We start from the raw sequence: 111,859 nt of genomic DNA, 5'->3' as shown, positions 1-111,859 counted from the left end.
ATGTCCAGCCGGCGACCGTGGTCGAGCGCCTGGCGCCGAAACTGGCGCAGTTCAAGGCCCAGCTTCCCGACCACTACAAGCTCGAGGTCGGCGGCGCGGTGGAGGAATCCGCCAAGGGCCAGGGACCGATCATCGCCATCGTGCCGATCATGCTTCTGACCATGATGACCATCCTGATGATCCAGCTCCAGAGCTTCCAGAAACTGTTCCTGGTGGTCAGCGTGGCGCCGCTCGGCCTGATCGGCGTGGTGCTCGGCCTGCTGCCCTTCAACCAGCCGATGGGCTTCGTTGCCATCCTCGGCATTCTCTCGCTGATCGGCATCATCATCCGCAATTCGGTGATCCTGGTGAAACAGATCGAGGATCACGAGGAAGAGGGCATGGATCGCTGGACGGCGGTGGTGGACGCAACCGTCCACCGCATGCGCCCGATCATGCTGACGGCCGCGGCTGCGAGTCTGGGCATGATTCCGATCGCCCGCGAAGTGTTCTGGGGACCGATGGCCTATGCCATGATCGGCGGCATCCTGGTGGCAACCGTGCTGACGCTCCTGTTCCTGCCGGCCCTTTACGTGGCCTGGTACCGGATCAAGGAGCCGAAGACACAGGCTGCTGCCTGACGAGCGCCTCTAGATCGTCCCAGGCATAAACGAGGTTATGCGAGCGCCAGAGCGGGCCGGGGTCGGTATAGGATCCAGCTTGCCTGCCGCCCTGCGCCTCGTAGAAGGCGATCGCCGGCTGATTGCCGGCGACGACGCCGATGGCGGCGCTTCGGCGTCCCTGTTCGACCAGCCGTGCCGCGATGGCTTCGAGCAGGGTTCGCCCGATGCCTTGGCGCTTGTGCAGCGGATCGACATAGAGGTGCTTGATCTCGCAGCGTCCGTCGAAGATCGCCTGCGAGGGGGGGCCCGCCGCGGCAAAGCCGACCAGTCCGGCTCCGCTCTCGGCCAGCAGCACGATCTGGTCTGTAGCGGCCGAGGTCAGCCGCTTGTGCCAACTGGCGAAGCGATGCTCTTCGTCGAGCACGACGAAGGCCTTGGAGGGCGCGAGGGCATGATAGGTGTGGCGCCAGACCGCGACATGCAGGTCGGCCATGGCTCTGGCATCGTCGAGATGGGCAGGTCGGATGCTGACTGCGCTCATTCCATCACTCCGAAAGCTTGTGCTGGGTCTCCATGGGACTGCGATCCGCGGTAGATATCGCCGGGATATCCACCGGCAAGGCCTGTGGCACCCCAGTCAAGCACAGCAGCGGGCCGGATGAAAGTATCGTTGGCGTGAGCGTGTGCGGAGGCGGCAATCCTGCCGAAGACGTCTCTACAGCCGTGCCTGCGTGCTGCGCGGCGTGGCGAGCAGCAGGTGGGTCTCGGAGGCGGTGACGCCCTGGATCAGGCGCACGCGACGCAGCACGGCGTCAAGGTCGCTGAGATTGAGGGTGGCGAACTCCACCACGATGTCCCAGCGGCCATTGGTGGTATGCACGGCACTGATTTCCGGAAAGCCGCCGAGGATGTCGATGACCCGGTCGGCTGCCCGCCCTTCAACTTCGATCATCACGATGCCGCGCACCGGCATGGCGATCGCGTCGGCCTTGAGGATCACCGTATAGCCGATGATGTCGCCCTGGGCTTCCATGCGCTCGATCCGCGCCCGCACCGTGGCGCGCGACAGGCCAAGTTCGCCGGCGAGGTCGGAAATGCTGCGCCGGCCGTTATGGCGCAGCAAGGTGAGGAGCTGGCGGTCGATGTCGTCCATGAGCCTGCCGAAATGATCAGGAGTTTATGCCAATTCGATAAGGGATATTGAGCCTTTTGCCAATTTGCATCGTTCTTACCGCCAAGCCTGGGCGATAGACTGCCGCCGATTTTCAAGAGGCTCTCATGACTTCGAAACATTGTATCTTGCTGGGTGCGCCACTGCAGGAAGGCACGGGGCGGCTCGGCTGCGACATGGGCCCGAGCGCCTTTCGGGCCGCCGGCCTGGCCGGTGCCCTGCAGGAACTCGGCCACAGCGTCGAGGATCGCGGCAATCTCACTCCCACTCCCCAGCGTGCGATCCGCCACGCCAATCCCGCCATCAAGCACCTGCCCGAAGTGGTGGCGTGGACCGAGGCTCTCACCGAAGCGGCCTATCGCCTCGGGGCCGAAGGCCTGCCGATCGTCATCGGTGGCGATCACGGCATGGCCGCCGGCACGCTGGCGGGCTTCAGCCGCCGGGCAGCCGAGACGGGACGGCCCTTCTTCGTGCTGTGGCTCGACGCCCATCCCGATTTCCACACGCTGGACTCGACGGTGAGCGGCAATCTCCACGGCTGCCCCGTTGCCTATGCCACCGGCCAGCCGGGCTTCGAAGGCTATTTTCCCCCGCTTGCTGCACCGGTGAAGCCCGACCACATCTGCATGATGGGCATCCGCAGCGTCGATCCGGCCGAACGGACGGCGCTCGCCGCTGCCGGCGTCACCGTGCATGACATGCGAGCCATCGACGAGCATGGCGTCGGCCCGCTGCTGCAGGCCTTCCTGAGCCGCGTGGCCGAGGCGAACGGGGTGCTGCATGTCAGCCTCGACGTCGATTTCCTCGATCCCGGCATCGCGCCGGGCGTCGGCACCACGGTGCCGGGTGGTGCGACCTTCCGTGAGGCACATCTGATCATGGAGATGCTGCATGACAGCGGCCTGGTCGCCAGCCTCGATCTCGTCGAGCTCAATCCTTTCCTCGACGATCGTGGCCGCACGGCTCTGCTGATGGTCGATCTCGTCGCCAGCCTGATGGGGCGCCGCGTGATGGATCGGCCGACCCGCGCCGGCACGGCCTAGCCTTCAGCTCTCTTGCTGATTTCGGCGCTTTCTCAACCGTTCCTGCGAGCCTGGCCATTCATTCGATCGGCAAGGCTCGCAAAAAACCCGGAAATCAAATCTTTCGCTGTAGTATCGGGGACGGGAGACCCGCGTCGCGATTTCGCCGAGGCGGACCGGCAATTCAGGGAGGCCGCATGCCACACAGTGTTCGTGATACCGGGGCCATGATTGCCGGCATGACCCCACGCCTCAAGGAAGGGGACTTTGTCTTCTGCACCACGACCTCGCCGGCCGTGATCGAGGCGGCTGCCAGGCAGGCTCTGTCATTCTTCCGGGAAGAGGAAGGCGTCACTTTGATCTTGCTGGTGGAAGAAGCCGCCACCCTCGGCTTCGACACCGCCATGGCGATGAAACGCATCGAGCTGGAGGTTTTCTCGGCGCTCGATGGTGTCGGATTGACGGCCGCGGTCGCCTCCGCCCTGGCTGACGCCGGAATCCCCTGCAACATGGTGGCCGCCTATCATCACGATCACGTCTTCGTTCCTGCCGGGATGGCCGAGCGTGCCGTCGCCATCCTGAAGGCCGCACAGCGGCAGGCTGGGGGCTGACGTCGCCCCATCACCCGCCGCGCAAAAGCCGCTCAGTCATGAACGCGCTTTGCTCCAGCGACATAGGGCAGCACGAACATATAGAGGCCGCTGAACAGCAGCAGGAAGAGCGGCAGCAGGGGCGCATAGACCACGAAGGCAGGCGGTTCGCCTAACGCCATGGCAACGAAATTGGCGATCACGCTTAATGTGAAGACAATGGACAGCCAGCGATGGGTCCGTCGAATCCAGGCATTGATGTTCAAGGAAGCCTCCCTTTGTCGATATCGAGCGGGTAACCCGCGATGGTATAGGGGCCAAGGCTTATTCCGACCGCGCCAGGACCTGCTCCAGATTGGCGAGGAACTGCTGCCAACCGGCCTTGGCGCCGCCATAGGCCTGGCGCTGGGAGGGCCGGAAGCCCGCCTGCTCCATGCGCAGATGCGTGCCCGCGCCGGTGGGCGTGAGCGTGAAGGTCACCACGCTTTTCAGATCGTAGGCGGCATCGTCATGGCTGAAATTCCAGCTATAGGACAGGCTCCGATGCGGCTCGACGGTGAGGACTTCGCAGTCGAGTACGCCGCCCCATTCGCCGCGCAGATTGAAGCGATGACCGACAACCGCGTCGAAGTCGTTCTTCATCAACCACTCCTCGATCAGGTGGGGTTGGGTGAGGGCGCGCCAAAGCTTTTCGGGCGGATGCGGAATCTCGCGCTCGACGACGACGGTACGGGTTTCGCTCGCGCTGTTGGTCATTGGTCCATCCTGTTCAGCAAATCTTCGAGATCGTCGAACCGGGCTTCCCAGAATTGCGTCATCTGGCTTGCCCAGTCGATGAGGGGGCTGAGGGCGCCGAGTTGCGCGCAATAATGGGTCTGCCGGCCTTCGTGGCGGTTGCGGACCAGCCCGGCTTGCTTCAGCATCGCAAGATGCTTCGAGACGGCCGGCTGCGAGACCCGGGCATGGGCCGTGAGGGCTCCGACCGTCTGCTCTCCCTTGCGGCACAAGCGCTCGAAGATCGCCCGCCGGGTCGGATCGGCGAGCGTTCTGAACAGGAGGTCGGGGGAGAGCGGCGTCAAAATCAATAACTCCTCAGCTATGGATTTAATTCATAGCTGAGGAGTTATGAATTCGTCAAGTCTGCAGCAAAGAGCGAGATCGCCGTCGATCCATGATATGGCTCGAAACTGGCAGCCCAGGGCACCCTCTGGAAAGGCAGTTCTGCCTTTCGCAAAGGAGACGCCTCAAAACGAGGCGCTGGATCGGGTGGAGCAGAATGCCACCGATGCCATTGCAGATGTCATCCAGCGGCGCGCTATCCCGACGCCGCAAGCGTCAGGAGCAGGGCCACTTCTCCTGCAGGGCCGTGGTGGCAAGGACCACGAAGGGTTCCTTGAGCCGGTCTGGATGGGCATCGAGGAAGGCGGAGACGACGGCTGCCGTCTGTGCAACAGAGACGTCGACCGGCTTGCAGATACGCTTATCCGAGGTCAGCAGGCGCCCCATCGAGGCGAGATCCTCGATCTCGATGGCGCAGTCCAAGGAGGGAAGTACGAGTTCATTTGGCGTCGGCGCGGTATTGGCCGCCAGACCGCGGCATGCGGCGCGATAATAGTCGCCGCTGTTCGGCAGGGTCTGGGCCGCCGCGGGCACGCATAAGCCGGTCAGGCAAAGGGCTAAAAGCAGGAATTTTCTCACCATGGGAAATCCTCCACGTGCCAGCTGGTTCCCGGCAAGCTGACATTTCCGGGGCTACATGGTCAATCAAGGCCTGTACCCAGGTGCGCTTTAGCCCGGGATGCACCAAGCTCGGGGGGGCATCGTGCTGATCTTTCTCAGGCGGAGTGACGATACCGGATTTCAGCCTTAGGCCTCCAGGCGTCATCCAGGAGAAGTTGTAACCACTGAGGGAAACTTTCCGTTCGAAGGCTTCGTTCTGTTTGTAATATTTAAATTCTGCACATATTTTCTTTGATCTTAAGTATATATTTTATTGGAATTGAGTGTTATAGATAACTATTTCTAGATAGTACTGGATTTTAGCAATTTTCAGGCCTATCAGCGGCTCGTTAATTGGAATCTTGTCTTTCATCATGAAATCTTCGAGCTTGTTCGCCGCGGTTCTCTTCGCCAGCACCGCTCTCTCCAGCCATGCCTTCGCGCAGATGCAGCAACCACTGGTCGAGATCGAGGGCGGCCTCATCCAGAACAAGGGCTATGGAGGCATCGGCGTCTTCCTGCCATTTCTCATCGATGATCGGAATGGCATCTTTTTCGATGCCAGCGGCAGGCTCGCCAAGGGCTCGGCCCGGCAGGCCTCCCTCGGCCTGGGCTACCGCCGTCGCTTCGGGCAGGACTGGGTGATCGGCACCTATGGTTATTTCGATCTCTTCAAGAGCGACTATGGCAATCGCTTCAATCAGTGGTCCTTCGGCGTCGAGGCGATCGGCCCGGCCTATGAGGGTCGCGCCAATGTCTACCTGCCCGGGAGCCGGGAGGCCTATCTGCCCGGCCTGAGCCGCGCCTTTGTCTCCGGGGACGAGCTGCGTTTCCAGGCCGGCCGCGAGTTTGCCCGGGCAGGCGGCGATGCGGAAGTCGGTTTCCGTGTGCCCGATTTCCTGGAGGAGATGGCAGCGCAGGTGAAGGTGTTCGGCGGCGCCTATTGGTATGACGGCCGCAATCGCGTCGACGATATCCCCGGGGTCAAGGCCCGGACGGAAATCACCTTCGCCAAGGTGCCGGGCCTTCCCGGGGCGACCTTCGCGCTCGGCGCCTCCGTCTCCTACGACAGGGAGGACCGCACCAAGTTCGGCCTGACGGCCCGGCTGCGCGTGCCGCTGGGCGGCAGCGCGCGTGGTGGAGACGGCGCCTTCGACGCCATGTTCCAGCGCGTCGAGCGCGCCAGCCTGGTGCGCACCTATGCCGGCGCTTCCGGCCCGATCGAGCGGGCCGAATATGTCGCCAGCGGCCAGGCCGTCGGCAAGGTCGTCAAGATTACCTCCGGCAGCGGTCATGCCGCGGTGATCAACGACAGGCTTGCCGCGGGCGGCGACAACGCACTGGTGCTCGCCAATGGCGAGATTGCCCTCGACCAGTCGCTGCAACTGGGTCAGGGACAGCATCTGCTCGGCGGGGGCGGTGGGATCGCCGTGCGCGGCGCCTCCAGCCGGCAAGAAACCGTGTTCCGCAACCAGGGGCCGACGGCCCGGCTGACGGGTAGCAGCCCACTGGCCAATGTCGTCACCATGGCCAGCGGCAGCGAAGTCGCCAGCCTGGCGATCTCGGGCGGGCTGGCCGGCATTGCCGGCAGTGGCGCCAGCAATCTGACGATCCGTGACGTCGATATCAGCCGCACGGCGGGCGACGGCATTCGGCTCGACAACGTCACCGGCGCTCTTATCGATGGGGCCAGGATTCATGACCTCTATATCTGCGACAACAACAGCGAATGCGAATTCGCTGTTGGCAATCCCAACCGCGCGCCCCATGCGGCCATCAGTGCTCTCGGCAGCCGGGATCTCACCATCCGCGACACGGCGATCGACAGCGTGACCTACGGCATCTTCATCGGCAGCCGTATCGACGACAGCGACTGGCCTGTTGTCATCACCCATGCGGCAGAGAACATCAGCATCGACAATGTCGCCATCAGCCGCTCGCGGCGCGAAGGCGTGCTGCTGGTCGCCGCCAAGGGGGTGACGATGAACAAGGTCGGTGTCGACAATTCCCAGCAGGGCCTGGACATGGATCTGGTGGTGCTGCAGGGCACCTCGGATGTCACCATCAGGGACATGAACCTGAAGGGCGGCATCAATGGACTGATGCTGGTTACGGCCTCGACCCTGCCAGAGGCGGCCAGGACCACCAATGTGCGCGTGGATGGCCTGACGGTCGACGGCACCCGCAATGCCGGCATCTTCCTCAACCCGGTCTCCGACATCCATTTCAAGAACGTCTCGATCTCGAATGCCGGCACCTACGGTGCCTTCATCTATGGCAGTGACTGGGATTTCCTGGGCGGTCCGGTAAAGAATGTCAGCTTCGAGAATATGCGCGTCGACAAGGCCGGCACGGCGGGGCTCTATTTCATGGGCCCGGCGATCGACATCCGTGGTGACGTGGCGGTTTCCGGTACGCCCCGCAATTGCCTGGTCTCGAGTTTCGGTTCCTATGTCAATGGCTCGCTCACCCAGCCCCCGGGTTCCAGGCTCACGCTCAATGGCGGCGAACTCAACGCCGGCAATTTCGAAGCGAATTGCCTGTAACCGCCAGTGATGAGGGTGGCCACGTCGGAGCGGAGCCAGGAGTGGTAACAAGGCGGGGGCGGTTGTCGTAGGATGGGGGAGGGGTCTGACGACCATCCTGCGAGGAGACTTGCCCATGCCGACACGCCGCGATTTTCTGGGCCTCGTGCTGCTGGGAGGCACGAGCTTCGCCTTCACGCAAGCGGCTGCGGCGGGTCCCGCTCGCCTTGCGCTCAGCGATGATGAATGGCGCCGGCGGCTGACGCCATCCCGTTTCGCCATTCTGCGAGAGGCTGGTACCGAACCGGCCTTCACCAGTTCGTTGCTGCATGAACAGCGGGCAGGGCGCTTCGTCTGCGCGGGCTGCGGCGCGGCCCTGTTCTCGTCCCGGACCAAATATGACAGCGGTACCGGCTGGCCGAGCTTCTGGGCTCCGATCGGCCGGTCGGTACGCACCAGCCGGGACACCAGTCTCGGCATGGTCAGGACCGCGGTCGCCTGCACCCGTTGCGAGGGGCATCTCGGCCATGTCTTCGACGATGGTCCGAAGCCGACGGGGCTGCGCTATTGTATCAATGGGCTGGCTTTGGTTTTCGTGCCCGGCAGGGCCTGATAAGTCGCTTCTGAAAAGAAACGGCCCTCGAGGCATGGCCGTAATTTGTTCGTGAATTGTTCTTGTTTCTGGCACGCGCCAAGGTATGATTGCGCATTCCTTCCTTTCGGAGAGATTGCGCAATGCCCACCTTCAGCCGCGCCGGCCTGGCCCTCATGGCGCTGATTGCCCTGCAAACCGGGCCTGTCCTGGCCGAGACGACGGCCTGCAAGCCGTTCAAATGGTCGCTTACGCGGGAACAGGGCTGGTTCCAGGCCTCACCGCCAACCTTGGCTTCGGGCGCAACGCTGGCCAAGGTCGACGGGGCCGCCGACCTCCAGCTCAGCCCGGTGTCGGATCTGAAATTTCCCGTGACGTCCGGCCGCAAGCCGGCAACCGATACCTATGGGGCCTTGCTGACCCTGCCGCCGATCGAAAAAGCCGGTCTCTATCAGGTCACGCTCTCGGAAGAGGGCTGGATCGACGTCGTGCAGGCTGGGGCAACGGTGAAATATTCGGCCGCGACGGGCCAGAAGGCCTGCACAGGCCTGCGTAAGAGCGTGCGCTTCAACCTGCAGCCGGGGCCGGTCTCCCTGCAGATCAGCGGCGTGAAGGCGCAGACCGTCAAGCTCGCTGTGGCGCCGGCCGAATAGCCGCCGGCGCGCGCTGCTCATCCAGTGTGGTTGCCCGCTGGACTGGACAGGTCCGGTCGAACATCGCACGCGCCTCCAAAATGGCGGCGCGGTTGGCGAAGGCCCATTGGCCGAGCGCATTCACCGGCATGCGCAGGGAATGGCCGAGTTCGGTGAGCTCATAGTCGACGCGCGGCGGAATACTGGGCGTCACTCTGCGGCTGATGAGGCCGTCGCGCTCCAGGCCCCGCAGTGTGAGCGTCAGCATGCGCTGGGAGATGCCGTCGATCCGGCGCTTGATCTCGCTGAAACGCAAAGGCCCCTGGCTCAGCGCCATCACGATCAGGATGCTCCATTTGTCACCGATGCGCGACAGGATCTCGGTGACCGGCCGGCAGCTCTCGGTGAGGCTGCCCTTGTCCTCGTTCATGCCGGTTACACCCATGTCACCTACGGCCATGAATGTGCCTCCTTGTGCCTTACATGCCTGTACCATATTTAGCCTCAGTTACGTTTTGTAACCAGAAAATTTCAACCTGGAAAACCCGGGACGCTTCGTTCCCGGTGAGGCGCGATACATATGGAACTCGGCCTGTACACCTTCGCGGAAACCACCGCGGATCCCGCCACCGGCACCGTCATCGGCGCCGAGGAGCGCATTGCCAATCTGATGGAGGAGGTCGAGCTTGCCGACGAGCTCGGTCTCGATGTCTTCGGCATTGGCGAGCATCACCGTCCGGATTTTGCCGCTTCCACCCCCGCGGTGCTACTGGCGGCGGCGGCTATGCGCACCAAGCGCATCCGCCTCACCAGCGCCGTTACCGTGCTGAGTTCGGACGATCCGGTGCGGGTGTTCCAGGAATTCTCGACCGTGGACCTTCTGTCGGGCGGGCGGGCCGAAATCCTGGCGGGGCGGGGCTCCTTCATCGAGTCCTTCCCGCTCTTTGGCTACGACCTCAAGGACTATGACAGCCTGTTCACAGAAAAGCTGGAACTGCTGCTGAAATTGCGCGAGCAGACCGCGGTGAGCTGGCAGGGCGAGCATCGCGCGCCGCTCGACCGCCAGAGCGTCTATCCGCGGCCGGTCCAGCAGCCTCTGCCGGTCTGGGTCGGTGTCGGCGGCAATCCCCAATCGGTGATCCGCGCCGGCACGCTCGGCCTGCCGATGGCACTCGCCATCATCGGCGGGGAGCCGGCACGCTTCAAGCCGCTGGTCGATCTCTATCGCGAGGCGGCGCACCGGGCCGGGCACGATCCGGCCAAGCTTCCGGTCAGCATCAATTCGCATGGCTATATCGGCGAGGACGGCGACAAGGCAGCGGACGAGATCTTTCCCTACTATGCCGACGTCATGGGCCGCATTGGCCGTGAACGCGGCTGGCCGCCGCTGAGCCGGGCGCAATTCGAGGCCTCGCGCGCGCCTCGCGGTTCGGATTTCGTCGGCGATCCCCAGCAGGTCATCGACAAGATCCTGGCCGAACACGAGTTGTTCCGGCACCAGCGCTTCCTGATCAAGTTCTCGATGGGCAGCATTCCCCATGCCAAGATGATGAAATCGATCGAGCTGTTCGGTACCGTGGTCGCCCCCGCCGTCCGCAAGGCGCTGGCTCCCGTCCCGGCATAGGGATCTCAAAGCAACGCTTTTGCTTGAAAATATACAAAAGTGTTGCTTTGCTGGGGCCGACGCCTAAGCTGGACCTGTACCAGAGCAAAACGCGTTCAAGTGTGAACGCTTGCTTGCTCTGGACTCTTCGGTTCGACGCGTCTTTGCGATTCTTGGCGGCCCTGCCAGATCGCAAACCGCTCTTGCAGGAAAGGCCCAGCCATGACACGTCGCTATCTGATCGGCCTCGACTATGGCACGGAATCGGCGCGTGGCGTGCTTGTCGATGCCGATAGCGGCGAGCAGGTCGCCAGCCATGCGCTGCCCTATCGGCATGGCGTGATGACCCGCCTGCCGGATGGTCCGGCCCTGCCGCCGCTCTGGGCGCTCCAGAACGCGGACGACTATGTCGAGGCGGCCCAGGCGATCCTCTCGGCTCTCGGCCGAGACAGGCAGATCGAAGGCATCGGCCTCGGCTTCACCGCCAGTTCGCCGCTGCCCGTTACTGCCGAGGGCGTGCCGCTCTCCCGCCTCCACCCGCGAGAGCCGCATGCCTATGTGAAGCTGTGGAAGCATGGGGCAGCCCAGGCGCAGGCCGAGGCCATCAATGCTCGGGGAGGGGCCTTCCTCGACAATTTCGGCGGGAAACTCTCGGCCGAATGGCTGCTGGCAAAAGCGGCGCAATTGGCGCAGGAGGCGCCGCAGCTATGGCACGAGACGGAACGCTTCATCGAGGCGGGTGACTGGCTCGTCTGGCAATTGACGGGCGAGGAAACACGCAGCCTCGGCTTTGCCGCCTACAAGGCGCAATATGCCGATGGGGCGGGCTATCCCAACGGCATCGTTCCCGATCTCGCCGATCGCCTGACGCAGCCCCGGCGGGTCGGTACCTCGGCGGGGGGCTTATCGCCGGCCTGGCGCGAACGCACCGGCATTCTCGGGCAGGCGGCGATCGCCGTGGCGGTGATCGATTCCCACGTCGTCCTGCCGGCCGTCGGCGGCGTCAGCGATGGCTGCCTCGTCGGGGCGCTTGGTACCTCCGCCGTCTATCTGATGCTGGGGCGGCAGTTCCGGCCCTTGCCACAGGGGATCGAGGGCGTGGCCTTCGACGGATCGGTGCGGGACCTATGGTGCTACGAATCGGGGCAGGCTGGTTTCGGCGATACGCTCGCCTGGTTCGTTAAAACCTTTCCGCGCGCTGCTGAGACGGCGGAGAATTTCCGGCTCTATAATGCCGAGGCAGCCGGCCTGGTGCCAGGCTCCAATCACCTCCTGGCGCTCGACTGGTGGAGCGGCAACCGCGTGCCCCTGGCCGATTCAGGCTTGAGCGGTTTGCTCGTCGGCCTGACCACGGGCACGACGGCTGCCGGCATCTATCGGGCCTTGCTGGAATCCCTGGCCTATGGCGCGCGCAGCATCCGGGATCTCTTCGCCGCCGGAGGCTTTCACATCGATCGTCTCATCCTGTCGAGTGGCCTGGCCCGCAACAACCCGCTGCTGGTGCAGATCATGGCCGATGTCTTGGCGCAGGAGGTCGAGGTGCCGGAGATCGACAATCCCACCGCGGTGGGCGCCGCCATCCATGGCGCGGTCGCGGCCGGTGTGGTCGCCGACTATCCGGAAGGCGCGGCGCGGTTCGGTGCGCGTGGGTTCAAGATCTATCGGCCTGGGACCGGGGCGGCATCCGTCTATGCCGATCTCTATCGCAACTATGCCGCGCTGGCAGGCGATACATCCCTGCGTGGCGTGATGCATGCGCTCAACCGGATCGGCAATCCGCGCTAGCCAGGAAGACGCACGGGTTGTTATGCCTGAAAACAGGCAAAATATATTTGCATTCATTCAGCGATGATGCATTAATCCGCAGCCTACGATGGAAAGGCCATCGTCGAGAAGAGAGCGCCAAGCTCCATTCATAAATCTGGGAGGATTTCATGTCAGCGCTCCGCCTGAGCCGCATCTTCGCATCCACTGCTCTCGCCACCACGGCCGCCCTCGGCTTTGCCGTGTTTTCGTCCCTCGCCGTGGCCGACAAGGCCCAGGCGGCAGGGGAGGTGATCGTCGGCTTGGTCACCAAGACCGAGGTCAACCCCTATTTCGTCAAGCTACGCCAGGCCGCCGAGGCCGAAGCCAAGAAGAAGGGCATCAAGCTGATCGCCCGCTTCGGCAAGTTCGACGGCGACAACGAAGGCCAGGTCGCAGCGATCGAGGATCTCATCTCGGCGGGCGCCAAGGGCATCCTGGTGACGCCCAACAACTCGACCGGCATGCTCGGCATCATCAAGAAGGCCCGCGACTCCGGCGTCCTGGTGATCGCGCTCGACACGGCGACCGATCCTGCCGATGCGGTCGACGCCACCTACGCCACCGACAATTTCGAGGCCGGCGTGAAGCAGGGCACCTATGCCAAGAAGGCCCTGGGCGACAAGAAGCCGGTGCTCGCCATGCTCGACGGCACGCCGGGCGGCACGGTCGATACATTCCGCCACAACGGCTATCTGCAGGGCTTCGGCATCAAGGAGGGCGACCCGGTCATCGCCGGCTCCGCTATCACCAATGGCGCGCAGGACAAGGGCCAGACCGGTATGGAGAACCTCCTGTCCAAGAATGGCGACATCAACGTCGTCTACACCATCAACGAGCCGGCGGCGGCCGGCGGCTATGCGGCGCTGAAATCCTTCGGCAAGGCCAAGGGCGTGATGCTGACCTCGATCGACGGCAGCTGCCAGGGCGTGAAGGACGTCAAGTCCGGCAAGGTCGCCGCGACAGTGATGCAGTTCCCCTACAAGATGGCGGTCGCCGGCGTCGATGCCGTCGCCGAATACGCCAAGACCGGCAAGAAGCCGAGCGGCTTCATCAACACCGGTTCGGAACTGATCACCGACAAGCCAATGTCGGGCCTCGATTCCAAGGACACCGCCTGGGGCCTCAAGAACTGCTGGGGCGGCGAATAAGCCGCACTGGTATCTCACTTTGTTGGAACCGGTATACCCGCATACCCTGCGTACTCGGAATAGAGCGCAGGCTTTCCTTCCCCGGCTTTTCGGGGAAGGTGGCATTTCGAAGAAATGACGGAAGGGGGAGGGTGGCGTGACAGGGCCATAATCTGTCAGGTTGCGCTACTCTCCCCCTTCCGGCCCGGCTCTGCCGGTCCACCATCCCCGAAACCGGGGAAGGATACTCGCGCATTATTCGGCTTGGCCAGGGGATGCGTACCGCCATCCGTATCGTCGAGGATTGTATGAGCACGACCACGGTTCCCGCGCCCGAAGAGAAGCGCAGCCTCCTGGCGCGTATCTTCGCGGTGCCTTCGGCTGGACCCTTCCTGGTACTGGCGCTGTTCTGCGTCATCTTCGCCAGCATCAACGAGCGCTTTCTGGCCCTGCAGAACATTTCGCTGATCCTGCAGCAGACCGTGGTGGTCGGCACGCTGGCGATCGGCCAGACCCTGATCATCCTGACGGCGGGCATCGACCTTGCCGTGGGCGCGATCTGCGTGCTTGGCACCATCATCGCAGGCAAGATGGCGGCGCTCGGCTATGATCCCGTCCTGTCCATGGGCGTGGCAATCCTGCTCTGCACCCTGTCGGGCACCGTCGCTGGCGGCCTGATCAGCGGCCTGAAGCTGCCTCCCTTCATCGTCACGCTCGGCACGCTCGGCATCATCACGGCTGCGCTTCGCCTGATCTCGGCCGGGGGCGCCTTTCCGGTCGACGATGAATTCCTGAGCTGGACGGGCAATGGCGAGGTGATCGGCGGCTTCGTGGTCACCTATGGCGTCATCGCCATGCTGCTGCTTTATGCCCTGGTCTGGTATCTCCTGAACCAGACCAAATGGGGCCGCCATGTCTATGCCATCGGCAACAATGCCGAAGCGGCACGGCTGGTCGGCATCCCGGTTCGCCGGCACCTGCTTTCGGTCTATGTGCTCGCCGGCCTGCTCTATGGCATCGCCGCCTGGCTGGCGCTCGGCCGCATTCCCAATGCCGATCCCAATTCGCTGCAGACGGCCAATCTCGACTCGATCACCGCCGTGGTGATCGGCGGTACTTCGCTGTTCGGCGGCCGCGGCGGCATCATCGGCACGCTGATCGGCGCGCTGATCGTCGGCGTGCTGCGCAACGGCCTGACGCTCGCCGGCATCGATCCGCTCTGGCAGGACCTGATCACGGGTGTGCTGGTGATCGTGGCGGTGGCCTTCGACCAGCTCTCGCGCGGGAGGCGCTGATATGACGGCACCTTCTTCTTCCGAGGTCATTCTCGAGGCCCGCAACATCATCAAGCGCTATGGCCATGTCACGGCGCTTGACGGGGTGGATTTCGAACTGCGCAGGGGCGAGATCCTTGCCGTTGTCGGCGACAACGGCGCCGGCAAGAGTTCCCTGATCAAGGCGCTGACCGGAGCGCTGCGGCCCGACAGCGGCGAGATCCTGCTCGACGGCCAGACGGTGCATTTCAAGGGGCCGCTCGATGCCCGCCATCGTGGCATCGAGACCGTCTACCAGGACCTGGCGGTGGCGCCAGCCCTCGATATCTCCTCAAATCTCTTCCTCGGGCGCGAGCTGCGCATGCCCGGCGTGCTCGGCTCCGTGTTCCGTCGCCTCGACAAGACACGCATGCGCGAGGAAGCGCGCAAGGCCATGGCGGAACTGAAGTTCCGGTTGCCTTCGATCCATAATGCCGTGGAAGCCCTGTCGGGGGGCCAGCGCCAGGGCGTGGCGGTGGCCCGCGCCGCTTTGTTCGCCAAGAAGCTGGCGATCATGGACGAGCCGACGGCGGCGCTCGGCGTGCGCGAGACCGGCCAGGTGCTGGAACTGATCCGCACTATCCGCGATCGCGGCCTGCCCGTCGTGCTGATCAGCCACAACATGCCCAACGTCTTCGAGTTGGCCGACCGCATCCACATCATGCGCCTGGGCCGCCGGGCCGCCGTGGTAAGCCCCAAGACCCACTCGATGGCCGACGTGGTGGCCATCATGACCGGCGCAATCAAGGTCGAGGATTTCGAAAAGCGCGGGCAGGGGTGATGCCGCCGAAGCGATGCTTCCGGATCGTACGTCGTGGCCGGGATTTGTAGCTCGCAACGGTCTGAGATAGGGCAGAACAAGGCGCAACCCGCCTTCTCCACGCAGTGGGGAAGTCCGCCACATCTTCGAAACGAAGATGTGGCTGTTCATTTCGCAGAAATGACGGATGGGGTGTAGCGGGCAGCGCACGGAACTCAAAAGACTGGCACGACCGTCGTGCCAACCTTCGAAGGATACTGCGCGGCACGCCACACCCCATCCGACCCGGCTTCGCCGGGCCGCCTTCCCCACTGCGTGGAGAAGGCGGGTCGCACTTTATTTACCGTGGATGCGGCTATTACACGCTGTACGTCGAACGATGCCGCCCGGCGTTCGTACGCGTCCATAAGCCCATACCAAGGTATGGTTCTCACACACCAAGGCACGGTTGACCCTGCTTTGGGGCAATGACAGAAGGGCTCTGTATTCGCGGTGCCCGACACCTTGGATATCCATCGAAAAATCAGCTGTGGAAGCACATGGACAACGATCGCAGTAGCCGTCCGGCTTCGGTCCTAGGCCGTCGCCGGAGGGGTGCGCCATCGATCTGGAACGCCGGCGGTCTCGCGCGCCGGGCGATGACCGGCCGGCTCTAAAGCGTTTTGCTCTAGTCCGCGCCGGCTTGCCTCGCGGGTCTGGCCAAAGGCGGCCCGACGAGGTGAAACATGAACAACGTCATTCCGTTCCGCGGCCGTATCTCGGCCGCCAGGCCGCATGTTCGCGGCGCCGTCATCCTTGCCTTCCAGGCCAAGGCCCGTGCGGTTGCACCTGGCGCATCATTCAAGGAATTGGATGCGTCTTTCCGATCCGGTCGGATTGAAAAGCGCCCTGGCGCGATCCGTAGCGGTCTCCTGGCATCCTGGCACCTGAATCCGGATACGGGGCGGCTCGAATGCCGCTGGAGCCCGTCCGGCGCCGGTGAAGAGACGGATGCCTCCCAATCCCTTTGTTCGAAATGCGCCGGGATGGCCGGCACGCACTGAGCGTGTCTCGGGAGGACCCCTGCGTCCAGCGCCCGCCTGCCTGCCGACATCCCGCCTTTTCCGACCTTGCCCTCCAACGAGGTTCGCCATGGTTTTCCTACCCCATGACCGTTCCGGTCAGCGCTCAGTCGCGGCTTTCGCCCGCGGGCGCCTCCTGCCCAATCTCTACGATCTGATCGCCTGCGGGCTGGTGATCGCGCTCATCGCCCTGGTGCTGCATGGCGCTGCCGCGATGCGGACACCGCTCGATGCCCTCTCGGGGGCTCCGGTCTCGCTCGATCCGGCCCGCCTGCCGGAATATGCGCTGCGCACCACCTTGCGCATGTTCGCCGCCATCATCGCCTCGCTGGTCTTCACCTTCGTGGTGGCCACGCTGGCGGCCAAGAGCCGGCGGGCCGAGCTGATCATCATCCCGGCCCTCGACATCCTGCAGTCGGTTCCGGTGCTGGGTTTCCTGACCTTCACGGTCACCTTCTTCATGGGCCTGTTTCCCAGCAGCCAGCTCGGGGCGGAGTGTGCCTCGATCTTCGCGATCTTCACCAGCCAGGCCTGGAACATGGCCTTTTCCTTCTACCAGTCCCTGCGCACGGTGCCTGGAGACCTGGACGAGGTGAGCCGTGGCTTCAGGCTGTCCGGTTGGCAGCGTTTCTGGCGCCTGGAGGCGCCGTTCGCGGCGCCGGGGCTGATCTGGAACACCATGATGTCGATGTCCGGCGGCTGGTTCTTCGTGGTCGCCTCCGAGGCGATCACGGTGGGCAATACGACCGTGCAGCTTCCCGGCATCGGCTCTTTCCTGGCGCTCGCCATCGACCAGAAGAACTTCGTCGCAGTCGGCTGGGCCGTGGCGACCATGGGCATCCTGATCATGCTCTACGATCAATTGCTGTTCCGGCCGGTGGTCGCCTGGGCCGACAAGTTCCGGGTCGAGCAGACGGCCAGCCAGCAAAGGCCGCGGTCCTGGGTCTACGATCTCATCCGCCATACCAGGCTGGTGAAGCGCCTGATCGCGCCGCTGGCCTGGATCTGGCAGCGCCTGATGTTGATGCGCGTCGGACGATCGGACAAGGCATCCTTTCGGTCCGGACGGGCGACCTCGCCTTTGATCGATCGCCTCTGGCTTGGCCTGGTGCTGGCCGTCACGGCCTGGGGGATCTGGGTGGCGATTGCCTATATGCGCCAGACGCTGTCCTGGAACGACGTGCTCGAAGCGCTGGGCGGCGGCCTCGCGACGCTGTTGCGCGTCATCGTCCTCATCGCGGTGGCAAGCCTGATCTGGGTGCCGATCGGCGTGCTGATCGGCCTGCGCCCGGCTCTGGCCGAGCGGGTTCAGCCTTTGGCCCAGTTTCTGGCCGCCTTCCCGGCGAACGTGCTGTTTCCCTTCGCCGTCATCGCCATCGTGGCGACCGGGGCAAGTCCCGACATCTGGCTGTCGCCCCTGATGGTGCTGGGAACCCAGTGGTACATCCTGTTCAACGTCATCGCCGGCGCAAGCGCCTTTCCGACCGACCTCAGGGAGGCGGCTTCGGTCTACCAGATCCGGTCCTGGACCTGGTGGCGCCGGGTGATCCTGCCCGGGATCTTTCCCTATTACGTGACCGGCGCCCTCACGGCTTCGGGTGGCTCCTGGAACGCCAGCATCGTCGCCGAACTCGTGAGCTGGGGAAATACCAAGCTCGAGGCCTATGGCCTCGGCTCCTACATCGCCAGGGCGACCGAGGCGGGAGACTTTCCGCGTGTCGTGCTCGGCATCGCCGTGATGTCGCTCTTCGTCACCTTGTTCAACCGCCTGCTGTGGCGTCCGCTCTACGTCTTCGCGGAACGCCGCCTGCGCCTCGACTGATCTTCCGGAGATATCGCCATGAATGCTCCCCTCACAATGAATGCTCCCGTCACCATCAAGGATACCCCGCTGGTCTCCGTCCTCGGCGTGCGTCAGACCTACGACAAGGGCGGGTCGAGCCCGCTGGTCGTGCTCGACAGGGTCGACCTCGTGCTGCAGGCCGGCGAAATCGTCGGCCTGCTTGGCCGCTCCGGCTCCGGCAAGTCGACGCTGCTGCGCGCCATCGCCGGGTTGCTCCGGCCCAGCGAGGGGCAAGTCTCTTTCCAGGGCGAGCCCGTCCGCGGCACACGCAGCGGCATTGCGCTGGTTTTCCAGAGCTTTGCCCTGTTTCCCTGGCTCACCGTGCAGCAGAATGTCGAGTTGGGGCTCGAGGCACAGGGCGTCCTGCCGACCGAGCGCCGCAAGCGAGCCCTGGCCGCGATCGACCTGATCGGGCTCGATGGTTATGAGAATGCCTATCCCAAGGAGCTTTCGGGTGGCATGCGCCAGCGTGTCGGCCTTGCCCGTGCCCTCGTGGTGCACCCCAAGCTGCTCTTGATGGACGAGCCCTTCTCGGCACTCGACGTGCTCACCGCCGAGACCCTGCGCACGGATCTGCTCGATCTGTGGTGCGAAGGCCGCATGCCGATCGAAGCCATCCTGATGGTCACCCACAACATCGAGGAGGCGGTGCTGATGTGCGATCGCATCCTGATCTTCGGCTCCAATCCCGGCCGGGTGATCGGCGAGGTCCGGGTCGATCTGCCCCAGCCGCGTAACCGGCTCGACCCGGCCTTTCGCGCCTTGGTGGAGGATATCTATGCGCGCATGACGGCTCGCCCGGGTTCGGCTCCGGCGCGGGATGGCCTCTTCCCCGGCACCGGCATCGCCATGGTGCTTCCCAAGGTCTCCTCCAACGAACTCGCCGGCCTGATCGAGGCGGTGGCGGCGGCCCCCTATCACGGCAAGGCGGACCTGCCGCCTTTGGCCGCGGGCTTGCATCTGGAGATCGACGAACTCTTCCCGGTTGCTGAAACCCTGCAGCTGCTGCGTTTCGCCGAGCTGGAGGGCGGCGACATCCGCCTCACCGCGGCCGGCAAGCGCTTCGCCGAAAGCGAGGTGGACGAGCGCAAACGGCAGTTTGCACAGCAATTGGCGACCTATGTGCCGCTGGCGGCCCATATTCGCCGCATCCTCGACGAAAGGCCGAGCCATCAGGCGCCGGCCCGCCGCTTCCGCGACGAGTTGGAGGATCACATGTCCGAGGACTATGCGGCCGGCACCGTGCAGGCCGTGATCAGCCTTGCCCGTTATGCCGAATATTTCGCCTATGACGAGGCGGCTGATCTCTTCACGCTGGAGAATCCCAGTTGAACGCCTCGACGGCTTGATCATCGTCGATATCGTGGTCGTGCTCCCGCCACCGGCGCCGGCGGGAGCCTTGCCATCCTTCATGGTGAAGGCAGGTGAAACATGCTCCGGGACAATGAAGAACTCGCGCGGGCCCTCATCGCGCTGCAGGAGGCAGGCGGTCGGGTCGAAAACAGGGCATCTTTGCTGGCCATCGGCCTGCTCCTGTCGGGAGCGGACGGACTCTCCCGGCTCACGCGCCGGCTTTTCCTCCGCCGCAAGCTGTTGCCATCGGAGACACGAGGCTTGCTTCGGATTGCCGGAGGCTTCAACAAGATGGGTATCGTGCTGTTGCGCCGACATCTGAGGCGGCATTCCCGCCATCGCGCCTGATCATCCTGGTCATGCGCTTCGTGCGGATGGCGGCGGCAATATCTGGCAGGAAAGTGCGATTTCTCCGAGGAGCGCTGCTGGTGAGACGCGAACGCCTGGAATCGATGGTCGACACGCCCCTGCTATGGCTCGCCATGGCAGGGTTGGCCCTGTTCATTTTCGTCGCCGATACCGTCACCGATCTGGAGATCGCCGTTGCCGTGCTGCATGTCGCCGTGGTGCTGATCTCGGTATGGACGGGGCGGCCGCGGACCGTGTTGATCGTCGGGCTGGTCTGCAGCATCCTCACCGTGCTCAGCTTCTTCATGACGGTGAGGGGCGATACCGAGGCCGGCATCGCCAATAGCGGTCTCAGCCTGCTGGCCATCGGCGCAACCACCTATCTCGCCATCCGGATCGAACTCGCCGATCTGGCGGTGCGCCGGGCGGAGGCCGATCTTGCCCGCATCTCGCGCATCACCATGCTCGGTGAACTCACGGCTTCCATTGCCCATGAGGTGAGCCAGCCCCTGGCCGCCATCGGTGCCAGCAGTAATGCTGCGCTGCGCTGGCTCTCGGCATCGCCGCCCAACCAGGCCGAGGCCCAGCATGCCCTCAAGCGGATCGTGGAAGCCGCCGAACGGGCAGGCGAGGTGGTGGAACGGGTCCGTCGCCTGGTGCGCCGGGCCCCTCCCTCGCGCGAGCCTGTCGACATGGTCGACGTGATCGACGAGACCTTGGCGCTGATGCGGGGCAAGCTGCGCGCGAATGCCATCCCGCTGCGGACCGAGCTGCTGCAGGGTCCGTTGCCCGTCATGGGCGATCGGGTCCAGTTGCAGCAGGTCCTGCTCAATTTCATCACCAATGCCATCGAGGCGACGGTGGAAACGAAGCAGGGAGATCGGGAGATAACGATCAACACCTCCTCGGACGACAGGGAGGTCACCATTGGTGTCACCGATACCGGGTCTGGCCTGTCGCCGCAGGCGATGGAGCACGTCTTCGACCCCTTTTTTACCACCAAGGAAGACGGTATGGGGATAGGACTGGCCATCAGTCGTTCCATCATCGAGGCACATGGCGGCAGTATCGAAGCCAAGGCTGCCGCACCGCGCGGAAGCGTCTTTCGCTTCACTTTGCCGTTGGCACGTGGACGCAAGGATTAGACCCATGTCGGAAGAAATCGCGACCGTCTATGTGGTGGATGACGATCCCATGGTCCGGGATGGGCTGGACAGCCTGCTGAGATCGGTCGGCTATCGTGTCCGCTGCTTTGCCTCACCCCGCGAGTTCATGCAGCAACCGCGCTCGAAGGGGCCTGCCTGCCTGGTGCTCGATGTGCGCATGCCCGGACAAAGTGGGCTTGACTTTCAAACCGAACTGGCCGGGGCAGGGGATGCGATCCCGATCGTCTTCCTGACCGGCCATGGCGACGTGCCGATGTCGGTCCGCGCCATCAAGGCCGGTGCCATGGAATTCCTGCTCAAGCCTTTCCGCGAGCAGGATCTTCTCGACGCTGTGACAGCATGCCTGGAGAAAAGCCGTGCGGAGAGTTTCGAAACGGGTTTGGTGGCAGACCTGCGCAAGCGTTATGCCACCCTGTCGCAGCGCCAGCAGGAGGTGATGGCGCTGGTGGTGCAGGGGCTTCTCAACAAGCAGACGGCCGCGGAACTGGAATTGAGCGAGATTACCGTGAAGATCCATCGCGGCCAGGTGATGCGCAAGATGCAGGCCGATACGCTGGCCGATCTCATCCGCATGGCGGACCGCCTCGGGCTGCCGGGCAAACCGGCAGGTCGGGGATAGCGGCAGCTATGTCGCCAAAGCGCTTGACGGGCCTTGCGACGCGGCCCCATATCCGGGCCGAGATGATAGCTGAAAAACCCGCCCTCACCATTCTGCTCTGCTCTCCCCGCGGTTTCTGCGCCGGGGTGGTGCGGGCGATCGACGCCGTCGAGCAGGCCTTGAAGATCTATGGCCCGCCGGTCTATGTGCGACATGAGATCGTGCACAACAAATATGTGGTCGAGAATCTCAAGTCGAAAGGCGCCATCTTCGTTGAGGAACTCGACGAGGTGCCCGAGACGCGCGCGCCGGTGATCTTCTCGGCCCATGGCGTCGCCAAGTCGGTGCCAGCCGCCGCCGCCGATCGCAATCTGTTTGCCATTGACGCGACCTGCCCGCTGGTGACCAAGGTGCATCGCGAGGCCGAGATCCATCACAAGCGCGGCCGCGAGATCGTGCTGGTCGGGCATCGCGGCCATCCCGAAGTCATCGGCACGATGGGGCAGCTGCCGGAGGGGGCCGTCAGCCTGGTCGAGACGGTCGCCGATGTCGCCGCCTTCACGCCGGCCAATCCGGACGCTCTCGCCTATGTGACGCAGACCACCCTGTCGGTCGACGACACCCGCGACATCGTCGCGGCGTTGAAGACCCGTTTCCCCTCGATCGTCGGCCCGCACAAGGAAGACATCTGCTACGCCACCACCAACCGCCAGGAGGCGGTCAAGGCGGTGGCGCCGCGGGTAGAAGGCTTCATCGTGGTGGGAGCGCCGAACTCCTCCAATTCGCAGCGCCTGCGCGAAGTGGCGGAGCGCTCCGGCTGCCTCATCTCGGAGCTGGTGCAGCGCGCCTCGGATATCGACTGGAGCCGGTTCGGGACCCTTAAATCCCTCGGCGTCGCGGCCGGCGCCTCTGCGCCGGAAATCCTGGTCGAGGAGATCCTCGATGCCTTTGCGGAGCGCTACGCCATCACCGTCGAGACCGTCTCGACCGCCGATGAGAGCGTGTTCTTCCCGCTGCCTAGGGATTTGAGGGAGAACGACGTGCGTAAAATTGCAGAAGATGTTGCTCGCTGATGGCCGTTTACACTGAAGTCAATGACGAGGATCTCGCCTGCTTCGTCGCCGAGTACGACATTGGCGGCGTGCTGGCCTGCAAGGGCATCGCCGAGGGCGTCGAGAACACCAACTACATCCTGCGGACCGAGAAGGGCGTCTATATTCTCACCCTCTATGAAAAGCGGGTGAAGCGGGACGACCTGCCCTTCTTCATGGCCTTGATGGAGCACCTTTCCGAAAGTGGCGTGACCTGCCCGACGCCGATCCGGCGACGGAACGGCAAGGTGCTGGGCGAGCTGGCCGGGCGGCCCGCCGCCCTGATCAGCTTCCTGGAAGGCGTCTGGATCAAGAAGCCGAATGTAGAGCATTGCGGCGCCGTCGGCCGTGCGCTCGCCGCCATGCACAACGCCACGCTCGGCTTCCCGATGGAGCGCCCCAACGCTTTGTCTCTTGCCGGCTGGGAGGCCCTCTACCAGCAGGCGGACGGCCGGGCCGACAGCGTGCAGCCGGGGCTCGATGCAGCCATTGCCGAGGAACTCGCCTTTCATCGGGCCCATTGGCCGCAGGGTTTGCCGACGGGCGTCATCCATGCCGACCTCTTCCCCGACAATGTCTTCTTCCTGAACGGGCGGCTTTCGGGCCTGATCGACTTCTATTTCGCCTGCACCGATAGTCTGGCCTATGACGTTGCGATCTGCCTGAATGCCTGGTGCTTCGAGCCGGATCATGCCTACAACGCCACCAAGGGCAGGGCGCTCCTGGCCGGCTATCGTGCCATCAGGCCGCTTTCCGATGCCGAGGTGGCAGCCATGCCCGTGCTGGCCCGCGGCTCGGCTCTGCGCTTCATGCTGACGCGCCTGGTCGATTGGCTCAACGTGCCGCCCGGCGCCCTGGTGAAGCCGAAGGATCCGCTGGAATATTGGAAGAAGCTGCGTTTCCACCAGCGCATCGCCAGCCCGGCCGAATACGGGTTCGAGCCATGACGACCAAGAAGGTGACGCTCTATACCGATGGCGCCTGCTCGGGCAATCCAGGCCCTGGCGGCTGGGGTGCCATCCTGATGTTCGGTGAGCACCGCAAGACCTTGTGCGGCGGTGCCCTGGAGACCACCAACAACCGCATGGAGCTGCAGGCGGCGATCGAGGGCCTGGAAGCCTTGACACGCGGCTGCGCGGTCGACCTCCATACGGACAGCCAATATGTCAAGAACGGCATTACCGGCTGGATCCATGGCTGGAAGCGAAATGGCTGGCGCACCGCCGACAAGAAGCCGGTGAAGAACGAGGATCTCTGGCGCCGCCTCGATGCGGCACTGGAGCGCCACGAGGTCGAATTCCATTGGGTGAAGGGCCATGCCGGCCACCCCCTCAACGAAGAGGCCGACCAGCTCGCGCGTGAGGGCATGGCGCCCTATCAGCAGGAAAAGCGGGATAGGGCGGCGGCTTTGTCGTGAGGGGCGGTGGGCCGGCCTTCTCAGCTCCATCGAGAGATGGAGGGGGCCGGCCTCTTTCCGAAGGCATGGTGTTTCTATGCCGGTCCGAAGGCACACCGAGCGATCAGATCGCCCCGAGCAGCGTGTCGGCGCCGGAAATGTCGAGCTTGCCGCCATCGTCGAGGTTGAGCACCTTCACCACGCCGTCATCGACCAGCATGGCATAGCGCTGCGAGCGCACGCCCAGGCCTGCCGCGACCCGGTCGAGTTCCATGCCGGTCGCCTTGGCGAAGTCGCCGCTGCCGTCGGCGAGGAATTCGATCTTGCCGAGGCCACCCGTGGCCTTGGCCCAGGCCTGCATGACGAAGGCGTCGTTGACCGCGGTCACCGCCACCGTATCGATGCCCTTGGCCTTGAAGGCATCGTAATGCTCCAGATAGCCCGGCAGATGATTGCGGTGGCAGGTGGGGGTGAAGGCGCCGGGAACGGCGAACAGCACCACCTTCTTGCCGCCGAAGATGTCGGCGGTGCTCTTGGGCTCTGGCATGTCCTGCGTCACCGCACGGAAGGTCACATCGGGGAGTTTGTCGCCGGGCTTGATCGTCACTGATATCTCCATTGCGATGACGAGAGTCTACGGCAACCGATATAGGCTTTCGATGCCTGCCTCGCCAGTCGAGAGCGTGAAGCGCAGTTCTTTTCCGGCGATGGTCGCGCCTTTCGGCAGGCCCTCGAGCGGCAGCACGAAGCGCTGAGGATTGGCCTTGTCGGCATCATCAGCCGGCTCCGGCATGGGCAGGTACCACTTCATCGGCCCTTCCACGAACAAAGCAGAGGAGGAGGGAGCCGTTACGTCGATGGTCAGGCGCGCCGGGTTGGTCGAGGTGTCGAGGCGGATCTGTTTGACGGCGAGGGGAGCGGCCGCGCCGATCTCCTGTGATACCGGTACTTTCTTCAAGGCTTCTGCGATCTCGGCGCTGCCTCCCCCTTCCACAGGCATGCCGGGTGAAAGGGTGATGTCGGCATTGCCCTTGGCGGGGACGCAGATCGTCTTGCAGGCGGCATAGTCGAGGCCGAGTGCCAGCTTGACGGGCTTGGTCGGATCGATCGCGCTGACCTTGAGAGGCAGCATGACCTCATCGTGATAGACGGCCGACGATGCGCCCTCCTGGTCGTAGCGGCTCGGCGCCGGCCAGAGCACCGTCACCTCGCGGAGATTTTCCGATCTGGACCAGTCGAAAGTCGGGGGAATTCCGGCATCGCCCGGATTGCGCCAATAGGTCTTCCAACCGGGCGCGAGCTGGATTTCAAGGCCCGCCAGGCCCTCCGGATGGGCTTGTCCCGGCAGCAGCCGGATCACGGCTTCCGGATCGGACTGGCTCGGATCCGATTGGCCGGCAAGGGCTGGCTGGCAGAGCCCGGCGAGAAGCCAGGCGAGAGCAGGAAGGGCAAGACGGCTGAACATTCGGATAGCTTGCGGCTCCAAGGAGAGATTATCGGCAGACGGATAACTACGAATGGTCAATAGCGCCATGCACGAAGGCGTGACACTCTTGTGAGGCTCGCCTTTGGCGCTTCGCCCAGGTTGGCCAAATTTATGCCTTAACAAAGCCGATACGATACGGCACGATCATGTCCATGACAGGCTACATTCCATTCGGCAGCGATTCATCCGGCGGTTTCCTCGACGGTAAAATGCTCGTGGCCACGCCGTCCATGCAGGATGAGCGCTTCGCCCGCACGGTGATTTACATCTGTGCGCATTCGTCCGATGGTGCCATGGGCATCGTGGTCAACCAGCCGGCCAAGAACATTCGCTTTCCGGACCTGCTGAAGCAACTCGGCGTCATCGACGGCGTCTCGGACATGCGGGCGCCGAGGGGCGCGCCGATCCGTATCGTCAATGGCGGGCCGGTCGAGTCCGGGCGGGGATTCGTGCTCCACACCAACGACGTCTTCATCGACAATTCGACCATGCCGATCGAGGACAATATCTGCCTGACCGCGACGCTCGACATCCTGCGCAGCATCGCCATCGGCGAGGGGCCGGAACAGGCCTTGCTGGCGCTGGGCTATGCCGGCTGGGGCGCCGGGCAGCTCGAGCGCGAGATCCAGGCCAATGGCTGGCTGCATTGCGATGCCGATCCCGCGCTGCTGTTCGACGATCAGGTTGCGACCAAATATACGCGGGCGCTGCGCAAGCTCGGCATCGAGCCCGGCCTGTTTTCGCGGGATGCCGGCCACGCGTAGATGCGGGCCGGCCACGCCTGATCTTGGAGCGCGGATAGGCTGCATACGCGACGTGGTCGATGCCTGTATCAGCCTTAAGTCCAGAGAGGCAACGTGGAGTATTTTTTCTACGGCCGCGACAATCCTGGTGTGATGCCGCTGCGCCAGCGGCTCGTCGAGGCTCACTGGTCCTTCATGGACGGCTACGCCGATGGGATGATTGCACGCGGACCGACGTTGGCGGAAGACGACCTGACCCCGACCGGCAGCGTTCATATCGTCGATCTGCCGGATTTTGAAGCAGCGCGCGTGTTTGCTTATGAGGAACCTAACTTCAAGGCTGGCGTCTACGAAGATGTCATGATCAGGCGCTGGCAGAATACCGTCGATCGCAAGATGTGGACATTCCCAGGCAATCCCACTGCCAATCAGCGCTTTCTGGTCATCGCCCATGGTCGAACGGGTGCGAATGCAGCCTGGAATGGTCTATCGGCGGCCTGCCAGACCTTCCTGCGCGAGCAAGATCGGCTCGAACGCCTGATCGTGGGAGGGCCGCTGTGGTCCGATGATAGTCTGGACTGGGCAGGTTGCGCTCTCATGCTGGAGCTCCCGTCCCGTGATGCGATCGAGATCATGTTGACTGCCGATCCCTGTTTGAGGGCCGGACTTTACGAACGTATCGAGATCCATCGCTGGCGTTTTGGCGGGCGGCCTGACGGGGTGCACGTTCTTTAGCTTCCCAGGCAATCTTAAACGCTCCGAGGTCCGCGCTCCAGATTACGCTCTTAGTCGTATCGGCCCTGCGATCAGCCTGCGGGCTTCTTCTGCCGTGACGGGATCGCCGAAGGCTTCGCCCTGGGCGAACTGGCAGCCGAGCTCGCCGAGCTCCTCCGCGTCGTTGTCGGCCTCGGCACCATCGGCGATGATCTCCATGCCGAGATCGCCCGCCATGGCGATAATCGAGCGCAGGATCACCGGACGACCGCGCTCGCCTTCCTTCACGAAGCTCGGATCGATCTTGAGCATGTCGAAGGGGAAGCGTTGCAGATAGGACAGGCTGGAATAGCCGGTGCCGAAGCCATCCATGGCGAGGCCGACGCCAAGATCGCTGAGCTGGGCCAGGATCTGTGCCCCATATTCGGGATTTTCCATCACAAGGCTCTCGGAGACCTCGAGCTTGAGCGAGCCGCGCTCGATGCCTGCCCGCGCCATCACCGCCTTGATGTCCTGGACGAGGTCCTGGCGCAGCAATTGCCGGCTGGAGATGTTGACCATGCCGAACAGCGGCGGCTCGACCTCGACGAGGCGCTGCCAGATCGACAGCTGGCGAGCGGTGCGATCGAGCACGAACAGGCCGACATCGACGATCAGCCCCGTCTCTTCGGCCATGGCGTTGAATTCCCCCGGCGGCAGGCGGCCGAGCTTGGGATGCTCCCAGCGCACGATCGCCTCGAAGCCGGCAATGGTGCGATCCTGCAGGCGCACTACCGGCTGGAACAGCACTTTCAGCTCGTCGCGTTCGATCGCCCGCCGGAGATCGGCTTCGAGGGAAGAGCGATCCGGCCGTTCGACCCGCATGGCCGCCCGGAAGATCTCGATGCGATCGCCGCCGATCTTCTTGGCGTTGTACATGGCGATCTCGGCGTCCTTGATCAGCTCATCCGCCTTCACCGGGGCCTGGGGATCAAACATCGCTACGCCGATCGAGGCGGTGAGGAAGATTTCGCGGTCGGCCACGGCGATGGGCGCGCGCAGCGAACGGCGGATCGACTCGGCGAAGGCCGAGATGCGTTCCGGGTCGGGCTCCGACATGAGAAGCACGCCGAACTGATCGCCGAAGATGCGGCAGACGCTGTCGCGGGGCTTCATCAGGCGTGAAAGCCGACGCGACACCGTCAGCAGGATCGAATCGCCGACCGAATGGCCGACGGCGTCATTGACCTGCTTGTAGCGGTCGAGGTCGAGGATCAGCACGGTCGGCTTGGTGGTACCGTCCTGCCTGGCCTGGACCAATGCTGCTTCCAGCCGGTCGGTGAAGAGCTCGCGGTTGGGCAGGCCGGTCAGGTTGTCGCGCACGGCGTCGTGCAACAGGCGCTCCTCGGCCGTCTTCTGCTCGGTGACGTCGGAGACGGTGCCGACGCAGCGCACCACTTCGCCGTCCGAGCCCACCACGGGCCGGGCCTTGAGGTTGAGCCACATATAGTGGCCGTCGGCGGCGCGGATGCGGAAATCCAGGCTGACGCGGCCGCGGCGCTGGTCGATCACCGCGTCGAGGGCGGTGCGGAAGCGGTCGCGGTCGAAGATGTGGACGAGCTCGAGCCATTCGCTGGCCGGTCCGTCGAGGGCGCCGGGGGCGACGCCGAGCAACTGGTCCGCCTCCGGGCTGACATAGATGCGATCGGCCGGCACGTCCCAGTCCCAGACCACGTCGCCCGAGCCGGTGAGGGCGAGGGCCTTGCGTTCGGTATCGGTCATCAGCCCGGGCGCAAAGGCACTGCCGGCGAAAGCGTGCTGCATCACCGTGAAGCCAATCAGCATCACCACCAGCACGAGGCCGCCGGTTAGGGCCGGCTGCACCAGGTCGTTGGTGAGATGGCCCATGATGGTCAATCCCGCCGCCGCCACCCAGCCCAGCAGCAAGGTCCAGGTGGGTATCAGCATCACGGCCCGGTCATAGCCGTAGAAGGCCAGCAGCAGGATGATCAAGAGGCCGACGACGGCGAGCGTGGCGATGGAGATGCGGGCGATGCCGGCGGCGACGGGCGCGTTGATCACCGCAAGGCCGACGAGGGTGGCGAGCGCGACCAGCCAGAGCGCCGAGACTACGGAATAGCGCACATGCCAGCGGTTCAGATTGAGATAGGCGAACAGGAAAACAAGGAGCGTTGCCGAGAATACCGCCTCGGCGCCCGCGCGCCACACCCTGTCTCCATCCGGCGGGATGGCGAGGAATTTGTGCAGAAAGCCGAAATCGATGGCGAGATAGGCCAGCACCGCCCAGGCCAGCGCGGCGGCGGCGGGGAACATCGCCGTGCCCTTCACCACGAAGGCAATGGTGAGGAACAAGGCGAGCAGGCCGGCAATGCCGAGCACGATGCCCTTGTAGAGGGTGAGCGAGTTGACCTTGTCCTTATAGGCATCGGGATCCCACAAGAAGAGCTGGGGCAGCTTGGTGGTACGCAACTCAGCCACGAAGGTCACACGTGAGCCCGGATCCAGTGTCACCCGGAAGACGTCGGCGTCGTCATCCTCCTGCCGTTCGGGCTGGAAGCCCTGGCTGGGCGTGATTTCCGCGATGCGCGAGGCGCCGAGATCCGGCCAGACCAGCCCGGAGCCGACCAGGCGGAAATGCGGCGCCACCACGATGCGGTCGATCTGCTCGTCGGTGGTGTTGGCGAGGGCGAACACGATCCAATGCGGATTGGTTCCCGGCTGCTTCGAGCGCACTTCGATACGGCGCACGATGCCATCGGCGCCGGGCGCGGTCTGGATCTGGATGCGGTCACCCTGGCTGGAATAGTTTTCGACAGCGGGCAACAGGTCGATGGCATCGACCTCACCGTTGACGTCAACCGGCTCCAGGGCATGCGCAACGCCGCCGACCATTGCCATGACGAGCATCATGACCACAGAGGCTGCGACGACGCGAATGAACTGCAACATACGATCTCCAGCCAGGCTTCCCGACGCCCCCTTGCGCGGGTCCTGGTTCATCTCTCTTCGAAGGGCCTGCCCACCTGCCACTCAATTGTGTCGAGAAGCAGTAGCCAGCAATGTGAAATTGGGCAAGCTGCACCGGTCGGATTCCTGTTGGCGGAATGATCGGGATGGTGAATGCGATCTCCATGCCCCTCGTCACATCCGGGCTCCAACGGGCAGAAATCAGTGGGAAGTTGGGGGCGATTTCGAATCCACCTCATTTTTGACGCTTGGGGCAGGCAAGGGCGAGATTGCTGCAAGGCCAGACTCTGAGTAGGGTCTCTTAAACTGTTCCTTCATCCGAGGGGGCAATAAGAACAATCAACCTTCCCCAAGGGCATGTATCAAAGGTTTCCAATGACGCGCATTCGCAAAGCTGTATTTCCCGTCGCCGGCCTCGGCACGCGCTTTCTGCCTGCCACGAAGTCGGTGCCGAAGGAGATGCTCACCGTGGTGGACAAACCCGTCATCCAGCATGTGGTGGATGAAGCCCGCGAAGCCGGCATCGAGCACTTCATTTTCGTGACCGGCCGCAACAAGGGTGTGATCGAGGACCATTTCGACATTGCCTTCGAACTCGACGCCACGCTCAAGGAGCGCGGCAAGATGGAGGCCTATGAAGAATTGCAGCGTTCGCTGCCGGGCGCCGGACAGACCAGTTTCACGCGCCAGCAGGCGCCGCTCGGCCTCGGACATGCCGTCTGGTGCGCCCGCGAAATCGTCGGGCGCGAGCCCTTCGCCCTGCTGCTGCCCGACATGCTGCATCACGGCAAGGGCAAGGGCTGCCTTGCCGAGATGGTGGAGGCCTATGACAAGGTCGGCGGCAACCATATCGCCGTGTTCGAGGCGCCGGAGGACCAGACGCATCAATATGGCATCGTCGGTAAGGGCGAGAGCGTGGGCGGCAATGCCTTCGAGATCACCCAGATGGTCGAGAAGCCCAAGAAGGGCACGGCGCCGTCCAACCTGGCGGTCTCAGGCCGCTACATCCTGCAGCCGGAGATCTTCGATCTCCTGGAAAAGCAGGAGCGTGGCGCGGGCGGCGAAATCCAGCTCACCGATTCCATGCTGAAGCTGGCACAGGGGCAGAAGTTCTACGGGTCGGTGTTCAAAGGCCGCATCTACGACACCGGCATGAAGATCGGCTTCCTGACCGCCAATGTCGCCTATGCGCTGGAGCGCGAGGGGCTGGGCGACGAGCTGAGGGCGGAATTGAAGGCCCTGCTGGGCTGACAAGGTTTTGAATGAAATGGCCCGGGAAACCGGGCCATTTTCCTGGGCGCGGACATCATGGCGACGATATCCGGGTTCAATCGGGAAACTCGTAGACCACGTCCGAAAAGCGCCCGGTCGGGAAAACATAGAAGAGCCGGAGTTCGGTATCGAGCTCATTGCGCAGCGCATGCCAGGCATTGCCGGGAATGAAGATCGCCGCTCCCTTGCCGACGAGGCTCTCCACGCCATCGACCGTGAGCACGCCGCTGCCTTCCAGGATCAGGTAAAGTTCTGGTTCGGCATGGCGGTGCGGCGGATTGTTGCCGCCGGCCGGCAGGATGGCGATCCCTGCGCTGAGGCTGTCCGTCGGCGTGATATCCGCACTGAACAAAGTGTGCCAGGCCACGCTTCCTTTGGCAGGATCGTCCCAGGCTTCCCGCGGCCGCTCCTCCGCTCGGGTGATGACAGTCCGAGATCCCATGATCATGTTGCTCTCCGCGCGGTGATGCCCTGAAGTTATACCAGATCGCCTTGGGATCGAATCTTCCTGGGAGCGCGGACATATTGTCCGCTCTTTGAAAACGCGACGCTCGCAAAAGGAAAAGCGGACATCGCGACATGAAGGCATGTCGCTGGGATGTCCGCTCTCCGGAAAACCCGTTACCGAATCTCATCACCCGACAGGATGGCGTAGAGCAGATGGTCGCGCCAGGCGCCGGCGATGCACAGATAGGAGCGGGCATAGCCCTCGCGGATGAAGCCGACGCGCTCCAGCAACCGGATCGAAGGGGCATTCTCCGGCAGGCAGGCGGCTTCGACACGGCGCAGGCGCAGCGTGCCGAAGGCATAGGGTAGCAAAGCGCGCACGGCGTCGCTCATCAGGCCCTGGCCGGCATGGGCCTCACCCATCCAGTAGCCGAGCGAACCGGTTTGCGCCACGCCGCGGCGAATCTGGCCGAGCGTGAGGCCGCCGACCAGCGCGCCGTCGCTCGAACGGAAGATGAAAAAGGGATAGGCGGCATCCGCCCTCGCGTCCTGGCCATAGCGCTTGATCCGGGCTCGAAAGGCCGGGCGCGTCAGGTCATTGGGCGGCCAGGTCGGTTCCCAGGGGCGCAGGAATTCCCGGCTTGCGCCGCGCAGGGCGGCCCAGGCCTCGAAGTCGCGCATTTCCGGGGCCCGCAGCTCCACCTTCTCGCCCCGAACCGGCGGCAGTACGTCGGCGAAGGAGAAGGGGCGGAGGAAGGACATTCTTTACTCGTCAGGCCAGATGGGCACGGATCTTATCGAGACGGGGCAGTTTCCTGACCGGTCCGAGGGCTGTCAGGGTCGGCGACGATGCCAGTACGGCTTCGCCCGCCTTGCGCACGTCCTCTGCCGTAACAGCATCGATCCTGGCAATCAGTTCGGCCGGCGGCAGAGGGCGCCCCCAGATCAGCATATGGCGGGCCATCTGTTCGGCCCGCATGGCTGATGATTCGAGCGCCATCAAGAGGCCCGCTTTCATCTGCGCCTTGGCGCGGGCGATCTCAGCCTCGGTGGGCGCGGAGGCGGCAGCGGCCACCGTATCCAGGATCACGGGCACGAGATCCTTGAGTTCACCGGCGCCGGCGCCCGCGGAAATGCCGAAAATCCCAGTATCCGCATAGCCCCACTGGAAGGCATAGACCGAATAGCACAGGCCCCGTTTTTCACGGACCTCCTGGAACAGGCGAGAGGACATGCCGCCCCCGACCAGGTTGGTGAAGATGCCCAGCGCCGGGCTCAAGGCGTCCCGGTAGGACCGGCCGGCAAAGCCGATCAGCACATTGGCCTGCTCGTGATCGGTCTCGATGACATCTTCGCCGCCCCGATAGACGGCTGGCACCGGTTCCGGACCACTGCCCTCGGGCAGGCCTGCGAAAAGGCGGGTTGCCTCCTCGACGATGCGCTCATGGTCGACCGCGCCGGCGGCTGATACCACCATGCGGCCGGCCCGGTAATGGGTGTCGAGATAGCTCTGGATCGCCTTGCGGTCGAACGACATCACCGTCTCGGGCGTGCCGAGTATCGGACGGCCGAGGGGTTGGTCCGGAAAGGCCGCCTGGTTGAACATGTCGAAGACCAGATCGTCCGGCGTATCCTCGACGGCGCTGATCTCCTGCAGGATGACGTTCTTCTCTCGTGCCAATTCGTCGGCATCGAAGACGGACTGGGTGAGAATGTCGGCCAGGATGTCGAAACCGAGGCCGACGTCCTCCTTCAGGACCCGGGCATAATAGGCGGTCTGTTCGCCCGACGTAGCGGCATTGAGTTCGCCGCCGGCGCTTTCGATCTCCTCGGCGATGCGCTTGGCGTCGCGGGTGCGAGTCCCCTTGAAGGCCATGTGCTCGAGCAGATGGGCGAGGCCATGCTCCTTCTCGCCTTCCGAACGGGCACCGGCACCGGCGAACACGCCAAGCGAGGCGGTCTCGAGCTCGGCCATCGCATCGGTGATGACGGTCAGGCCGGACGGGAGGCGGGTAACCTGCACGCTCATGCGGCTGCGCCCTGGGCTGCGCGGGAATGCTTGCGAACGAAGGCTTCCAGCACCCCAAGATCGTTGGGCAGGACCGTGAAGCGCTCGGGCCGCTCATAGAGATCCGCCAGGGCGTCGGGCAGCTTGGGCTCGATGCCGGAGGCATCCTTGACGGCAGCGGGAAACTTGGCGGGATGGGCGGTGCCGAGTACGACCATGGGCACGCTGCGATCCGGCTCCGCTTTCCAGGCGGCCATCACGCCGACGGCGGTGTGCGGGTCCAGGAGATAGCCGGCGGTACGCCAGATCATGCCGATGGCCTTGGCGACTTCCCTCTCGTCCGCGCGCTCGGCGTCGAATTCCGCACGGATGGCCTCATAGGCACCCTCGTCGATCTCGAAGGCGCCGGATTGAGAAAGATTGCCCATCAGGCGGCGCACCTGGCTGGCATCGCGCCGATAGGCGTCGAAGAGCAGGCGCTCGAAATTGGAGGAAACCTGGATATCCATCGAGGGGGAGGAGGTCTCCTTTACGCCGCGCGCCTCGTAGACGCCGGTGGCGATGGTGCGCGCGAGGATGTCGTTGACATTGGTGGCGATCAGCAGCCGCTCGATCGGCAGGCCCATGCGCTTGGCGACATAGCCGGCGAAGATGTCGCCGAAATTGCCTGTCGGCACCGAGAAGGAAACCTTGCGATGGGGGGCGCCCAGCGCCACTGCCGCGGTGAAATAATAGACGATCTGGGCCACGATGCGGGCCCAGTTGATGGAATTGACGCCGGTCAGGCCAATCTCGTCGCGGAATTCGAGATGGTTGAACATCGCCTTCAACTGCGCCTGGCAATCGTCGAAATTGCCTTCCAGGGCGACGGCGTGCACGTTGGGCGCGTCGATCGTGGTCATCTGGCGGCGCTGCACCTCCGAAACGCGGCCATGCGGATAGAGGATGACGATGTCGACCTGGTCGAGGCCGCGGAAGGCCTCGATGGCGGCACTGCCGGTGTCGCCCGAGGTGGCGCCGACGATGGTGGCGCGCTTGTTGCGGGCCTTCAGGGCGTGATCCATCAGGCGGGCGAGCAATTGCATCGCCACGTCCTTGAAGGCCAGGGTGGGGCCGTGGAACAGCTCCTGCACGAACAGATTGTCGCCGATCTGCACCAGGGGCACGGTGGCAGGATGGTCGAAGCCGGCATAGGCATCCTGGATCATCCGGCGCAATGCCGCCGGCTCGATCTCGTCGCCGACGAAAGGCGAGATCACGGCCTCAGCCACCTGCCAGTAGGGTTTGCCCGCGAAGGAGGCGATCCTGGCATGGGAGAGAACCGGCCAATGCTGCGGCACATAGAGCCCACCATCGCGGGCAAGGCCGGCGAGGAGAGCGTCGCAAAAGCCGAGGACGGGAGCTTCGCCCCGTGTGGAAACATAGTGCACGGTTCTATCCTTTCGGTGTCGGCGGCGCTCCTGTGGCAGTGAAGCGCCGTCTTCGACACAAGTCTTCATCCTGTAATCCGCTCGGGCCTGACGGGCAAGGCGCGTATCGCCGCCTCCTGGCCTGCTAGAGCAAAACGCGTCCAAATATGAGCGCTTGTTTGCTCTCGCTCCTTGGTTCGACGCGTCTTTTCGATTCTTGGTGATTCCGTCCAATAGCAAAACGCTGCGCGCCGCCTCTATCGCCCCGGCCGTCGCTTCAGGCGCAGGACGAAGGCGATGTAGACCCCGACCAGGCCGAGAGCGAGGCCGAACCAGGTCAGCGCATATTGCAGATGGTTGTTGGGGAAGGTGAGGATGGTCTCCCCGCCCTGGGGCAGCCCGCCGGGCCCGCTGGCATCGGCATCGATGAAGAAAGGCGCGACGCGGGTCAGGCCCTCGGCCTTGGCGATGCCGGCGATGTCGCGGGTGAACCAGTTGCCCTTGCCGGGGTCGTCAGACGGCGTGAACAGATTGCGGTCCTCGGTCCAGCGGGCCAGGCCTGTGATGGTGACGGGACCTGCAATCTGTCCGGCCTGGCGGCTTGCGGGATCCTTGGCATCCTCGGGCACGAAGCCGCGATTGACCAGGATGGTGGAGCCGTCCGGTCGCAGGAGAGGCGTCAGCACCCAATAGCCGACGCCGCGAAACCGCCCCTTGGCGTCCGGCAGGTTGGTGAAGGACCGAATCTCCTTGGCATGGTCGAAGGTTCCCGCGACCTGCCAATGCTTGTATTCGAGACCGTCCCGCGTCAGGCCGGGCCAATCGGCTTCGGGCGGCGGAGAAACGGGGGCGGCGGTGGTGCGCTCGGCGATTTCCCGCAACAGGCCCTGCTTCCACTGCAGGCGTTCGAGTTGCCAGACCCCGAGCCCTATCAGGAAGGCGCACATCACCAGCATCGTGAGGGTCAGCGCGATGAGCGAGCGCGGGTGTGAGGAAACTGCGGACGTCGTCATTCTTCCAGCCGGCCCTCCGCCGCCTTGTTGGTGTATTGCAGGGCGACCAGCACGCCTTTCATCCAGCGCAGCAGGCCCAGGCAAACGATGAGCGAGAGCGGCAGCCAGAGCACGATGTGCACCCAGACCGGCGGCGAGAAGGTGAATTCGACATAAAGCGCCGCGCCCAGCAGGATGAAGCCGGCCACCAGGATCACCAACACGGCCGGCCCATCGCCCGAATCGGCGAAGCTGTAGTCCAGACCGCAGGCGCTACAACCAGGCTTGAGGCTGATGAATCCATCGAAGAGCCTGCCCTGCCCGCAGCGGGGGCATTTGCCGCGCGAGCCTGTCTGGAAGGGCGAAAGCGGCGCGTAATGGTGATCTTGCGGCATCGTGGGAGCCCCAAAAGGAAACGGCCGGGTGACCCCGGCCGCCCCGTTGATCCTAGAGCAAAACGCGTTCAGGTGTGAACGCGTTTTGCTCTAACTCTTTGTTTGGACGCGTCTTTGCGATTTTTGATGACACCGTAAAATCGCAAAACGCTATGTGAAGGCAGCTCAGCCGTGCACGCCGCCGGGACCATAGCCCCAGATATAGATGCAGGCGAAGAGGAACAGCCAGACCACGTCGACGAAATGCCAGTACCAGGCGGCAAATTCGAAGCCCAGGTGATGGCGCTGGGTGAACTGGCCGAGATTGGCGCGCAGCAGGCAGACCGCCAGGAAGATGGTGCCGACGATCACATGGAAACCATGGAAGCCCGTCGCCATGAAGAAGGTCGAGCCGTAGATGTGGCCCGAGAAGGAGAACGGGGCGTGGGCATATTCATAGGCCTGGCACAGCGTGAAGATCACGCCAAGGACCACCGTCAGGATCAGGCCGTTCTTCAGGCCCTTCTGGTCGCCTTCAAGCAAGGCATGGTGCGCCCAGGTCACCGTGGTGCCCGAGGTCAGCAGGATCAGCGTGTTGAGCAGCGGCAGGTGCCAGGGATCGAGGGTCTCGATGCCCTTCGGCGGCCAGACGCCTCCCGTCAGGGCTGTGCGGGCGACCTCAGCCGCATCACCCGGGAAGAGGGCGACGTCGAAATAGGCCCAGAACCAGGCGACGAAGAACATCACTTCCGAGGCGATGAACAGCATCATGCCATAGCGATGGTGCAACTGCACGACCGGGGTGTGATCGCCCTCGGACGCTTCCTTGATGACGTCCCACCACCACATCAGCATGGTGTAGAGCACGCCGATCAGGCCGACGCCGAACACCAGCGGGCCATAGGAATATTTATGCATCCAGGTGATCAGGCCGATCGCCAGAACGAAAGCCGCCATCGCGCCGACGAACGGCCACGGGCTCGGATTGACGAGGTGGTAATCATGGTTCTTGGTTTGAGCCATGGTTTTCTCCAGATGCCGGTCGCCCGGGAACTTATAACTGCGGTTTGCTCGAATTGTCGGTTTTCGGTTCGGCCGCCGCGACCGGTGTCACGGGAGGCTTGGCCGGATAGTAGGTATAGGAAAGCGTGATGGTGTGCACACCGGCGAGATAGTCGGCCTTGTCGATGGCGGGATCGACGAAGAAGACCACCGGCAATTCCTGGCTCTCACCCGGACCCAGCTTCTGGTTGGTGAAGCAGAAGCACTGGATCTTGGAGAAATAGGCACCGGTTTCCTGCGGCGTCACATTGTAGGCGGCCGCGGCATAGGTGGTTTCCGAGGAAAGGTTGGTGATCTTGTAATAGACCGTCTTCACCTCGCCGGCCTTGACCGTCACGGAGCGCTGCTCGGGCTCGAACTTCCAGGGCAGGGCCGGATTGATGTTCGAATCGAAGCGCACCTCGAACGTGCGGTCGAGGACCTGGCTCGGCGCGGTTTCGGCTACGCGCGTGGTGCCCCCGAAGCCGGTAACCTGGCAGAACAGCGTATAGAGCGGCACCGAGGCATAGGCCGCGCCCACCATCGATGCCACGAAGGCGATGCAGGACACCGCAATCACGCCATTGCTGACCTTGGGGCGGGGAGGAGGGGTGTCGGGCATTCCGGTCATCCTAGAAGCCCTTGTCCAGAACGCCGGGGCCTTTGACGAAGCTCACGGCATAGACGAGCAGGACGAAGGCGATCAGGGCGGCGGCGATCGCGATGGAGCGCCAATGCAGTTTGCGGGCCTGGTCAGGCGGCAACTGCCCCACCCAACTGTCCCGTGGCGGGCGCTGAAAGGCGAGGGGACGGAACAGGATGATCAGCAGCAGGATGATCAGCGCCGGCCCGACAAACCACAGATGATGCGCCATCATGCCAGTATCCTCATCATCAGGGCCTCGCCGAGCAGACAGGCGAACAGCACGAACAGATAGAGGATGGAATAGCCGAACATGCGCTTGGCCGGTCCCATGTCGTCGGGCTTGCGCCAGATGTCGACGGCCAGCCACAGCATGCCGAGACCGCCCAGCCCCGCGACCACGCCGTAGCTCCAATGCGCATAGCCGAGCAGCCAGGGCAGCATGCCGATCGGGGCGAGCAGCACCGTGTAGATCAGGATCTGGCGCCGGGTCTCGCGGGCTCCGGCCACCACGGGAAGCATCGGCACGCCGGCCTTCTCGTAGTCGCCCGACTTGAACAGGGCCAGCGCCCAGAAGTGGGGTGGCGTCCACATGAAGATCAGGGCGAAGAGCACGAGGCTTTCCACCGTGACGGTGCCCGTCACGGCCGCATAGGCCACCACCGGGGGAAGGGCACCTGCGGCGCCGCCGATGACGATGTTCTGCACCGTCCAGCGCTTCAGCCACATCGTGTAGACGACGACGTAGAAGAAGATGGTGAAGGCCAGCAGGCCGGCGGCGAGGAAATTGGTGAAGACGGCGAGCGCCAGCACCGACAGGCCGGACAGGATGATGCCGAAGGCAAGCGCTTCGCCGGGACTGACTCGGCCTGATGGTACGGGCCGGTTGCGGGTGCGCGACATCACCGCATCGATGTCGGCGTCGTACCACATGTTGAGGGCGCCTGAGGCACCTGCGCCGACGGCGATGGCGATCAGGGCCGCAAGCCCGACGACCGGATGGATATGGGCGGGGGCTACCACCATGCCGGTGAGGGCGGTGAAGACCACCAGCGACATCACGCGCGGCTTAAGCAAGGCCAGGAAGTCGCCAACCGACGCGATGCTGATCACGGGGACAGCATCGTCAGCCTCGCCTTGGATGGGCATGCCGATATCGGTCAATGAACGTTCCTTTTCGTCGTGCCGGCTTCAGTGGAAGGCTCTGAGGCCGGTTGCTTGCTCGAACTTTCGCAGAAGGCTCGAAGAAGCAACGGAAATCCGGTGGAGGCGTGAGGGCGGCCGTCGAAGCGGCCGCCCTCACGAAAGCTCATAGTTCGAGGGGCTCAGCGGATGCGGGGCAGCGTCTCGAACTGGTGGAACGGAGGCGGTGAGGACAGCGTCCATTCCAGGGTGGTGGCGCCTTCGCCCCACGGATTGCCGGCGGCCTGCTCCTTACGCACGAAGACTGCGTAGAAATTGATGGCCAGGAACCAGATCACGCCGATGAAGAAAATGAAAGCGCCGAGAGAGGAGACCCAGTTCCAGCCGGCAAAGGCCGGGTTGTAGTCGACGAGGTGGCGGGGCATGCCGGCCAGGCCGAGGAAGTGCTGCGGCATGAACAGCGTGTTGGCGCCGACGAAGGCGATCCAGAAATGCACCTGGCCCATCCAGTCGGGGATGATATAGCCGAACATCTTCGGGAACCAGTAATACCAGCCGGCGAAGATGGAGAAGACAGCGCCCAGCGACAGCACATAGTGGAAATGCGCCACCACGTAATAGGTGTTGTGCAGCGAGCGGTCGACGCCGGCATTGGCCAGCATCACGCCGGTGACGCCGCCGACGGTGAACAGGAAGATGAAGCCCGTCGCCCACACCATCGGGGTCTTGAAGTCGATCGAGCCGCCCCACATCGTGGCGATCCAGGAGAAGATCTTCACGCCGGTCGGCACCGCGATCACCATGGTGGCGAACACGAAATAGGCCTGCGTGTCGACGTCGAGGCCGACGGTATACATGTGGTGAGCCCACACCACGAAGCCGACGACACCGATGGCGACCATGGCGTAGGCCATGCCGAGATAGCCGAAGATCGGCTTGCGCGAGAAGGTCGAGATGATGTGGCTGACGATGCCGAAGCCGGGAAGGATCATGATGTAGACTTCGGGATGACCGAAGAACCAGAACAGATGCATCCACAGGATCGGGTCGCCGCCATTGGCCGGATCGAAGAAGGCGGTGCCGAAATTACGGTCGGTCAGCAGCATGGTGATGGCGCCGGCGAGGACCGGCAGCGACAGCAGCAGAAGGAAGGCGGTGATCAGCACGCCCCAGGCGAACAGCGGCATCTTGTGCAGCGTCATGCCCGGTGCGCGCATGTTGAAGATGGTGGTGATGAAGTTGATGGCGCCCAGGATCGAGGACGCGCCGGCCAGATGCAGCGACAGGATGGCGAAGTCCATCGCCGGTCCGGGCGTGCCCTTGAGCGAGGACATCGGCGGGTAGGCCGTCCAGCCCGTACCCACGCCGAGGTCGTCGGCACCGGGGCCGCCGGGCACGAACATCGAGATGAGCAGCAGGCCGAAGGCCGGGATCAGCAGCCAGAAGGAAATGTTGTTCATGCGCGGGAAGGCCATGTCCGGCGCGCCGATCATCAGCGGCACAAACCAGTTGCCGAAACCGCCGATCATCGCGGGCATGACCATGAAGAAGATCATGATCAGGCCATGCGCGGTCACGAACGCATTGAACGTGTAGGGGTTGGTGAAGAATTGCTGGCCCGGATACATCAGTTCCGCGCGCATCGCCACCGACAGGAGGCCGCCAATGACGCCCGCGACCAGCGCGAAGATCAGGTAGAGCGTCCCGATGTCCTTGTGGTTGGTCGAATAGACATAGCGGCGCCAGCCGGTCGGATGATCATGCGCGTCATGGGCATGATCATCATGCGCCGATGCGTTCTGAGCAGTGGCCATCACATTCAATCCTTTAGTCGAGCCGTCAGGCCGTTACTGTACTACGACGGAGGTCGCGGCTGCGACCTTGTCCGGGGCGGCGGCGTTCATTGCAGTCTTCTTGCTGGCCACCCACTTCTGGAATTCCTCGTCGCTCACCACGCGGAAGGCGATCGGCATGAAGGCATGGTCGCGGCCGCACAGGCGCGAGCACTGGCCATAATACATGCCTTCGCGCGTTGCCTTGAACCAGGTCTGGTTCAGTCGGCCGGGAATGGCGTCAACCTTGATGCCGAAGGAGTTCACCGAGAAGGAGTGGATGACGTCGTTGGAAGTGACCTGGACCACCACCGTCTTGTTGACGGGCACGACGACCTCGTTGTCGACCTTGAGCAGGCGCAGCGGGTCGGTCATCGGCAAGTCGCGCACCATGGTGGACGAGAAGGAAATGTCGCCATTGTCGGGATATTCGTAATCCCAGTACCACTGGCTGCCGGTCGCCTTGATGGTCAGGTCGGCCTTCGGAATCACTTCCTCCATATAGAGGAGCTTGAACGAAGGCAGGGCAATACACACCAGCACCAGAATCGGCAGCACTGTCCACGCCACTTCGAGGATGGTGTTGTGCGTGACCTTGGAGGGGACCGGATTGGCCTTCTTGTTGAAGCGGACGATCACATAGAGCAGCAGGACCATCACGAAGAGGGTGATGGGAACGATGAACCACATCACATAGGTATGGAACCAGTTGATATATTCCATGACCGGCGTGGCGGGTTCCTGCAGGCCCATCTGCCAGGGCTGCGGCTCGCCGAGGCCGCCCTTGGCTGGCTCTTCGGCGAAGGCCGTGCCGATCATGAGGCCCCACAGCAGCGATGACAGTGCCACCCCGCCCATTTTCTTCCTAGCCTGGAAAGCCATCCGCCTTCTCTCCAATTCCCCGCCGATACGACGCAGCCGATACGGCACGTAGTACGCCACCTGGCTCGTTACCGGTCGGGAGCGCCAATCGCGCAAAACTATCTGGCGCGCAGATTTCACGGATTGGAACTCATGTAAAGCACACGGTCACTCAAAAACCATAATCCACAGCGCATCGCAATGGTTCGACAGCCCCGGTTTGTGCGGCAATTGGGCGCGAAAGCGCCATGATGTGCGGTCAACCTGGGTCGGACGCCGTCGCGGCGCTAAGCTTGACAGGCAGGACCCGTCTGCTACCCGTCGCGGCTGAAATCCAAACCGGGCCCGCGGGCCCTGATTCGGCGAGGATGTAACTTGTTGGCACATATGCTGGACCATGCTCTTGCGGCCCGAGGTCTTGCGGCCCGAGGTCTTGCGGCTATGGCGCGTCGCACCGCCGGCCTCTCCCTGGCGGGCCTGCTCGCAGCTGTCGTGCTCGGCGGTCCCGCCGTGGCGCAGCAGACCGATCAGCTCGGCGTGCTGCGCTCCACGCACGACAATTGGCAGGTGCGCTGCGATACCCCGCCCGGCGCCCAGCAGGAGCAATGCGCCCTGGTGCAGGCGGTCACGGCGTCCGATCGTCCGAACGTGGCCTTGTCGGTGCTGGTGCTGCGCACGGCTGACCAGAAGAGCCGGCTGTTGCGAGTGATCGCGCCGCTCGGTGTGCTGCTGCCTTCCGGCCTTGGCCTTAAGATAGACGGCAAGGATGTCGGCCGCGCCGCCTTCGTGCGCTGCCTGCCGACGGGCTGCCTGGCCGACGTGGTGCTCGACGATTCCCAGATCGGCATGCTGCGCACCGGCAAGGAAGCCACCTTCATCATCTTCCAGACGCCGGAAGAGGGAATCGGCATTCCCCTGACCCTGAAGGGCTTCGGCGAAGGTTTCGACAAGCTGAAGTGAAGTCGGAAGGCACCCGGCCATTGTCCCGGCGGACTGCCGGGCCGTGCGGCTTTCGGGGCGTTTACCAAATTTCGAGAATGCCGGCGTACCCGGCATGACTCAGATTCTCGCACGATCCAGAATCGGCTGCAGGCTCAAGCCGGCGGGCAGGGCTCCGTAGCAGCCGCGCATGCCACCGTTGAGACGGCTCGCCACGAAAGCCTCAGCCATCGCTGGGGGGCCGTGGCGGAGCAGCAGTGAGGCCTCCAGCGCCAGGGCCAGGTCTTCGACCAGGCGACGGGCCAGCACTTCCTGCATCCCATCTGCCCGCATTCCTGCCTCGATGGCTGTGATGAAAGCATCGTAGCGCCGATCCAACCCGCGCGCGGCTTCCAGTTCAACGCGCAGGGCCTCGGCGGTCGCGGGCTCACGGCCGAGTGCGCGCAGTACGTCGAGCGCGTTGACGTTGCCGGAGCCCTCCCAGATCGCATTGACCGGGGCCTCGCGATAGAAGCGGGCGAGCGGACCTTCCTCGACAAAACCGTTGCCCCCGAGACATTCCAGCGCCTCGTAGCTCAGATTGGGCAGGCGCTTGGTCACCCAGAACTTGGCAATGGCGGCGCCGATGCGCGCGAATGCGCTCTCTTCCGGGCTATCCCCGTCGAAGGCGCGGGCGACGCGCATCACCAGCATGGTGGCGGCTTCCGCCTCGATCGTGAGGTCGGCGAGAACCGGCTGCATCAAGGGCTGGTCGATCAGGAGTTTGCCGAAGGCTCGGCGATGGGCGGCGTGATGCACCGCCTGGACCGCGCATTGGCGCATCATGCCGGCGCAGACCAGGGCGGCATCGAGCCGGGTCTGGTTGACCATGGCCATGATGGTGGCGACGCCGCGGCCCTCCTCGCCGATACGCCAAGCCAGGGCCCCGGCATATTCGATCTCGGCCGAGGCGTTGGAGCGGTTGCCGAGCTTGTCCTTGAGACGCTGGATGAAGATGGCGTTGCGCCGGCCATCCGGCCGCCAGCGCGGCGTGAAGAAGCAGCTCAACCCACCGGGAGCCTGGGCCAAAGTGAGGAAACCATCCGACATCGGAGCCGAACAGAACCATTTGTGCCCGGTGAGTTCGTAGAGATCCTGGTCGACAGGCCTGGCGAGCGTGGTATTGGCCCTGACGTCGGAGCCGCCCTGCTTTTCCGTCATCGCCATGCCGATGGTCGCGGCCGCCTTGTCACCCGCCGGCCGGGACAGGGAATCATAGGCGTTCGCCAGGATGCGAGGTCCCCATTCGGCATAAAGATCGGGAGCCTGGCGTAGCACGGCCAGGCTGGCGCCGGTCATGGTGATCGGACAGCACACGCCGGGTTCGATCTGCGTCAGCATATATTCGAATGCGGCATGGGCGACGAAGCCTCCAGCCTGCCCGGAGGCAGGCAAAGAGTGGATGCCGGCCTCCAGCCCACAGGCCATCAGCGCATGATAGGCAGGATGAAACTCGACATGATCGATACGCTGGCCGAAGCGGTCGAAACGATGCAGCTCGGGTGTATGCCGGCCGGCCGCCTCGCCGAGGGCGATGGCATCGGCGCTTCCGATCGACGCCCCGAAGGCGCTTGCGGCGTCCCGGGCCCAGCCAGCGCCTTCGCGCTCCAAAGCGGCCTGCAGGCCGGGATCGCTCTCGAACAGATTGTAGTCGAGCAGAGGCGGGACCTGGTTGGTCACCTGATGGGTCGGCAGGTCGGCGATCGGTTCTTGCGCAATCATGGCGTGGCTTCCCAGCCAGGCAGGATTCGTCAGCTTCGCCCCTAAAAGGCGTGAGCCTGGCGAGGCCCGCAAAGATTTGAAGTCCCTACAGAATGTGGCCGATCGAAACGGATGTCCAACCGTCCGCGTTCCGCTTGACAATAGGCTACCGCGCCGGGCCGCTTGTGGCGAGGGGCGCGAGAAGGGGCGAAAGGATTGGGGTTTCCCACCGTGGGATATCGGCCTATATCGAAGCCCTGACCGCCCGGCCACGGGCAAAGGGCAGGGCCGACCCGCCGCTGCGAGCCGCTTCGGGCAGCCTGTCCGTTCGAACTGGACTGAAAATGCGCCATCCTCAAGCCGACGACGACGCCTCGCCCGCCGAGGCGCCGGCGCAGCCGGCCTCCCTGTCACCGACGGCAAAGTTCGTGACCGGCTCGATCATGCGTCATGTCGTGGTGATGACCACGACGGGCTCGATCGGGCTGATGTCGGTGTTCGCCGTCGACCTCATCAACCTTTGGTACATCGCCCATCTCGGCGATACTGCGGCGACGGCGGCGGTCGGCTATGGCGCGGCGGTGCTGTTTCTGGCGACCTCGATCTGCATCGGCGTGATGATCTCGGCGGGCGCTCTGTGCTCGCGCGCATTGGGAGCCCATAATCGCGAACTGGCGCGGCGTTACGGTGCTTCCATCCTGGTCTGGATGATCCTGATCAATGCCGGCGTGGCTGCGATCGCTTTTCCGCTGATTCCCTGGTTGCTCGCACAATTGGGGGCAACTGGCCGCACCCTGGAGCTTGCCACCATCTTCCTCCAGATCAGCGTGCCGAGCGGCGTGCTCATGGGCAGCGGCATGGCACTCTCCGGCGTGCTGCGTTCGGTCGGCGACGCCAAGCGGGCGATGTATGTCACCCTGTCGGGAGCTATCGCTGCGGCGATTCTCGATCCGATCTTCATCCTCTGGTTCGGCCTCGGTGTCGAAGGGGCGGCGATCGTGATCGTGATCTCGCGGCTGGTTACCGTCTGGGTCGGCTGGTATGGCGCCTCCCGCATCCACGATCTGGTCGGCCGGTTGTCATTGCGCGGGGCGCTCGCCGATACCAAGCCGATCATGGCGATCGCCGGCCCGGCCATGCTCGCCAATCTCGCCACCCCCGTGGCGAATGGCTACATGACGGCCGTGCTGGCTCCCTTCGGTGACGGCGCCGTGGCAGGCAATGCCGTGATGGGGCGCCTGATCGCTTTCTGCTTCGGCGGCATCTTCTCGCTCTCCGGCGTCGTCGGGCCGATTCTCGGGCAGAATTACGGTGCCGGGCGGCTCGACCGGGTGCGCCGTGCCCTGACCGATGCCTTCACCTTCACCACCCTCTATGCCCTGCTGGTATGGGCGGTGCTGGCGGCCGCCCACCAATTGGTGATCCGCCTGTTCAACATCGTCGATCCGCAGGCCGCCCAGCTCATCACCTTCTTCTGCCTGTTCGCGGCGGGATCGTGGGTTTTTCACGGGCTGCTCTTCGTTGCCAACGCTTCCTTCAACAATCTCGGCTTTCCTCTTGCCGCGACCTTGTCCAACTGGGGCAAGGCCACGCTGGGAACCATTCCCTTTGCCATGCTCGGCGCAAAATATTGGGGAGCGGAAGGGGCGTTGGCCGGGCAGGGGCTTGGCGCGGTGATCTTCGGCGTGTTTGGTGTATGGTGGGCCTATCGCTCGCTGCGGTGGCTCAAGATTCCCGAACAGGTCTGAGAGCCGCAACGGCGGTGGAATGGGAAGCGGCATGAACACACTCTTCGATCTATTGAACACCGCACAGAACGGGCAGGCGATCGACAATCTGGCCCGCCATTTCGAGCTCAGCCAGAAGCAGGCCCTGGCGGCCGCCGAGGCGCTGATGCCGGCTTTTTCACTCGGTCTGAAGCGAGAGGTGGAGAAGGCGAAGACGGCGTCCGAACCGCCGGATTTCTTCGGCCTGTCGGGGGTGCCGCAGGTCGACAGCTTCCAGGACGCCGCGCTGGCCTTCACCCAACAGGCGACTCAGCAGGGCCAGCGCGTGATGGCCGCTCTGTTCGGCACGTCCGAGATGACCAAGGCGCTATCCCAGCTTGCCGCATTGCAGAGCGGCGTCGCCGCCCCGGTGATCGCCGCCATGCTGCCGTCCCTGGCCTCCATCCTGGTCAGCGGCCTGGCGCGGGCGGCTGTGCCGCCGGCACCCAGCCATCCGCTGGGCGAGATGTTCGATGCGATGATGCGGGCCTTCCAGCCCCCTCAGGCCAAGCCGGCGCCCTGGTTCGACAACAGCGCCCTGTCGGCCTTGTGGGCGCCGTTCCTGGCGCCGATGTCGGCACCTGCTCCCAAGAACGATGCGACGGCGGTGATGGATCAGATGCTCGAAGCGGGCAGCCAGATCCAGAAGGCGCAGGCCGAGGCGATGCAGTCGCTGCTCGAAACCTGGTTCGGCAAGAAGTAGCGGATGTGACATGAAAAAGCCCGCTTCAGGCGAAGCGGGCTGAGGTGCGGAAGTCACGCTTCCGGGGCGTTCTGCCGCAGGGGAAGCGGCCAGAAGTCGTGCCGGTCATGCATCAGACGTGCAGACCGACGAAATTGTCATGCTTGGCGGCTTTGACTGAGCTGCGCCAATCCATTTGCGCAGCGACGAGCTGAGCCGACGGGTCGCGCCAGAGCGGCTGCGACAGGGCACCTTCGACATCGGTCGGCGTCAGGCCGAGATCGCGCAACATCGCCGCATCCGCAGTGGCCAACTGATTGATTTCTCGGCGATTGTGAAGCGCGACGGCGAGACGGGTTACCTTGCCGAACACAGCGCGCACCATCTCGACGAGGGTCGAGACGAGAGAGGAAGACTGGCTGTTGACGACAACGCTGTTCATCGGATTCTCCATCGGGCGGCCGGTGATGCTGCGCTCCCGGATGGACCGCTCAACTCATCACCAATACTGAACGGTAACACTATGAAACATTGGTATTGATCAATCCAACGAATGTTTCTAATGTTCAGCATAAGCGATTGTTATCGTACCCTCGATGGCTCAGCGAGGCACGCACCTCAGGCGATGTAGGGCGGAACGCGCTTTATTCGAGGGGAGGGTGCCATGGCCGTGCTGTTGGATATCGATCAGCTCAGGACCTTCATCGCCATTGCCGAAACGGGCAGCTTCACCCGAGCCGCCGACATCGTCTTCAAGACGCAATCGGCCGTCTCCATGCAGATGAAGAGGCTGGAGGAACGCATCGGCAAGCCGATCTTCGAGCGTGACGGGCGAGCCTCCAAGCTGACGGAAGACGGCGACAAGCTGCTCGACTATGCCCGGCGCATCGTCAAGCTCAACATGGATGCGGTTTGCGCCTTCTCCCAGAACGAACTGACCGGGCGCGTCCGCATCGGCATTCCCGACGATTACGCCGATCGCTATCTGCCGGAGATCATGGCGCGGTTCTCGCAGGCCAATCCCCGGGTCGAGGTGACGATCGTCTGCGAGCCGACACCGATGCTGATCGATCGCATCAACGCCAATGATCTCGACCTTGCCATCATCACCCATGTCGAGCACAAGGGGGCGGCCGAATTCGTGCGGCACGAACGCCTGCTCTGGGTGACCTCGAGCCGCCATCAGGTCCATACCGAGACGCCGCTGCCGCTTGCGCTCGGCCGAGCGAGCTGCGGCTGGCGACAAGCGGCGCAGGAAAAGCTTGAAACGATCAATCGCAGCTATCGCGTGCTCTATTCGAGCTGGAATTCCACCGCGGTCGGCGCCATGGTCCTTGCCGGCCTTGCGGTCTCCGTGCTGCCCGAAAGCGCGCTGAAGCCCGGCATGCGCGTCCTCGGCCCCACCGACGGCTTCCCCCCGCTGCCGTCCTGCAAGATCGGCCTGGTGCGCAATTGGCGCGAGCAGACCTCGCTGGCCGATGCGCTCGCAAACCTGATCATCCAGAGCCTCGACAATCTGGCGCAGAACGAAGCGGCGGAATAGGGCGATGGACTGGCTCAAGCCCCTTTCCTATTTCCGCGACAATCTGGGCGGCGATGGCAAGCCGTTCTTCACGGGCATGGCGCACGGCTCGATGACGGTGGAGCTCTACAAGCCCGTCGGCCGTGATCTGCAGACGCCGCACGGACAGGACGAGCTCTATATCGTGATTGCCGGCAATGGCACCTTCTCCAAGGCCGGCGAGTTGCGAGCCTTCGCGCCGGGCGATGTGATCTTCGTCGAGGCCGGCCTCGAGCATCGCTTCGAGAGTTTCAGCGAAGACTTTGAGACCTGGGTGATTTTCTGGGGGCCGAAAGGCGGCGAGTCCGCCGCCTGACCCGATCCCGCTCAAGCCACGCTCTTCAGCGGGCTCGGCGAACCCTGGTTCGCCAGGACCAGGGCCGAGGCGGGATTGAGGCTGTCCACCATGGACGTCGGGATCAGGATGGTCGCGCCCCGTTCCTTGGTCGTCTCGTAAATGATGTTCATGGCCCTGAGCTGCAGGGCGGCCGGATGGTTGGCATAGGTTTCGGCCGCTTCCACGAACTTGCTGGCGACTTCGGCTTCCGCCGAGCCGAGAATGACGCGGGCCTCTCTTTCCCGCTCGGCCTGGGCCTGGCGCGACATCGCATCCTGCAGGGCCACTGGGATTGCGACGTCGCGGATCTCCACTGACATCACGGTGACGCCCCATTCGGCGGTCTTGCCGCCGATGACGGCGCGCAGGCGCTCATCGGCCGCCTTGCGATCGGACAGCAGGGAGGACAGCATCGCGGCGCCGATCATTTCGCGCAACGAGGTCTGCGCCACGCGATCGATCGCCTCGCGGTAATGGGTGATCGCCAGCGCTGCCTTCTGGGCATCATGCACATGCCAGAAGATGATAGCGTCGACATTGACGGGCACGGTGTCGCGCGTCAGGGCCTGCTCGGCATTGAAGGCGGTGGTCTGGATGCGCTCGTCGATCACGGCGACGACATTGTCGATGACCGGAATGATCAGGAACAGGCCGGGGCCGTAGACGCCTTGCAGATTGCCGGCGCGCAGCACCACGAATTTCTGCCAGGTGTTGGCCATTTTAAGGGAGGCGGCGACGATGAGGGCGAGCAGGAACAGGAGGCCGGCGAGCCAGTATTGTCCGATATAGGCCGAGCCGGCGCCAGCCAGGGCGAGGACACTCGTGGCGAACAGGGTGATGGGGTTCATGGCGATACTCCCGGAGCCGAGCAGATCGAGGCGTAAGCGCTTCCTTGCTCTGGCTCTTGGTTCCGCCGCGTTTTGCGATCCGCGATGCCCCTGAATCATCAAAACGCCATGGCGGAGCAATCCCGAGCATGGCGGGCCGGGGCCGCATTCCCGCCTGTGATATGGCCCTGGCGGCCTCGAACTTAAAGGGGAGCGCCGGCACCGCTCGTGGAGTCCGGATCCGGCATCAGGGACGCGTCATCAGCTGGCTGATCAGCAGGCGCCGGTATAGCAAGGCGAGCACCACGGCGAAAAAACCGTCGAACAGTGCGAACCACAGGAAGCCGCCGCCGCAGAGGAGCCAGATCAGCGCCATCCACAGGCGGCCCGCGATGCCGATCAGATTGGGCATCCGGGCAATCAGCGGCCTGTACCAGCCGGGGACATACAAGGCGGTGACGAGCAGGAGCGTTGCACCCCAGCCGCGTTCCCAGCCCACCGGCATGGCTTCCGGCAGGCCCGCCATCTGCGAAACCCAGCCGGGGCAGAGAATGCAGGCGAGCCCGATCAGCACATGCACGGCCATGTTGAAGCCGAGGACGAGCCGGTAGCTGCGCAGGGCCCTGGCGGCCTGCGCCATGGTCCATCCGAGGGTGAGAGTCTGATCGGTCATGGCGGGTTTCTCCCGGTCAGAAGGTGAGCAGATAGGCAAGCAGGTCCGATTTGGCGGATGCGGGCAGATCCGTGCCGTAGAGATGGCCATCCTTGCCGTTGCCAGGCTTGGCGGTATCGAAGCAGAAGCCGGATGCCGGCGGCGGGGCCTTGGGATCGCAGGGCGGCGAGAGAAAGCCGCCATTGACGGGATCGACCACGTCACTGCCGCGTAGATAAGCAGCCGGACGCTGGGCGGGCGGCGCCAGCAGGTCCTTCAGCGTGGGTACGGCACCGTTGTGCAGGTAGGGCCCGCGCAGCCACAGGCCGTCGAGCGGCAGATTGGCATAGCCGTCTGTCTTTTCGAAGGATCTGAAGGCATAGGGCGTGCCGGCGAACAGTTCGGTGAGCTGCCTTTGCCGGAAGGCCGGCGTGTAGCTGTCGAGGCGGGCCCTGTCGGTGCCGAGGCTGGCGATCGGATCGACCTTGCCGATCGCGTCGCCCCGGAACTGGTAGCCTGCCGGATCCTGCTCGCCGTGGCAGGAACTGCAGGCAGCCTTGTAGGTGGCGCGGCCCCGCGCAACGGCTCCGGCCTCAGGCTGGTTGGGGGAGGGCGGCGGCTTGAGCGTGAGCAGCCAGTCGGCAACGCGCTTGATGGCGGCATGGTCGACCGTCTCGGGGGTGACGCCGGCGCCGAGCGCGGCCGAAAGGTTGCGTTCGGCCAGCGAGGTGTTGTTGCCGTCCCAATGCAGATGCATGCCCTCACGCGGCCCTTGTTCAAAGACCGCCGGGAAGTCGGCGGCGCCGATCACCTCGGCCGGCGTCAGTGTCGCGGCGGGGACCTTCATCTGCACCACCTTGTAGGGATTGAAGGTATCGACCCGGCCGGGGCCCCAGTCGGGCTGGTGGGCCAGCAGCGATTCGAGTCTTGCATGCCGCGCGATCAGGCCCTCGCGCAGGCTGGGCAGCACGAGATAGCGCCAGGCGACCTTCTCGACCGCGCCGAAGCGATGGCCGGCAGCTTCGGCCGCGGGAATCAGCGTGTCCGGAGCCATGCGCTCGTCGGCTGCGGTCAAGAGGACGAAGCTTACGAACCGCTCGAACTGCAGATTGTTGGACGGCATCGCCGGCACGATGATGCGGGGGGCATCAGCGCTCAGGCGATAGGTGCCGGTGTGGCAGACGGCGCAGTTGAGCCAGACCATGTCGACGCCGCGCACCGTCCTCCGCGAGACTCCGATGGGCAGGTCTCGCTGGCGCCCCAGGGCGTCCTTTTCATAGAGGAAGCCGAAGGCGCTGTAGTCGTCGCGCTTTTCGAAGGCATCCGGGAACATCCTAGGCAGGGCTTGCCAGACCCGGTAGGGGATGCCGCTTTCCGTCTCCGAGCCGATCGAGCCATATTTGAAATGCTCGATCGCCTCGCCATAAACAGGCGTGTCGTTGCGGGTGAGGAGAATGGCGGCCGTCAAAGCGAGATAGAACACTGTCACCAGGGCAGCGATGAGCACGAGCCGCACCGGCTGCCATTTCCGGCGGCGCTGCGCCAATTGGCGCTCGACTTCGGTGACGAAATAGGGTTGCGGCATCGCGCTTTTCCTTGGCCGTGTTCGGGCAGCAGCCTCCGATCGGCTCATGAAACGGGGTGAGGGGTGTTGCGCTTTCTCGTGGTTCGGGCGGCGTTGGCCGGTGCGGGAGCAAGGCTCGAACTGGGCGGCTCCATGCCGGGAATGACCAGATTGGGCTTCGTCGCGTAGATCGAGTAGAGGGCGGCCAGCATGGCGTCGCGGTCGGGAAAGCGCTGTTCCTCGTAGCAACCCAGCGGGTTCTTGGCCGCATTGACCAGGCATTTGTTGCAATAGGTGCAGGGATTGGCGGGGCGGTCGTGCCCCGCCTGCCATTGCTGCGGCAGATCGTTGTTGGCGATCAGGGAACGGGCGATCGCCACGCCGTCGCACTGGCCCGAGGTCAGGGCCTGCCTGACCACCGAGGCCGTCTGGAAGCCGCCGGTGACCAGCACCGGGATGGCAAGGGCCTGCTTGAATTGGCGCGCCTCCTCCAGGCTGATGCCTTCGATGCCATGGCCCTTCTTCATGCGGAACCACAGCCAGCGGAAGATCGGGCGCAAAGCCGGGTAGCGGAACAGCAGGAAATTGCGCAGGCCGTACAGGCCGGAAGCGATCATAGCGTCATAGACGACGGCCAGGGTCTCCAGCGAAAGGTCGCCCGGCGGGTTGAGCGGGTGGGGAAACAGCGAGCCGGTGGAGACGTGGATGGCATCGACCCCCGCCGTCTGGCAGTAGCGCGCCACCTCGATGGTCTCGTCGATGGTGTTGCCCTTCTTTTCCCAGGGAATGACGTTGTTGCGATCGACCGCGGAGAGCTTGACCTGCAGATGGAAATCCCGGCCGACATGGCTGCGGATCGAGCGGATGACCTCCAGGAGGAAACGCGCCCGGTTGGGCAGCGAACCGCCATAGTGGTCGGCGCGGTCGTTGATGCCGGAGGAGAGGAACTGGGTGAAGAGGTAGCCGTTGGCCGCATGCAACTCGACGCCGTCGCAGCCTGCCTCCCGAGCCCGCCAGGCGGCTCTCCCGAATTTCTCGACCAGGATGGCGATCTCGCCTGCGGTCATCGCCTGGGTCGGGAAGCCGTGCAGCGTCTCGCGCGCATTGGTGGGGCTTGCCACCGGGCGATGCTGGTTGGTGACACCGGGTACGTCCATCTGCCGGCCCGAATGGCTGAGCTGCATGATGAAGCGGCAGTCATGGACGTGGACTGCTTCGGCGATGCGGGCCCAGAGCGGGATAAAGGCATCGCGATGATTGGTGGCGTAGTTGGCTGCGATCCGTCCCTCGATCGCCACCGGCACGAAGGAGGTGATGATGGCGCCGATGCCGCCCCTGGCGAATTTGCTCTCCCAGTTGAGACGCGTCTGGGTGGGCGAGCCGTCCTCATTGTCCCAGCGCCCGGAAATGCTGGAGCGGAAGATGCGGTTCTTCACCGTGAGGCTGCGGAAATGAAGCGGCGTGAAGATCGGATCCTGGGTCATGGCGATGTTTTCCTGCGCAAGGGCTCTAGCGGCGCGCTCGCGTCCAGATCTGCTCCAGCAGCCTGAACACGAAGCCGGAGGCAGGGCAGGCGCTCCAGGAGGCCGACTGAAAGGCGGTGGCGGGGTCGAGCGTGCGCGCGGTCGCATGAGCGAGTTTGAAGCGCACCAGGGTCCCATGCGTCAGGGAGCCACCCGGGACGTCGGCGACGCCCTTGGCCTGGCGCAGCACGGAATCAGGCGCCGCCAGGCAAGCCATCGCCGCCGCCTTGCCGTCGAGAGCATGGCGGCTGGCGCTATCGTCATGGAGGGCGCGCAGGCGGTCGAGGCTCGCCATGATGTTGTGCACGCCGATGCCGATGGCGTGGATGGCCTCCGGATCGCGTCCGACCGCGGCAGCCAGGATGTCCCTGTCGGCATGCAGGGTGCCGAACACGGCCTGCTGCAGCCAACGCAGCGGATTGACCGTTCGCGCGGTGGCATCGAAGCGGATCGCGGCTTCCCAGAGGCGTTGTGCCGCCGCATCGTCCAGGGTGAAGCCAGGAACGAATTGCTGCGCGATCAGGGCCTGCAGGGCCGGTCCCGCTCTGTCGCGCGTTACGTCGCCGCGCACATAGGCGATCAGGGCATGGTCACCGGCGAGATCGGGCAGGAGGACATGCCGCAGCCTGTCGGCCAGGGCAGCCTGGGCGGCGCGCCGTCCGGCGTCGTCGCGGCCGCGCATGGTGGGCAGAAGGGTCCCGTCGATGCTGAACACCCGGCTCAGCCGCCCGGCCAGCATCCGGTTGAACAAGGGGCCGGCCTTGTCATAGGCACGGTCGAGACGGGGATCCCGGTCGATCGCACCGATGGTGGCGGCATCGTCGACCTCGAGAAGATCGATCAGCAAGGGGATATGGATGCGGCGGGTCATCTCACCTGCTCGCCTTGGTCCAGGGGAAGAAGACGTTGCGCGTCGCGGTGAAGGCCGGCGCGAGTTCCGGGGCATGGCGCTGCAGCACGGTGAGGAGCGAGTTCTCCTGGACCCAGCGGAAGCCGGCCGGCGTATAGATCTCGGGACGAAAATCCTCGGTGAAGAAGCGGTCGCTCTTGAGGCGGCGTGAGGCCATCAGGATGAAGATGCGGAAGGCCGTGTCCGAAAAGCCGAAGCCGGGCGGCGAACCATTATGGGCATTGCTCTCGACCAGGGTGCCGACCAGGAGGTCGACCTGTTCGACCGTGCCATAGACTTCGGCAAGCTCCGTGCGCCAGGTCGTGTCATTGGTCAGTTCCTCGAAATTGCGCGGTACCGGCGCGCCGATCTGGCGCCGGAACTCGCAATAGCGCGGCACGCCGCGCTCGCGGTCACGCAGAATGTCGATGGCGGCGAGGTCGACGAAGATGTTCTCCTCCACCCTCTTGTCGAGCCTTCTCAGCGTGTTGGGGAAATTATGCAGCACCAGGGCGCCGGGGTGGGAAGTGCCGAGCGAATAGACGACGTTGAGAAAGCCGGCTTCTTGGTAGACGGTGCGGGTCTTGCCCGCGAAGACGTCGGTGAGGTTGCGCTCGAACAGGGCGTCGTCATCCTCGTGACGGCGGAAGGAAAAGCTGTCCGGCATCAGCGAATGCAGGCGGTAGCAGGCGGCGAACTCCTCCGTCATGGCATAGGGCGCGCCGTGATGGTTCTTGGGGGAACCTGGGATGCCCGACAGGATCTCCCCGTCGCTGATACGGCCGAAGCTGTTCTTGTAGGTCTCGCCGAGCAGGCCGAAATAATTGCCGCGCATGGCAAAACGGCCGGACGGGGAGTTCATCAGGGCCGGGGTCCACTCGGCCGTGTGGATCTTGGCAAGCAAGGCGGCGTTGACCAGACGGGCCTTCTGGAACAGCCATTCGCCGGATTTGTCGGGATGGTCGATGCGCAGGCGGTCGACGATGGCGTTGTGCTCGCGGGCGAACAGCGTATGCAGCACGGAGAGGCCGACCCACCAATTGCCGTTGACGCCGGACAGTTCCGATCCCGCTTGTTTGGCTTCGGTGTCGACCGGCAGATGGCCGCGTTCGTCGAGATGGATCTTGCCGTCGGCACGGATCGCGCCGGTCGCGGGATTGCTGCGGATGCGGGTCTGCAGCGCGAGGCTGGAGCCATAGATCTGCGAGGCGTCCCACCAATGGCTCTCGGTGTTGGTGTAGGCGGCCGGCCGTCCAGGCTGGTCCGCCTCCGTCAGATCCGTCGGGGTCCGCAGCACCTCCATCGTCCTGGCCGGCCAGTCATCCCCCTCCGGGACGTCGAAGCGATGGGGATTTTCCTTCAGATTGGTGCCGTGGCTCAGCCAGTCATGCACCATGAACTGGATCCAAGCCGCCGCCAATACGTTCAGATGCGGTACGGGAACGAAGGCCTGGCGCGCCAGCAGTCTGGAACTGACCAGCCGCGGATTGGGCTCGTACAAGGTTGGCGCCACCTCGCCATAGGTCTTGTTCAATGCAACGTTTCGGCCGAAGCGTGTCTTGGCCCGCCCCATCCAGGGCTGGGCGAGATCGTTGTAGCTGCCGTCGGCCGTGCGGAACTGGAGAATGTCGAAGCCATCCGCCGGGTCGGGCCGCGCGGGTGCCGTCTCGGTATCGAAGAGGTTGTTCTGTCTCAAGATTCCCCGGCTGCCGAGCATGATGGCAACGCTCACAGGGAAGGGCCAGCGGTACCAGATGCGAAAGCGGCTCGTTCCCCGTGCCAGCAGGATCAGCAAGCGATCGACAATTCCAGTCATTGCATCCCCCTTGTGGCAGCAATGATGGGTAGGAAGCGCAGGTTTGTCGACTTGCAAATCCCGGATGATCAATCCGGAATCACGGTATTGTCACGGTATTTAACGCAATGAATTCTTCAGCATCGAGAGCATGGTGGAAGATTATACCTCGAAGATGAAAATCTTCAGGGCGCGGATTTTGTTTGTCTGATTTCTGATGAATTTACATTGACGCAAAGGGAGGGGTGACCCTTCTTGTCTGTTCAAAAGTCGTCGCGCAGTTTCAGGCTGCGCGCGGGCGCTGATGCCGAAGGATGGTGCGCTCGATCGTTTCGAGGCGCGTCTGCATTTCGATGACGAGCAAGGCGGCCCCGAGCAGCAATCCGGTGGGCAGATCGGACTGGGCCGGCGCGATGGTGAGGTTGCGCGTGGCCAGCGGCAGCGAGCGCTGATAGACCAGCTCGCGAATGCCCGACATCAGGTCCTCGCCGGCCAGTGAGAGCGTGCCGCCGATCACGATCACGCTGGGATTGAGCACGCTGACCACGTCGGAGGTCACCTCGCCGAGCACGCGTCCGGCTTCGCGCACCAGCCGCACGGCTTCCGGCTCGCCCGCCTGGGTCAGCGCGATGATGTCGCGGGCGGCCGAGGCCTCGATACCGTGGCTCCGCAGATCGCGGGCGATGGCCCAGCCGGCGGCCCGTGCCTCGACGCAGCCGAGTTTGCCGCAGCGGCAGAGCGGGGCGGGGGCGTGGGTGAGCTGAATATGGCCGATGTCGCCGGCCGCGCCCTGGGCGCCGCGATAGAGACGGCCATCGGTGATGATGCCGCTGCCGATGCCGGTTCCCGCCTTGATGTAGAGGAATTGGCCGACACCGGGCCAGAAACGACGATATTCGGCCAAGGTCATCAGATTGACGTCGTTCTCGATCGCGACCGGGGCGTCGAATTGGCGGAGCATCCAGGTGCGGATCTCGAAATCGTCCCAACCCGTCATGACGGAAGGGCCAACGACGCGGCCGCCTTCGTGGTCGACCGGCGCCGGCAGGCCGAGACCGATGCCGAGTACGTCCCCGCTGTCGCGCCCGATCTCAGCAAGCAGCGCTCGGAACTGCTCGACGATCCAGCCAAGAACCGGCACTGGGCCGCGGCGAATATCGATGTTTCCCACCGCTTCCGCCAGGATCCGTGGTTCGAGATCGGTGACGGCCAGGCGCACATGGCTCTCGCCGATATCGGCGCAAAGCGTCACGCCGAAGGCGGTGTTCAGTCGGATGAGGCGCGCGGGCCGGCCGCCGCTCGGCATCGCATCGGGTGCTTCCTCGATCAGCCCGGCGGCGAACAGGGCGGCGAGGCGTTCGGTCACGGTGGAGCGCGACAGGCCGGAGGCTTCGATCAGGGCAGAACGCGATCGCGCCTTTCCGGAGGCGATCAGCCAGAGGATCGCGCCGGCTCCCGCCGCCGAGCCTGCTTCCTGTCCCGACCTGACGCTATCCTTCACCGCGGCTCCTCGCTGCCATACCTGTTTTGCTGGCCGGCAACCTTATGACCAGAATCAGTCATAAGCCAGGAGAGAAGGGTCCATTTTCGCGAGCTCGGACGTCCCCGTCCGCTTTTTCTTGCTGCAAGCGTCGTGGTTCCAAGCTGCGGATCGTCCGACACTCTCTCAAGTGTCGTAGGGACGTCCGCGCTTCCAGGGGCATGATCAGCGCCGCCCGGTCAGCATCAGCAGATTGCCGGCGAGCACGACCGCGAGGCCTGATATGGCGAGCGTGGTCCAGACATAGCCTTCGAAGATCGTCGAAATGGCCAGCGCGACCACCGGGAACAGCACGGTGGAATAGCCGGCCCGGCTGGCTCCGATGCGCGACAGCAAAGTGAGATAGGCGGCAAAGGCGGCGACCGAGGAGAGCAGGGCCGACCAGAGCAGGGCGCCGAGATAATGCAGATTAGGCTCGATGATGAAAGCCTGACCGCGTGCGATGCTGAAGACAAACAAGAAAAGCGAGCCGTAGACCATGCCCCAGGCGGTCGCCGAGGTCAGGGAAATGGCGCGTTTCTTCAGGCTGAGGGTCAGCATGTTGCCGAAGCAGAAGCTGAGGGTGCCGACCACGCACAGGACGAGGCCGGTGAGGGCCGCGCTCGAAAGATGGTCGCCGGCGAGTTGCGGCGCGAACATCAAGCCGACGCCGGCAAAACCCATCAAGGCGGCGATGACCGAGCGCGGGCTGGGCTTCTGGCCGAATATGAGGGCGCTCAGCACGATATTGAACACCGAGGTCAGCGAAAAGACCACGGCGAGCAGGCCGGATGGTGTCGACAGGCCGCCATAGTAGAAGCACAGGAAATTGCTGGAGAAGAGCATCAGGCCAAGCCCGGCGAAGCCGAGATGGTCCTTCCAGGCGAAGGATAGTGGGCCACCCGAAAGCATGACCCAGCCCAGCATCATCACCGCGGCGAGCAGGAAGCGCCACAGCAGCGAGACTTCCGGCGCGACCACGCCGAGTTGCATGTGCAGTGCGATCCACGAGGTTCCCCACACGAAGACCACCCCGGCATAGAGGCCGAGATCGATGGCTCCGAGCGGTGCTGCCCGGCCCGGCCCTGCATTCAAAGTCGTACTGCTCATGGCCTCGATTATCGGGGGATTTGCCGGATCGGTCCAATCAAGCTCGCGAATGGAAGTCATCGCGCCGATTGATGGTTGCGGGACGCGGACGCTTCAACCGGGCCGGAATGACGGGCCTGCCAAACAGGCTTCGATACCGGCAGTGGCGGTTGGGCGATCCGAATTTTCACTGGCCCGATTGACAAGGAGCTGCAGGGATTTTTACTTATATGAATATTTTTTTCTAATTAGTGAAGCGTTGTATTGGGAGCTTTCCGCTAACCGATAGGAGAAATGCGTATGTTGAGGCGTACCAGGTATCCAATTCGTCTATTTTTGACTGCCGCGGTCGTTGCTTTCCTATTTTCCTCAGTGCCGCACGCGATAGCGTTTGAAGACACCAACAGATATCTGCCGATCACCGAGGCAGAGGTCGAAAAGACGGTCACGCTGACGGGACGCGATCTTACCTACCGGCAGGTTGTCGAGATCGCCCGCAATGGCGCCAAGGTCGAGCTCAGCCCCGAAGCGCGTCGACGCTCGGCCGATGCCTATGGCCTTTTGCTGCAGGGCGCTGCCGAGAACGTCACGATCTATTGGTTCAATCGTGGTGCGGGAGATCAGCGCGAGACGGTGATATTCTCGGGCGATCCGACGACCCCGGAAAACACCAAGCTCTTGAAGGATCAGCAGCTCGCGCGCTTCAAGGACGGTGTCAGGGATGGCTATGGGCCGGAGATCCGGGAAGAGGCTCTCGTGCGGGCCATCATGGCCATTCGCGCCAATACGATGTCATACGAGGCGGCCAGTCCGCCTCTGACGCAAATTCTCGTCGACATGCTGAACAAGCGGGTCACTCCCGTCGTGCAGTCGCGCGGCACGCTCGGCGAGGGGGATCTGAACACGATGGGCAATATCGGGGCCGCGATGGTCGGGGAAGGGGACGCCTATTATCGCGGCGTCAGAATGCCCGCCTCCCAGGCTCTCGCCCAGGCCGGCATCAAGCCCCTCGAACCTTTTGCCGCGGACGAGGCGGCGTTGATCAGCACCAATGCCTATGCGCAGGCGCAAGCGGTTCTGCTGCTCGAAGACTCCCGGAGGCTCTTGGAATGGGCAGATCTCACTTACGCAATGGACCTGCTGGGCATGAATTCCAGCGTGACGCCGATTTCGGCTCCGGTCCAAGCGATGCGTCCCTATGACTGGCTGACCTGGGACGCCGCCCGCATCATGGACATGATCAGGGGCAGCTATCTGTTCGATGACGATCCCGCGCGCATCATTCAGGATCCGGAGAGCATGCGGGCCTCGAGCCAGCGACAGGGATCGGCCTGGCATGCCTGGGCGGAACTCAGGGATTCCGTCAGCCTTTCCATCAATTCATCGGACCACAATCCGGCCACCATGCCGGGGCTCACGCCCGAAAGTTCCTGGGAACTGAGCACACCCCAATTCATGAAATACCATGTCAAGGGTGGGCCTCTCAGTGGCGGCAAGCAGGGTTACATCTTCTCCAACGCGAACTGGGACCCCTATCCCCTTGCCAATCAGGTCGAAGCGTTCACCATTGCCCTGACGAATATGGGCGCTGCGGTCTCCCAACGGATCGAACGGTTCAAGAACCCGTTCTTCACGGTGGTCAAGCCGGCCGATATCCTGAACGCCGAAACACGCAGGAACACGCCAACGTTCGGCGGATATCTGCCGACCGACCTGTGGCAGGAACTTTCGGAGATGGGTACGCCCGTCACGCCGGCCGGGCAGGCCATCGTCTCGACGGTCGAAGACCTCCAGGCGCAGACCAGGATCAAGACCGAGCGCGCCCGCAAGGCCGTCGACCTGTCCTTCGAATTGCTCGCGCATGACCTACTCACGGCGAGCTATTGGATGGAAATCCGAAAGATCCAGAATCCATCCCGCAATTTCGGCAAGGCACCTTCCGAAGCTCTCGCGGCCTTGCGGCAGGTCGTGCCGTGGCAACAGCCAGGGGCGGAACGCCCGAAACGGCCGATCGGGATGGTGGTGTATGATTTCCTGCAGGCCAATCCGGCATCGAAATTCTATGGCGGCGGCCCAACACCTCCGGCGGCCCGGCCCTTGCCGAAGGCCGGGCTGCAATAGCTGCCTGACGAAGGGGTGCTGGGCCAAGCAGCACCCGTTATTTCGCAGCGCCAGAGCGTTTTGATCGAACGGACTTTGACCGGCTGGTTCAATAGGCCTTTTCGTCGAAGACCGGATCGATCTTGCCGCCCCATTCGCCATGGAAACGGGCCAGCATCTCATCGGCGGCGGTGACGCCGCTTTCGACGACATCGTCCAGGCCGTCGAGGAAATGCTCCTCGTTGCGGCCTTCCCAATCCTCGATGTTGCGCGCCTTGAGTCCCTGGCGCGCGATGGCGAGGGTCCTGAGGGCGATGTCGCGGACGCTCTCACGGCGGAAGGGAGTCTTCAGGGCCTGCCGGCTGACGGAATCGCGCAGGGCCTGGCGCTCGGCCTCGTTCCAGTCCTTCACCAGGTCCCAGGCCGCGTCCAACGTGTCGTTGGAATAGAGCAGGCCGACCCAGAAGGCCGACAAGGCCGCGAGCTTGCCCGTCGGCCCGGCATCGGCGCCGCGCATTTCCAGATAGCGCTTCAGCCGCACTTCCGGAAACAGCGTGCCGAGATGGTTGGCCCAGTCCGACATGGTGGCGCGCTCGCCCGGCAATTGCGGCAGGGTGCCGGCCAGGAGATCGCGGAAGGAAGAGCCGGCCACGTCGTGATAGACGTCGCCGCGCTTGACGAAATAGAGCGGCACGTCGAGGGCATAGTCGACATAACGCTCGAAGCCCATGCCATCCTCGAAGGCGAAGGGCAGCATGCCCGTGCGGTCGAGATCGGTGTGGCGCCAGACTTCCGAGCGTAGCGACAGGAAGCCGTTGGGCTTGCCGTGCAGAAAGGGCGAATTGGCGAAGATGGCGGTGGCGATCGGCTGCAAGGCGAGCGAGACGCGCAGCTTCTTCACCATGTCGGCTTCGGAGGAGAAGTCGAGGTTCACCTGCACCGTCGAGGTCCGGTACATCATGTCGAGGCCCATCACGCCGACCTTGGGCATGTAGTTCGTCATGATCTCGTAGCGGCGCTTGGGCATGCGCGGCGTTTGCTCCCGCGTCCATACCGGCGACATGCCAAGGCCCAGGAAGCGGATGCCGAGCGGGCCGCCGATCTCGCGTACCTGGGCGAGATGGGCGTGGATTTCCGAACAGGTCTGATGGATCGAGGGCAGGGGCGCGCCGGAGAGTTCGAACTGGCCGCCGGGTTCGAGCGAAATGGCGCCGCCGCCGGTAATGTCGAGCATGCCGATGATATGCTCGCCTTCCATGATCGGCTCCCAGCCGAGCATCGCCTGCATGCCCTCGAGCAAGGCGCGGATGCCGTTGGGACCTTCATAGGGAACGGGCTGGTGCGTGCCGGCCCGGAAGGGGAACTTCTCGTGCTCCGTGCCGATCCGGAATTGGGACGGCGGTTTGACGCCCTTTTCGATCCAGGCGACGAGTTCGTCGCGCGAGCCAATGGGGGTTGAATCGATTACGTCGCGGGCCATGCGGGGAGAACCTTACAAAACGGCCCGGACCATAGACAGTGCCATCCGGGAAAACAATCAGGCGCCGATACAAGATCGCGTCAAAAGTGAGAAGGGGTACTGGAGCGCGGACATCGCAGCGATATGCTCGCATGTCGCGATGTCCGCACTTTCCTGTCTCTTGAGAGTTGTGAGTCCAAGAGCGGACTGGAAGTCCGCGCCCCATAGGAGATCCCGCCTCAGCGCCAATCTCCGCGGACAGCCTGCACCAAGGCGAGGGCTGCCACCGCCGCGGTGTCGGCCCGCAGGATGCGGGGACCGAGTGAGAGGCGGGTATGGCTGGGAATGCGGCCGATGGCGCTGCGCTCGACATCGTCGAAACCGCCTTCCGGGCCGATCAGCACGGCGAGCGGCCCCCTGGGAACGGCAGCGAGCGCCTCGAGCGGGCTGGCGATCGCAGCGCTCTCGTCGCAGAAGATCAGATGCATGTCGGGGTTCCAGTCTTCGGCAAGACGCATCAGGTTCTGTTCCGGCTTGATCTCAGGCACGGAAATCACGCCGCATTGTTCGGCCGCCTCGATGGCATTCGCCCGCATGCGCTCGAGATTGACCCGGGAAACCTGGGTGCGGCGGGTGATCACGGGCTGGATGGTGCCGACGCCCATCTCCACCGCCTTCTGCACCATGTAGTCGAGCCGGGCGTGCTTGAGAGGGGCGAACAGCCAGCGCAGTGTCGGTATCGGGGTCTGGGGCCGGGTCTGCTCCTCCACCTCCAGGCCGATGCGCTTGCCTTCATGCGCGACCGCGGCGGCAAATTCGCCGTCCGTGCCGTTGAAGACCAGGATGCGCGCACCCGACTTCAGGCGCAGGACATTGCCCAAATAGTTTTGTTGCGTCTTGTCGAGCGCGACCGGCTGTCCTTCGCCGAGCGGCGCATCGACGAAAAGCCGGACGGAAAGAAAATCATAGGCGGCCATGTACCGGGTCTTTGTTCTAAGCAGAGTATTTCGAGGTCGCCCACCAGGGGGCAATATCGAGATACTCTGCAAATGTTTGAGATCTTGCAGGTTCTTACCGACCGAGCCACGTGCTGGGTCGGTAAGAACCTGCTTGCAGAAAAACAGGGGGTGGACACGCCATCAAGCTGCCCCGAACTTGCGAGATCAATAGTTCCTCTGTATCGAGAGTGTCACCACCAATCTTGCGGATGTCCTCATGTTGCGTCTCGTTTCGATTTCCCTCGTCGCCGGCACCTTGCTGGCCGCAGCACCGGTCGCAGCGCAGGAGTCGGCTCCGATCGGCAACCAGTTCTGCAACAAGGACCTGCAGCCGATGATCGATCGCCGTGGGAAGATCGCACTGGCTTTGCAGGCGATCAACAAGCGCGGGCGGCCCAAGACCTTCGAACAGGCCAAGAAGACATTCAACGAGTTCTGCGGCAGTCTCTCCTCCTACATCGAGAACGACAAGAAGATGCTGGACTACATGCAGTCCAACAAGGAGTTCTGCTCGATCACGGACGAGAATGTCAGGCAAATCTCGGCAGACCTGGCCCAGACTCAGAAAACCAAGGCGAAGATCTGCTCCCATCCGCCGCGCCAGCAGGCCGCGCCGCAGCCTGGTCGCGGCGGGGGTGGGCCTGCAGCGCCCAAGCCACCCGTCAATCTGCGCCTGCAGTAAAGGGAGAGTGCCGGCATGGTGCCGCGTCCCGCCGAGGCTGGTCTGACCGGGCTGGCGAACAAGGTGGCCGACGCACCCACCGGCAACTGGGTCGATCGCCACGCGCCGGCTGCCTGGCGACCTTTTCTGCGCCTGTCGCGCGCCGATCGCCCGATCGGCGGCTGGCTCTTGATGTGGCCCTGCTGGTGGTCGGCGGCCCTCGTTGCCCTTCATCATGGCACGGCCGGCCAGACACTCTGGCATCTGGCGCTGTTCCTGATCGGCGCCTTCGTTATGCGCGGCGCCGGCTGCACGCTCAACGATCTCGCGGACCGGGACATCGACGGCAAGGTCGAGCGCACGCGCTCGCGGCCAATCCCGTCGGGGCAGGTCACCGTCCTTGCCGCCGCGGCCTGGCTGGGGGCGCAGGGCCTGATCGGTCTTGTCATTTTGCTGCAGTTCAACCTTTTCGCCGTCCTGCTGGGGATTTCCTCGCTGGCGGTGGTGGCCGTCTACCCTTTCATGAAGCGGATCACCTCCTGGCCGCAGGCCGTTCTTGGCCTTGCCTTTTCCTGGGGCGCGCTGATGGGCTGGGCCGGCGTCGCGGCGGGGCTGGCCCTGCCGGCGCTGCTGCTGTTCGCTGGATCGGTGCTGTGGGTGATCGCCTATGACACCGTCTATGCCTGCCAGGACAAGGAGGATGATGCGATCGTCGGCGTGCGCTCGACGGCGCTGCTGTTCGGCGACAAGGCGCGCGGTGCGGTCGGTGCGTTCTACGCCGGTGCCGTGGTGCTGATCGGGCTGGCGCTGGCCACCAATGGCGCCGGCCTCCTGTCCTATCTCGGTCTTGCCGGCTTTGCCGTGCATCTCGCCCGGCAGGTCATGCGCTTCGATCATCGCGACGGCGCGCTGAGCCTGATCCTGTTCCGCTCCAACCGCGACGCCGGCGCCATCCTGTTTGCCGGTCTGATCGCGGATTGCCTCTGGAACTGGCTCTAGGCCGGCTGTCAGGTCATCGTCGCCGGCAGGGCTGCAGCCAGGGCATCGACCGTCACGCGCACCTTCAGCGGCAGATGCGGCGTTTCCAGCCATAGCGCATAGGCGTCATAGAGAAAATCGGGCCGGTCCGGCAGGAGCTTGACCAGGGCGCCGGCCTGAATACGTTCGCGGACCAGCCAGGAAGGGAGCCAGGCCAGCCCCATGCCGGCTGCCGCCGCATCGGCTATGGCGGCGAGATCGTCCAGCCGCAACCGGCCGTTCGGCATGAATTCCCGCGGCTGTCCCTGCGCTGTCGGGAAAAGCCAGGGACGGATCCGGCCCGAGCGGCGATAGATGACGCAGGCATGACCGGCGAGGTCCTCGACCTGCATGGGCGTGCCATGATCGGCGAGATAGGACGGGGCGGCGCATAGGATCATGCGCTGGCGCGCGACGCGGCGCGCGATGATGCCGGCCCTGTCGTCCAGGGTGCCGGTGCGGATCGCCAGATCACAGCCATTCTCGGCAAGATCGATGATGGGGTCGCCGAGCGAAAGATCGAATGCGAGGGCGGGATGCCGCCGCGCCAACTCCAGCAGGACCGGCATGATGCAGTGGCGGCCGAACAGAGCAGGCATCGCGACCCGCAGCGTGCCTCGCGGTTCGGACAATTGGTCGGCGGCAAGGGCGTCCGCGGCCTCGGCTTCGGCGAGCACGATGCGGCAACGCTCGTAATAGGCACGTCCGAACTCCGTCAGGCTCTGGCGGCGGGTGGTCCGGTTGAGCAGGCGGACGCCGAGGCGCTCTTCCAGGAAGCGGACATGCTTGCCCACCATCGGCCCGGACAAGTCGAGCGCGGCGGCCGCCGCCGCAAAGGAACCGAGATCGACGGCCCTGACGAAGACGGCCATGCTCGCGAGGCGATCCATTATTCAAAACCAATGGTTTCTTCTGCTCTTCCTGACACAGCATTTATCCCGGAAATGAGGAGGTGCATACCATATTCGGTTCCATTGATTAGGAGTTCTACCAAATGGCTCGTATCGTTCGCTTCCATAGCCATGGCGGCCCGGAGGTGCTGCGCATCGAGGAGATCGCGCTTCCCGCACCGGGCCGGGGCGAGATCCGCATCCAGGTCAAGGCGCTGGGGCTAAACCGGGCGGAAGCCTTGCTGCGCAGAGGCAGCTATATCGAGACGCCGGTCCTGCCGTCGGGCCTCGGCCTGGAAGCCGCCGGCGTGGTCGAAGGCATCGGTGCCGGCGTCGACGGTTTCTCGCTCGGCGACGCCGTCAGCATCGTCCCGCCGCAATCGATGGTGCGCTGGCCTGCCTATGGCGAGTTGGCGAGCTTTCCCGCCGAACTCGTGGTCAAGCATCCGCCGTCACTGGGCTGGGCCGATGCCGCAGCGCTCTGGATGCCTTATCTCACCGCCTACGGCGCCCTGGTCGACATTGCCGGGATCCGGGCGGGGGACTTCGTGGCCATCACGGCGGCCTCGAGCAGTGTGGGGCTGGCGGCGATCCAGATCGCCAATCGTGTCGGCGCCAAGCCGGTCGCGATCACCCGGACTTCTGCCAAGAGGCAGGCCTTGCTGAATCATGGTGCAGGCGACGTCATCGCTGCCGAGGAGGAAGACCTCGAAGCGCGGCTAGGGGCGATCGCCGGTCCGCAAGGGGTGCGCGTGGTGTTCGATCCGATCGGCGGCCCGCTCTTCCTGCCCCTCACGGCGGCCATGGCGCGTGGCGGCATCTTGATCGAATATGGCGGATTGAGCAGCGCGCCGACCCCCTTTCCGTTGTTCACGGTGCTGAGCAAGAGCCTGACGCTGCGCGGTTATCTCGTCCATGAGATCACGGGTGACCCCGCGCGCCTCGAAGCCGCCAAGGCTTTCATTCTCGCCGGGGTACGGGAGGGGGCGCTCCGTCCCGTGATCGCCAGGACATTCGCCTTTGACGAGATCGTCGAGGCCCATCGCTTCCTGGAGAGCAACCAGCAGTTCGGCAAGGTCGTGGTGACGTTGTGAGCGAAACCCCTGGCTCTGGCCGGAACAAGGTCCGGACCGAAGCCAGGGGGCGACTTGTGAAGCCTCAATGGTCCTGCAACTGCTCGGCGAAGCGGATCAGATTGCCATGGCAATCGGTGATCGAGAACTCATGCGTTCCCCAGGGCTTGGCCTCGAGATGGCCTTTGCGGTGCACGATGTTGAGCGCGTTGAAATGCTCGTAGAGGGCCGCGATGCCGGTGACCTCGAGCCAGCAGCTTGTGGCCTGCGGCACCCGGCGGTTGCCCGTCAGCCAGAAGCTGAGACGCACGCCGTCGCGATGCAGGAGCAGGAAGGAGATGTCGCTGTGCAGGACCTCGAAGCCGAGCCTCTGGTAGAACTGCGTGGTTTCCTCGAAGCTGAGCGAGGCGAGAGTAGGGATCGCACCGGTGAGGCGCGCGGTCACGGCCTGGTTCATGACGTCACCGCCTTCTCCAGGATGCCGCGCCAGGCTGCCTGCTGATCGGTCGTGGCGCCGTCATCGGCCTGCAGCCGCGCCGCCTCGCCGCCCGAAGCGAGGTGCAACACGAGGATCGGCCTGTCGCCGAGCTCGATGCTGCCGCCTGACAAAGGTTTCTCGTTGAGGTGCCAGTCGAAGCCGGGATCGAGCACGTTGAGCCAGGGGCCCATCCTGACGATCCTTGCCAGCGGCCCACGATGGCTTTGCCTGACACCGTGATTGGCGACTTCCAGCCTGACCGGAATGGCCTCGGCGGCGGCGGCCTCCAGCACAGCCTGCAGGTCGGTCGGGTTGCCGGCCGGAGCGGCGTCCGTCGATGCTGAGGCGGGGCGGGAGAAGGGAATGGGTTGAACGCCGTCCGGCCAGGCGAGTTCGGCTAGCAGTCGCTCGAAAGCGGCGTGATCGGCCTTGTCACGGGCATAGATCTTCCAGAGTGCACCGCCCGCCGCATCGAACAATTGGATGCTGCGCAACGGTCCCTTGGGGTTGGCATCCTCCACATAGAAGGCGTGTGCAACCGAAGATGGTATCAAGGTAAGGCAGAACCCCTCGCCGGCGAAGCGAATTTCGCCATCCGACTCGGCTCCGGCAGGAAAGGCGACATCCTTTTCGTGCACGGCCGACTCATTGCGGATGAGTGACATTACGGTACCCAGATGCGGCAGGGCGGCGCAGAGCGCGTCGACCCGGACGGCCAGGCGCCTCGCGCCTTCGTCGATCCGGGTCTCCAGCAGGGCGGCTTCCGAAACCCCCAATTGCGCCGCGGCATCGCGAATGCGCAATCCGGACTGACTTTCCCGGAGAGCCTGCCACCGTTGTTTTAACTCGCTCATTTCCCTTCTTTCCCTCGGTTCTGATCGGCGCAAAATAGAGAAATTCAAAACTGGGACTTAAGCTTGTTATTGCAGTTTAGAACTAAGCAAAACTGCGCAGATTATATCAATATAATCAGGCATTAATCCCTTGACACACCCCATTTGCTGCCGCAAATCGCTGAAAACTGTATGAAACGGCGCCTGCTTCTACAAGATAAATTATCTGCAGCGCAGTTTTGAATAATTATACGTTGCGGAGCCGAGATGGTCAGGTCGAATTACATGCGCAGTCGCAGCCTTGCGACGGTAGCCGCTCTTGCCTTGCTGGCGGGAAGCGTGACGTTGGCGCGCGCGCAGCAGGCTCCCGCCGGCCAGGCCGCCGCAGCCGACGAACCGGTGGTGCTCGACACCGTAACGGTGACGGCGACCAAGACCTCGGAAAAGCTGATCGACACGCTGGGCGGCGTCAGCCAGATCACCCAGGCGGAGATCGACCGGGCCCAGCCCGCTTCGGTTTCGGATCTGTTGAAGACGGTGCCGGGTGTCGCCACGCAGGTGAGTTCGAACGATCCCATGCAGTCGATCAACATTCGCGGCATGCAGGATTTCGGCCGCGTCAACGTATTGGTCGACGGTGCGCGGCAGGACTACCAGATCACCGGCCACAATGCGCAGGGCAGCTTCTATCTCGAGCCTGAATTCATCAACAATATCGACATCGTGCGCGGCCCGATCTCCAATATCTACGGTTCGGGTGCCATCGGCGGCGTGGCCTCCTTCACCACCCGTGGCATCGATTCCATCCTGACGCCTGACCAGAATTGGGGCGTGGAGCAGAAGGTCGGCGTTTCCTCCAATGGTCTGGGCGCCTTCACCTCGACCTCGGCAGGCATGCGCTTCGGCACGGTCGCCGACATCTATGGCCAGTTCATCTATCGCGGCGCCGGCGATTATCGTGACGGCAACAATGATCGCGTCACCTATACCGGCAAGAACAATTTCGGCGGCCTGCTGAAATTCAACTATCATCCGGGCGACGGCCAGACCGTCAGCCTGAGCGCGATGAGCCAGAAGTTCGACTTCGACAACAACAATACCAGCCGCGGCAATTCACGCTGGCGCAATGATGTTGTCACCTCGACCTTCACGGCCGGCTACAAGTTCGAAAGCCCCGACAACCCGCTGATCAATTTCAACGCCAAGGTCTATTATTCGGAAACCGAGAACGAGAAGACGATCATCGTTCCCGGTACCTATGCCAGCCTGGGCGTGCAGCCGGGGGACAAGCTCTCCGACAAGGTCGGGACGTTCGGCTTCGACGTCTACAATACGTCGCGCTTCTCGACGGGCGCCTTCGACCATGCCTTGACCTATGGTGTCGACGCCGCCTTCGATCGGGTCGAAACTCGGGACGGGGCCGGCGGCTTCGTCACCGCCTTCACGCCGTCGGGCACGAGGCGCCTTCTCGGCGCCTATGTCCAGGACGAGGTCCGCTACGGCGATTGGCTCCGAGTGGTTGGAGGCCTGCGCTACGATCACTACCAGCTCGAAGGCGGCAAGTACGAATCCGACGGCAGTCATCTATCGCCCAAGATCACCATCGGCGTGACGCCGATCAAGGGTATCGAACTCTACGGTACCTATGCGGAGGGCTACCGTTCGCCGTCGATCAGCGAAACGCTCATGGACGGGATTCATCCCATCCCGTCCTTCCCCATCAAGCCCAACCCGAACCTGCGGCCCGAAGTCGGCCACACCTTCGAGATCGGCGTGAATACCAAGTATGACAATGTCTTCCGGGAGGGCGATACGTTTCGTGCCAAGCTGAACGGCTTCGTCAACAATGTCGACGACTATATCGATATCGTCGCCGGTGCTCCCTATGTGCCGGGCTTCCCGGGCATTCCCCCGTTTGTCTGCAACGTCCCCAATCCGAACCCGCAGATCTGCTTCCCCACCCAGCAATATCAGAACATTGCCAAGGCGCGCCTGATGGGTGTCGAACTCGAGGCCGCCTATGACTGGGGTGCCGGTTTCGTGTCGATCGCCGGATCGCACACCAACGGCAAGAACCGGGTGACCGACCAGCCCCTGAACTCGGTGGCGCCCAACAAGGTCAGCGGTACCGTCGGCCTGCGTTTCTGGGATGATCGCCTGACCGTCGGTTCGCGGGTCACCCTGGTCGGTGCGACCTCCCGCAGGGTGACCGAACCCAGCGGCGGCTATGGCTTGGTCGACGTCTTCGCCAGCTACAAATACAGCGATAATGTCAGCGCCAGCCTGGCGGTCGATAACATCTTCGATCGCCGCTACAAGGCGTTCCTCAATTCCGATTACTCCACCGGACTGGCGGCGAAGTTCGCGCTTACCGTCAAGCTCGCGGGCAAGTGAGGAGGCGGTGATGAGAACTTCCGAACTCAGCCGTCGTGATGTCCTGGCAGGGGGCGTCTTGGCCGGCGCGCTCGCCTTGCTGGCCCTGCCGGGCATAGCTCGTGCCGAAGGCATCCAGCGCGTGGTCTGCGCCGGCGCTGATGTCACCGAGATCGTGGCCAAGCTTGCCGGCGTCTCGGTCATCCAGGGCGTCGATACCACCTCCAAGGCGCCGCCTGAGGTGACCAAACTGCCGTCCATCGGCTATCTCAGACAGATCTCGGTGGAAGGCATCCTCTCCCTCAAGCCGGACCTCCTGATCGCCAATCGCGATTTGGGACCGCCGACCGCGGTGGAGCAGCTGCGCAGCACCGGATTGCGCATCGAGATCGTTTCCTTCCCCTTGAACGGGGAGGGCATGGCCGCCAAGATCAAGCATGTCGGCGGCTTGCTCGGGCGCGAGAAGGAAGCAGAGGCTCTGGCGGGCACGGTGATTTCAACCATGGCCGATGTCTCCAAGCGTCTCGACGGCATCACCAGCCATCCCAAGATCGGCTTCATCCGTTCCATCGACGGCGGCACGCCGATGGCGGGCGGCAAGATGGGGCTGGTCGATGCCACCTATGCCCTGGCCGGCGGCGCCAATGCGTTCGGAGACTTCCCCTTGTTCAAGCCGGTGTCGCGCGAGGTGCTCGCCGCCACGCCGCCCGATTTCATCCTGGCGGATAGCGCTGTCGTCTCCAACACCGGCGGCGCGGCGGTCTTTCTCGAGCAGTTGGGACTGACCTCGGCCTTTGCAGGCAGGCCCGACCGGCTGGTCGAGACCGATCTTTCCACGCTGTTCAGTTTCGGGCCGTCGGCCGCCACGCAGATCCAGTCGCTGGCGCGCCGCCTGCATCCGGACCGCTTCTCGGGGTAGGGTGATGAGTCTGGTGCAAGCCACGCCGCGAAGCCTTTCCCAAGCTCTCTCGCCACGCCGGCGCGAGGCACTGGTGCAGGCTGGCCTTGCGCTGCTGCTGGCAGCGGCCCTGGCCATGGGCCTCAGCTTCGGCGGCGTGCGTATCCCGGTTTCGACCTGGTTCTCGACCGTGACTGGCAGCTGGGACCTCTATTCGGGCATCCTGGTCAATATCCGCCTGCCACGCGTGCTGCTGGGCATGCTGGTCGGAGCGGGCCTTGCGATGTCCGGTGCCGGCATGCAGGCGCTTTTCCGCAACCCGCTGGCCGATCCCGGGCTGACGGGGGCTGCTTCGGGTGGCATCCTCGCCGTGGTCGCCGGCATCGTCTTGCTGGAACATGTCGGCGGTACGGGTGGTCTCGGCAGCTATGCGCTGCCCGCCGCCGCGGCTGCGGCCTGCGGGCTGACCACAGTGCTCACCTACCGCATTGCGCGCGACCGTGACGGCCATGTCAGCATCGCCAATCTCCTACTGGCCGGCATCGGCATCAACGCCCTGGCGATGGCGGTGATCGGCCTGTTCATCACCATCGCCGACGATACCCAGCTCCGGTCGATCCAGTTCTGGATGATGGGCTCGCTCTCGGGCGCCAATTGGGTCGCCGTCGTGGCTACGGGCGTGGCACTCGCGATGGCGATGGTGTTGCTGGCTCGGCAGGCGCGCGGGCTCGACGCCTTCACGCTCGGCGAAAGCGAAGCCTTCCTCTCCGGCGTCGACACCGTCCATCTCAAGCGCACCGTGATCGCAGCGACCGCCCTTGCGATCGGCGCGGCCGTCGCCTTTACCGGTCTGGTCGGCTTTGTTGGCCTGATCGCGCCCCATTGCGTGCGCCTGCTGGGCGGGCAGCGCTACCGTTTCGTGCTGCCGGCTTCTGCTCTGCTCGGGGCCGCTCTGGTGGTGGCTGCCGATACGGTGGCCCGGGTCGCGATCACGCCGGCTGAGCTGCCGATCGGCCTGGTCACCAGCCTGATCGGCGGGCCGGTCTTCATCGCCATTCTGAAAAAGGCCCAGCGCGCATGAGCCTCCAAGATGGCAATCTCCAGTTCGGCAATCTTCTGGTCCGTAACCTCACGGTCGAACGCAGCGGCCGCCCGGTGCTGCACGAGATCTCGTTCTCAGCCATATCAGGCCGCGTTCTCATCGTGATGGGACCGAATGGTGCCGGCAAGACGACATTGCTGGCGGCAATCGGCGGTGCCATGAGCCCGGCCGGCGGCGGGATCGACTTCGATGGCCGCCCGCTCATCGGCCTGCGCCCGCAGGCGATGGCGGCCCAGCGCGCCTATATGGCGCAGCATTTCGATTGCCCCTTTGCCTACAGCGTCGAGGACATCGTCGCCCTGGGCCGGCTCTGCCATGCCGGCACGCCGCGCGCCGCGCGGGACAAGGCCGCGATCGCGGCAGCGCTTGCCAGCGCCGATCTCGCTTCCCTGGCCCGCCGCCCCGTCACCATGCTCTCGGGCGGCGAGCGCCAGCGCGTGGCCTTCGCCAAGGCCGCGGCCCAGATCTTCGACCGCAGCATGGCGGGCGAGCCGCATCTCGTCATTCTGGACGAGCCGGTCTCCAGCCTCGATCCCGAGCATCAGCACCGCCTGCTCGGCCAGGCTCGGCAATTGGCGAAACAGGGCGCGACCGTGGTGGTCACCCTGCATGATCTGACGCTGGCCTCGATCTATGGCGACGATGCGCTGGTGCTCGATCGCGGCCGCATTGCGGCGCAGGGCGCCATGGCGCAAACCCTTACACCTTCCCTCATCGAGCGTGTCTTCAAGGTGCGCGTGGGCACGGCCATCCAGGATGGCGGCCCCAGCATCATGCACGCCGTTCCACAGGATCAAGCCGCATGATGAAACCGTCCCGCCTCGCCGCCGTTCTCGCCGTGCTGGTGCCCGTCATGGCGCCCCTGCCGGCCCTGGCTGCCGATGTGTCGATCGATCTCAACAAGCTCGAGACCCAGAATGGCAATTGCCGGCTGACCATGGTGCTGGTGAACGGGCGAGCGGAAGCGGCGCAGAGCCTGCGCGCCGATCTGGTGATGTTCGGCGCGGACGGCGTTGTCGCCAAGCGTCTGGCCGTCGATCTTGCCCCGATCCCTGCCAACAAGACCATCGTGAAGGCCTTCGACGTCGCGGGACTCGCCTGCGACGGCATCGGCAGCATCCTGCTCAACGACGTACCGACCTGCCAGTTCGTCAATGCCAAGGCGGGGGAAGCTTCCTGTCTCGAGGCGGTCAGCGTCAGTTCGAAGGCCGGACCCAAATTCTTCAAGTGAGGCCAAATTCTTCAATTGAGGCCTGATTCAAGCAGGCGTCGAAACAAAGAGTGAGAGCGAGAGTGCCATGACCGAAACCGCCACGCATTTTTCCTTCGTGAATATGCTGCTCAACGCCGATCCGGTGGTGAAGGCCGTCATGCTGATCCTCGTGATCTCCTCGGTGCTGTCCTGGGGGCTGAGCTTCGAGACGGTAAGGCGACAGGGTAGGCTGCGCCGGCTTCTCCGAGCCGCGACAGCCAAGGGCCTTGGCGCCGCGCCGACTTTGGCCCAGAGCCTTCACGGGCAGGGGGAGCAGTCGGCGCAACTCGCCGTCCCCGGCGAGACCGGCGGCGAGTATCGGGGGCGCATCGAGCGGGCGATGCGCGAGGCCGCCGGCGGGCTGGTCGGCGCCAGCGATGCCGGCCTGTCGATCCTCGCGACCATTGCCGCCGTGACGCCGTTTATCGGCCTGTTCGGCACGGTGTGGGGCGTGATGAATTCCTTCTCCGCCATTGCCGGCGCCAATGACACCTCGCTGGCGACGGTGGCGCCCGGCATTGCCGAGGCTCTGTTCACCACGGCGCTCGGCCTGGTGGCGGCCATTCCGGCGCTGATCGCCTATAATCGCCTGTCGCAGGGCATGGCCGGCCTCGGCCGGCTGTTCGAACAGATCCTGCGCCGCGAGGCGGAAGCCATGGCGACCCGCCGTGGCACGTCCGTCAAGGTTGCCGGCTTCAGGGAGGCGGCGGAATGAGCTTCTCCCTCCAGGAGCCCGAAGGCGGCGAAGGGTCTGGCTATGGGTCTTGGGCGCCCAAGGCCGTCTCCGACATCAATGTGACGCCCTTCGTCGACGTGATGCTGGTGCTGCTCATCGTCTTCATGGTGACGGCGCCCATGCTGGCGGCCGGCGTCAAGGTCGATCTGCCCAAGGCGAGCGGCGTGGCGGCGATGTCGCCCACCAAGGAGCCGCTGGTGGTTTCCATCAAGGCGGACGGCTCGCTCTATATCGGGCAGGACGCCCGCAGCGGCGAGGCTTTCGACACCGATATCCGCGCCCGTCTCGCCGCCGATCCCAAGGTGATGGCCCATATCCGTGCCGACGCCAGCGTGCCCTATGAGAAGGTGCTGGATCTGATGGCCAATCTCAGCCGTAACGGCATCAGCCAGCTCGCCTTCATCGGCAAGGCCGACAACGCGGCCCCGCGGCCGTGATCGTGCAGCCATGACATCGATCGACATCTTCAGGGACTGGCGCGTCGGCATGATCGCGGGAGCAGCGCTCCTGCATCTGACTGTCTTCGCCGGTGCCTGGGTAATGGTGCCGCATGACGGCGTGGAAACGCGCCTCGATCGTCCGATCGAGGCATCGCTGATGCCGGCGCCGTCGAATGACATGGTCAACAACGATAGCGCCGAGATCGCTAAGGAAGTGGCGACGCTCAACGAACAAGGCGAGACGGCGCCCGAAGATACAGCCGAGGTCGTGCCACCCGATGCCGTGATGGCCGAGATGGTGGCTCCCCCGCCTCAACCCGATGTCGTTCCGCCGAAACAGACCCCCTCGCAGGATCCGGTCGACACGCCCACTGTGCCTATGCCGCGGCAATTGGCAACGCTCGCCCCGGAAATCGTCACGACGACCAGTCCGGATGTCGTTACCAGTGCGCCCGTCATTGTTCCTGCGACGGAGCCCGCCAAGATCGTTCCCCTCCGGCCTGAGCCAGAAAAGCCGAAGCCTCTGAAGGCCGAAAAGCTCAAGCCAGGGAAGGATGTTCGCAAGAAATCGGAACCGGTGGTCAAACCGCAGCCGAATCAAAGGACATTGGCCAAGCTGGACGATAAGACGACGAAGGCCAAGATCCAGCGAGGAGGCGAAGGAGCCATCTCGGATATCGGTGCCAGCAGCAATGCCACGACAAGCGGGGCGACCAAGCAGGCCTATGGCGCGATCCTGGTCGCGCAGGCGCGTGCCCGAAAGCGCTATCCTGCAAGTGCCCAGGCGCGGGGGGCTACCGGTGAAGCCAAGGTTGGCTTTGTCGTGACCGGCCAGGGCACCATTGGAAACGTTCGGCTCGTGAAGAGTACCGGGGAGCCGGACCTGGACGCGGCTGCTGTCGCAGTCATTCGCAGCCTGTCACCGCCGCCGCCGCCTGGCGGGCGCTTCAACACGATTCTGCCGATCAACTACACACGAGCCAAGTAAGTTCAACGAAAGGAAAATCCCATGTTCATCGCTATGAACCGCTTCCAGGTGAAGAAGGAGTCCACCGCGGACTTCGAGACCGTCTGGCGCGATCGTGAAGTGCATATCGACAAGCTGCCGGGCTTCGTCTCCTTCCATTTGCTGCGTGGTCCGGAGCGGGAGGACCATGTCCTGTATTCCTCGCATGTGGTCTGGCGTTCCAAGGCCGATTTCGAGGCCTGGACCCAGTCCGAGGCCTTCCGTCTGTCGCACCGCAATGCCGGCAAGGGCCCGGCGCTGACGCTCGGCCATCCCGTCTTCGAGGGCTTCGAGGTCTTGCAGACGCTGGATGCGCCGGCCGAGAGCAAGGCGGCCTAAACATTCAGCATTTCCCCTCGCTACGAGGGGGATGACGGGCGGGTTTCGGCCTCGTCCTCCCGGGAGAAGGCGACCTCCAGCTTCCGGGTGGACGAGGGCAGGGATCCGCCCGTTCCTATGCGGTGCTTTTACACTACAGCAAAGCGCGTTCATGACTGAACGCTTGTTCGCTCTAACTCATTGTTTCGACGCGTCTTTGCGGTTCTTGGTGGCTCCGTCGAATCGCAAAACGCTTTAAGTTGCATGAAGTCTGACTCGTATGTGCAACCTATAGTTCTGTCATTCTCAGCCCCGACTTGCGATGCAAGTCGGGGCGACGGCGCCGCTGAAGGCGGCGAGAAGGGATCCAGAGGCCAAAAGTCGAGCCCTGCCGCCCCTGGATTCCCTTCCCCTCGCTGCGCTCGGCCGGGAATGACAGGTCAAACTTCATCCGACCTGGTATCAAAAGGTGCTCGTCTGGGATCGCAGGCATCTCAGCGACATGCTTGCTGCTCTTCCCGTCCATCTGCCGAAGTGCCCTTAAGGCAGGCAGGGATACCTGCGATCCCAGAAGTAGCGATCCCTCTCACAGCGCCGTTCGCTTGAGGATCTCCGCTGTCTCCGCATTGGCCGGATAGAAACATTCCAGCGCCAGTTCCGACAGGGTGATGTCGACGGGTGTGCCGAACACGGTGGTGGTGGAGAAGAAGCACATCAGGCCCTGCGGTGTCCTGAGCTCGAAAGGCACGACGATGCCGCCGAGATCGGCGCGGGGCTTGCCGCGCGAGGCCGGTACCGGATAGGCGGAAAGCTCATCGAGGAGCTCGGCCAGGATCTCGTCGCCGCTGACGGCGATCTGCTGGCGCAGGCGCTCGAGCAGATGATCGCGCCATTCGGGCAGGTTGGCGGTGTGGGGGGCCAGGCCCCCCGGGTGCAGGCCGAGGCGCAGGACATTGACCGGGGGCTCCAGCAGGCTCTTGTCGGAAACCCCGACCAGCAGGGGCGCGATTGCCTTGTTGGCGGCGACCAGCGTCCAATGGCGGTCGACCGCAAGGGCGGGGTAAGGTTCGTGCCCCCCGATCACCAGCTCGATTGCCTCGCGGGCCGGGGCGAGGGCCGGGTCGTCCAGCCCGCGCTCCTGAAAGACAGGCGCATAGCCGGCCGCGAGCAGCAGGGCATTACGCTGGCGCAGCGGTACTTCGAGCCTTTCAGCCAGATGCAGCACCATTTCCCTGCTTGGCTTTGAACGCCCGCTTTCCATGAAGCTGAGATGGCGTTGCGAGATCTCAGCTTCCAGCGCGAAGTCGAGCTGGCTCATGCGGCGATGCTGGCGCCAGGCGCGCAGATGGTCGCCGACCCCCCGGGCGGCCCTCGCCTGTGGCGAGGCGCCCGGGCGGCGGACGGCCTGGATGTTGCCGCGGGCGCTCATGCGGCCGCCGGAACCTGATCGAGGAAACCGCTGACTTCGTGCAGCCGTCCCTCGTCGAGCCGGGCGAAGTCGGTGCCCTTGATCGGCCCATCGGCGCCCGCCGGACCGAGCTGCCAGGAGAAACGGACATGATCGCCATGACCATCCGCTTCGCCGATCAAGGAAAAGCGAAAGTCCGGGAAGCGCTGCTGCACGGCCGTGATCAATCCGTCGATCTGGTCATGACCCTGGCCACGCATCAGCGGGTCGACATAGAGGGCGTCCTGCGTCCAGGAAGCATCGAGCAAGGCGCGCCGGCGGGCGGGATCGGTCTCGTTCCAGGTGGCGATATAGATGCGGGCAATGGTGGCGGGATCGGTCATCGACGTGTTCCTTTTGGCAAGCCTGATTGCTTCAGGCCCGCTCAGCATGGCCGGGAGAAGGGGACGTCTCAATTACGCGTCAGGTAATCAAGGCTGCCTTCTTTGACGAATCCTGCCACAGGCACATTATCGCCGTTCTCGATTGCCCGCATCGCCGGGCGGTCTCAAATTTGGGACCGCACGGCGATGGCATGATTCCCGCCCCAATTGGCGGGGATGCCCCGGTCGGCAGGCTGCAATTGCGTGAGCGGAGAACAATGTGTCGCTTGATCCACCGCCCATCGCCCTGTTCGGCGAGCGCCTTCTGCTCAGGTCCTTCGAGCCTGATGACGCAGACGAGATCTTTGCCTGCATCACGCCGAGCCTGACGCGCTTCATGGCATGGGAGCCTTCACCGTCACGCGAGGCCTTTGCTTCGATCTGGCGCAACTGGGGAACCTTGGCCGAGGTCGGCAGCGATTATATTTTCGTCGTCCGGCGGCGGGACGGATTGTTTCTCGGTCTGGCAGGGCTGCATCGGGCCGGAAGCAAGACGCCCGAACTCGGCATCTGGATCCGGGAAGACGAACATGGACGCGGCTATGGCCGCGAGGCCGTCGCTGCAGTTGCCGCCTGGGCGTCCAGGGATCCGGCCATACAATATTTCCAATATCCCGTCGCAGAGGCCAATCTGGCGAGCCGGCGCATTGCCGAGGGCCTGGGCGGAATCCCGGCGGCGGAGCGGCGCGACAGGAAATACAAGGCCGTGATTTATCACGTTCCGCGGCGAAGCCAGTAAGCGCCTTGCCCTGCCAACCGCTTCGAACCCATGGTTCTTGCTTGCACGCGCCGGTCTGCTCGCCTAAATCCGAGCCATGATCGAGAAGGATGGGGCAGGGCGTATGGCCCGGGCGTTGGGTGCGGGCGAGGCGTTGCGTCTGCTGGTCGAGGCTGTCAGGGAAGCGGGAGACATCGGGCTCGGCTTTGCGCGCGACGGCGCCCGCATCTTCGACAAGGCCGACAAGTCGCCCGTCACCGAGGCGGACCTTGCCATCGATGCGCATCTGGCCAAGCGCTTGCGTGATGTTTCCAGCGCGGTCGGCTGGCTCTCCGAAGAGGCTGTCGACACGGCCGAGCGCCTGGACAAGCGGCAGGTCTGGGTGATCGATCCCATCGACGGCACGCGTGGCTTCATCGCCGGCAATGGCGAATGGGTGATCTCGGCCGCGCTGGTCGAGGACGGGCATCCGCTGGCGGGCGTGCTCTATCGCCCGAGCAATGGCGATCTCTATACAGGCGGGCGCGGTCTGGGCGCCTTCAAGAACGGCGTCGCCCTGAAGGCCAGCCAGGGTGCCCTTGCTGCAATCCGCACGCTGGCCGGACCCAAGCCGATGTTCGATCTGGCGCAGCGTGCCCTGCCGCGGGTCGAGCGGGCCTCGTCGATGTCCTCGCTGGCCCTGCGCATCGCCATGGTGGCGGAGGGAAGCGTCGATGGCGCTTTCGCGTCGGGCTCCTCCCATGATTGGGATATCGCGGCTGCCGACATCATTCTCAGCGAAGCCGGCGGGCTTCTTACCACCGTGGCTGGCAATGACATCGTCTATAACCGCCCCGACCCCGTGCACCGGCCGCTCGTCATGGCCGGGCGCGAGCGCCAGGGCGCTTTGGTTGCCCTGTTCGAGGGCATGAATTGAATTTTAGAGCAAAATGACTTCTCTTCGAATCGTCATTTTTCTCTAACTCTTTGTTTTAGCGCGTTTTCTTGATCGAAAAGTCTGTCAACTTTTCTGAAAAACGCTATAGGAGTATGGGATGAGCGAACCTCAGAAACAATTGCTGCATCTGGTTTTCGGCGGCGAGCTGAGCTCGATCGAGGGCGTTGAGTTCAAGGACCTTCAGGGCCTCGACATTGTCGGCATCTACCCCAATTACGCCAGTGCCCAGGCGGCGTGGAAGGCCAAGGCCCAGGCGAGCGTCGACAATGCCCAGATGCGCTATTTCATCGTGCATCTGCATCGCCTGCTCGATCCCGCCACCGACACGACGAAACGCTGATAATCCTGCATGATCAAGGATATCGGCCGATCCCGCTTCGTCCAGAAGGCCATCGGCGAAGGTCTCGCCGCGTGGCTGAAGCTCGTGCACGGCACCAGCCGCTTTGCCGACAGTCCGGCCGATCTCTACGGGCCCATTCGCGATCAATATCCCTATATCGTGGCGATGTGGCACGGGCAGCATTTCCTGGTGCCCTTCATGCGCCGCGAGGGACATGAGTTCCGCATCCTGATCTCGCGCCATGGCGACGGCGAGATCAATGCTGTCGCAGTGACGCGTCTCGGCCTCGGCCTGGTACGCGGCTCGGGCGGCAGGCCCCAGCGCCAGCACCACAAGGGCGGCCCAGCGGCCCTGCGCGAACTGGTGGCCACCCTGAAGGACGGCCAGTCGGTGGGGGTGACGGCGGACGTGCCGCGCACCGGCGGCATAGCCGGGCTCGGTATCGTCACGCTCGCGCGGTTGTCGGGACGGCCGATCGTGCCGGTTGCCGTGGCGACCTCGAACATGATCCAGCTCTCCACCTGGGACAAGGCCGTGATCAACATGCCATTTTCGCGGGGCGCCTTCGTGGTCGGCGATCTCGTGCATGTGCCCGAGGATGCCGACAAGGCGCTGATGGAGGCGAAGCGCCTGGAGGTGGAGCACGCCCTCGATGCGGCGCATCGCACCGCCTATGCCATGGTTGGCCGAAAATTCGTGAAGGCGGGCACGTGAGCGCGGTACTTCCCCTCAGCCTCAAGGCCTACCGGCTGGCGACCAGCTGCTTTCGCCCGTTCGCCGGCCTGCTGCTGGACAAGCGTCAGCGCCGCGGCAAGGAGGACGCTTCGCGCCGGTCCGAACGCCTCGGTATTGCCGGCCGGCCCCGCCCCGAGGGGCGCCTTGCCTGGCTGCATGGCGCCAGTGTCGGTGAAGCCATAACCCTGTTGCCCCTGGCTGCGCGCCTGGCGGCGGAGGGTTATCGCATCCTGATGACGACCGGCACCGTCACCTCAGCCGCCCTGATGGCTGAACGGCTGCCGGCCGGTGCGATCCATCAGTTCGTGCCTCTCGATATCCCTGCCTATGTCAGCCGTTTCCTCGATCATTGGCGGCCTGATATCGTCTGTTTCCTGGAATCGGAACTCTGGCCGGGGATGATCGTCGAAATCAAGGCGGCGGGCATTCCCCTGGCGCTGGTCAATGGGCGGATGTCGCCGCGCTCCTTCGCGCGCTGGTGCCGCGTGCCGCGTACCAGTGCCGCCCTGCTGGGGAGTTTCGACCTCATCGCCGCCCAGAGCGAGGATGACGGCCGGCGCTTTGCCTCGCTCGGGGCGCCGCGCGTCGTCGTCACCGGCAATCTGAAATTCGATGCTCCGCTCCCGCCCGCCGATCCGGGCGTGCTGGAGGGGCTGCGACGGGCCGTCAACAGCCGCCCGCTCTGGCTCGCAGCGGTGACGCATGAGGGTGAGGAGGCACTGGCTGGCGAGGTGCATGCGACCTGGAGGGATCGTTTTGCGGGCCTGCTGACGCTGATCGTGCCGCGCCATCCCGAGCGCGGAGAGGCGATCGCTGCCGCATTGCGGGAAAAGGGCCTGACTGTCGCCCTGCGCTCGCAGGGGATCGCTCTCGAACCACAGCATGATGTTTATGTTGCCGACACGGTCGGCGAAATGGGCGTGTTCTATCGCCTTGCCCGCATCGTCTTCATGGGCAAGTCGCTGCTCGGCAAGGGCGGGCAGAACCCCATCGAGCCGGTCAAGCTTGGCGCGGCCGTGCTGCACGGACCCCATATCCAGAACTTCGTCGAAGCCTATGGCGCGCTCGACGGCATGGGCGGCGCCGTGGTCGTGCACAGCGCGGCTGAAATGTCCGATGCCGTTGCAAGGCTGCTGGCCGAACCGGCAGAGGTCGAACAACTCGCCGCCGGTGGCGCCAGGGCGATCGCAGCGCTGACCGGAGCGCTGGATCGTACGCTTGCCGCCCTGTTGCCGCTCGGAGCGAGGCGAACATGAGCCTGCGGCGGCTCTTCAGCTTGAAGGCGCCAGCCTTCTGGTACCGGCCGCGCGGCTGGCTGGCCGGCCTGCTCACGCCGCTGGCTCGTTTCTATGGTGGCAAGGTCATCGCGCGCATGCGCCAGCCAGGCAGCCGAGTGAGCGTCCCTGTCGTCTGCATCGGCAATTTCACGCTTGGTGGGGCCGGCAAGACTCCGCTGGCTCTGGCGGTCGCCGATATCCTGATCGAGGCCGGCCAGCGCCCAGCCTTCCTGACCCGCGGCTATGGCGGCAGCGAGAAGGGGCCGCTGGTGGTGAGGCCTGATGATGCCGCCGACAAGGTGGGCGACGAGGCCCTGCTGCTGGCCCGCAAGGCCCTGACGGTGAAGTCCGTCGACCGGCCGGCGGGGGCGGCGCTCGCCATAGAGCAGGGCGCCAGCATCATCATCATGGATGACGGCTTCCAGAATCCGTCCCTCGACAAGGATTGCTCGATCATCGCCGTCGATGGCGAGACGGGCATCGGCAACGGGCTTTCCTTTCCTGCCGGGCCGCTGCGGGCCGATATCCATGACCAGATCGGCTTCGCTTCGGCGGTGGTGGTGATCGGGCCAGGCGATGCCGGAACGGCCGTCTATGATTTCGCCCGCGGCTCGAGCGTCGCCGTCTTCCGGGCCCGCATCGGCCTCGATCCACAAGCCCCGTCTCTGCGCGGCAAGCGGGTGCTCGCCTTTGCCGGCATCGGCCGTCCCGAGAAGTTCTTCAAGACCCTGGCGGATATGGGGGCGATCATCGCCGCGACCGAAGTCTTCGCCGATCATCATGCCTTCAGCGAGGAGGAGGCGGCCAGGATCGCGGCGCGGGCCCAGGCCGCAAAGCTCGTTCCGGTGACGACGAGCAAGGACATGACCCGCCTGGCCGGAGGCCCGGCGCGCACTGGCCTGGCCTCGATCAGCGAGATCGTGCCGATCCGGCTTTCCTTCGACGACGAGGAAGCGATGCACGATTTCCTGGTGAAGCGCTTCCGCCTGGCGGGGTGAGGGCGCTCGGAGCGCGGACATCCTGTCCGCTCTTGGAAGCGGAGCGTCTGCAAATGAGGAAGAGCGGACGTCGCCGCCACATTGAACGAGGTTCAATGTGGCTGTTGTCCGCGCACCCGGATTCTCAGATCTCGCCGAGGCTCTTCAGCCGCTCCAGCACGGCCTCGCGGCTGGCATAGGCTTCCTGGCGGTCGACGTTCCAATAGCGCAATTCGTCGATCGGGATGTGGGTGCCGGTAACGGCGCAGCGCACGTAATTACCCGGCTTGAGGATGCGGAAATCGGAATCGAGGTACTGGACTTGTGCTTCGCCGGGCAGAGTCATGCGGCTTTCGTGACGGTTCATGGAGGCGCTGGCCTATGCGTTTGCAGAATTTCTCGAAACTATAACAGAGCCAATTCTAATCGTCGAACAGGCTCGGTTGTGTGCGGGCCGGTCCGCCCTTTGCCTTGGCTTTCGCCGGATTTGAGGTTGGCGTTGGAGCGCCGTTGCCCACGATGACATGGCCGTCGGCAAATTGCAGGTCAAGGCTCGAGGCAGCTTGCGCGGAGGCAACATTGCGTATGGGTCGGCCTTCCTCGTCGCGTACCAGCGCAAAACCGCGCTGCAGTACGCCCTGGTAGGAATAGGCCTCCAGCAGCACGGCGAAGCGGCCGAGCCTTTCGCGCTGGGCCGATGTGCGCGCGGCTGCGGCCTGCAGCAGGCGGCCGGCGAGGGTCTGCAGGCGCTCGCGCCCGGCTTCGCTGCGGCGGGACAGCAGCAGTGGCGTGAGCTGTGCCGCACGGCCGGTAAAGGCCTCGCGCTTGCGGGAGAGAGCGATGCGCGCCGAAGCCTCCAGGCGTTCGGCGACGGCATGGAAGCGATCGCGGCTGCGGTCGAGCCGGTTGGCCGGGCTCTGTGTCAGCAGCCGGCGGGTCAGGGCGTCGTAGCGCTGGTGGTGACGGCGGGTGTTGAGCGTGAGTGCGTGCACCAGGCGGCCGGCGGCAAGGTCGAGTTTCTGGCGCGGCGTCGCCAGCAGCGCCTCGCCACTGGGCAGGGCCCTGCCGAGATTGTGCAGATCCTGGCGCCGGCGCTCGATCATGCGCAGGGCATGGCCGGTGAGCCGGGCACCGAGATCGTGCAGATTGGCGAAGAGGTCGGCCCTGACCGGGACGGCCATTTCGGCGGCACCGGTCGGCGTCGGCGCGCGCCGGTCGGCGACATGGTCGATCAGCGTCCAGTCGGTCTCATGGCCGACCGCCGAGATCAACGGGATCGAACACGCCGCGGCGGCACGCACCACGATTTCCTCGTTGAACGACCACAGATCCTCCAGGCTGCCGCCGCCGCGCGCGACGATCAGCACGTCCGGCCGCGGGATGGGGCCGCCGGCGGGCAGGGCATCGAAGCCGGCGATGGCATTGGCGATCTCGGCGGCGGATGTCTCGCCCTGCACCCGCACCGGCCAGACGATGACCCGGCGCGGAAAACGATCGGTGATGCGATGCAGGATGTCGCGGATCACGGCGCCGGTCGGCGAGGTGACCACGCCGATCACGCGCGGCAGGAAGGGCAAAGCCCGCTTGCGCCCCTCGTCGAACAGGCCTTCGGCGGCAAGCTTGCGGCGGCGCTCCTCCAGAAGCGCCATCAGCGCGCCGAGGCCTGCAGGTTCGAGCCGGTCGATGATGATCTGGTAGGAGGACTTGCCTGGGAAGGTGGTCAGCCTCCCGTGGGCGATCACCTCCATGCCTTCCTCGGGACGCTGGCGCAGACGGGCGAGATTGCCCTTCCAGATCACCGCATCGATCTTGGCGCCTTCGTCCTTGAGGGCGAAATAGGCATGGCCCGAAGCGACCGGGCCGCGATAGCCCGAGATCTCGCCGCGCACGCGCACATAGCCAAAGGCATCTTCCACCGTGCGCTTGAGAGCGCCGGAGAGTTCGGAGACGGACCATTCGGGGGCGTTGGAGGGCTGAGAATCAGGAGGTGTGTCGGGCATGGCGGCCATCTTATACGGAGCGCGGGCATCTCAGCGACATTAAGAAATGTCGCGATGTCCGCTCTTCGCTCCGGACCCCGACGGTTCAAGAGCGGACGTCACGACATGCAAGCATGTCGCCGTGATGTCCGGGCTCCAAGGAAATGACATGCGCCGGCACTATCCCGCAGACACGAATCCGGCCTAGAATTGTATGAACAATCAAGACAGCAGGCGGAGGCAACGATGAAGGCGGTGCGGCTCGACGCAGTGGGAGAGCTTTTTCTGAAGGATGTGGAAAGGCCCAAGCCGGGGCCTGGGGATCTCCTCGTGCGGGTCGAGGCCTCCGGCATTTGCGGCACGGACCGCCATCTCCTCAAGGGCGAATTTCCCTCCAGGCCGCCAGTGACGCTGGGTCACGAATTCTGCGGCATCGTCGAGGAGGTCGGCCCGGGGGTGCAGGGCTTTCGCCCCGGCATGCGGGTGACGGGTGATCCCAATATCGTGTGCGGGCGCTGCGTGCACTGCCAGAATGGGCGGATCAATCTGTGTCGCAATCTCACCGCCATCGGCATTCACCGCGACGGCGGCCTGGCCGAATATGTGATCGTGCCGCAGCAGCAGGCCCATGAACTGCCGCTGTCCCTGAAGGCCAGCCATGGCGCCTTCTGCGAGCCGATCGCCTGCTGCCTGCACGGCATCGACATTGCCGACATCCAGGCCGGCTCTTCGGTGATCGTGCTCGGCGGCGGCGTGATCGGGCTGATCACGGTGCAACTGGCCAGGCTTGCCGGTGCGTCACGCGTGGTGCTCTCCACCCGCCAGGCCGCCAAGCGCGAGCTGGCCGAGCGCGTGGGCGCCACCGCCAGCATCGATCCCACGCAGGGCGATTTCATCGCCAACGTCACCGGTCCCGACGGCCTGCTGCCAGGTGGGGCCGACGTGGTGATCGAGTGCGCCGGCGTGGCCGAGACGGTGGAGCAGTCCTTCCAGCTCGCCCGCCCCGGCGGCACCGTGGTCATCCTCGGCGTGATGGCGCAAGGGGAGAAGGTGGCGGTCGAGCCCTTCGACATCCTGTTCCGCGAGCTGAAGGTGTTCGGCTCCTTCATCAATCCCTTCACGCATCGGCGCGCGGCCGAACTGGTGGCTGCCGGGGCGCTCAATCTCGACGAGCTGATCTCGCGCGAGGTCAGGCTGGAGGAGGTGCCGGCCATCATCGCCAGGCCGGCCGGACCGGGCGAGGTCAAGATTCTCTACGTGCCCTGACAACCCGCTGGACCGTAAACATTTCGTGAACAAAATGGTGGCGCGGGGCTGGCGACTCGGCTGGGAAGACCTATCTTGCAGGGCATGAGGGCTGAGAGCGTGCTCCCAGCCGCCCCGTATCCTGGCGAGATTGCATGCCCCGTAAACCGCCTTCCCTCGACAAGACGCAGGCCCGGCGCATCTGGCTCCGGGCTCAGCGTCTCGACAGCCTCTCCCCCTTCGGCGACGGCCCCCAGGCGACCCCTGCGGCGACCGCGCATCTGGGCTATGTGCAGATCGACACCATCAACGTGATCGAGCGCAGTCACCATCACATCTTGTGGACGCGCATTCCTGACTATCGCCGCGACCATCTCATCCAGGCACAGAGCGCCGACAAATCCGTGTTCGAATATTGGACGCATGCGCTTTCCTATATTCCCACGGCGGACCTGCGCTATTTCCTGCCTGACATGAAAGCCTATCTCGACAAGCCCAATGGCTGGTTCGAGAACGTGGCGAAATCAGATCTACGCAAGGTCCTGACCCTGATCCGCAAGAATGGGCCGCTCACCATCCGTGACATCGACGACGACGTGCTGGTGGAGAAGACCCATCCCTGGGCGAGCCGCAAGCCCTCCAAGAAAGCGCTGCAGCTGGCCTTCTATACCGGCGTGCTGACCATCAGCGCCCGCATCGGCATGGTGAAGACCTATGAGCTGATGGAGCGCCATTTCGGCTGGGCCGAGCAGCAGGGCCTCAGGCCCAAGCCCGCCACCGAGCGCCAGCGGCTCGACTACATCATCGACAGGGCATTGCGCTCGCAGGGGCTGATCAGCCTCGATTCGATCTGTCATCTCGATGCCGGCCGCAAGGGCGCGGTGCGCGAGCGCCTCGAAACCCGGGTGCGGCGCAAGGAACTCGTCGCCGTCGAGGTCGAAGGGGCGGGGAAGACCGAGCATTGGGCCAGCCCTGCGACTCTCGACGCCGTCGCCGAGGCGCCGCCGGCCGAGCTCGTGCATATCCTCTCGCCCTTCGACCCCCTGGTGATCCAGCGCAAGCGGCTGAAACTCTTCTTCGACTATGATCACCGTTTCGAGGCCTATGTGCCGAAGGAGAAACGCGTTTTCGGCTATTTCGCCCTGCCGGTGCTGGTGGGCGAAGAGGTGGTGGCCGCCATCGATCTCAAGACGGACCGCGCCGCCGGCAAGGTGCTGATCCAGCAATGGAACTGGGTGGGCGATGCAGCAGCCCACAAGCCGGCGATCGAAGAGGCGCTGGGGCGGTTCGAGGCCTTCCAGCTGGCGGAGTGATGCTGGGATGGCAGCACCGACGAACTGCAAATGGAGAAGCTGCCGGAGCATCAACGGGCGGTACCGTCATTCGCAATTGCTCGCCGTGGTGCAGCCCCTCAACGACAGGAGTGAGCATATTCTCGGTCGCCCAATGCTCCTTGCGTTTATTGGTGGTGCGATTTGAGAGTGAAATGCTCCGGGCATTGCCGTGCCGTTTCACCGGCACGGCAAACCGGGCAGGCTATTTTGCGTCGGCACTCAGCTTGTCGTTGTCGCGGTTCTGGTCGGGGAGCTTGTGGTCGGGATCGAGGGTGGCCTGCACCACCTTCTTGCCGGGCTCGACGACAATGGTTGTCGCGCCCTGCCTGATCCAGCTTTCGGCGGGCAGGCGATAGTCGCGATGGCTGCCGTCGGCGAAGTCGACCCGCAAGGTCACCGGCATGATGAGCTTGTCATGGCTGCTGACGGTGATGGCCGTGCCCTTCGGCTCCTTGGCCTTATTGTCCTTGTCGTCGGTCGCCGGCGCGATCTTGTCGATGGCGAGGTCCAGCGTCCAATTGTGGTCGTACCAGCCGCGCCACCACCAGGACAGGTCCTCGCCGGTGCTGCTTTCCATCGCCCGGAAGAAATCGTCCGGCTTGGGATGCCTGAAGGCCCAGGCGGCGATGAACTGGCGGAAGGCCGCGTCGAAGCGCTCCGGTCCCAGGATCTGTTCACGTAACAGGACGAGGCCGAGCGCCGATTTGAAATAGGTCACCGGATGGCGGTATTTCTCGATCACGGTATCGGCGCGCGAGAGGATCGGCGGTGCCTCGCGGTCCTTCAGCACCGGGATGATCTCGTCGACCGGATTGCCGCCGCCCGGCGCATATTCGACGTCGCGCTTGGGCGCATATTCGCCATGGTTGAAGTCGTCCGATTCATAGACGTCGATGAAGGTGTTGAAGCCCTCGTCCATCCAGGCGTCGCGCCGCTCGTCGAAGCCGACGACCATCGGAAACCAGGTGTGGCCGATCTCATGGGCGGTGACCCAGAATAGGTCCTTGGTCTTGTCGCCGATGCCATCGAAAAGCAGGCCAGGATATTCCATGCCGGCAAGATCGTCCGGGCCGGCGATATTGACCGCGACCGGCCAGGGATAGGGATACCAGCGGGTCGAAAAGCGCTCGACGGCATCCTTGAGATATTCGGTCGAGCGGCCCCAGCGCTCGCTGCCCTGGCTTTCAGCCGGATAGAAGGACATGGCGAGCGCCGATTTGCCGGCCGGCAGGTTGATGCGCGCGGCGTCCCAGGCAAAGGCGGCCGAGGCTGCGAAAACCACGTCGCGGCTGTTCTTCATGCGATAGTGCCAGGTCAGCGTGCCGTCCGTCTTCGGGCGCGACTTGGGATCATCGATCTCCTGGACGCTGCGGATCGTCACGGTCTTGTCGCTGGCGCGGGCCTTTTGCAGCCTGCTTTGCTGCTCTGCGGTCAGCACCTCCTGCGGGTTCACCAATTCGCCGGAACCCGCAACCAGCATGGCGCTCGGTGCCGTCACCCAATAGTCGAAATTGCCATAGTCGAGATAAAACTCCTGGGCCAGATAGGGCAGCGTATCCCAGCCGCGGATGTCGTCGTAAACGGCCATGCGCGGATACCATTGGGCAATCTCGTAGACGGGCCCGGCCTTGGCCTTGCCCCAGCCCATGCGCCCGCCCCACTCGCCGGGAATGGTGAAGTGATAGCGGATATGGAGCTTGACCTGCCCACCCTTGGGCTCCAGGGGCGTCGGCAGGGCGATGCGCATGCGCGTGTCGCTGACGGTATAGGGAACCGGAGCTGCCTTGCCGCCGCCGATCGCGACGCTGTCGAGGACGAAACCCTCCGTCGTGCCGTCGCGCGCCTTGCCGTTGGCGTAGCCGCTGCGGCTGTCGGCCTTGTAGATGTTCTGGTCGAGCTGCAGCCAGAGCTCGGTCAGCCGGTCGGGGCTGTTGTTGGTATAGGTGATGACTTCATCACCGCTGACGGCCGGCTGGTCGGGCCGAAGGGTCGCATGAATCTGATAATCGGCCTTGTTCTGCCAATATTGAGCACCGGGCAGGCCATCGGCCGAGCGATAGGCGTTGACGGCCTGCGTCATCGGACGCGGAGCAAAGGTTTCCCGAGGCTGATACTGTGCCAGGGCCGGCGTGGCGGCCAGGCAAAGGAATACAATCGAAGAAAGGCGCGCGGGGCGCAGTCTACGGCGCAAGAAGTGTCGGTATGTTTCTACCATATTCATGGAAATACCTGCTGTCGATGGACTGTCCCCTCCATCCCAATCGGATATCCCCGATCGCTTCTTAGAGCATGAACGCTTTCCTCGCCATGGCTTGTATGACTGGCGCACCAGAATTGCGACATCGGCTGGAGGCAGCCCGATCCCGGTATCTTGCCGGCCCTTGTCGGCGCGAATAGAATGGGTGCGTCGATCGGATATTATATGTGCGACGTCCCGACATGGGGGGCCCAGGCGTGAGCGAAGCGGGGACAAGGAAGCCGGTCAGGCCCGAGAAGCGGGCGCCGCGGCTGTCCGTCGGCTTCATCCTGGCGCGGCACTTCACCCTGAATGCCTTCGCCAATTTTGTCGACGTGCTGCGGCTGGCGGCCGATGAAGGCGATCGCAGCCGGCCGATCCGTTTCGAATGGAGCGTGCTGTCCGACACCATGAGCCCGATCGCCTCCAGCAGCGGCGTGGTGATTGCCCCCACCGAGAGGCTCGGGGAACCCGGCAAGTTCGACTATATCGTGGTGGTGGGCGGGTTGATCGACGAGATCCCCAAACTCAGCCCCGCTTATTCGCGCTATCTCCAGCGGGCCGCCGCGGCGAAGGTGCCGCTCGTCGGCGTGTGCACGGGCGCCTTCATCCTGCACCATGCCGGGCTGATGGACGGCTATCGCTGCTGCGTGAGCTGGTTCCACCACACCGATTTCCTGGAGCAGTTCGACGGTCTTCAGCCGGTGTCCGACCAGATCTTCATCGTCGATCGTGATCGCCTTACCTGTCCGGGCGGTGCCAGTGCGGCCCATCTGGCGGCCTTTCTGGTCGAGCGGCATCTGGGCAAGGCCGCCGCGACCAAGAGCCTGCACATCATGATGATCAACGGGGCGGAGGTCGGCGAGGCGCCGCAGCCGAGCCCGACGCTCGATTTCAACACCTCCGACCCCTTCGTCAGGAAGGCGCTGCTGCTGGTGCAGCAAAGCCTGGATGCGCCGCTCTCCGTCGGCCAGATCGCCCGGCATCTGGGAATTACCAAGCGCCGCCTCGAACGCCATTTCGAGAGCGCGCTCGCCACCTCGCCGCGTGCCGCCTTCATGGAGATGCGGCTGTCGCTCGCCCGGCATATGGTCGAGACGTCCAACAAGTCCTTCGCCAAGATCGCCATCGAGTGCGGCTTCTCGGATTCGGCCCATTTCAGCCGGCGCTTCCGCCAGCGATTCACGACGACGCCGAGCGAATTTCGCAAGGAGCGGCAGGAAGGGCAGGATGTTGCGTGAAGCCTTGGGCCGAGGCTCCCGGTCGGCGATGATCAGCCGTCGATCGCGCGTCCGGTTGCAGGGCTGTCATGCCCGCCGTCCGCACAATCGAGCATCCACTGCACGCCGAAGCGATCGGTCAGCTTGCCGTAAAAGCTTCCCCAGGGCTGTACCGCGAGCGGCGTCGTGACCGTGCCGCCATCGGCCAGGCTGGCGAAGAGGCTGGCGGTCGTGCCGCGGTCACGCATGATCAGCATGTGGGCGGAGCCGCGCATCGGCTCCGCGTCCTGATTGTCCGAGGCAAAGAACAGGATGCCTGGCCCCTCGAAACGGGCATGCATCACTTTTCCCCGCATTGCCTCGTCGGCAAGAGGGATGCCGAGGTCGCCATGGCGCAGCAGGATCGAGGCCCGCCCCAATCCGCATTGGGCGTAGAAGGCGAGCGCTTCCTCGCAATGCCGGGTGAAGAACAGGTAATTGGCAAGCTGCATGGTTCATCCCCACCGAGGTGCCGGACCTTCGAGATCAATGGCTTGGTGAAGCAGCCTGAATGGCATCGACGAGGTCGTTGTTGCCGAGACCGCGGCCGGCGATGCCCCACGCCCATTCGGGCGCGTAGACGATGTTGGTCCAGATGTGCTCGCGTTTCAGCCGGCCTTCGGCTGCATGTTCCAGGATATCCGTCGCTTTTTCGATGAAGGCTGTTTTCGCCTCGGGTGAAGCCAGGGCGATCTCGGGCAGCTTGAGTTCGATGAAGGCGGCGGGCGCCGGTTTTCCCGCGGCGAACACGTGGTCCCGCGCAAGCACGTTGATGGTGCCGACGATATTGGCTGTCATGAAGTTGTTGCCGGTGAGGCCGGAGACTTCGAGAAGCGCGTTCGTCAAGGCGGCAAAGGCCTCGGCCTGAGCCTGCGGGGACAGCAGGCCGTCTGGCAGGGTGAGCGTGATCGGCATCGAAAGCTCCTTGTTCGAGCAATGGCTGACATCATATATATCGACTGCTCTCTATGGTTATAGACCGAACACTCTCTTTGCAAGCAATAAAGAGTGTTCACTCTCAATTGGTGATATCATGCGCTATAACGCCGAGCATAAACGGGAAACCCGCGAGCGGGTGATCGCGGCGGCAGGACAGATCTTTCGGAAGGAAGGGTATGGCGGCGCCGGCATCGATGCGCTGACCAAGGCGGCCGGCGTGACCAACGGCGCCTTCTACGGACATTTCAAATCCAAGAGCGAAGCCTTTCGCACGGCCGTGCTGATGGGGCTGGAAGAGCTGCGGCAGGGGATTGCAGCCTTGAGAGCAGAGCAGCCGCGCGGGTGGCTGAAGAGCTTCATCGGCTATTATCTCGGCTACAAACGCACCTGCGGCCTGGGCGAGAGCTGTGCATTGCCGAGCCTGTCGCCCGATGTCATGCGCGCGGATGACGAAACGCGCCGCGTCTATACGGCCGAGTTGCGCCGGCTGATCGAGGAAGTTGCCGGCGGCTTGTCCGGGAGAGTGCCACGCGCTGATTTCCCGGGATCCGCGGAGGATCGGGCGATCCTGCTGCTGGCCATGCTCAGTGGTGGCGTTACGCTGGCGCGCGCCGTATCCGATCCCGACCTGTCGGAACGGATAGCCGCCACTGTCAAGCGCACGGCGATGGCCCTGGAGAGCGCGGACGATGCGTCTGACTGAGCCAAAGGCCGCTCCAGGCTGGCCGTGGTGGCGCGGATCAGGTGCGGGTGCGTGATGGGCAGATTGTGGAAGCCCCGGGTGACGTGGGGGAGCCTGAAACGGCGCATGCCAACGGCTTCCTCACGGTATCAGATCGGTGTCCTTGACCGATTCCATCACCACGAAGGTCGAGGTGTTGGCGACATGGGGCAGGCTTGAGATGCGCTCGCCCAGCACCTGGCGGTAGCGGCGGATATTGGCGGTGCGCACTTTGAGGAGATAGTCGTAGGAGCTTGCGATCATGTGGCATTCCTCGACTTCAGGGATCTTGAACACCGCCGCGTTGAAGGCCTTCAGCGCGGCCTCGCGTGTGTCCGAAAGCTTCACCTCGGTGTAGGCGATATGGTCCAGGCCCATCTTGCCGGAGTCGAGGATGGCGCGGAAGCCGCGGATATAACCCTCGTCGATCAACCGCTTCAGGCGCTGATGGCACGGCGTCTTGGAAAGTCCAATCTTTTCAGACAGTTCGGTAATGGAGATGCGGCCGTTCTCGACCAGCGCGTCGATGATCTTGCGGTCGTAACTATCCAGATTTCCTGTTTCTGTCGATTTTGACATTCAAAAATCCTGCATAATTCAAGAACAAAAGATTTAATGCCTATGGATGCACATATCGTTGGTGAAAAAGCAACATCGGGCTGTGCTATCTGATCGTCGAAACGCCAAAGCGTTTTGCTTGAGGTATCATCGCCGATCTGGGCCAATGGCACCTGACGTTTTCAAGAGCGAGACCGCCATGACGACATCTGCCGCACTCAGCCAAAATCCTCAGTCAGCCGCCATGCCCTTCGCCGATTTCGCGCCGCCGATCCGGCCGCAGACGCCGCTGCGCCAGGCCATCACGGCGGCTTATCGCCGCTCTGAGGAGGAATGCGTGGCGGCGCTGCTGGAACAGGCCAGCCTGCCCGTCGGAACCCGGGAGGCGATCAGCGCCACGGGCCGCAAGCTGATCGAGGCGTTGCGTTCCAAGCGCCGGGGCGGCGGCGTCGAGGCGCTGGTGCATGAATATTCGCTCTCCAGTCAGGAAGGCGTCGCGCTGATGTGCCTTGCCGAGGCCCTGCTGCGCATCCCCGACATGGCCACGCGAGATGCCCTGATCCGCGACAAGATCTCTGATGGCGACTGGCGCTCCCATATCGGCGGCGGGCGCTCGCTTTTCGTCAATGCCGCGACCTGGGGCCTGGTCGTCACGGGCAAATTGTCGAATACGGTCAACGACCGTGGTCTTTCGGCCGCACTGACCCGGCTGATCGCCCGTTGCGGCGAGCCGGTGATCCGTCGCGGCGTCGACATGGCTATGCGCATGATGGGCGAGCAGTTCGTCACCGGCGAGACCATCGAGGAAGCCCTCAAGCGCGCCCGGCCGCTGGAGGAGAGGGGCTTTCGCTATTCCTACGACATGCTGGGCGAGGCGGCGACCACCGCCGCGGACGCGACACGCTATTACAAGGACTACGAGACCGCCATCCATGCCATCGGCCGCGCCTCGGCCGGCCGCGGCATCTATGAGGGGCCAGGCATTTCCATCAAGCTTTCGGCGCTGCATCCGCGCTATGTGCGCGCCCAGGCCGAACGGGTGATGGCGGAATTGCTGCCCAAGGTGAAGGCGCTGGCGGCGATCGCCAAGCAGTATGACATCGGCCTCAACATCGACGCCGAGGAGGCCGACAGGCTGGAACTCTCGCTCGATCTGCTCGAGAGCCTGTGCGAGGACCCCGATCTCAAGGGCTGGGACGGCATCGGCTTCGTGGTGCAGGCCTATGGCAAGCGCTGCCCCTTCGTGCTCGATTTCATCATCGATCTGGCGCGCCGCACCGGGCATCGCGTCATGGTGCGCCTGGTCAAGGGCGCCTATTGGGATGCCGAGATCAAGCGGGCGCAGGTCGACGGCCTCGCCGACTTCCCGGTCTTCACCCGCAAGGTGCACACCGACGTTTCCTACATCGCCTGCGCGCGCAAGCTGCTCGAAGCCACCGACGCCGTCTTCCCGCAATTTGCCACGCACAACGCCCAGTCGCTCGCCACCATCTACAATCTCGCCGGTGCCGACTTCAAAACTGGCCAGTATGAGTTCCAATGCCTGCACGGCATGGGCGAGCCGCTCTATGACGAGGTGGTCGGGGCACACAAGCTGCGCCGGCCGGCCCGTATCTATGCGCCCGTCGGCACGCATGAGACGCTGCTCGCCTATCTGGTGCGCCGCCTGCTCGAGAACGGCGCGAATTCCTCCTTCGTCAACCGCATCGGCGATAGCAATGTTTCGGTCGACGAACTGATCGCCGATCCGGCCGAGGTGATCAGGTCGATGGCGGTAGTAGGCGCGCGCCACGACCAGATTTCCCTGCCCTCCGAACTCTATGACGAGCGCGCCAATTCCGCCGGGCTCGACCTTTCCAACGAGACGACGCTCGCCGAGATCAGCGCTATCCTCAAGGAAAGCGCCGGCCGGGCCTGGACGTCCGTGCCGCAGCTCGCCGGTGCCGCCAGTGCTGGAGAGAGCCGGCCCGTGCTCAATCCCGGCGACCACAACGATGTCGTCGGCCAGGTGACGGAGGCCACCGAGGCCGATGTCGCGACGGCGATGGCGAACGCGCAAAAGGCGATGCAGGGCTGGTCCCGCTGGACGCCGAGCGAGCGCGCAACCTGCCTGGCGCGCGCCGCCGACATCATGCAGAGCGAGATGCCGGTGCTGCTTGGCCTGATCATGCGCGAGGCGGGCAAGTCCATGCCGAACGCCATCGCCGAGGTGCGCGAGGCCATCGACTTCCTGCGCTATTACGCCGACCAGGCCCGCCTTACGCTTGGCGTGGCCCATAAGGCGCTCGGTCCGGTCGTCTGCATCAGTCCGTGGAACTTCCCACTGGCGATCTTCTCCGGCCAGGTCGCCGCGGCTTTGGTGGCGGGTAATGCCGTGCTCGCCAAGCCGGCGGAGGAAACGCCGCTGATCGCGGCCCAGGCCGTGCGCATCCTGCACGAGGCCGGTGTCCCGGCCGACGCCCTGCAACTTTTGCCGGGAGATGGCCGCGTCGGCGCCGGGCTGGTGGCCGCGCCACAGACCGCGGGCGTGATGTTTACCGGTTCGACCGAGGTGGCACGCCTGATCCAGGCCCAGCTCGCTACGCGCCTTGGATCCAATGGCAAGCCGATCCCGCTGATCGCCGAAACCGGTGGCCAGAACGCCATGATCGTCGATTCCTCGGCCTTGGCCGAACAGGTGGTCGCAGACGTGATCGCCTCCGCCTTCGACAGCGCGGGACAGCGCTGCTCGGCCCTGCGCGTGCTCTGCCTGCAGGAGGATGTCGCCGACCGCACCCTCGCCATGCTCAAGGGCGCGTTGAAGGAGCTGCGTATCGGTTCGACCGACAGCCTGAAGGTCGATATCGGCCCGGTGATATCAGCCGAAGCCAAGACCACCATCGAGGGTCATGTCGAGGCCATGCGCGGCCGCGGCCGCAAGGTCGAGCAGGTGGAGCTCGGCGAGGAGACGCAGGGCGGCACCTTCGTGGCGCCGACGATCATCGAGATCAACGAGCTGGCCGATCTGCAGCGCGAGGTCTTCGGGCCGGTACTGCATGTGGTGCGCTACAAGCGCGACGACCTGGAGCGCCTGATCGATGCGATCAATGCAACCGGCTATGGCCTGACCTTCGGCCTGCACACCCGCCTCGACGAGACCATCGCCCATGTCACCAGCCTGGTGAAGGTCGGCAATGTCTATATCAACCGCAACACCATCGGCGCGGTCGTCGGCGTGCAGCCCTTCGGCGGGCGCGGCCTGTCGGGCACCGGCCCCAAGGCGGGCGGTCCGCTCTATCTCGGGCGCCTGGTCGACACCCCGCCGATCCCCCCGCGGCACAGCTCCGTTCATACCGATCCGGTGCTGACCGACTTCGCCAAATGGCTGGGACAGCGCGGCATGAACAATCTGGCCCAGGACGCGCGCGAAATCGGCGGCGACTCCGCCCTCGGCCTGGAGATCGAGCTCACCGGCCCCGTCGGCGAGCGCAATCTCTATGCCCTGCATCCGCGCGGCCAGATCTTGCTGGTACCGCAGACCGAGATCGGCCTGCACCGGCAGCTCACGGCGGCGCTCGCCACCGGCAACAGCGTGGTCGTCGACACGACCTCCGGCCTGCAGCCCGTGCTCAAGACCCTGCCGGCCAGCGTGGCGGCGCGGGTGAGCTGGAGCAAGGACTGGAAGAAATCAGGTCCGTTCGCCGGTGCCCTGGTCGAGGGAAGCGCGGGTGAGATCCAGGAGGCGAGCAAGGCCATTGCCGGCCTGCCGGGCCCGCTCGTCCTGGTGCAGGCGGCCTCCTCGCAGGAACTGGCGGCAAAGGCGGACGCCTATTGCCTCAACTGGCTGCTGGAAGAGGTTTCCACCTCCATCAACACCACGGCCGCGGGTGGTAATGCCAGCCTGATGACGATCGGGTAGGGCGCAGCAGAAAAAGGCCCGTTTTGCCTCCCCTAGCTTCATCTAGGGCATCTAAACTTCTCGACCGAGACGAGTAAGACTCAAATATCCCTCCCCGACTTCGGGGAGGGTGGGCCGGCGAAGCCGGGTCGGGTGGGGTAGAGTAGCGCGATCCCGCCTTTTTCGGCTCCGTGGCGCCACGCTCCCCCATCCGCCGGTGCTGCGCACCGGCACCTTCCCCGAAGTTGGGGAAGGATTCTCGCGCCCTGTTCTGAAACCGCGAGATATGTATATGCCCTAGACGAAGCTGGGGGAGGAAACGCCTGCCTTCCTCGGCAGGGCCGCGATGCAGTCCTGTTCCCGGCGAAACCCCTATCCCCAGTCGAGCTTGAAACTTCGCACCATGGTGATTGTCTTGTCGCCGCGTGCCGATATCTTGGCGCCTGCGCCGATCCCATGAATCGGCGACAGTGGAGACGACGATGACGGATGGACGGCGGGCTGTAGCGAACACCGGGAGAGGCCGGACTTTCCTTGCTGCATCTTTGGCAAGCGCATTGATGCTGGGTGCCCCGGCGGTCCCGGCTTTGGCCGCGGCGATGGGCATGGGGGACGAGCCGCCCTCCACCAGCAGCGAGGTCAAGGGCGTGGCGTTCCGCCTTCTCACCACCCTGCCGCGCGCGCGGGGGGCCGTGGAAGGACTGGACGAGTGCAGCCATCTGACCGTCAAGCCGAGTTCGGAGGCCGGCCGCGCCGTGGCTGAGCGGGGTTGGGCCGTGACGGGCGAGGCCAAGCTGGGGACATCCCTGCGCGCCGTCAGTTTCGCCGGCGGCTTCGAGCCGGGAACCAGCGGTACCTGTCTCGTCAATGACGGCAATGTCGGTGTTTTCGACGGCAGCAAACTGGTTGCCCTGCTCTATGCCGAAAAGGGCTCCAAGCAGTCGCTGGGCCGCGTCCAGGCCCTCGAAGGGGGCGGGGTTCGGGTCATCGACGGTGATTTTCTCGCCACGCCGCTCGGCGACATCCGCTCGATCGACGACTACAAGTTCGAGTTCAACCCCGTGGCGGCCAATGACGGCGTCTGCAACGGCCGCGCCAAGGTGCCTAACATCAACAACATGCCGATCGACAAGGCGCGTGCCGCGCTGAAGGCGAATGGCTGGGAACCCGTGCCTTCGAGCGAGCAGGATCGTACGGACAGCCGCGTCGCCGATCTCGTCAAGCTCGGCGTGGTCGAGGCGGAGAGCTGCTCGGGCACCGGCCTTGGCTATTGCAGCTACAATTATCGTGGCGCGGCGGGTACCCTGTCGGTCACCACGGCCGGCGACAACGACTACCCCTCGGTGTCGGACTATGACGTGAAGTGCAATTGAGGCTTTCTGGGATCGCAGGGATGCCTGCGATCCCAGAAAATGCCTGCCCTCACACCGCGGGGTCGACCCAGCCGAAGGGTGGCTCGAAGCCGGCCATGGTCGCGGGTCCCCAGGTCCCGGGCTGGTAGGGGGTCACGGGCACGACGTTGCCGATGACGGGGTCGAAGATGCGCCAGGCGATTTCGGCGGCATCCTGCCGGGTGAACAGGGCGTTGTCGCCTTCCATGGCATCGCCGATCAGCCGCTCATAGGGCGCGAGGTCGCCGGTGCCGTCATCGACGGCCACGAGTTCGACCGGCTCGCCCACCAGGTTCTCGCCGGGCGCCTTGATGCGCGAGCCGAGCCCGATGGTGATCTGCGGATTGATGCGGAACCGGAGCTCGTTGGAAGGCCCTTGCAGCCGTTCGGCGAACACGTCGTGCGGCGGCTTCCTGAACCTGACCACCACCTCGGTGCAGCGCACCGGCAGGTTCTTGCCGGCACGGATATAGAAGGGTACGTCGGCCCAGCGCCAGCTGTCGACAAACATCCTCACCGCCGCGAAAGTCTCGACGGTGGAAGCAGGCGCTACGCCGGGCTCGTCGTGATAGCCGACGAACTGGCCGCGCACCACGTCCTGCGGCGTCAGCGTGCGGATCGCCTTGAAGATCTTGACCTTCTCCTCGATCAGATCGTCCTCGAGCCGGCCGGCCGGCGGCTCCATGGCGAGCAGGATCAGCACGTTGACGAGATGGTTCTGGATCACGTCCCTGATCGTGCCGACCTCATCATAGAACTTGCCGCGGCCCTGCACGCCGAAATTCTCGGCCATGGTGATCTGGATGCTCTCGACGAAATTGCGGTTCCAGACCGGTTCGAGGAAGGCATTGGCGAAGCGGAAATAGAGCAGGTTCTGGATGGCTTCCTTGCCGACATAGTGGTCGATGCGGAAGATCGCGCTCTCGTCGAAGAAGCGATGCAGGACGGCGTTGAGCTCCCTGGCGGAGGCCTCGTCATGCCCGAAGGGCTTTTCCACCATCAGCCTCGCATTGGCGGCGCAGCCCGATTCCTGCAGGCCCTGCGCCACCGTTTCGAACAGGCTCGGCGGGATCGCCAGATAATGCAGGGGGCGGGTCGCCTGGCCCAGGGCCGCCTTCAACTTGGCGAAGGTCTCGGGACTGCGATAATCGCCGCTGACATAGCCGAGGAGGTTGGAGAACCTGGCGAACACGCTTTCGTCGAAGGCATCGCCATAGGCCTTCACCGAGCTCTCGCGGGCCCGGGCGCGCAGCTTCTCCACGTCCCACGGATCGAAGGCGACCCCGATCACCGGCACATTGAGGGCGCCGCGCCGGACCATGGCATAGAGGGCGGGGAAGATCTGCTTATAGGCAAGATCGCCCGTGGCGCCGAAGAGAACGAGAGCGTCGGAATGCGGTGCCGGCATGATGTCTTTCCGAATTGAACTGCCACCCAGCGCAGCCCTCACGTTGGTAAAACGGAAGAGGCCTGATGGGAAGCCGGAAAGACGCTACGTCAGCTATGCGCTTCTCGCCGGCACGGCCCGCCAGTTCGGCAGCGCGGCGATGGTGAGCGCCCTCAGCAGCCATTCCAGCGGGCCATAGGCGTGGTGGCGCAGCCACCAGGCGCTGAAGGCAAGCTGGAAGAGATAGAGCACGGCGGCGATCGCCAGCACGCCCAGGGCCGGTAGCTGGCCGACCAGGCCGAGGCCATAGGCGGTGAAGATCAGCGAGCAGGCGAGCGACTGGCCGAGATAGTTCGACAGGGCCATCCGTCCGGCAGGCGCGAGGACGGCCGCGAGGCGCATGCCGACCGTGGTGCGGAACAGCAGCATGGCTGCCGCGATATAGCCGCCGGCGAGAAAGGGGCCGGTCAGGATGCCGGCCGCCAGGCCCAGAACTTCCCAGCCGGTGCCGGGCAGGGCCATCGAGGTGCAGGTGTAGAAGGCGCTGCCCGGCAGGCCGATCAGCAACGCATGGCGCAGCAGCCGGCGGAGCAGGGGACGGGCCTCCTCGTCCTGCTCGAACAACCGCCGCCGGCCGGCGACGAGGCCGCACAGGAACATGGCGAGGGCCGAGGGCGCCTGGATCAGGCCCAGCAGGACCCAGATTCCGCTGAGTTCCTGCAGATGGGCGCCGATCACGGTGCCGGGCGTGCCGGCATAGGCGGCGAGGGCCGCTGCCGCCTCGGCATGGACGGTGAGGGGATCGACGGCCTCGCCCGCCAGCAATTGCAGCCCGCCGAGCGCTGCCCAGACCAGGCCGGTCGCCGCAATCAGCCAGGCAGCGAGGCGCATGGCACCCCGATCGCTGCAATGCCGCAGCATCAGCAGGATGACGCCGAGCACGGCATAGGTGGTGAGGATGTCGCCATGGAACAGCAACACGGCATGGGTGAGGCCGATCAGCCACAGGCCGATCTGACGGCGCAGCATGCGCGGCACCAGCGGTTCCCCGGCCCGCTCGGCCGAGCGCATCTGCAGCGTGAAGCTGTAGCCGAAAAGGAAGGAGAACAGCAGGTAGAACTTGGTCTCGAAGACGAAGGAGACCAGGCCTTCCACCAGGCGTCCGGTCAGGCTGGTGAAGGCTGGATCGGTGACGCCGCGCCCGTAATAGACCGAGGCGAAGGCGGTGATGTTGACGACAAGGATGCCGAAGAGGGCGAAGCCGCGCAGGGCGTCGACATTGGCGAGACGGGCGGGGGTGGTGGAGCGGCTCATGGCTGGCTGACCAATGGTGCATATTAATTAATAGACTGGTCGATCTAATAATTGGTGCCAATTGCGGGTTTTTCAAGGTGGCTGGTCAGACCGATATCGTCAGGTCACGACGCCCGGGCGCAGGAAGCGCGTGAGCAGCAGTTGCAGCACGTCCCGCTGGCGGTGAAGCTCGAAGCCCGGATCCACCGCGAAGCGATTGAAGATGCCGTCGATCAGGGCGGCGATCCAGCGGGCGCCATCGGCCGGCGCCAGGGTCGGATCGACCTGTCCGCGCGCCACCGCATTGCGCAGAAGCATCCTGAGCGAATCCTGCAACGCCTGGTCATTGGCGGCGACCAGGGCGCCGATCTCGGCATCGCGCAGGGCTTCGGCAGCGATTTCGAGCTGCAGCCTGAGATAGGTCTTGTTGCTGCCGAGTTCGAGAATCAGGCCCATGAATTCAAGCAGTTCCGCGAACAGGTCCTGCGCCCGCTGGATCCGATCGAAATGAACCTTGGTCTGCCGTCCCTCCTCCTCGACGATGGCGGCGATGATGGCCTTCTTGTTCGCGAAATAGTGGAAGAGGTTGCCCGGACTCATACCGGCCTCGGCGCAGATCTCGGCCGTCGAGGTCTGGTGGAAGCCCTTGCGGGAAAAGCAGGCGATCGCCGCATCGAGGATCTGGCGGCGCTTGGCCTCGTATTTCTTCGGATCGACCTTGCGCATCGCCTGTCCGCTCAAAGATAAATGGATTGGTCGATCGAAGAATAAGCCTGCCGCAGCCCAACGCAACACGCATGGGCGGTACCTGATCTCGCGAGTGCAAAAAAGGACGCAATCGTAAGGCCTTGCAGGGATTTTCCGCCAAGTGACTCGAGAGGCGGCTCGAAGCGTTCCTACAGTTTCATGCCCATATAGATGCTTGCCGGCCGCGCGATTTCCCGAAAGCCCAGCTTCTCGTAGAAGCCGAGCACCTTGGCGTTGCCGGCGCTGACGCCCAGATGCAGGCCCGGCACGCCCTTGGCCCTGAGAGCTGCCAGTTCGGTCTCGACCAGGCGGCGGCCCCAGCCGCTGCTTTGGAACGGCGGCAGCAGATTGATATGGAGATGGGCCGGATAGCCGGCGAGCATGGCTGGATCCTTGCGCTCTGGGCGGCGGATCAGCGACAGCACCCGTTCGTCACTGGCCTTGGTGGGCGTGATGCCGGCGACCTGCAGGCGCACCCGCGGCCACCACTCGCTATCCAGCCGGTCGGCAAAGGCATCGGTATCGGGCGCGGCCACGACATAGCCCACGGCTCCGCTCCCTGCATCGAGCACAAAGGCGAAGTCGGGTGCCAGGACCTGGTAGGGCACGGCCCAGATGAAGCCGGGCAGGCGCGGCTCGGAATAGAGATAGCTGGCGTCCGAACCATTGTCGGCCGTCCGCAGGCAGATCTCGTAGAGGGCAGGGCGGTCGGCCTCGGTGGCGGGACGGATGACGGCAGTGTCGGCCAAGAAGGGGCTCCGTGCAGAACGCGAGGAAGGAAGAGCCGGGAGGAAACCCTCACCAGCCCTGCCGATCATGGGGGACTGCCGTTTCAAGCGGAGCCCGCCTGTACGTCGTCTCCCCGAAACTTGGCCGATGCTGAAACGCCAGCCATTTCAGCACTATCGTCTTACCAATGAACAATTGCAACTTGCCAACCGCCTGCTTCCCCGTGATGGTAGCGCCAACGAAGAAAGGGCGCGGCCGTTCGCACATCCAAGTCGGACCGGTGACCGGCGCCCAACATAGCGCAACGCAGAGAGGGACCACCGATGTTGCGGACTGGGACGTCTTCTTTGAGAACCGATACTCTATTGCGTCGGCTTCTGCCTTGCCTGGCAGTTGCCACCCTGTGGTGGGGAAGTACCCTCCACGGCGCGGGAGCACAGACGCTGACCGTCTGGGACGATCAGGCCCTGCCTTCCCAGGCCAAGGTCATCACTGACATCAACGCCAAGTTCGAGGCGGCCCATCCCGGGGTGAAGATCGCCCGCACGGCGCGCACTTTCGAGGATCTGGGCCTGACGCTCAAGCTGACCCTCTCCTCCGGAGGCGGGCCGGCGGTCACCAAGGCCAATCAGGGCGCGCAGCAGATGGGGGCCCTGGTCAAGGAGAAGCTGCTGCTGCCCATCGACGCCTATATCGCCAAATATGGCTGGGACAAGAAGCAGTCCGACGGCGTGCTGGCGCGCGACCGCTGGTCGGACAAGGGTGAGTTCGGCACTGGGCCGACTTATGGCATCTCCGCCCTCGGCGAACTGGTCGGCCTTTACTACAACGCCAAGGTGCTGAAGGAAGCCGGCATCGACAAGCCGCCGGCAACCCTGGACGAACTCGCCAAGGATGTGGAGGCGCTGAAGGCCAAGGGCGCCGTGCCCTTCACCATCGGCACCACCAAGGGCGACATGGCCCTGCACATGTTTGCTTCCCTGTCGCAGGCCATGATCGGCGCCGCCGACCGCAAGAGCCTCGACGATCTCGTCTATGGCCGGGGCGGCAGCTGGAACACGCCCGGCAATGTCGCCGCCGCCAAGCAGGTTCAGGATTGGGCCAATGGCGGGGCCTTCAACGAGGGTTTCCAGGGCATCGCGGATGACGATGCCGTGCAGCTCTTCGTGGGCGGGCAGGGCGCTTTTCTGATCAGCGGCACCTGGCGGCTCGGCGACATGCAGGCCAATCCTGACATCCACTTCATGGCACTGCCGCCCGCAGCCAGCGTGAAGGACCCGCTCATTGTCGGCGGCGTCGAGCTGGCCTGGACCATCACGGCACTCGCCAAGGACAAGGCGACGCAGGACCTTGCCGGCGACTATATCAACTATCTCCTGTCCGATGATGCGGCGGCGGCCTGGGCGGCGGCCGGCTATCTGCCGGTGGCGGCCCTCGAAAAACCCGACAAGGTCCAGATCCCCGCCTTGCTCGGCGAGACCATCAAGGTGTGGAATACGGTGAATGCCGCCAATGCTCTTGGCCACTATCCCGATTGGGCCAGCCCCACCATGCTGAAGACCTTAACCGATGGCCTGACCCGGGTGATTGCCAAGGAGGATACGCCGGAAGCCTTCATTGCTGCCGTCGACAAGGACTATCAGGGCTATATGGCCAGCCAGAAGAAATAAGGGACACAAGGCTCGTTCACGCCGCGTGACCTTGCCGCAGAAGGCACGACTTGCCCTCTCCGCGAAGCGGAGGGAGGCGAGCGAAGCGAGGTCGGGTGAGGTGTGGCGGGCTTGCACGACGGTCGTGCAAGACTATCGCGCTGAGCGGGGTGCCCGCCACACCACATCCGTCACGACTTCGTCGTGAACAGCCATATCTTCTTTTCGAAGATATGGCGGCCTTCCCCATTTCGTGGAGAGGGCTTCTCGCGCCTCTCAGGATCGGATCCGAGACAGCTCCATGCTCGACGCCTCCAAATATCGTAATCTTCTCTATGTATTGCCGTCGCTCTTGATTTATGGCGCCTTCGTGCTGGTGCCGATCCTCAGCTCCATCGTCCTTGGTTTTACCGCCTGGGACGGCATCAGCGCCCCGCGCTTCGTCGGCCTGGAGAACTATATCGCGCTGTTCTCCGATCCAGTGTTCTACATCGCGCTCAAGAACAACCTTGTTTTGCTGATCTTCTATGTGGCGTTGCCCCTGGTGCTCGGCCTGGTGATGGCGGCCGTCGTCACCTCGATCCATTCGCGCGAGCAGCTCGTCCTGCGCACGCTCTATTTCATGCCCTATGTGATGCCCACCGCGGTGCTCGGCATCATCTGGCGCTGGCTCTACAATCCCGCCTTCGGACCGTTGAACCAGGCCCTGAAGGCGATCGGCCTCAAATCGCTCGCTTTGCCCTGGCTCGGCAGCTTTACCTTCGCCTTGCCGGCCGTCGGTCTCGTCGCCACCTGGTATTATGCCGGCTTCTGCATGGCCATCTTCATGTCTGGCCTGCAGCGCATCGAGCCCTCGCTCTACGAGGCCGCCAAGGTCGATGGCGCCACGCCCGTGCAGTCCTTCCGCCACATCAGCGTACCCTCGCTGCTGCCGGAAGTGCGCATCGTTCTGCTTTTGACCATCATCTTCTCGATCAAGAGTTTCGACCTCGTCTTCACCATGACGCGAGGCGCCCCTGCCAATGCGACCTTGGTGCCCAATCTCTACATGTATCAGCTCGGCTTCGATCTCGGACGCTACGGCTACGCTTCGGCGGTGGCGGTGGTCGGGGCGATTCTGATTTTCTTGGTCAACGGCGTGATCCATCGCTTCATGCCCGAGCGGGAGAGGGAGCGCTGATGGCCGCTTCTTCGGGCACGGCGCCTGCCTTGCTGCCGCTTCGGGCTCTCATGTGGCTGTTTGCCCTGCTCACCGTCTCGCCCTTCGCGCTCTTGGTGCTGACCTCGCTCAAGAGCCAGAAGGACGTCCTGGCAGGCGCCTTCGCCCTGCCGCAGCAACTGCATTTCGAGAATTTCGCCAGGGCCTGGGTGGACGGGCATTTCGACACCTATTTCCTCAATTCCATCCTGGTGGTGGTGCCGGTGGTCGGCATTTCCGTCATGCTCGGCATTCTCTCGGGCTTTGCCTTCGCCTTTCTCACACTGCCGCTCAAGCGCACGCTCTTCGTGATGCTGACGATCGGCATGATGGTGCCGACCGAGGCCTTCATCATTCCGTTGTTCCATGAGTTTCGCTGGCTCGGTCTGCTCAATACCTATTGGGCGCTCATCCTGCCGCAGATCGGCATGTCGATCCCCTTCGCGACCCTGTTCATGGCGAGCGCCATGCGGCAATTGCCGTCCGAACTCGTCGATGCCGCCGTGATCGATGGCGCCACGCGGCTGCAGGTGCTGCGCCACGTCATCCTGCCCTTGATGAAGCCGGCGATGTCGACGCTTGCGCTCTTCCTGTTCATCTGGACCTGGAACGAATTCCTGATCCCGCTGATCCTGGTCAACAATGACGAAGTGCGCACGCTGCCGATCGGCATGCTGTTCTTCCAGGGCCGGTATATCGTCGATATTCCGACCCTGACGGCAGGCGCAGTGATCATCGTGGCGCCCATCATCGTGGTCTATCTGATCTTCCAGCGCAATTTCATCCACGGCCTCACGGCCGGAGCGGTGAAATGAGGCACCTCCAGGCTGTGGGCGAACTGTTCATGCCACCAAGGATGTGTTCAATCGGTCGCGGAAGCCCTGTAGGAATTGTCTGAACAGTGATGGAGCAAGGTAGGATGAAGGTCGGCATTATCGGGCTCGGCTATCGCATGGGCTATCTCGCCCGCATCTTCAGCCTGATGGTGCCGGGCTTCACCGTGGTGGGCTATGTCGACCCGGCACCGGCGGGCCTGGGCTACATGAAGGAGCATGGCATCGAGGCGGGGCGGGTTCATGACAGCCCCGAGGCCTTGCTCACCGCCGAAAAGCTCGACCTTTTGATGGTCGGCTCCCCCAATGCGATGCATCTCGGCCATATCCAGGTTGGGCTTGAGCATGGCGTGAAGGTCTTCGCCGAAAAGCCGGTGGTGACCTCGCAGGAGGACACCTTCAAGCTGCTCGAACTCCTGCGTATCCACGGCACCGACAGCGTGATGGTCGGCCTGGTGCTGCGCTATGCCTCGCTCTATCGCGATCTCACCCGCATGCGGGACGAGGGCGTGCTGGGCGACATCGTCTCGATCGAGGCGTCCGAGCATCTGGCGCCCTATCACGGCGCCTTCTTCATGCGGGACTGGCGGCGCTACCAGCATTATTCCGGTGGTTTCATGCTGGAAAAATGCTGCCACGACATCGACCTCTACCAGGGCCTAGTCGGCTCTCGCCCGGTGCGGGTGGCAAGTTTTGGCGGCCGCCGCACCTTCCTGCCGGGCAATGCCCCGAATGCCCAGGGCGTCAACGATCTCGAAGTCTATCATCGCAAGCCGAGCGGCTGGCTGAGCACCGACAAGGTGTTCGACTCCGATGCCGACATCATCGACTTCCAGGTGGCGATCGTCGAATTCGAGAACGGCGTCGCCCTCAACTTCCACACCAATATCAACGTACCCGACGAGTTCCGGCGCTTCTGCGTGATCGGCTCCAAGGGCATGGCGGAAGGGGACTTCGTGCGCAATTATTTCCGGGTGCACGACGCCCGCACTTCGGAAAAGCTGGTCGACAAGACCTACGAGATGACGGAGCTTTCGGCCCATTACGGCGCGGACGAGCAGATGGCCGCCGATATTGGCAAGCATCTGATCGAAGGCGCTCCGCTGCCGGTCTCGGTGGTGGACGCGCTCGCGGCGGGCCTGACCGCCATCAAGATGGACGAGGCCCGAGCCAGCCGAGCCGTACTCGACCTCACCGACAGTTGGCGCCGCTTCGACGAGGCGCTGACCGGCGGGTAATACCGGGCCTTCGAAGAGTTATTTTCTGGGATTGCAGGCATCCTTGCCCATAGGCGCTAACTTTGCGGACAAAGGCGCAGGTTCTTACCCTCCCCTGGAGGGGGAGGGTCGACACACAGTGTCGGGGTGGGGTGATTTCTTGGCAGAAAAAGCAGTCATATCAACGAAAAATTGCGCAATTTCACCCCACCCCGGCCTTCCAGGCCGACCCTCCCCCTCCAGGGGAGGATAAGAAATTGGCGCTCGCCGGATTTAAGTCAGCGCTCGTGGGCATCCTTGACGGCTCTTCCCATTCATCCGCCGAATCGCTTCCAAGAGCAGGCAGAAATGCCTGTGATCCCAGGAAGAGTCGGCTTCAATCTGACCTGGTATGAGCCCTACAGTTCCACCACGCGGTTCGGCAATTGGTTCCGCGGCTGGCTCTCGGGCGGGAAATGCTGTGCCAGCAGGCCCCCGCATTGGCCGATAGCGGCAATCAGGCCGTCGGCGAGACGCCCGGTCGCGGCAGCCTTGGTCAAGCCGGTGACCGTATCGTCCCAGACCTGTTGCTCGACCTTGGCATTGATGCCCTCGTCGGCGATCAGTACGGCCTGCCGCTCGGCCATGGCGATGAAGATGAGGAGGCCGGTGCGGTCAGCAGTCTGCTGCAGGCCCTGGGCCAGGAACTGGCTGCGGGCCGTCAGCATCACCTTGTGGCGGCGCATGGGCGACGGCGCAAACCAGAGCCGCACGCGCCGCGGCCAGCTCAAGGCCGTCACCACCGTGAAGACGGCGATCTGGATCAGACTGAGGGTGAGCAAGCCCTTCCTGAGGCCGGAAACCATGTCGACCTGGCTGAAATTGCCGCTGCTCCAGTCCGCTCCGAACAGCGAGGCGTGCAGCAACCCGGGTGCCAGCAGACCGATCAGGACAGGAGTAAGGAGCACCGCGACCGCGCCCAGGGTCACCGGAATCCAGCGATAGCTCGCCACGGCATGGCTGACGACGCAGTAGATCTCGCCGGACGTGTTCGCTTCCGCCGCGGTGATGGCCGCCGCAATGCGCCGGTGATCGTCTTGGGTCAGCACCCGGGTCATCTCACCAGCTCCCACTCGAACCGCCGCCGCCGAAGGAGCCGCCGCCGCCCGAAAAGCCGCCGCCGGACGATCCTCCCCCACCGCCCCAGCTCGAACCACCGCCCCAGCCCGACGAGGTCGGGATGAAGATGGGGCCGGAGCCGCGCCGCCTGGCGCCCGGTCCACGGGGGCCGCCGCGCAAGGAATCGATCCAGCCGGAGGCGATCACGAAAATGAAGAACAGGACGAAGAGAATCACGAAGACGGTCTGCGGATCGAAGCCCTCGTCACTGCGAGCACCATCCTTGGCCCGCTGCTTCCATTCGCTCTCATTGTTGAGCAGCACGTCCTCGATGGCGGCGACACCGGCCTTGATGCCGGCCGGCATGTCGCCAGCCTTGAACTTGGGCAGGATGGCCTGCTGGATGACCACGCTGGAGAGCGCGTCGGTCAGCGTGCCTTCCAGCCCATAGCCGACCTCGATGCGTACCTTGCGTTCATTGGGGGCGACGATGAGCAGCACGCCATTGTTGAGCTTGCCCTGGCCGATGCCCCAATGACGGCCGAGCTGATAGCCGTAATCGGCGATTTCCAGGCCTTCCAGGCTCTTGAGGGTGACGACGACGAGTTGGTCGCTCGATTTGTCCTCCAGCGCTTTCAGGGACTGGTCGAGGCTGGCGCGCTCGCCGGCGGGAATGATGCCCGCCTGGTCGACCACGCGATCCGTCAGCGCGGGAAAGTCGAGGGCGAAGGCGGAGGAAAGGAAGAAAAGCAGCAAGGCGACGGCGGCGCAAAATGGTGTGCCGATCTTCTCAACTCCATCGCGAGATGGAGCTGAGAAGACCGGCACACCAAAAAGGACGCGTCCATACATCCGCTTCGAAGCCTCAGTTGAAGTTCACCTTGGGAGCCGCCTGGTTTTCCGGTGCGGCGCTGAAGGTCTCCATCGGCTTGGTGCCGCTGTAGAAGATCGCCTTGTAGATGCTCTGCGGGAAGGTGCGCAGGTCGGTGTTGAAGACCCGGACCGCCTCGATATAGTCCTTGCGCGCCACGGCGATGCGGTTCTCGGTGCCTTCGAGCTGCGATTGCAGCGACAGGAAGTTCTGGTTCGATTTCAGGTCCGGATAGGCTTCCCGCAAGGCGATCAGGCGGCCGAGAGCACCGGACAGGCCCTGCTGGGCCTCCTGGAACTGCTTGAACTTGTCGGGATCGGTGATCGTGCTGGCATCGATCTTCACGCTCGTCGCCTTGGCGCGGGCCTCGACCACTTCGGTCAGCACCTTTTCTTCCTGCTTGGCATAGCCCTTCACGGTTTCGACCAGGTTGGGCACCAGATCGGCGCGGCGCTGATACTGGTTCTGCACTTCGCTCCAGGCGGCCTTGGCCTTTTCCTCGTCGGTGGGAATGGTGTTGATGCCGCCGCTGACCACCAGCCCGACGACAACCACGATGACGGCAATGATCGCAAGAATTCGTGCCAGTCCCGACATGCAAGGGCCCCCTTTTGTCGCGCCGACGATGAGCCGGCCATCATGTCCTTATATCGACGCGACCGGCAGGGGCAAAGCATCCCGAAAAACAGCCCACAGGCCAGTCGGGCGTTGTCACGGCGTGATAACGCCCGCTGTTGCATGAGAAGAGCCGGAACGTTCGGCACGACGGCAGGCAGGGGGAAGTCATGAGATCCTATGTCATTCTGCGTCGACCCAAGGCGGACGCGCCCGGTCGAATGGGGCTTGAGAGGCTCCAGCCCAAGCCGCCGGAAATCACGGTCGAGAACCTGCCCGACCATGCCCTGCCCGAGCTGGATGCCGATCCAGATACCTCCTATGCCGAAAACATGCCGACGGCGCTGATCGAACCTCTGGACAGCCCCGCACCGGCAGTGGCCGGCGCGGATTGGGGGATCGCGGCTGTCGGCGCCGATGCCAGCCCCTTTACCGGCGCCGGGGTCACGGTTGCCGTGCTCGATACCGGCATCGATGCGGCCCATCCGGCCTTTGCCGGCGTGACACTGGTCGAGAAGGATTTCACCGGCAGCGGCAATGGCGACGTCAAGGGCCATGGCACCCACTGCGCCGGCACCATTTTTGGCCGCGACGTCGGCGGCCAGCGTATCGGCATTGCGCGCGGTGTCGGCAAGGCCCTGATCGGCAAGGTGCTCCGCAATGATGGCAAGGGCGATTCCGGCATGGTCTTCGAAGCCCTGCAATGGGCTCTGAGCGAGAAGGCCGACATCGTCTCCATGTCGCTCGGCTTCGATTTCCCGGGCCTGGTGAAAAACTTGACCTCGGAGGGCTGGGACATCGAGCCGGCCACCTCGATGGCACTGGTCGGCTATCGCAGCAATCTGCGCATGCTCGACACCATCATGGCCATGCTCAAGGCCCATGGCGCCCTCGGCACCTCGCCGCTGGTGGTGGCGGCGGCGGGCAATGAGAGCAAGCGGGCGGCCGTGACGCCCTATCGCATCGCCGCATCCCTGCCGGCCGCGGCCGATGGCGTGATCGCGGTGGCTGCGATCGGGCGGGACGCCGACACCTACAAGGTGGCGCCCTTTTCCAACATGCTGGCGGCAGTGGCGGCACCCGGGGTCGACATCACCTCGGC

General features: G+C 64.1%; 109 protein-coding genes (2 of these 109 cut by a window edge). 57 read left to right on the top strand and 52 right to left on the bottom strand.

Annotation, left to right across the window (positions count from 1 at the left end; translation table 11 throughout):
- Positions 1-620 carry the 3' end of an efflux RND transporter permease subunit gene (locus ACZYTC_RS15135; RefSeq protein ID WP_488989916.1) on the top strand. 2,434 nt of this gene lie to the left of the window's left edge, so 620 of the gene's 3,054 nt are visible here — the last part of the coding sequence; its start codon lies off the left edge, out of view; its stop codon occupies positions 618-620.
- Here ACZYTC_RS15135 and ACZYTC_RS15130 read toward each other — a convergent pair.
- Both ACZYTC_RS15130 and ACZYTC_RS15125 read right to left on the bottom strand, forming a co-directional pair.
- Complete coding sequence (locus tag ACZYTC_RS15130; RefSeq protein ID WP_488989915.1) at positions 589-1,143, bottom strand: GNAT family N-acetyltransferase; 555 nt, start codon at positions 1,141-1,143, stop codon at positions 589-591. The two genes, ACZYTC_RS15135 and ACZYTC_RS15130, sit on opposite strands and share 32 nt — an antisense overlap.
- A gap of 174 nt (positions 1,144-1,317) precedes the next feature.
- Positions 1,318-1,755 carry an Lrp/AsnC family transcriptional regulator gene (locus ACZYTC_RS15125; protein ID WP_454813037.1) on the bottom strand — a complete coding sequence of 146 codons (438 nt, stop codon included), beginning with the start codon at positions 1,753-1,755 and terminating at the stop codon, positions 1,318-1,320.
- 125 nt (positions 1,756-1,880) lie between these two features.
- Between ACZYTC_RS15125 and rocF the strand changes: the two genes are divergently transcribed.
- Positions 1,881-2,816, top strand: coding sequence for an arginase (rocF, locus tag ACZYTC_RS15120; protein WP_434955282.1), 936 nt, complete (start codon positions 1,881-1,883; stop codon positions 2,814-2,816).
- 176 nt (positions 2,817-2,992) lie between these two features.
- A complete protein-coding gene (locus tag ACZYTC_RS15115) occupies positions 2,993-3,406 on the top strand; it encodes an ACT domain-containing protein (protein ID WP_488989914.1) in 414 nt (137 codons plus the stop codon).
- Between the two features lie 32 nt (positions 3,407-3,438).
- Here the strand turns inward: ACZYTC_RS15115 and ACZYTC_RS15110 are convergent, their stop codons facing one another.
- From ACZYTC_RS15110 to ACZYTC_RS15095, 4 genes are all read right to left on the bottom strand, one after another.
- Positions 3,439-3,651 (bottom strand): hypothetical protein, encoded by a 213-nt coding sequence (locus ACZYTC_RS15110; RefSeq protein ID WP_434955284.1) that lies wholly within the window; start codon positions 3,649-3,651, stop codon positions 3,439-3,441.
- A gap of 58 nt (positions 3,652-3,709) precedes the next feature.
- A complete protein-coding gene (locus tag ACZYTC_RS15105; protein WP_488989913.1) occupies positions 3,710-4,141 on the bottom strand; it encodes an SRPBCC family protein in 432 nt (143 codons plus the stop codon).
- Entirely contained in the window at positions 4,138-4,464 is a 327-nt protein-coding gene (locus ACZYTC_RS15100; RefSeq protein ID WP_488989912.1) for an ArsR/SmtB family transcription factor, read from the bottom strand. The genes ACZYTC_RS15105 and ACZYTC_RS15100 overlap by 4 nt, the downstream gene beginning before the upstream one ends.
- A 256-nt stretch (positions 4,465-4,720) precedes the next feature.
- The gene (locus ACZYTC_RS15095) at positions 4,721-5,086 is read right to left on the bottom strand and encodes a Rap1a/Tai family immunity protein (RefSeq protein WP_488989911.1); all 366 of its coding nucleotides are present in this window, start codon (positions 5,084-5,086) and stop codon (positions 4,721-4,723) included.
- 392 nt (positions 5,087-5,478) lie between these two features.
- On the opposite strand from ACZYTC_RS15095, the gene ACZYTC_RS15090 reads away from it, so the two are divergent.
- The 3 genes from ACZYTC_RS15090 (at position 5,479) to ACZYTC_RS15080 (ending at position 8,874) form a co-directional block, all read left to right on the top strand.
- Positions 5,479-7,650: a right-handed parallel beta-helix repeat-containing protein gene (locus tag ACZYTC_RS15090; protein WP_488989910.1), complete on the top strand. Its 2,172-nt coding sequence runs from the start codon at positions 5,479-5,481 to the stop codon at positions 7,648-7,650.
- A gap of 115 nt (positions 7,651-7,765) precedes the next feature.
- Entirely contained in the window at positions 7,766-8,242 is a 477-nt protein-coding gene (msrB, locus tag ACZYTC_RS15085; protein ID WP_488989909.1) for a peptide-methionine (R)-S-oxide reductase MsrB, read from the top strand.
- A 122-nt stretch (positions 8,243-8,364) separates the two neighbouring features.
- Positions 8,365-8,874, top strand: a complete 510-nt coding sequence (locus tag ACZYTC_RS15080) for a hypothetical protein (RefSeq protein WP_434955290.1) — start codon at positions 8,365-8,367, stop codon at positions 8,872-8,874.
- On the opposite strand, the gene ACZYTC_RS15075 is transcribed toward ACZYTC_RS15080, so the two are convergent.
- Positions 8,846-9,313 carry a winged helix-turn-helix transcriptional regulator gene (locus ACZYTC_RS15075; protein WP_434955291.1) on the bottom strand — a complete coding sequence of 156 codons (468 nt, stop codon included), beginning with the start codon at positions 9,311-9,313 and terminating at the stop codon, positions 8,846-8,848. The two genes, ACZYTC_RS15080 and ACZYTC_RS15075, sit on opposite strands and share 29 nt — an antisense overlap.
- 120 nt (positions 9,314-9,433) lie before the next feature.
- Between ACZYTC_RS15075 and ACZYTC_RS15070 the strand changes: the two genes are divergently transcribed.
- From ACZYTC_RS15070 to rnhA, 13 genes are all read left to right on the top strand, one after another.
- Entirely contained in the window at positions 9,434-10,477 is a 1,044-nt protein-coding gene (locus tag ACZYTC_RS15070; protein ID WP_488989908.1) for an LLM class flavin-dependent oxidoreductase, read from the top strand.
- Positions 10,478-10,678: 201 nt separating this feature from the next.
- The gene (locus ACZYTC_RS15065; RefSeq protein WP_488989907.1) at positions 10,679-12,241 is read left to right on the top strand and encodes an FGGY-family carbohydrate kinase; all 1,563 of its coding nucleotides are present in this window, start codon (positions 10,679-10,681) and stop codon (positions 12,239-12,241) included.
- A 149-nt stretch (positions 12,242-12,390) separates the two neighbouring features.
- Positions 12,391-13,410: a substrate-binding domain-containing protein gene (locus tag ACZYTC_RS15060; RefSeq protein ID WP_434955294.1), complete on the top strand. Its 1,020-nt coding sequence runs from the start codon at positions 12,391-12,393 to the stop codon at positions 13,408-13,410.
- A 287-nt stretch (positions 13,411-13,697) separates the two neighbouring features.
- Positions 13,698-14,684, top strand: a complete 987-nt coding sequence (locus ACZYTC_RS15055) for an ABC transporter permease (protein WP_434955295.1) — start codon at positions 13,698-13,700, stop codon at positions 14,682-14,684.
- 1 nt (position 14,685) lies between these two features.
- The gene (locus ACZYTC_RS15050) at positions 14,686-15,483 is read left to right on the top strand and encodes an ATP-binding cassette domain-containing protein (RefSeq protein WP_434955296.1); all 798 of its coding nucleotides are present in this window, start codon (positions 14,686-14,688) and stop codon (positions 15,481-15,483) included.
- 1,110 nt (positions 15,484-16,593) lie between these two features.
- Positions 16,594-18,345 (top strand): ABC transporter permease, encoded by a 1,752-nt coding sequence (locus ACZYTC_RS15045; RefSeq protein WP_488989906.1) that lies wholly within the window; start codon positions 16,594-16,596, stop codon positions 18,343-18,345.
- A gap of 36 nt (positions 18,346-18,381) precedes the next feature.
- Positions 18,382-19,698, top strand: coding sequence for an ABC transporter ATP-binding protein (locus tag ACZYTC_RS15040; RefSeq protein ID WP_488990014.1), 1,317 nt, complete (start codon positions 18,382-18,384; stop codon positions 19,696-19,698).
- Positions 19,699-19,797: 99 nt separating this feature from the next.
- Complete coding sequence (locus ACZYTC_RS15035; RefSeq protein ID WP_434955299.1) at positions 19,798-20,067, top strand: hypothetical protein; 270 nt, start codon at positions 19,798-19,800, stop codon at positions 20,065-20,067.
- A gap of 80 nt (positions 20,068-20,147) precedes the next feature.
- Positions 20,148-21,212, top strand: coding sequence for a sensor histidine kinase (locus ACZYTC_RS15030; RefSeq protein ID WP_488989905.1), 1,065 nt, complete (start codon positions 20,148-20,150; stop codon positions 21,210-21,212).
- 4 nt (positions 21,213-21,216) lie between these two features.
- Complete coding sequence (locus ACZYTC_RS15025; RefSeq protein ID WP_434955301.1) at positions 21,217-21,852, top strand: response regulator transcription factor; 636 nt, start codon at positions 21,217-21,219, stop codon at positions 21,850-21,852.
- Positions 21,853-21,914: 62 nt separating this feature from the next.
- Positions 21,915-22,904, top strand: a complete 990-nt coding sequence (ispH, locus tag ACZYTC_RS15020) for a 4-hydroxy-3-methylbut-2-enyl diphosphate reductase (RefSeq protein ID WP_434959596.1) — start codon at positions 21,915-21,917, stop codon at positions 22,902-22,904.
- Complete coding sequence (locus ACZYTC_RS15015) at positions 22,904-23,869, top strand: homoserine kinase (RefSeq protein WP_434955302.1); 966 nt, start codon at positions 22,904-22,906, stop codon at positions 23,867-23,869. The genes ispH and ACZYTC_RS15015 overlap by 1 nt, the downstream gene beginning before the upstream one ends.
- Positions 23,866-24,339, top strand: a complete 474-nt coding sequence (gene rnhA, locus ACZYTC_RS15010; protein ID WP_149251830.1) for a ribonuclease HI — start codon at positions 23,866-23,868, stop codon at positions 24,337-24,339. The genes ACZYTC_RS15015 and rnhA overlap by 4 nt, the downstream gene beginning before the upstream one ends.
- A 103-nt stretch (positions 24,340-24,442) precedes the next feature.
- Here rnhA and ACZYTC_RS15005 read toward each other — a convergent pair whose 3' ends face one another.
- Complete coding sequence (locus ACZYTC_RS15005) at positions 24,443-24,925, bottom strand: peroxiredoxin (RefSeq protein ID WP_434955303.1); 483 nt, start codon at positions 24,923-24,925, stop codon at positions 24,443-24,445.
- 27 nt (positions 24,926-24,952) lie between these two features.
- On the bottom strand, positions 24,953-25,783 hold the full coding sequence (locus ACZYTC_RS15000; RefSeq protein ID WP_488989904.1) for a protein-disulfide reductase DsbD domain-containing protein: 831 nt from the start codon (positions 25,781-25,783) through the stop codon (positions 24,953-24,955).
- Positions 25,784-25,956: 173 nt separating this feature from the next.
- Here ACZYTC_RS15000 and ACZYTC_RS14995 point away from each other — a divergent pair, with 173 nt between their 5' ends.
- On the top strand, positions 25,957-26,568 hold the full coding sequence (locus tag ACZYTC_RS14995) for a YqgE/AlgH family protein (protein WP_454813070.1): 612 nt from the start codon (positions 25,957-25,959) through the stop codon (positions 26,566-26,568).
- A 93-nt stretch (positions 26,569-26,661) separates the two neighbouring features.
- Positions 26,662-27,282 carry a YciI family protein gene (locus ACZYTC_RS14990; protein ID WP_434955306.1) on the top strand — a complete coding sequence of 207 codons (621 nt, stop codon included), beginning with the start codon at positions 26,662-26,664 and terminating at the stop codon, positions 27,280-27,282.
- Between the two features lie 42 nt (positions 27,283-27,324).
- Here the strand turns inward: ACZYTC_RS14990 and ACZYTC_RS14985 are convergent, their stop codons facing one another.
- A complete protein-coding gene (locus tag ACZYTC_RS14985; protein WP_434959597.1) occupies positions 27,325-30,207 on the bottom strand; it encodes an EAL domain-containing protein in 2,883 nt (960 codons plus the stop codon).
- 396 nt (positions 30,208-30,603) lie between these two features.
- On the opposite strand from ACZYTC_RS14985, the gene ACZYTC_RS14980 reads away from it, so the two are divergent.
- Positions 30,604-31,479 carry a UTP--glucose-1-phosphate uridylyltransferase gene (locus ACZYTC_RS14980; RefSeq protein ID WP_434955307.1) on the top strand — a complete coding sequence of 292 codons (876 nt, stop codon included), beginning with the start codon at positions 30,604-30,606 and terminating at the stop codon, positions 31,477-31,479.
- 76 nt (positions 31,480-31,555) lie between these two features.
- On the opposite strand, the gene ACZYTC_RS14975 is transcribed toward ACZYTC_RS14980, so the two are convergent.
- The 12 genes from ACZYTC_RS14975 to coxB form a co-directional block, all read right to left on the bottom strand.
- Entirely contained in the window at positions 31,556-31,948 is a 393-nt protein-coding gene (locus ACZYTC_RS14975) for a cupin domain-containing protein (RefSeq protein ID WP_434955308.1), read from the bottom strand.
- A 173-nt stretch (positions 31,949-32,121) separates the two neighbouring features.
- On the bottom strand, positions 32,122-32,709 hold the full coding sequence (locus ACZYTC_RS14970) for a GNAT family N-acetyltransferase (protein ID WP_434955309.1): 588 nt from the start codon (positions 32,707-32,709) through the stop codon (positions 32,122-32,124).
- Positions 32,710-32,719: 10 nt separating this feature from the next.
- Positions 32,720-33,976: a M16 family metallopeptidase gene (locus ACZYTC_RS14965; RefSeq protein WP_434955310.1), complete on the bottom strand. Its 1,257-nt coding sequence runs from the start codon at positions 33,974-33,976 to the stop codon at positions 32,720-32,722.
- Positions 33,973-35,385: a threonine synthase gene (gene thrC, locus ACZYTC_RS14960; protein ID WP_434955311.1), complete on the bottom strand. Its 1,413-nt coding sequence runs from the start codon at positions 35,383-35,385 to the stop codon at positions 33,973-33,975. Before thrC ends, ACZYTC_RS14965 begins: the two co-directional genes overlap by 4 nt.
- A 236-nt stretch (positions 35,386-35,621) precedes the next feature.
- Positions 35,622-36,377, bottom strand: coding sequence for an SURF1 family protein (locus ACZYTC_RS14955; protein ID WP_434955312.1), 756 nt, complete (start codon positions 36,375-36,377; stop codon positions 35,622-35,624).
- Complete coding sequence (locus tag ACZYTC_RS14950) at positions 36,374-36,751, bottom strand: DUF983 domain-containing protein (protein WP_434955313.1); 378 nt, start codon at positions 36,749-36,751, stop codon at positions 36,374-36,376. Before ACZYTC_RS14950 ends, ACZYTC_RS14955 begins: the two co-directional genes overlap by 4 nt.
- 165 nt (positions 36,752-36,916) lie before the next feature.
- Complete coding sequence (locus tag ACZYTC_RS14945) at positions 36,917-37,753, bottom strand: cytochrome c oxidase subunit 3 (RefSeq protein WP_434955314.1); 837 nt, start codon at positions 37,751-37,753, stop codon at positions 36,917-36,919.
- Between the two features lie 31 nt (positions 37,754-37,784).
- The gene (locus ACZYTC_RS14940) at positions 37,785-38,402 is read right to left on the bottom strand and encodes a cytochrome c oxidase assembly protein (protein ID WP_434955315.1); all 618 of its coding nucleotides are present in this window, start codon (positions 38,400-38,402) and stop codon (positions 37,785-37,787) included.
- A 1-nt stretch (position 38,403) separates the two neighbouring features.
- Positions 38,404-38,649, bottom strand: a complete 246-nt coding sequence (locus ACZYTC_RS14935) for a hypothetical protein (protein ID WP_434955316.1) — start codon at positions 38,647-38,649, stop codon at positions 38,404-38,406.
- The gene (cyoE, locus tag ACZYTC_RS14930; RefSeq protein ID WP_434959598.1) at positions 38,646-39,569 is read right to left on the bottom strand and encodes a heme o synthase; all 924 of its coding nucleotides are present in this window, start codon (positions 39,567-39,569) and stop codon (positions 38,646-38,648) included. Before cyoE ends, ACZYTC_RS14935 begins: the two co-directional genes overlap by 4 nt.
- A gap of 170 nt (positions 39,570-39,739) precedes the next feature.
- Positions 39,740-41,371 carry a cytochrome c oxidase subunit I gene (gene ctaD / locus ACZYTC_RS14925; protein ID WP_434955317.1) on the bottom strand — a complete coding sequence of 544 codons (1,632 nt, stop codon included), beginning with the start codon at positions 41,369-41,371 and terminating at the stop codon, positions 39,740-39,742.
- Between the two features lie 33 nt (positions 41,372-41,404).
- On the bottom strand, positions 41,405-42,247 hold the full coding sequence (coxB, locus tag ACZYTC_RS14920; RefSeq protein ID WP_434959599.1) for a cytochrome c oxidase subunit II: 843 nt from the start codon (positions 42,245-42,247) through the stop codon (positions 41,405-41,407).
- 444 nt (positions 42,248-42,691) lie between these two features.
- Here coxB and ACZYTC_RS14915 point away from each other — a divergent pair, with 444 nt between their 5' ends.
- Positions 42,692-43,210: an invasion associated locus B family protein gene (locus tag ACZYTC_RS14915; RefSeq protein WP_434955318.1), complete on the top strand. Its 519-nt coding sequence runs from the start codon at positions 42,692-42,694 to the stop codon at positions 43,208-43,210.
- 99 nt (positions 43,211-43,309) lie between these two features.
- On the opposite strand, the gene ACZYTC_RS14910 is transcribed toward ACZYTC_RS14915, so the two are convergent.
- On the bottom strand, positions 43,310-44,950 hold the full coding sequence (locus tag ACZYTC_RS14910; protein ID WP_488989903.1) for an acyl-CoA dehydrogenase family protein: 1,641 nt from the start codon (positions 44,948-44,950) through the stop codon (positions 43,310-43,312).
- A gap of 323 nt (positions 44,951-45,273) precedes the next feature.
- On the opposite strand from ACZYTC_RS14910, the gene ACZYTC_RS14905 reads away from it, so the two are divergent.
- On the top strand, positions 45,274-46,677 hold the full coding sequence (locus tag ACZYTC_RS14905; RefSeq protein WP_434955320.1) for an MATE family efflux transporter: 1,404 nt from the start codon (positions 45,274-45,276) through the stop codon (positions 46,675-46,677).
- A gap of 31 nt (positions 46,678-46,708) precedes the next feature.
- The gene (locus ACZYTC_RS14900; protein WP_488989902.1) at positions 46,709-47,398 is read left to right on the top strand and encodes a DUF937 domain-containing protein; all 690 of its coding nucleotides are present in this window, start codon (positions 46,709-46,711) and stop codon (positions 47,396-47,398) included.
- A gap of 112 nt (positions 47,399-47,510) precedes the next feature.
- Here ACZYTC_RS14900 and ACZYTC_RS14895 read toward each other — a convergent pair whose 3' ends face one another.
- On the bottom strand, positions 47,511-47,819 hold the full coding sequence (locus ACZYTC_RS14895; protein WP_441772727.1) for a DUF1127 domain-containing protein: 309 nt from the start codon (positions 47,817-47,819) through the stop codon (positions 47,511-47,513).
- A gap of 222 nt (positions 47,820-48,041) precedes the next feature.
- Between ACZYTC_RS14895 and ACZYTC_RS14890 the strand changes: the two genes are divergently transcribed.
- Entirely contained in the window at positions 48,042-48,920 is an 879-nt protein-coding gene (locus ACZYTC_RS14890; RefSeq protein ID WP_434955323.1) for a LysR substrate-binding domain-containing protein, read from the top strand.
- A 4-nt stretch (positions 48,921-48,924) separates the two neighbouring features.
- Positions 48,925-49,254 carry a cupin domain-containing protein gene (locus ACZYTC_RS14885; RefSeq protein ID WP_441772728.1) on the top strand — a complete coding sequence of 110 codons (330 nt, stop codon included), beginning with the start codon at positions 48,925-48,927 and terminating at the stop codon, positions 49,252-49,254.
- Between the two features lie 11 nt (positions 49,255-49,265).
- Here the strand turns inward: ACZYTC_RS14885 and ACZYTC_RS14880 are convergent, their stop codons facing one another.
- From ACZYTC_RS14880 to ACZYTC_RS14845, 8 genes are all read right to left on the bottom strand, one after another.
- Positions 49,266-50,123, bottom strand: coding sequence for a slipin family protein (locus ACZYTC_RS14880; RefSeq protein ID WP_434955325.1), 858 nt, complete (start codon positions 50,121-50,123; stop codon positions 49,266-49,268).
- A gap of 226 nt (positions 50,124-50,349) precedes the next feature.
- The gene (locus tag ACZYTC_RS14875) at positions 50,350-50,775 is read right to left on the bottom strand and encodes a hypothetical protein (protein WP_434955326.1); all 426 of its coding nucleotides are present in this window, start codon (positions 50,773-50,775) and stop codon (positions 50,350-50,352) included.
- Positions 50,776-50,791: 16 nt separating this feature from the next.
- Positions 50,792-52,339: a c-type cytochrome gene (locus ACZYTC_RS14870; protein ID WP_488989901.1), complete on the bottom strand. Its 1,548-nt coding sequence runs from the start codon at positions 52,337-52,339 to the stop codon at positions 50,792-50,794.
- 44 nt (positions 52,340-52,383) lie between these two features.
- Positions 52,384-53,802, bottom strand: coding sequence for an NADH:flavin oxidoreductase (locus tag ACZYTC_RS14865; RefSeq protein WP_488989900.1), 1,419 nt, complete (start codon positions 53,800-53,802; stop codon positions 52,384-52,386).
- Between the two features lie 25 nt (positions 53,803-53,827).
- Positions 53,828-54,712, bottom strand: a complete 885-nt coding sequence (locus ACZYTC_RS14860) for a hypothetical protein (RefSeq protein ID WP_488989899.1) — start codon at positions 54,710-54,712, stop codon at positions 53,828-53,830.
- Between the two features lies 1 nt (position 54,713).
- Positions 54,714-56,546, bottom strand: coding sequence for a peroxidase family protein (locus ACZYTC_RS14855; RefSeq protein ID WP_488989898.1), 1,833 nt, complete (start codon positions 56,544-56,546; stop codon positions 54,714-54,716).
- 262 nt (positions 56,547-56,808) lie between these two features.
- Positions 56,809-58,026, bottom strand: a complete 1,218-nt coding sequence (locus tag ACZYTC_RS14850; RefSeq protein WP_488989897.1) for an ROK family transcriptional regulator — start codon at positions 58,024-58,026, stop codon at positions 56,809-56,811.
- A gap of 204 nt (positions 58,027-58,230) precedes the next feature.
- Positions 58,231-59,154: a DMT family transporter gene (locus tag ACZYTC_RS14845; RefSeq protein ID WP_488989896.1), complete on the bottom strand. Its 924-nt coding sequence runs from the start codon at positions 59,152-59,154 to the stop codon at positions 58,231-58,233.
- Between the two features lie 351 nt (positions 59,155-59,505).
- Between ACZYTC_RS14845 and ACZYTC_RS14840 the strand changes: the two genes are divergently transcribed.
- Positions 59,506-61,254, top strand: coding sequence for an aromatic amino acid ammonia-lyase (locus ACZYTC_RS14840; protein ID WP_488989895.1), 1,749 nt, complete (start codon positions 59,506-59,508; stop codon positions 61,252-61,254).
- 88 nt (positions 61,255-61,342) lie between these two features.
- Here ACZYTC_RS14840 and ACZYTC_RS14835 read toward each other — a convergent pair whose 3' ends face one another.
- Positions 61,343-62,713, bottom strand: a complete 1,371-nt coding sequence (locus tag ACZYTC_RS14835) for a glutamate--cysteine ligase (RefSeq protein ID WP_441772736.1) — start codon at positions 62,711-62,713, stop codon at positions 61,343-61,345.
- 218 nt (positions 62,714-62,931) lie between these two features.
- Positions 62,932-63,669 carry a 16S rRNA (uracil(1498)-N(3))-methyltransferase gene (locus ACZYTC_RS14830; RefSeq protein WP_434955335.1) on the bottom strand — a complete coding sequence of 246 codons (738 nt, stop codon included), beginning with the start codon at positions 63,667-63,669 and terminating at the stop codon, positions 62,932-62,934.
- Positions 63,670-63,907: 238 nt separating this feature from the next.
- Here ACZYTC_RS14830 and ACZYTC_RS14825 point away from each other — a divergent pair, with 238 nt between their 5' ends.
- Both ACZYTC_RS14825 and ubiA read left to right on the top strand, forming a co-directional pair.
- Positions 63,908-64,372, top strand: a complete 465-nt coding sequence (locus ACZYTC_RS14825) for a hypothetical protein (RefSeq protein WP_488989894.1) — start codon at positions 63,908-63,910, stop codon at positions 64,370-64,372.
- 18 nt (positions 64,373-64,390) lie between these two features.
- On the top strand, positions 64,391-65,350 hold the full coding sequence (gene ubiA / locus ACZYTC_RS14820; protein ID WP_488990013.1) for a 4-hydroxybenzoate octaprenyltransferase: 960 nt from the start codon (positions 64,391-64,393) through the stop codon (positions 65,348-65,350).
- An 8-nt stretch (positions 65,351-65,358) separates the two neighbouring features.
- On the opposite strand, the gene ACZYTC_RS14815 is transcribed toward ubiA, so the two are convergent.
- A complete protein-coding gene (locus ACZYTC_RS14815; protein WP_441772737.1) occupies positions 65,359-66,258 on the bottom strand; it encodes a LysR family transcriptional regulator in 900 nt (299 codons plus the stop codon).
- Positions 66,259-66,362: 104 nt separating this feature from the next.
- On the opposite strand from ACZYTC_RS14815, the gene ACZYTC_RS14810 reads away from it, so the two are divergent.
- Complete coding sequence (locus tag ACZYTC_RS14810; protein WP_488989893.1) at positions 66,363-67,352, top strand: zinc-dependent alcohol dehydrogenase family protein; 990 nt, start codon at positions 66,363-66,365, stop codon at positions 67,350-67,352.
- Positions 67,353-67,416: 64 nt separating this feature from the next.
- Here ACZYTC_RS14810 and ACZYTC_RS14805 read toward each other — a convergent pair whose 3' ends face one another.
- Together ACZYTC_RS14805 and ACZYTC_RS14800 are read right to left on the bottom strand one after the other, a co-directional pair.
- Positions 67,417-67,788, bottom strand: a complete 372-nt coding sequence (locus tag ACZYTC_RS14805) for a DUF8817 family protein (RefSeq protein WP_149251795.1) — start codon at positions 67,786-67,788, stop codon at positions 67,417-67,419.
- On the bottom strand, positions 67,785-68,663 hold the full coding sequence (locus ACZYTC_RS14800) for a ChuX/HutX family heme-like substrate-binding protein (protein ID WP_488989892.1): 879 nt from the start codon (positions 68,661-68,663) through the stop codon (positions 67,785-67,787). Before ACZYTC_RS14800 ends, ACZYTC_RS14805 begins: the two co-directional genes overlap by 4 nt.
- Positions 68,664-68,909: 246 nt before the next feature.
- Between ACZYTC_RS14800 and ACZYTC_RS14795 the strand changes: the two genes are divergently transcribed.
- From ACZYTC_RS14795 to hmuQ, 9 genes are all read left to right on the top strand, one after another.
- Entirely contained in the window at positions 68,910-71,036 is a 2,127-nt protein-coding gene (locus ACZYTC_RS14795) for a TonB-dependent hemoglobin/transferrin/lactoferrin family receptor (protein ID WP_434955340.1), read from the top strand.
- A 10-nt stretch (positions 71,037-71,046) separates the two neighbouring features.
- On the top strand, positions 71,047-71,934 hold the full coding sequence (locus tag ACZYTC_RS14790; RefSeq protein WP_434955341.1) for a heme/hemin ABC transporter substrate-binding protein: 888 nt from the start codon (positions 71,047-71,049) through the stop codon (positions 71,932-71,934).
- 4 nt (positions 71,935-71,938) lie between these two features.
- Positions 71,939-72,994, top strand: coding sequence for a FecCD family ABC transporter permease (locus ACZYTC_RS14785; protein WP_488989891.1), 1,056 nt, complete (start codon positions 71,939-71,941; stop codon positions 72,992-72,994).
- Positions 72,991-73,821, top strand: a complete 831-nt coding sequence (locus ACZYTC_RS14780; RefSeq protein ID WP_488989890.1) for an ATP-binding cassette domain-containing protein — start codon at positions 72,991-72,993, stop codon at positions 73,819-73,821. The genes ACZYTC_RS14785 and ACZYTC_RS14780 overlap by 4 nt, the downstream gene beginning before the upstream one ends.
- The gene (locus ACZYTC_RS14775; protein ID WP_434955344.1) at positions 73,818-74,246 is read left to right on the top strand and encodes a hypothetical protein; all 429 of its coding nucleotides are present in this window, start codon (positions 73,818-73,820) and stop codon (positions 74,244-74,246) included. Before ACZYTC_RS14780 ends, ACZYTC_RS14775 begins: the two co-directional genes overlap by 4 nt.
- A gap of 67 nt (positions 74,247-74,313) precedes the next feature.
- Positions 74,314-74,982 carry a MotA/TolQ/ExbB proton channel family protein gene (locus ACZYTC_RS14770; RefSeq protein ID WP_454813102.1) on the top strand — a complete coding sequence of 223 codons (669 nt, stop codon included), beginning with the start codon at positions 74,314-74,316 and terminating at the stop codon, positions 74,980-74,982.
- Positions 74,979-75,440, top strand: coding sequence for an ExbD/TolR family protein (locus tag ACZYTC_RS14765; protein ID WP_434955346.1), 462 nt, complete (start codon positions 74,979-74,981; stop codon positions 75,438-75,440). Before ACZYTC_RS14770 ends, ACZYTC_RS14765 begins: the two co-directional genes overlap by 4 nt.
- A 10-nt stretch (positions 75,441-75,450) precedes the next feature.
- Positions 75,451-76,431 (top strand): energy transducer TonB, encoded by a 981-nt coding sequence (locus ACZYTC_RS14760; RefSeq protein WP_488989889.1) that lies wholly within the window; start codon positions 75,451-75,453, stop codon positions 76,429-76,431.
- Positions 76,432-76,452: 21 nt separating this feature from the next.
- Complete coding sequence (hmuQ, locus tag ACZYTC_RS14755) at positions 76,453-76,788, top strand: heme-degrading protein HmuQ (protein ID WP_105862441.1); 336 nt, start codon at positions 76,453-76,455, stop codon at positions 76,786-76,788.
- 565 nt (positions 76,789-77,353) lie between these two features.
- On the opposite strand, the gene ACZYTC_RS14750 is transcribed toward hmuQ, so the two are convergent.
- Positions 77,354-78,196 carry a helix-turn-helix domain-containing protein gene (locus tag ACZYTC_RS14750; RefSeq protein ID WP_434955348.1) on the bottom strand — a complete coding sequence of 281 codons (843 nt, stop codon included), beginning with the start codon at positions 78,194-78,196 and terminating at the stop codon, positions 77,354-77,356.
- Positions 78,193-78,558 carry a nuclear transport factor 2 family protein gene (locus ACZYTC_RS14745; RefSeq protein WP_434955349.1) on the bottom strand — a complete coding sequence of 122 codons (366 nt, stop codon included), beginning with the start codon at positions 78,556-78,558 and terminating at the stop codon, positions 78,193-78,195. Before ACZYTC_RS14745 ends, ACZYTC_RS14750 begins: the two co-directional genes overlap by 4 nt.
- A gap of 259 nt (positions 78,559-78,817) precedes the next feature.
- On the opposite strand from ACZYTC_RS14745, the gene ACZYTC_RS14740 reads away from it, so the two are divergent.
- From ACZYTC_RS14740 to lpxK, 6 genes are all read left to right on the top strand, one after another.
- The gene (locus tag ACZYTC_RS14740; protein WP_434955350.1) at positions 78,818-79,336 is read left to right on the top strand and encodes a GNAT family N-acetyltransferase; all 519 of its coding nucleotides are present in this window, start codon (positions 78,818-78,820) and stop codon (positions 79,334-79,336) included.
- A 76-nt stretch (positions 79,337-79,412) separates the two neighbouring features.
- On the top strand, positions 79,413-80,231 hold the full coding sequence (locus ACZYTC_RS14735) for a 3'(2'),5'-bisphosphate nucleotidase CysQ (RefSeq protein WP_488989888.1): 819 nt from the start codon (positions 79,413-79,415) through the stop codon (positions 80,229-80,231).
- 118 nt (positions 80,232-80,349) lie between these two features.
- The gene (locus ACZYTC_RS14730) at positions 80,350-80,592 is read left to right on the top strand and encodes a DUF4170 domain-containing protein (protein ID WP_149251781.1); all 243 of its coding nucleotides are present in this window, start codon (positions 80,350-80,352) and stop codon (positions 80,590-80,592) included.
- Between the two features lie 9 nt (positions 80,593-80,601).
- Positions 80,602-81,306 carry a lysophospholipid acyltransferase family protein gene (locus ACZYTC_RS14725; protein WP_434955352.1) on the top strand — a complete coding sequence of 235 codons (705 nt, stop codon included), beginning with the start codon at positions 80,602-80,604 and terminating at the stop codon, positions 81,304-81,306.
- Positions 81,303-82,583 carry a 3-deoxy-D-manno-octulosonic acid transferase gene (locus tag ACZYTC_RS14720; protein WP_488989887.1) on the top strand — a complete coding sequence of 427 codons (1,281 nt, stop codon included), beginning with the start codon at positions 81,303-81,305 and terminating at the stop codon, positions 82,581-82,583. Before ACZYTC_RS14725 ends, ACZYTC_RS14720 begins: the two co-directional genes overlap by 4 nt.
- On the top strand, positions 82,580-83,602 hold the full coding sequence (lpxK, locus tag ACZYTC_RS14715; protein WP_441772747.1) for a tetraacyldisaccharide 4'-kinase: 1,023 nt from the start codon (positions 82,580-82,582) through the stop codon (positions 83,600-83,602). Before ACZYTC_RS14720 ends, lpxK begins: the two co-directional genes overlap by 4 nt.
- 124 nt (positions 83,603-83,726) lie before the next feature.
- Here lpxK and ACZYTC_RS14710 read toward each other — a convergent pair whose 3' ends face one another.
- Both ACZYTC_RS14710 and xseA read right to left on the bottom strand, forming a co-directional pair.
- Positions 83,727-83,948, bottom strand: coding sequence for a DUF2093 domain-containing protein (locus ACZYTC_RS14710; RefSeq protein WP_434955355.1), 222 nt, complete (start codon positions 83,946-83,948; stop codon positions 83,727-83,729).
- Positions 83,949-84,003: 55 nt separating this feature from the next.
- Positions 84,004-85,581: an exodeoxyribonuclease VII large subunit gene (gene xseA / locus ACZYTC_RS14705; protein WP_488989886.1), complete on the bottom strand. Its 1,578-nt coding sequence runs from the start codon at positions 85,579-85,581 to the stop codon at positions 84,004-84,006.
- 225 nt (positions 85,582-85,806) lie between these two features.
- On the opposite strand from xseA, the gene ACZYTC_RS14700 reads away from it, so the two are divergent.
- Complete coding sequence (locus ACZYTC_RS14700) at positions 85,807-86,826, top strand: zinc-dependent alcohol dehydrogenase family protein (protein WP_488989885.1); 1,020 nt, start codon at positions 85,807-85,809, stop codon at positions 86,824-86,826.
- A 134-nt stretch (positions 86,827-86,960) separates the two neighbouring features.
- A complete protein-coding gene (locus ACZYTC_RS14695; protein WP_434955358.1) occupies positions 86,961-88,118 on the top strand; it encodes a winged helix-turn-helix domain-containing protein in 1,158 nt (385 codons plus the stop codon).
- A gap of 223 nt (positions 88,119-88,341) precedes the next feature.
- Here ACZYTC_RS14695 and ACZYTC_RS14690 read toward each other — a convergent pair whose 3' ends face one another.
- Positions 88,342-90,219 carry a M1 family metallopeptidase gene (locus ACZYTC_RS14690; protein ID WP_488989884.1) on the bottom strand — a complete coding sequence of 626 codons (1,878 nt, stop codon included), beginning with the start codon at positions 90,217-90,219 and terminating at the stop codon, positions 88,342-88,344.
- A gap of 359 nt (positions 90,220-90,578) precedes the next feature.
- Here ACZYTC_RS14690 and ACZYTC_RS14685 point away from each other — a divergent pair, with 359 nt between their 5' ends.
- On the top strand, positions 90,579-91,616 hold the full coding sequence (locus ACZYTC_RS14685) for a GlxA family transcriptional regulator (protein ID WP_488990012.1): 1,038 nt from the start codon (positions 90,579-90,581) through the stop codon (positions 91,614-91,616).
- Positions 91,617-91,648: 32 nt separating this feature from the next.
- On the opposite strand, the gene ACZYTC_RS14680 is transcribed toward ACZYTC_RS14685, so the two are convergent.
- Complete coding sequence (locus tag ACZYTC_RS14680; protein WP_434955360.1) at positions 91,649-92,086, bottom strand: VOC family protein; 438 nt, start codon at positions 92,084-92,086, stop codon at positions 91,649-91,651.
- Positions 92,087-92,120: 34 nt separating this feature from the next.
- On the bottom strand, positions 92,121-92,549 hold the full coding sequence (locus ACZYTC_RS14675) for a tautomerase family protein (RefSeq protein ID WP_434955361.1): 429 nt from the start codon (positions 92,547-92,549) through the stop codon (positions 92,121-92,123).
- Between the two features lie 118 nt (positions 92,550-92,667).
- Here ACZYTC_RS14675 and ACZYTC_RS14670 point away from each other — a divergent pair, with 118 nt between their 5' ends.
- Positions 92,668-93,276 (top strand): TetR/AcrR family transcriptional regulator, encoded by a 609-nt coding sequence (locus tag ACZYTC_RS14670; RefSeq protein WP_488990011.1) that lies wholly within the window; start codon positions 92,668-92,670, stop codon positions 93,274-93,276.
- Positions 93,277-93,396: 120 nt separating this feature from the next.
- Here ACZYTC_RS14670 and ACZYTC_RS14665 read toward each other — a convergent pair whose 3' ends face one another.
- On the bottom strand, positions 93,397-93,873 hold the full coding sequence (locus ACZYTC_RS14665; protein WP_434955364.1) for an Lrp/AsnC family transcriptional regulator: 477 nt from the start codon (positions 93,871-93,873) through the stop codon (positions 93,397-93,399).
- Positions 93,874-94,051: 178 nt separating this feature from the next.
- Between ACZYTC_RS14665 and putA the strand changes: the two genes are divergently transcribed.
- On the top strand, positions 94,052-97,750 hold the full coding sequence (putA, locus tag ACZYTC_RS14660) for a trifunctional transcriptional regulator/proline dehydrogenase/L-glutamate gamma-semialdehyde dehydrogenase (RefSeq protein ID WP_488989883.1): 3,699 nt from the start codon (positions 94,052-94,054) through the stop codon (positions 97,748-97,750).
- 539 nt (positions 97,751-98,289) lie between these two features.
- Complete coding sequence (locus ACZYTC_RS14655) at positions 98,290-99,102, top strand: hypothetical protein (protein WP_441772758.1); 813 nt, start codon at positions 98,290-98,292, stop codon at positions 99,100-99,102.
- A gap of 49 nt (positions 99,103-99,151) precedes the next feature.
- On the opposite strand, the gene zwf is transcribed toward ACZYTC_RS14655, so the two are convergent.
- The 4 genes from zwf to ACZYTC_RS14635 form a co-directional block, all read right to left on the bottom strand.
- Positions 99,152-100,528, bottom strand: coding sequence for a glucose-6-phosphate dehydrogenase (gene zwf / locus ACZYTC_RS14650; RefSeq protein ID WP_488989882.1), 1,377 nt, complete (start codon positions 100,526-100,528; stop codon positions 99,152-99,154).
- A 93-nt stretch (positions 100,529-100,621) separates the two neighbouring features.
- Complete coding sequence (locus tag ACZYTC_RS14645; RefSeq protein ID WP_488989881.1) at positions 100,622-101,821, bottom strand: DUF418 domain-containing protein; 1,200 nt, start codon at positions 101,819-101,821, stop codon at positions 100,622-100,624.
- A 99-nt stretch (positions 101,822-101,920) separates the two neighbouring features.
- Positions 101,921-102,526, bottom strand: a complete 606-nt coding sequence (locus ACZYTC_RS14640) for a TetR/AcrR family transcriptional regulator (protein ID WP_488989880.1) — start codon at positions 102,524-102,526, stop codon at positions 101,921-101,923.
- 170 nt (positions 102,527-102,696) lie between these two features.
- Positions 102,697-103,296, bottom strand: coding sequence for a GNAT family N-acetyltransferase (locus ACZYTC_RS14635; RefSeq protein ID WP_488989879.1), 600 nt, complete (start codon positions 103,294-103,296; stop codon positions 102,697-102,699).
- 345 nt (positions 103,297-103,641) lie between these two features.
- On the opposite strand from ACZYTC_RS14635, the gene ACZYTC_RS14630 reads away from it, so the two are divergent.
- The 4 genes from ACZYTC_RS14630 to ACZYTC_RS14615 all read left to right on the top strand — a co-directional run bounded on the left by ACZYTC_RS14630 (position 103,642) and on the right by ACZYTC_RS14615 (position 108,194).
- Positions 103,642-104,946 carry an extracellular solute-binding protein gene (locus ACZYTC_RS14630; RefSeq protein ID WP_488989878.1) on the top strand — a complete coding sequence of 435 codons (1,305 nt, stop codon included), beginning with the start codon at positions 103,642-103,644 and terminating at the stop codon, positions 104,944-104,946.
- Positions 104,947-105,226: 280 nt separating this feature from the next.
- Positions 105,227-106,105, top strand: coding sequence for a carbohydrate ABC transporter permease (locus ACZYTC_RS14625; RefSeq protein ID WP_488989877.1), 879 nt, complete (start codon positions 105,227-105,229; stop codon positions 106,103-106,105).
- A complete protein-coding gene (locus ACZYTC_RS14620; RefSeq protein ID WP_488989876.1) occupies positions 106,105-106,938 on the top strand; it encodes a carbohydrate ABC transporter permease in 834 nt (277 codons plus the stop codon). Before ACZYTC_RS14625 ends, ACZYTC_RS14620 begins: the two co-directional genes overlap by 1 nt.
- Before the next feature lie 104 nt (positions 106,939-107,042).
- Positions 107,043-108,194: a Gfo/Idh/MocA family protein gene (locus tag ACZYTC_RS14615; protein ID WP_488989875.1), complete on the top strand. Its 1,152-nt coding sequence runs from the start codon at positions 107,043-107,045 to the stop codon at positions 108,192-108,194.
- A gap of 377 nt (positions 108,195-108,571) precedes the next feature.
- Here ACZYTC_RS14615 and ACZYTC_RS14610 read toward each other — a convergent pair whose 3' ends face one another.
- Genes ACZYTC_RS14610 through ACZYTC_RS14600 form a run of 3 tightly spaced genes read right to left on the bottom strand, consistent with a single transcriptional unit; the run spans position 108,572 to position 110,739 of the window.
- Positions 108,572-109,270 carry a TPM domain-containing protein gene (locus ACZYTC_RS14610; protein ID WP_488989874.1) on the bottom strand — a complete coding sequence of 233 codons (699 nt, stop codon included), beginning with the start codon at positions 109,268-109,270 and terminating at the stop codon, positions 108,572-108,574.
- 1 nt (position 109,271) lies between these two features.
- Complete coding sequence (locus ACZYTC_RS14605) at positions 109,272-110,123, bottom strand: TPM domain-containing protein (protein WP_488989873.1); 852 nt, start codon at positions 110,121-110,123, stop codon at positions 109,272-109,274.
- A 13-nt stretch (positions 110,124-110,136) separates the two neighbouring features.
- Positions 110,137-110,739 carry a LemA family protein gene (locus ACZYTC_RS14600; protein ID WP_434955377.1) on the bottom strand — a complete coding sequence of 201 codons (603 nt, stop codon included), beginning with the start codon at positions 110,737-110,739 and terminating at the stop codon, positions 110,137-110,139.
- Positions 110,740-110,927: 188 nt separating this feature from the next.
- Between ACZYTC_RS14600 and ACZYTC_RS14595 the strand changes: the two genes are divergently transcribed.
- Positions 110,928-111,859 carry the 5' portion of a S8 family peptidase gene (locus tag ACZYTC_RS14595; RefSeq protein WP_488989872.1) on the top strand. Its footprint extends 229 nt past the window's final position, so the window shows 932 of its 1,161 coding nt (coding positions 1-932); it begins with the start codon at positions 110,928-110,930; its stop codon lies off the right edge, out of view.

It is taken from the genome of Labrys sp. F242 (genome assembly GCF_057813875.1).
Note: the sequence above shows the minus strand (reverse complement) of the source record. Positions and strands in the feature narration are given on the sequence as shown.

What these genes read in the sequence shown, in the direction of transcription:
- ctaD (WP_434955317.1), bottom strand. Translation starts at nt 41,371, where the DNA reads ATGGCCACTGCTCAGAACGCATCGGCGCATGATGATCATGCCCATGAC.
- ACZYTC_RS14970 (WP_434955309.1), bottom strand. Translation starts at nt 32,709, where the DNA reads ATGTCCTTCCTCCGCCCCTTCTCCTTCGCCGACGTACTGCCGCCGGTT.
- ACZYTC_RS14865 (WP_488989900.1), bottom strand. Translation starts at nt 53,802, where the DNA reads ATGACCCAGGATCCGATCTTCACGCCGCTTCATTTCCGCAGCCTCACG.
- ACZYTC_RS15105 (WP_488989913.1), bottom strand. Translation starts at nt 4,141, where the DNA reads ATGACCAACAGCGCGAGCGAAACCCGTACCGTCGTCGTCGAGCGCGAG.
- ACZYTC_RS14900 (WP_488989902.1), top strand. Translation starts at nt 46,709, where the DNA reads ATGAACACACTCTTCGATCTATTGAACACCGCACAGAACGGGCAGGCG.
- ACZYTC_RS14690 (WP_488989884.1), bottom strand. Translation starts at nt 90,219, where the DNA reads ATGACGCAGGCCGTCAACGCCTATCGCTCGGCCGATGGCCTGCCCGGT.
- ACZYTC_RS14745 (WP_434955349.1), bottom strand. Translation starts at nt 78,558, where the DNA reads ATGACCGATCCCGCCACCATTGCCCGCATCTATATCGCCACCTGGAAC.
- ACZYTC_RS14950 (WP_434955313.1), bottom strand. Translation starts at nt 36,751, where the DNA reads ATGCCGCAAGATCACCATTACGCGCCGCTTTCGCCCTTCCAGACAGGC.
- ACZYTC_RS14700 (WP_488989885.1), top strand. Translation starts at nt 85,807, where the DNA reads ATGAAGGCGGTGCGGCTCGACGCAGTGGGAGAGCTTTTTCTGAAGGAT.
- ACZYTC_RS15040 (WP_488990014.1), top strand. Translation starts at nt 18,382, where the DNA reads ATGAATGCTCCCGTCACCATCAAGGATACCCCGCTGGTCTCCGTCCTC.
- ACZYTC_RS14780 (WP_488989890.1), top strand. Translation starts at nt 72,991, where the DNA reads ATGAGCCTCCAAGATGGCAATCTCCAGTTCGGCAATCTTCTGGTCCGT.
- ACZYTC_RS14890 (WP_434955323.1), top strand. Translation starts at nt 48,042, where the DNA reads ATGGCCGTGCTGTTGGATATCGATCAGCTCAGGACCTTCATCGCCATT.
- ACZYTC_RS14610 (WP_488989874.1), bottom strand. Translation starts at nt 109,270, where the DNA reads ATGACCCGGGTGCTGACCCAAGACGATCACCGGCGCATTGCGGCGGCC.
- ACZYTC_RS15050 (WP_434955296.1), top strand. Translation starts at nt 14,686, where the DNA reads ATGACGGCACCTTCTTCTTCCGAGGTCATTCTCGAGGCCCGCAACATC.
- ACZYTC_RS14875 (WP_434955326.1), bottom strand. Translation starts at nt 50,775, where the DNA reads ATGACCGATCAGACTCTCACCCTCGGATGGACCATGGCGCAGGCCGCC.
- ACZYTC_RS14905 (WP_434955320.1), top strand. Translation starts at nt 45,274, where the DNA reads ATGCGCCATCCTCAAGCCGACGACGACGCCTCGCCCGCCGAGGCGCCG.
- ACZYTC_RS15095 (WP_488989911.1), bottom strand. Translation starts at nt 5,086, where the DNA reads ATGGTGAGAAAATTCCTGCTTTTAGCCCTTTGCCTGACCGGCTTATGC.
- ACZYTC_RS14795 (WP_434955340.1), top strand. Translation starts at nt 68,910, where the DNA reads ATGGTCAGGTCGAATTACATGCGCAGTCGCAGCCTTGCGACGGTAGCC.
- ACZYTC_RS14915 (WP_434955318.1), top strand. Translation starts at nt 42,692, where the DNA reads ATGGCGCGTCGCACCGCCGGCCTCTCCCTGGCGGGCCTGCTCGCAGCT.
- hmuQ (WP_105862441.1), top strand. Translation starts at nt 76,453, where the DNA reads ATGTTCATCGCTATGAACCGCTTCCAGGTGAAGAAGGAGTCCACCGCG.
- ACZYTC_RS14615 (WP_488989875.1), top strand. Translation starts at nt 107,043, where the DNA reads ATGAAGGTCGGCATTATCGGGCTCGGCTATCGCATGGGCTATCTCGCC.
- ACZYTC_RS14770 (WP_454813102.1), top strand. Translation starts at nt 74,314, where the DNA reads ATGACCGAAACCGCCACGCATTTTTCCTTCGTGAATATGCTGCTCAAC.
- coxB (WP_434959599.1), bottom strand. Translation starts at nt 42,247, where the DNA reads ATGGGCGGGGTGGCACTGTCATCGCTGCTGTGGGGCCTCATGATCGGC.
- ACZYTC_RS14955 (WP_434955312.1), bottom strand. Translation starts at nt 36,377, where the DNA reads ATGACGACGTCCGCAGTTTCCTCACACCCGCGCTCGCTCATCGCGCTG.
- ACZYTC_RS14785 (WP_488989891.1), top strand. Translation starts at nt 71,939, where the DNA reads ATGAGTCTGGTGCAAGCCACGCCGCGAAGCCTTTCCCAAGCTCTCTCG.
- ACZYTC_RS15115 (WP_488989914.1), top strand. Translation starts at nt 2,993, where the DNA reads ATGCCACACAGTGTTCGTGATACCGGGGCCATGATTGCCGGCATGACC.
- ACZYTC_RS14870 (WP_488989901.1), bottom strand. Translation starts at nt 52,339, where the DNA reads ATGCCGCAACCCTATTTCGTCACCGAAGTCGAGCGCCAATTGGCGCAG.
- ACZYTC_RS14790 (WP_434955341.1), top strand. Translation starts at nt 71,047, where the DNA reads ATGAGAACTTCCGAACTCAGCCGTCGTGATGTCCTGGCAGGGGGCGTC.
- ACZYTC_RS14935 (WP_434955316.1), bottom strand. Translation starts at nt 38,649, where the DNA reads ATGATGGCGCATCATCTGTGGTTTGTCGGGCCGGCGCTGATCATCCTG.
- ACZYTC_RS14885 (WP_441772728.1), top strand. Translation starts at nt 48,925, where the DNA reads ATGGACTGGCTCAAGCCCCTTTCCTATTTCCGCGACAATCTGGGCGGC.
- ACZYTC_RS14880 (WP_434955325.1), bottom strand. Translation starts at nt 50,123, where the DNA reads ATGAACCCCATCACCCTGTTCGCCACGAGTGTCCTCGCCCTGGCTGGC.
- ACZYTC_RS14695 (WP_434955358.1), top strand. Translation starts at nt 86,961, where the DNA reads ATGCCCCGTAAACCGCCTTCCCTCGACAAGACGCAGGCCCGGCGCATC.
- ACZYTC_RS14855 (WP_488989898.1), bottom strand. Translation starts at nt 56,546, where the DNA reads ATGACTGGAATTGTCGATCGCTTGCTGATCCTGCTGGCACGGGGAACG.
- ACZYTC_RS14775 (WP_434955344.1), top strand. Translation starts at nt 73,818, where the DNA reads ATGATGAAACCGTCCCGCCTCGCCGCCGTTCTCGCCGTGCTGGTGCCC.
- ACZYTC_RS15130 (WP_488989915.1), bottom strand. Translation starts at nt 1,143, where the DNA reads ATGAGCGCAGTCAGCATCCGACCTGCCCATCTCGACGATGCCAGAGCC.
- ACZYTC_RS15065 (WP_488989907.1), top strand. Translation starts at nt 10,679, where the DNA reads ATGACACGTCGCTATCTGATCGGCCTCGACTATGGCACGGAATCGGCG.
- ACZYTC_RS15055 (WP_434955295.1), top strand. Translation starts at nt 13,698, where the DNA reads ATGAGCACGACCACGGTTCCCGCGCCCGAAGAGAAGCGCAGCCTCCTG.
- ACZYTC_RS15060 (WP_434955294.1), top strand. Translation starts at nt 12,391, where the DNA reads ATGTCAGCGCTCCGCCTGAGCCGCATCTTCGCATCCACTGCTCTCGCC.
- ACZYTC_RS14600 (WP_434955377.1), bottom strand. Translation starts at nt 110,739, where the DNA reads ATGTCGGGACTGGCACGAATTCTTGCGATCATTGCCGTCATCGTGGTT.
- ACZYTC_RS14675 (WP_434955361.1), bottom strand. Translation starts at nt 92,549, where the DNA reads ATGCCGATCACGCTCACCCTGCCAGACGGCCTGCTGTCCCCGCAGGCT.
- msrB (WP_488989909.1), top strand. Translation starts at nt 7,766, where the DNA reads ATGCCGACACGCCGCGATTTTCTGGGCCTCGTGCTGCTGGGAGGCACG.
- ACZYTC_RS14825 (WP_488989894.1), top strand. Translation starts at nt 63,908, where the DNA reads ATGTTGCGTCTCGTTTCGATTTCCCTCGTCGCCGGCACCTTGCTGGCC.
- ACZYTC_RS14940 (WP_434955315.1), bottom strand. Translation starts at nt 38,402, where the DNA reads ATGACCGGAATGCCCGACACCCCTCCTCCCCGCCCCAAGGTCAGCAAT.
- ACZYTC_RS14845 (WP_488989896.1), bottom strand. Translation starts at nt 59,154, where the DNA reads ATGAGCAGTACGACTTTGAATGCAGGGCCGGGCCGGGCAGCACCGCTC.
- lpxK (WP_441772747.1), top strand. Translation starts at nt 82,580, where the DNA reads ATGAGCCTGCGGCGGCTCTTCAGCTTGAAGGCGCCAGCCTTCTGGTAC.
- ACZYTC_RS14995 (WP_454813070.1), top strand. Translation starts at nt 25,957, where the DNA reads ATGACAGGCTACATTCCATTCGGCAGCGATTCATCCGGCGGTTTCCTC.
- putA (WP_488989883.1), top strand. Translation starts at nt 94,052, where the DNA reads ATGACGACATCTGCCGCACTCAGCCAAAATCCTCAGTCAGCCGCCATG.
- ACZYTC_RS14710 (WP_434955355.1), bottom strand. Translation starts at nt 83,948, where the DNA reads ATGAACCGTCACGAAAGCCGCATGACTCTGCCCGGCGAAGCACAAGTC.
- ACZYTC_RS14735 (WP_488989888.1), top strand. Translation starts at nt 79,413, where the DNA reads ATGATCGAGAAGGATGGGGCAGGGCGTATGGCCCGGGCGTTGGGTGCG.
- ACZYTC_RS14750 (WP_434955348.1), bottom strand. Translation starts at nt 78,196, where the DNA reads ATGAGCGCCCGCGGCAACATCCAGGCCGTCCGCCGCCCGGGCGCCTCG.
- ACZYTC_RS14910 (WP_488989903.1), bottom strand. Translation starts at nt 44,950, where the DNA reads ATGATTGCGCAAGAACCGATCGCCGACCTGCCGACCCATCAGGTGACC.
- ACZYTC_RS15045 (WP_488989906.1), top strand. Translation starts at nt 16,594, where the DNA reads ATGGTTTTCCTACCCCATGACCGTTCCGGTCAGCGCTCAGTCGCGGCT.
- ACZYTC_RS14620 (WP_488989876.1), top strand. Translation starts at nt 106,105, where the DNA reads ATGGCCGCTTCTTCGGGCACGGCGCCTGCCTTGCTGCCGCTTCGGGCT.
- ACZYTC_RS14980 (WP_434955307.1), top strand. Translation starts at nt 30,604, where the DNA reads ATGACGCGCATTCGCAAAGCTGTATTTCCCGTCGCCGGCCTCGGCACG.
- ACZYTC_RS15075 (WP_434955291.1), bottom strand. Translation starts at nt 9,313, where the DNA reads ATGGCCGTAGGTGACATGGGTGTAACCGGCATGAACGAGGACAAGGGC.
- ACZYTC_RS15125 (WP_454813037.1), bottom strand. Translation starts at nt 1,755, where the DNA reads ATGGACGACATCGACCGCCAGCTCCTCACCTTGCTGCGCCATAACGGC.
- ACZYTC_RS15025 (WP_434955301.1), top strand. Translation starts at nt 21,217, where the DNA reads ATGTCGGAAGAAATCGCGACCGTCTATGTGGTGGATGACGATCCCATG.
- ACZYTC_RS14815 (WP_441772737.1), bottom strand. Translation starts at nt 66,258, where the DNA reads ATGGATCGCCTCGCGAGCATGGCCGTCTTCGTCAGGGCCGTCGATCTC.
- ACZYTC_RS14655 (WP_441772758.1), top strand. Translation starts at nt 98,290, where the DNA reads ATGCTGGGTGCCCCGGCGGTCCCGGCTTTGGCCGCGGCGATGGGCATG.
- ACZYTC_RS15090 (WP_488989910.1), top strand. Translation starts at nt 5,479, where the DNA reads ATGAAATCTTCGAGCTTGTTCGCCGCGGTTCTCTTCGCCAGCACCGCT.
- ACZYTC_RS14810 (WP_488989893.1), top strand. Translation starts at nt 66,363, where the DNA reads ATGGCTCGTATCGTTCGCTTCCATAGCCATGGCGGCCCGGAGGTGCTG.
- xseA (WP_488989886.1), bottom strand. Translation starts at nt 85,581, where the DNA reads ATGCCCGACACACCTCCTGATTCTCAGCCCTCCAACGCCCCCGAATGG.
- ACZYTC_RS14805 (WP_149251795.1), bottom strand. Translation starts at nt 67,788, where the DNA reads ATGAACCAGGCCGTGACCGCGCGCCTCACCGGTGCGATCCCTACTCTC.
- ACZYTC_RS14645 (WP_488989881.1), bottom strand. Translation starts at nt 101,821, where the DNA reads ATGAGCCGCTCCACCACCCCCGCCCGTCTCGCCAATGTCGACGCCCTG.
- ACZYTC_RS14895 (WP_441772727.1), bottom strand. Translation starts at nt 47,819, where the DNA reads ATGAACAGCGTTGTCGTCAACAGCCAGTCTTCCTCTCTCGTCTCGACC.
- ACZYTC_RS14835 (WP_441772736.1), bottom strand. Translation starts at nt 62,713, where the DNA reads ATGGCCCGCGACGTAATCGATTCAACCCCCATTGGCTCGCGCGACGAA.
- ACZYTC_RS14830 (WP_434955335.1), bottom strand. Translation starts at nt 63,669, where the DNA reads ATGGCCGCCTATGATTTTCTTTCCGTCCGGCTTTTCGTCGATGCGCCG.
- zwf (WP_488989882.1), bottom strand. Translation starts at nt 100,528, where the DNA reads ATGCCGGCACCGCATTCCGACGCTCTCGTTCTCTTCGGCGCCACGGGC.
- ACZYTC_RS15070 (WP_488989908.1), top strand. Translation starts at nt 9,434, where the DNA reads ATGGAACTCGGCCTGTACACCTTCGCGGAAACCACCGCGGATCCCGCC.
- ACZYTC_RS14685 (WP_488990012.1), top strand. Translation starts at nt 90,579, where the DNA reads ATGGGGGGCCCAGGCGTGAGCGAAGCGGGGACAAGGAAGCCGGTCAGG.
- ACZYTC_RS15000 (WP_488989904.1), bottom strand. Translation starts at nt 25,783, where the DNA reads ATGTTCAGCCGTCTTGCCCTTCCTGCTCTCGCCTGGCTTCTCGCCGGG.
- ACZYTC_RS14975 (WP_434955308.1), bottom strand. Translation starts at nt 31,948, where the DNA reads ATGATCATGGGATCTCGGACTGTCATCACCCGAGCGGAGGAGCGGCCG.
- ACZYTC_RS14760 (WP_488989889.1), top strand. Translation starts at nt 75,451, where the DNA reads ATGACATCGATCGACATCTTCAGGGACTGGCGCGTCGGCATGATCGCG.
- ACZYTC_RS15035 (WP_434955299.1), top strand. Translation starts at nt 19,798, where the DNA reads ATGCTCCGGGACAATGAAGAACTCGCGCGGGCCCTCATCGCGCTGCAG.
- ACZYTC_RS14670 (WP_488990011.1), top strand. Translation starts at nt 92,668, where the DNA reads ATGCGCTATAACGCCGAGCATAAACGGGAAACCCGCGAGCGGGTGATC.
- ACZYTC_RS14625 (WP_488989877.1), top strand. Translation starts at nt 105,227, where the DNA reads ATGCTCGACGCCTCCAAATATCGTAATCTTCTCTATGTATTGCCGTCG.
- ACZYTC_RS14640 (WP_488989880.1), bottom strand. Translation starts at nt 102,526, where the DNA reads ATGCGCAAGGTCGATCCGAAGAAATACGAGGCCAAGCGCCGCCAGATC.
- ACZYTC_RS14725 (WP_434955352.1), top strand. Translation starts at nt 80,602, where the DNA reads ATGATCAAGGATATCGGCCGATCCCGCTTCGTCCAGAAGGCCATCGGC.
- ACZYTC_RS14605 (WP_488989873.1), bottom strand. Translation starts at nt 110,123, where the DNA reads ATGTATGGACGCGTCCTTTTTGGTGTGCCGGTCTTCTCAGCTCCATCT.
- ACZYTC_RS15080 (WP_434955290.1), top strand. Translation starts at nt 8,365, where the DNA reads ATGCCCACCTTCAGCCGCGCCGGCCTGGCCCTCATGGCGCTGATTGCC.
- ispH (WP_434959596.1), top strand. Translation starts at nt 21,915, where the DNA reads ATGATAGCTGAAAAACCCGCCCTCACCATTCTGCTCTGCTCTCCCCGC.
- ACZYTC_RS14945 (WP_434955314.1), bottom strand. Translation starts at nt 37,753, where the DNA reads ATGGCTCAAACCAAGAACCATGATTACCACCTCGTCAATCCGAGCCCG.
- ACZYTC_RS14680 (WP_434955360.1), bottom strand. Translation starts at nt 92,086, where the DNA reads ATGCAGCTTGCCAATTACCTGTTCTTCACCCGGCATTGCGAGGAAGCG.
- rnhA (WP_149251830.1), top strand. Translation starts at nt 23,866, where the DNA reads ATGACGACCAAGAAGGTGACGCTCTATACCGATGGCGCCTGCTCGGGC.
- ACZYTC_RS14965 (WP_434955310.1), bottom strand. Translation starts at nt 33,976, where the DNA reads ATGAGCGTGCAGGTTACCCGCCTCCCGTCCGGCCTGACCGTCATCACC.
- ACZYTC_RS14800 (WP_488989892.1), bottom strand. Translation starts at nt 68,663, where the DNA reads ATGAGCGAGTTAAAACAACGGTGGCAGGCTCTCCGGGAAAGTCAGTCC.
- rocF (WP_434955282.1), top strand. Translation starts at nt 1,881, where the DNA reads ATGACTTCGAAACATTGTATCTTGCTGGGTGCGCCACTGCAGGAAGGC.
- ACZYTC_RS14730 (WP_149251781.1), top strand. Translation starts at nt 80,350, where the DNA reads ATGAGCGAACCTCAGAAACAATTGCTGCATCTGGTTTTCGGCGGCGAG.
- ACZYTC_RS14860 (WP_488989899.1), bottom strand. Translation starts at nt 54,712, where the DNA reads ATGACCCGCCGCATCCATATCCCCTTGCTGATCGATCTTCTCGAGGTC.
- ACZYTC_RS14665 (WP_434955364.1), bottom strand. Translation starts at nt 93,873, where the DNA reads ATGTCAAAATCGACAGAAACAGGAAATCTGGATAGTTACGACCGCAAG.
- ACZYTC_RS14765 (WP_434955346.1), top strand. Translation starts at nt 74,979, where the DNA reads ATGAGCTTCTCCCTCCAGGAGCCCGAAGGCGGCGAAGGGTCTGGCTAT.
- ACZYTC_RS15015 (WP_434955302.1), top strand. Translation starts at nt 22,904, where the DNA reads ATGGCCGTTTACACTGAAGTCAATGACGAGGATCTCGCCTGCTTCGTC.